Source organism: Cryobacterium breve (assembly GCF_004402375.1).
GTDB lineage: Bacteria > Actinomycetota > Actinomycetes > Actinomycetales > Microbacteriaceae > Cryobacterium > Cryobacterium breve.
Genome location: NZ_SOGJ01000034.1, coordinates 115,343 through 230,685, shown reverse-complemented (window position 1 = coordinate 230,685; position 115,343 = coordinate 115,343). Strand labels below are relative to the sequence as shown.

Genomic DNA, 115,343 nt, shown 5'->3' with positions numbered 1-115,343 from the left:
TCACCACAGCCGCGCCCACCTATATCGGCCGGGGAACCGGGGTCGCGGATACTGTCACTCGCGCCTGGCGGGATGTGCTCTCCAGCGCCGTGCCCACGGTCGCCCTCGACAATTTCGTGGGCGCCCAGTGGACCAAACTCGTCGTCAACATGCTCAATGCCCTCCCGGCGATCACCGGGCTGAGTGTTCAGGAGGTCGTGGACCACACCGGCCTGCGCCGCGTGATGACCGAGAGCATGCGCGAAACCGTGCGCGTGGGAATGAAGCGCGGCGTGCGCTTCGGCAGCCTGCAGGGACTGGGCGACGGGCCGTTGCGCACCTTCTCCCGGCTGCCGACGGGCTTGGGTCAGGTGCTGCCGTTGCGGCTGCGTTCGCGGATGGGCGACGTGCCCAACCTCGGTTCGACCCAGCAGAGCCTGAAGCGCGGACAGCTCACCGAGATCGACTATCTGAACGGTGCCGTGGTGCGGGAAGCCACCCTCGCCGGGGTTCGGGTGCCCGTGAACGAGCTGCTGACAGCGCTCGTGCACGAGGTCGAGGCGCGCGGGGTCCCGTTGTCCACGTACGACGTGCTCGAACGCTTCGCGGCCCTCCGCCACTGAGCGACGGGACCCAGCTACCTCGCGGCGCACCCCGTGGAAGCGGGCGCACGTTACAACGTGCGCCCGATTCCACAACCTGCGCCGCGAATGGAGGAGGCCCGGTTCAGCAGCTGTCGAGGAACACCCGCCGCGGGTCGTCCGGGTTGCTCACATCGACGACGGCCGTGGCCCGGCTGCGCGGGCGCACCTCGCCGCAATACAGCCGGTCGGCAACCACATGCTCGTTGACGGCGCCGACATCCTCGTCATCCCCGGGTCCGAAGCGCACGGCATCCGCTTCGGTTTCCACGAGAACGCTATACGACCACAGGTCGCGCAGCTCTCTGCGGTTCAGGTACTCGCCGTCGAGGATCAGGGTGGCGTCGGACGGCCCGGTCAACCACGTCGGTTCGATCCAGGTGTCCCTGTCGGTGTCGAACGCCCTGGTTACGAACCCCGTGCTCCCGCCCAGCCTGAACGGGTCGAGCAGCACACGGCGCAGCAGGGAAAAATCGTAGAGGTAGCGCAGCAACCGCTCGGGAGATTCCGGGCCGAAGCGGGCCTGCTCCGCGCGCGAACGCCGGAAATCACGCAGCGAGGCCCGGAACATCGGATGCTCCCGCTCGTCGAACACGGCGGCCAGGTCGTCCGCAAAGGCGGCCCGTTCCGCGGCATCCGCGCCATCAATGGCAACGACCGTGCGACCGAGGCCGTAGACGCCGAGGATTTCGGTCGCGAGCTCCCGCAGGAACTCGATCCGGGGAGTGGAGGCAAGCTTCATGATTCGAGCCTAGGTTAGAACGGTGGATGCCACCGTCACGGACTCAACCCGCCTGCAGACCCGCCCCGTTGCCGACTCGCCCGCCCTCAGCCTCGCCATAAACGCCTGGTTTCAGGACAATGCCCGCGATCTGCCCTGGCGTCGGCTCGGCTTCGGCGCCTGGGGCGTGCTGGTGAGCGAGTTCATGCTGCAGCAGACCCCCGTGAACCGGGTGATCCCCCGCCTGGCGGAGTGGCTTGAGCGGTGGCCGAGCCCGGGTGACCTTGCCGCGGTTCCCCCAGGTGAGGCGGTACGGGCGTGGGCGACGCTGGGCTACCCGCGCCGCGCGCTGTGGCTGCATGCTGCCGCCGTCGAGATCACAGAGCGACACGGCGGTGTGGTCCCGTCCGACGTCGACGCACTGCTGGCCCTCAGCGGCATCGGCGATTACACCGCACGGGCCGTCGCCGCGTTCGCCTACGGCCTGCGGCATCCGGTTGTCGACACCAACACGCGGCGGGTCATCGCACGCGCCGTGGCCGGGCAGGCCGAACCCGCGCCGCCCAGTCGAACCAGGGACCTCGAGGCCATGAGCGCGCTGCTTCCCCTGCCGGTGCGCGATGCCGCCGTGTTCAACGCCGGCATGATGGAGCTGGGTGCGCTGGTTTGCACGGCGAAGAACCCGCACTGTGGCGACTGCCCGATCCAGACTGCCTGTGCCTGGCGCAGGGCCGGCTATCCGGCCTATGCGGGGCCGCGCAAGGCCGTGCAGAGGAAGTTCGAGGGCAGCGACCGGCAGGTGCGCGGGCTGATCATGGCCGAGTTGCGGGCCACACATCACCCCGTGACGGATACCGAAATCACCGTACTCTGGCCTGACCCCGTGCAGCGCGACCGGGCCCTGGCCGGACTGCTGGCCGACGGCCTCGCCGTGACCACCGCGCCCGGCCGCTACACGCTGCCGCACGAGTGATCAACGCACACGGACCGCGCCCGGATAACGAAAAGGACCGGGCCGGCCCGCATCCCCCGTGGGTGATGCTGGGCTGCCCGGCCGACCGGCCACTAACCGGAGCGTGCGGCCGTTCTACTTCTGCGACTCCGTTGCGGCGGTGATATCGGCCGCAACTTCGGCGTGCTGGCCGACCGCGGGGCCATCCCCCGTTTGGTCGTCGTCGTCTTCATCATCGTCATCGTCATCGTCATCGGCGTACTCGCGCGGCTTGACATAGGGATCCTCGTCGCCGGCGTACGTGGCCGTGCGGGCCTGTTCTTCAACCTGGGTGTCGCGCTCGCGCGCCTCGCGCAGCAGGTCGTCGATCAGGGCCGCGTTCTCCGGGATTGCGTCGGCGATGAACTCGAGCGACGGCGTCAGGCGGGCAGTGATGTTCTTGCCCACCTCACTGCGCAGCATGCCGGTGGCCGCCTTCAGCGCTGCGGCACTGTCGGCCCGTTCCTCCGCGGAACCGTAGACCGTGTAGAACACCGAAGCGTGCTGCAGGTCCCCGGTCACCTTGACGTCGGTGATGGTCACAAACCCGAGCCTCGGATCGCGGAGGCCGCGTTCGAGGCGCTTGGCTACGATGACCTTGATGCGGTCGGCCATTTTCCTGGCGCGTGCCGGATCTGCCATTGTTTCACTCCTCTGTTCGAAAAACTATCGAGGGTGCGGGCCCCGCCGGGTCCCTGTAGAGGAACCTCGGCGACACCCGCACCCATCATCCGCAGGTCGTTAGACCCGCGGCTTTTCCTTCATTTCGATCGTCTCGATCTCATCACCGATCCGGATGTCGTTGAACTTGCCCAGGCCGATACCGCACTCGAAGTCCGTACGGACCTCGGTGACATCGTCCTTGAAACGACGCAGCGACTCGATGCCCAGGTTGTCGCCCACGACGACGCCGTCGCGGATGACCCGCGCCTTGGCGTTCCTCGTGATGACGCCCGACCGAACGATGACACCGGCGACGTTTCCGAACTTGGAGGAGCTGAACACCTCGCGGATCTCGGCGACACCGCTCTGCACCTCTTCGAACTCGGGCTTGAGCATTCCCTTGAGGGAGTTCTCGATGTCCTCGAGTGCGTTATAGATGACGGAGTAGAAGCGCACATCGACGCCTTCACGAGCTGCACGTTCGCGTGCCTTCGTGTCGGGACGCACGTTGAAGCCGATGATGATGGCGTTGTCGACGGTGGCGAGGTTGACATCGCTCTCCGTGACCGCACCGACACCGCGGTGGATGATGCGCAGCTGAACCGAATCGTCGACCTCGATCTTGAGCAGCGACTCTTCCAAGGCTTCGACAGCACCGGATACGTCACCCTTGATGATGAGGTTGAGCGACTCGACCTTGCCCTCTTCGAGTGCACGGGTGAAGTCTTCGAGGCTGATGCGCTTGCGGGCCTTGGCCAGCAGGGCGTTGCGCTCGGCAGCTTCACGCTTCTCGGCGATCTGACGTGCCGTGCGGTCTTCCTGGATGACCAGGAAGGTGTCACCTGCACGAGGAACGCTGGAGAGACCCTGAACCTGAACTGCACGGGACGGGGTCGCGGCGAGCACGGGCACGCCGTTCTCGTCTGCCATCGCACGAACGCGGCCATAGGCCGTGCCCGCCACGATGGAGTCCCCGACGTTCAGAGTTCCCGACTGGATGAGCACGGTCGCCACGGCGCCGCGACCCTTGTCAAGACGAGCCTCGATGGCAACACCGCGAGCGTCCTTGTCCGGGTTGGCCCGCATGTCGAGACCGGCGTCCGCGGTGAGCAGTACAGCGTTCAGAACTTCCTGAATGCCGGTGCCCTGCTTCGCAGACACGTCCACGAACATGACGTCTCCACCGTATTCTTCGGCGACGAGGCCGAACTCGGTGAGCTGCTGGCGCACCTTCTGCGGGTTGGCGCCGGGCTTGTCGATCTTGTTCACCGCAACCACGATCGGCACGTTGGCGGCCTGGGCGTGGTTGAGCGCTTCAATCGTCTGAGGCATGATGCCGTCGTCCGCCGCGACCACGAGGATCGCGATGTCGGTGACCTGCGCACCACGGGCACGCATGGCGGTGAACGCCTCGTGGCCCGGCGTGTCGATGAAGGTGATGGCGCGTTCGATGCCCTCGTGCTCGGTGATGACCTGGTAGGCGCCGATGTGCTGCGTGATTCCACCGGCTTCACCCGCGGCCACCTTGGCGTTGCGAATTGCGTCGAGGAGCGCTGTCTTACCGTGGTCGACGTGACCCATGACGGTGACGACGGGGGGACGGGCGACGAGCTCTTCGTCGGTCTCGTCCTCCAGCTCCTGGTCGATGTCAATGTCGAAGCCGAGCAGAAGCTCGCGGTCTTCGTCGTCGGGCGAGACCATCTGGATCTTGTAGCCGAGCTCGGAGCCGAGCACATCGAACGTGGCCTCGTCGAGGGACTCGGTAGCCGTGGCCATTTCACCGAGGTGGAACAGCACGGTGACCAGGTTTCCGGGGCTCGCGTCGATCTTGTCGGCGAAGTCCGTGATGGACGCACCGCGGCGCAGACGCACAACGGTACCGCCATCGCCGCGGGGTACGCTCACGCCACCCAGCGACGGAGCCTCGCGCAGCTCGAACTCTGCTCTCTTCGTGCGCTTGGACTTGCGGGCCTTGTTCTTGCCGCCACCGCGACCGAAGGCACCAGCAGTTCCGCCGCCGGGGCCGCGACCACGACCACCTGCGCCGCCGCCACCGGCAGGACGCGGCGGCCCGAAGCCGGGGGCTCCGGCCGGCGCGCCACCAGGGCGCTGGAAGCCGGGGCGTGCGCCACCGGCGCCACCCGGAGCGCCACCGGGGCGCTGGAAGCCACCCGGACGCTGACCGAAACCGGTCGGACGCGGAGCCTGGCCGGGTCCACCCGGACGCGGTGCACCGGGACGAGGGGCCGCGGGGCGGGGAATGTTGCTGGGGGAAGACGTGGAGGGCGGACGCTGGCCCATGCCCTGCGCGCTGGCGAACGGGTTGTTGCCCGGACGCGGGGTGGGAGCCTTGCCCATGCCCTGGTTGCTGGCGAACGGGTTGTTGCCCGGACGAGCGGCCGGCGGCTTGGGAACGGATGCGCCGGGCTTGGCCGCGCTGGAAGCGCCACCGTCAGTCTTGGTGGCCGGGGCATCCGTCGCGGGGACGGTCTCGGTTGCGATGGCGGCAGCTGCGGCCTTCTCGGCGGCCTGAGCTTTCTCGGCGGCCTGAGCCTTCTCGGCTGCCTGAGTCTGGCGCTCGGCGACCGTCAGCGGGGCCGACGGCATCGGCGGGGCGTCAGCGGCGGGAACAACCGCTGCGGGGACCTCGGCGACGGGACGGGCGCCCGGCTTGACGGCGAGCTTGGCCGGGGACGGACGCGCGCCGCCCGGCTTCGCGGGCGTGGCCGAAGCAGCGGGGGTGGCGCCGGCCGGCGCAGCAGCCGCGGGGGCCGCGGTGCTGGAGCCATCAGCGGCAAGGGCGGCACGCAAACGACGCGCTACCGGGGGTTCAACGCTACTGGACGGTCCCTTGACGAACTCGCCCATCTCTTTCAATTTGGCAAGAGCTACCTTGCTGTCGACTCCGAGTTCGCTAGCGATCTCGTGTACGCGTGGTTTCGCAGCCACAATTCTCCTGTTCCGGGTCTGCACCCGGAAAGGGGCAGACCGTTAGTAACGGACGGGTCTCATTTCGAGCCGCTCATTAGTTATCCATAAGCCTGTTCAGCCTGTTCTCTAGTTGATTCGCGTCCAATGAACTGGTCACGCGAAGGGCACGCCCGAAAGCGTGTCGCCGCTGTGCGTCCTGGAAGCACGCGGTAGTGGGATGCAGCCACGCACCTCGCCCAGGCAGAGTGGCGGTTTCATCCACCACGAGTTCCGATTCTCGGGCTACAACCCTCAGTAACGAGGATCGCGGAGCGCGCGAACGGCATCCAATGCACGTTCTAACGGGGTCCATCGTACCCCCTATTCCGTGTCCTCCAGAATGCTGTCCGGCTGGATGTCGATTTTCGCACCCGTGAGCTTCGCCGCGAGGCGGGCATTCTGGCCTTCCTTGCCGATCGCCAGCGACAGTTGGTAGTCGGGAACGAGGGCACGGACGGCCTTGATCGACTCGTCGATCACGTAGGAACTGGTCACCTTGGCCGGCGACAGTGCGCTGGCGACGAAGGTGGCGAGGTCGGCCGAGTAGTCAACGATGTCGATCTTCTCGTTGTTGAGCTCCACCGTGACGGCACGCACGCGTTGACCGAGTTCGCCAATGCAGGCACCCTTTGCGTTGACGCCGGGTTCCGTGGCACGGACGGCCATCTTGGTGCGGTGGCCGGCTTCGCGGGCGAGCGACACGATTTCGACGACGCCGCTGGCGATCTCCGGGACCTCGAGGGCGAAGAGCCGCCGCACCAACGAGGGGTGCGTGCGGGACACGGTGATCTGCGGGCCTTTCAGGCCCTTGCCGACCGCGGTGACGTACACGCGGATGCGCTGGCCGTGCACGTAGCTCTCACTCGGCACCTGCTCTTCGGGAGGCAGAATCGCTTCGATCGTGCCCAGGTCGACGTGGATCATGCGGGGGTTCGGCCCCTGTTGGATGATCCCGGCGACGATTTCGCCCTCGCGTCCCTTGAACTCCCCGAGCACGGCGTCATCGGCCAGGTCACGCAAACGCTGGTTGATGACTTGCTTCGCCGCAAAGGCCGCGATGCGGCCGAAGTCGGTGGGGTTGTCGACAGCTTCGCCGACGACGTTGCCCTCTTCATCGTGTTCGGGCACAAAAATGTCGACGTGGCCGGTCTTGCGGTCTAGTACGACGCGCGCTTCCGGCTCTTCCTCGACGGCCTGCTTCGTGCTGGCTTCACCCTGCTGGGTGTGCTTCACGTAGGCCGTCAGAATTGCTTGCTCAATGATCTGCACGAGTTCCTCGAAGGGGATCTCTTTCTCGCGCTCCAACTGCCGCAACACGCTGAGGTCGATGTCCATGGCCGGCCTCCTCTATTCAGATCTTGCCGCCACGAAACTGCGCAGCGGGCTTGTTCTAGGGTAGCCGAATCCTCGGGACCCCGTCACCCGGACGAGGCCGCGGCGCTACGCTGGGCGGATGGCCGCCGATTCCGTCTCCGATAACGCCCAGCAGGCTGCACGCACAGCCGAGGGAAGCCGCATCTTCCAATTGCTCGCCCGGGCCGGCTATGCCACGAACGGGCTCCTGCACATCTTGATCGGCGCCATCGCGATCGGTGTGGCGAGAGGTGCGGGTGGCGGGTCGGCGGACCAGTCCGGCGCGCTCGGCCAGCTGTCAGACACCCCCGGCGGGGTCATTGCGCTGTGGGTCGCGGTCTTCGCCCTGACCGCACTCGGCCTCTGGTACCTGGTGCAGGCCTTCCTCGAGCCAACGCCGGATCCGAAGCGCAAGTGGGCCCACCGCGCGGTCCTGATCGGCAAGGGTGCGGTCTTCCTCTTCATCGCGGGAACGGCGTTCACCTTCGCGCGCGGGGCATCGTCGAGTTCGTCGGAGACCGCCAGCGACTCAACCGCAATGCTGCTGACGATTCCCGGCGGCGTTGTCCTCCTCGTCGTCGCCGGCTTGGGCGTGGTCGTCATCGGCGGCGTATTCGTCTTTCGCGGTGCCAGCCACAGGTTCACCGACGGCATCACGGTTCCTCGCGGCCCGGCCGGCACTGTGGTCGTCATCCTGGGCTCCGTGGGCTACATAGCGGAGGGCATTGCCCTGGCGGCCGTGGGCATCCTCTTCACCGTTGCCGCGTTCACCCTCGACCCGGAGAAGGCCACCGGCATGGATGGCGCCCTGAAGTCACTTGCGGAACTACCGTTCGGAGTGGCGATCCTGGTGATGGTCGGCGCGGGCCTCATCGCATACGGCCTCTACTGCCTCGCCCGGGCCCGACTCGCTCGACTTTGACCCTCACGGCGCAGCTTACGGAGTCCGGCGCACGGTAGAACGTGCGCCGGCATCCACAGGGTGCGCCGCGACCGTCTCGCGGGCGCCGGAGCTCCGAGGCCGTGCTTTGGTCAGGCGAAGCTGTCGGCCAGATCGGCGACGGCCACCTGGGTGCGCTCACCGGTGCGGCGGTCCCAGAGTTCGACGATGCCGTCGGCCGCGCCACGGCCGACGATGACGATCACGGGTATGCCGATCAGTTCCGCATCGCCGAACTTGACGCCGGGCGACACCTTGCGGCGATCGTCGTAGAGCACATCGCGGTGGGTTCCCTCGAGCATCGCGACGACGGTTCCCGCTGTTTCGAAGACGACCTCGTCGCGGCCGGTGGCGATCACATGAACGTCGAACGGGGCGACCGTCTCGGGCCAGATCAGGCCCTTCGGGTCGTTGTTCAGCTCGGCTATGGTGGCGAGGATGCGGGTCACGCCGATTCCGTAGGAACCCATCGTCACGGTGACGAGCTTGCCGTTCTCATCGAGCACCTTGAGGCCGAGCGCCTCGGCGTACTTGCGGCCGAGCTGGAAGACATGGCCGATCTCCATGCCACGGGCGAGTTCCACCGGACCGGATCCGTCCGGAGCCGGGTCACCGGCCCGCACCTCGGCGGCCTCGATGGCGCCGTCGGGGGCGAAGTCACGGCCGGCGACGAGCCCGAAGACATGGCGGCCGGTCTCGTTCGCACCGGTGATCCACTCGGTGCCCTCGACGACGCGAGGATCCACCAGAAAACGGATGCCGGTGGCAGACTTCTCGCCGAGCACCGCTCCGTTGCCGGACCAAGGGCCGATGTAGCCCTTGACCAGCCCGGGGAACTTGACAAAGTCGGTTTCGTTCGCGGCCTCGACCTCAGCGGGGGCGACGGCGACCTCGACGCGCTTGAGGTCCACCTCGCGGTCACCGGGAAGGCCGATGACGAGGATCTCCCGCGTGCCGTCGGGCTGGATGAGCGCGAGGACGACGTTCTTGAGCGTGTCCGCGCCGGTCCAGGCGCGACCGTCGGGGCGCGGGTGGTCGCTGTTGGCCCGGTCGACCAGTGTCTGGATGGTGGGGGTGTCCGGGGTGTCGAAGACCTCGGCAGCCGGGAAGCCCGCCCAGTCGATCGACGCCGGCACGACAGTGCGGAACGCCTCGACGTTGGCCGCATAGCCGCCGGCCGAACGCACAAATGTGTCCTCGCCGACAGAGGTCGGGTGCAGGAACTCTTCGCTCCTGGAACCGCCCATCGCGCCGGCATCCGCCTGCACGATGACGTATTCGAGGCCCAGCCGGGTGAAGATGCGCTCGTAGGCGTCACGCTGGGCCCGGTAGCTCTGGTCGAGGCCGACATCCGTGTAGTCGAAGGAGTAGGCGTCCTTCATCGTGAATTCGCGGCCCCGCAGCAGCCCGCCGCGGGACCGGGCCTCGTCGCGGTACTTGTCCTGGATCTGGAAGATCGACAGGGGCAGATCCTTGTAGGAGCTGTAGAGGTCCTTCACGAGAAGCGTGAAGACCTCTTCGTGGGTGGGCGCGAGGAGCATGTCGCTGCCCTTGCGGTCCTTGAGCCGGAAGAGGCCGTCGCCGTACTCGTCCCATCGGCCCGTGATCTCATAGGGCTCGCGCGGCAGCAGGGCCGGGAAGTGCACCTCGAAGGCGCCGGCCGCAGCCATCTCCTCGCGCACGATCGTTTCGATCTTGGCCTTGACGCGCAGGCCGATCGGGAGCCACGCGAAGATTCCAGGGGCCTGACGGCGGATGTAGCCGGCCCGCACCAGCAGACGGTGGCTGGTGACCTCGGCATCCGAGGGGTCTTCACGGAGGGTACGGAGAAAGTAGTTGGACATACGAATAGGCACGCACCTACTTTACGGCGCGCGGGCGGCGGGCGCGGCGCACCCTCGGGAAGCGCCGGTGGTGCGCCCCGAGTTCGATGGAGTCCCCAACGAATTCGACGGGGATTTCGCCGAATGGGGTTCCACAACCCTTCAAAGGGCAGTTCTACCCAAAAATCTCCGTCGAATTGGTTGGGCGGAACTCGGCTAGTTGGCGCCGACCGTCACGACGGGGGCGCCGAGAGAGTCTTCGCCAGGCGGCATTTCGGCGGCCATCCGGTTGGCCTCTTCGATCAGGGTCGCGACGATCTCGGACTCCGGCACGGTCTTGATGACCTCGCCACGCACGAAGATCTGGCCCTTGCCGTTGCCCGACGCCACACCGAGGTCGGCGTCGCGGGCCTCGCCCGGTCCGTTCACGACACAGCCCATCACGGCGACCCGGAGGGGCACGGTCATACCCTCGAGGCCGTCGGTGACGTCGTTGGCCAGCTTGTACACGTCGACCTGCGCCCGGCCGCAACTCGGGCAGGACACGATCTCGAGCTTGCGTTCGCGCAGGTTGAGCGACTGCAGAATCTGCAGTCCCACCTTGATCTCCTCCGCCGGGGGCGCGCTCAGAGACACCCGGATGGTGTCGCCGATGCCCTCGCCGAGGAGGATTCCGAACGCCGTAGCGCTCTTGATGGTGCCCTGGAACGACGGCCCGGCCTCCGTGACGCCGAGATGCAGGGGCCAGTCGCCGCGCTCGGCGAGCAGGCGGTAGGCCTTGACCATGATGACGGGGTCGTTGTGCTTGACCGAGATCTTGAAGTCGTGGAAGTCGTGTTCTTCGAACAGGCTCGCCTCCCAGACGGCGCTTTCGACGAGCGCCTCCGGGGTCGCTTTGCCGTACTTCTGCAGCAGGCTCGGCTCGAGCGAGCCTGCGTTGACGCCGATCCGGAGGGAGACGCCGGCTGCCTTGGCGGCGGCGGCGATCTTTCCGACCTGGTCGTCGAACTTGCGGATGTTGCCCGGATTGACGCGAACGGCGGCACAGCCCGCGTCGATCGCGGCGAACACGTAGCTCGGCTGGAAGTGGATGTCGGCGATGACCGGAATCTGGCTCTTCGCCGCGATGATCGGCAGCACCTCGGCGTCGTCACGGCTGGGAACGGCTACGCGCACGATGTCGCATCCGGATGCCGTCAGCTCGGCGATCTGCTGCAGGGTCGCGTTGATGTTCGTGGTCGGCGTCGTCGTCATCGATTGCACGCTGACACGCGCGTCACCGCCGACGAGCACCTTGCCGACCTTGATCTGACGCGTTTTGCGACGCGGAGCGAGTACTTCAGGTACTTTGGGCATTCCCAGGTTGATTGCAGCCACGGCGATAGCTTACGCGCCGAGGCCGGGCGAAATCTGAACGGATGCCGGGTGGCCCCACTCGGGCCGAGCCCCCGCCACGACCCGCCGCAATACCCCCGATCGGCCCGACAAAGGAGCCAGACCATGAACACCACCGCCGTGAACGACAGCGACGTCGTCATCCTCGCAGGCTCCCGCACACCGCAGGGCCGCGTGAACGGCCAACTCGCTGGCCTTACGGCCGTGCAGTTGGGAACCGCCGCCATCATCGGGGCGCTGGCCCGCGCCGAAGTGAAGCCCGAGCAAGTGGACTTCGTGCTGATGGGCCAGGTCCTACAGGCCGGCTGCGGCCAGAACCCGGCCCGGCAGAGCGCCATCGCCGCCGGCATCCCGTGGAACGTGCCGGCCATGACGCTGAACAAGGTGTGCCTCTCGGGGCTGGCCGCCGTGATCGACGCGGCCCGGCTTATCCGCCTCGGTGAGGCCGACGTCGTGGTGGCCGGCGGCCAGGAGTCGATGTCGAATGCCCCTCACCTGATGCCCGGCTCGCGCACGGGCTGGGCCTACGGCAGCGTCACCATGCTCGACCACGCCGCCCACGACGGGTTGACGGATGCCTTCGACGGCCTTTCGATGGGCCTCTCGACCGAGCAGGTCAACGGGCGTCTCGGCCTGCAACGCGTGGATCAGGACGCCGTCGCTGCCGCCTCGCACCAGCGCGCCGCCGCGGCCGCCGCCTCCGGTGTCTTCAACGACGAGATCACTCCGATCGGTATTCCGCAGCGGAAGGGCGAACCGCTGCTGGTCGCCGCCGACGAGGGGGTGCGCGCCGACAGCACCCCGGGGACGCTGAGCCGACTGCGCCCTGCCTTCGCCCCGGACGGCACCGTCACGGCCGGTAACTCCTCGCCGCTCAGCGACGGTGCGAGCGCGCTCGTGCTGTGCAGTCGCCGCTACGCCGAGGAGCACGGGCTGAGCTGGCTGGCCGTGGTGGGGGCCTCCGGCCAGGTTGCCGGGCCGGACAACTCGCTGCACTCTCAGCCGGCGAACGCGATCCACCTGGCCCTGAAACGCCAGGGCTGGACGGCCGATGAGTTGGACCTGGTGGAGATCAACGAGGCCTTCGCGGCGGTGTCGCTCGAATCGACTCGGGAGCTCGGGCTCTCTGCGGACAAGGTCAACATTCACGGCGGGGCGATCGCACTCGGACATCCGATCGGCGCCTCGGGCGGCCGCCTCGCGCTGCACGCGGCGCTCGAGCTGGCCCGGCGCGGCACCGGCAAAGCCGCCGTCGCTCTCTGCGGCGGCGGCGGCCAGGGTGAGGCGCTCCTGCTCTCCCGCTAGCGGGGACCGCCGCAAGTCAGCCGAAGATATTGATCGGCTTGACGATGTCCGCATAGATCAGCAGCAGGCTCATCGCGCCGAGTACGACCACGACGGCGAAGGTGAGCGGCATTAGTTTCGCCGTGTCGACTGGGCCCGGATCGGGGCGTTTGAACAGCTTGGCGATCTGGCGCCGCAGCCCCTCCCAGAGCGCGCCGGCGACGTGGCCGCCGTCGAGCGGCATGAGCGGCACCAGGTTGAACACGAAGAGGGCCACGTTGAGCGAGGCCAGGAGGCCGAGCATGCTCGCGATCTTGCTGTCAACCGGGATGGCGTCGATGCTCGCGATCTCGCCTGCGACACGGCCGACTCCGACGACACTGATCGGGCCGTTGGGATCGCGCTCCCCCTGGCCGAAGGCCGCGGTGGCGATGTCGATCATGCGTTGCGGCAGGTTCGCGATCATGTGCACGACAGCATTGATGTTCTCACCGACCGCGGGCAGCACCGCGGTCGCCGGCTGCGGCACGAGTTCGCGCATCGCGCCGATTCCGACGAAGCCGACCTCCTGGGTCACCGGCTCGCCGGCGGCATCCTCCTCCACCTGGCCCGCCGCATCCGTCACGTAGCGTTCGGTGAGTTTCGGGGTGATGGTCAGGGTCAGCTCGGAGCCGTCACGTTCGACGACCACGGCGAGCGGGGCGCCCGGCGATTCGCGGATGATCTCGGTGGACTGGTCCCAGCTGTCGAGGGGCGTGCCGTTCATGCTGATCAGGCGGTCGCCCGGCTTCAGGCCGGCTGCGGCGCCAGGCGCCTTCTCGTCGGCAGGATCGCAGGTCTGGCGGGTGCTCGAGGCCGGCAGCACGCACTCGGACACGCTGCCGACGGTGGTGCCGTTCTGGGCCGTTCCGAATCCCATCAGAAGAACGGTGAAGAGCACGACCGCGATCAGCAGGTTCATGGTGGGCCCGCCGAGCATGATGATCACACGCTTGAAAACGGGCAAGCGGTAGAACGCGCGGTGGTCCTCGCCCTCGCCGATGGTGTCGGCGCTGGACTGGCGGGCGTCGTCGACCATGGTTGCCATGGCGCTGGGCTTCTTCTGCTCGCCCTCCTGCACCAGCTGGTTGAAGAAACCGGTGCTGGATGCCTGCACCCTGCCTCCCTCCTTGGCCGGCGGGAACATGCCGATCATGGCGATATAGCCGCCGAGAGGGATTGCCTTCACGCCGTATTCGGTCTCGCCCTTGCGCCGGGACCACAGTGTGGGGCCGAAGCCGATCATGTACTGGGTGACCTTGACGCCGAAGAGCTTGGCGGGAAGCAGGTGCCCGATCTCGTGCAGTCCGATGGACAGGGCAAGGCCGACCACGACGATCAGAACGCCCAGAATATACAGCAGCACGGTTTCCACAGTCGTAGAGTACCCACTCCAGCCTGCGAGGGCGCTGGCCGTTCTTTATGCAAGGTGTGGTTTGCTTGACTTGACGGATCCACGAGGAGGTCCCCTCTGTCCAAGCAACCCACCGTCGGCCCCATCGGCATCAGCCTGGCCGACCGCTTTCGTATCGATGCCCTCCTCGGGACGGGCGGGATGGCATCCGTCTACCGAGCCACCGACCTGTTTCTGGGACGCACGGTCGCGGTCAAGCTGTTCCGGCTGGACACGGCCGACGACGCCGGGCCGGAGCGCCAGAGCGGCGAGGTCACGGTGCTCGCGAGCCTCAACCACTTCGCGCTGGTGACCCTGTTCGATGCCGGGACCGCCGTGATCGACGGCGTTTCGCGGACTTTCATTGTGATGGAACTCGTGGATGGCACGGACCTGCGCAGCAAGATCGCCGCCGGTGCCCTCAATCCGGATGAAGTAGCTTTCATGGGCGCCGACCTCGCCGAAGCGCTGCACTACGTCCACGCGCAGGGCATCATCCACCGTGACATCAAACCGGCGAACGTGCTGCTGGCCCCGTCGGGGTTCCCCGGCCGTGCCATGCACGCCAAGCTGGCCGACTTCGGCATCGCCCGACTCTTCGACGCGACCCGCCTCACCGCGACCGGGTCGCTGCTGGGGACGGCCGGCTACCTCAGCCCAGAGCAGGCGCTCGGAACCACGATCGGCCCGCCCAGCGACGTCTATTCGCTCGGGCTCGTGCTGCTCGAATGCCTCACCGGCGAGCGCGCCTTCTCCGGCACCGCGATCGAGTCGGCGATGGCCAGGCTGCAGCGTCAGCCGCACATCCCGGCGGGGCTGGGACAGGCGTGGGCCGACGTTCTCAGCGGCATGACCACCCGCGAGCCCGCGGATCGGCTCAGCGCCGGGGACGCGGCCGTGCAACTGCGATGCCTGGTCACCGGGGAGAGCACCGGAACCGCGATCACCGTGGCCATGGGCGCACCGGGAGCCACCGAGCAACTGGAACCCACCGCGGTGCTCGGCGCCACCGAGCAACTGGAACCCACCGCGGTGCTCGGCGCCACCGAGCGACTGGAACCCACCGCGGTGATGGCTGCCACGAGTGTCATGGCCAGTCCCGGCGCGGATGCCGCCACCGAGCTCCTGACGCCGGCTGGCGCTCCCGCCGCCGCAACCGGGCGAGCTGACGGCAACGCGCCTGCACGTTCTCCGGGCAGCGCCTCCGTGGACGCCACCACTCCCCCGTGGCGCCGCCCCCGAGTTCTGGCTCCCCTCGGCGTTCTCGTCGCTCTCATCATCCTCGCGGTCGTGGTCTTCTCGCCGCGGGCTGTCGAACCGGTCACCCCTGCCGTCACCTACCCGGCAGTCGAAGGGTCTCTCGGCACCAATCTGAAGCAGCTCCAGGAAAGCGTGAAGCCGTGATGCCCCGTGCCCGCCTGTCGATCGCGCTGGCCGCCGTCGTGCTCGTCGCATCCGCCCTGACCGGATGCTCAGGCCCTCCCCCGGATCTGCAGGAGACGACGGCAGCCCAGCTGCAGTCGGGCGTGCAAACCCTCACCACGGCGGCAGCGGCCGGCGACTTCGAAGCTGCCCAGGCCTCGCTCGAGGCGGTGCAGGCCGACCTGCTGACCGCCGCCGCGGCCGACCAGGTCAGCGCGGCCCGGGCGGCCAAGATCCAGTCCGCCCTCAACCTGGTGTCCGCCGATCTGGCCTCCGCGATCGAGGCGAGCAAGCCCGAGCCGACCGTGGCACCAGCCCCGATCCCGAGCGAGGAACCGACCTCCGTTGACAAGGGCAGCGACAAGGACAACGGTAAGTGCAAGAAGAAGGAAGACGACTGCGACGACGAAGACTGACGTCGACCGCACATCAGGAGGACTCATGCCCCAGCAGCTCGTCGTCGGTGTCGGCATGGTCGGACGCCCACTCGCCGAACGACTGGCGGCCAGGGGCGATCAGGTCACCGTAGGAACGCGCTCCGGGGCGGCGGCCCCAGGGGCTGAGCCACTCGTGCTGAATGCGAGCGACACCCAAGCCTTCGCCCGGGCGGCAACCGGCATGTCGACGATCTTCCTGTGCACCAATCCGCGATACACCGACTGGACCACGCAGTGGCCGCCGGTCATCGACGCGGCGATAGCGGCAGCATCCGTGACCGGTGCCCGCCTGGTCGTGATGGGAAACCTCTACCCGTACGGATCGCCGTCCGGGCCCATGACCGAGCATTCACCGGAGACGACCACCGAGACCAAGGGTCTCGTGCGGAAGGAAGCCTGGCACCGCGTGCGAGACTCGCACGCCCTCGGCGAGATCACGGCCGTCGAGGTGCGGGCAAGCGACTATTTCGGGCCCGGCGTCACGGGCACCGCCCATCTCGGTGACCGGTTCTTCGCCGCCATACTGAAATCGGAGACGGCGCGGGTCGTGGGCCGGCCCGGGCGGGTACACAGTTGGAGTTATCTGCCGGACATCGTCACCACCCTCGTGGCTGCCGCGGACTACCCGGGTGAGTGGGGCCGGCTCTGGCACGTGCCGAGCACCGCTGTGACCCGCGACGACATCGCCTCCCAGCTCAACCGTCGCTACGGCACGCGCGGCACGGTCGCCGCCTACCCCCAGTGGCTGCTCAGATCGCTGGGCCTTGTGAATCCGATGATGCACGAGATCTGGGCCTCGAGCTACCAGTTCCTGATGCCGTACATCATCGACTCCGCCGAGACCGAACGCGAACTCGGTGTCGTCAGGACCCCTTGGGCGGATGCCCTCGTCACCACGGCCGACAGCTACCGGGCTTCACCGCACACGGCCTGAACGGCGCTGCGTTGTCTGGGCTGTCTGGGCTGTCTGCGCTGCGCTCAGCGGGCGAGCATCTTGTCAGCCGTCGCGCGGGCCCATTCCTCGGCTCCGGCGAGCGACTGACGGGTGAGCGGGCCGTCCTGCTCATGCGTGTCGACGACACGCTGGATGGTGTCGACGATGTCAAGGAAACCGATGGCGCCGGCATGGAACGCCGCGACGGCCTGCTCGTTCGCCGCGTTGAACACCGCGGGGTAGGTGCCTCCCGCGCGCCCGACCTGCTTGGCCAGGTCGACGGCCGGGAACGCCGCCGTGTCGAGGGGCTCGAAGGTCCAGTGCTGCTGGGTGGTCCAGTCGATCGGTGCGCCGACCGCCGCGACGCGGTTCGGCCAATCCAATCCGAGCGAGATCGGCAGGCGCATGTCGGGCGGGGAGGCCTGCGCGATGGTCGATCCGTCGATGTACTCGACCATGGAGTGCACGACCGATTGGGGGTGCACGACCACGTCGATCCGCTCGTATTCCACGTCAAAGAGAAGATGCGCCTCGATCACCTCGAGGCCCTTGTTCACGAGCGTGGCCGAGTTCGTGGTGACGACGAGTCCCATGGTCCAGGTGGGGTGCGCGAGCGCCTCTGCCGGAGTGACCGTCGCCAGCTGGCCCCGCCGCCGGCCACGGAACGGGCCTCCGGATGCCGTCAGCACCAGGCGTCGCACCTCGCCGGCCGTTCCCGAACGCAAGGCCTGCGCTATGGCGGAGTGCTCGGAGTCGACGGGCACGATCTGCCCCGGCGCCGCCAGGGACTTCACCAGGTCGCCGCCCACGATCAGCGACTCCTTGTTGGCCAGGGCAAGGGTGCGACCGGCACGCAGCGCGGCCAGGGTTGGGCCGAGGCCCACGGAGCCGGTGATGCCGTTGAGCACGACGTCTGCATCGACATCCCGCACCAGCTGCTCGGCCTCGTCAGCGCCGAGTGCGGTGTGCTCCACGTCGAATTCGTCGGCCTGCGCGTCGAGCATCTCCCGGTTGCTGCCGGCCGACAGCCCGACCACCTCGAACCGGGTGGGATTGGCCTTGATCACGTCGAGGGCCTGGGTGCCGATGGAGCCGGTCGACCCGAGAATTACTACTCGTCTGCGCATTCTGCAACTGTAGGTGGCACTGCCATCTTTCGTGCCGGGGCAGGCCGTGGCGGTAGGGTCCAAGGATGACCGGTGCCAAAGAAGAACCCCAGGACGTCCCTCCCGTCGACCCGACTGTGGGGCAACCGGAGCCCACTAGACGGCCGGGTTTCGTCTACTTCCTCGGCTACGGGATCATGGCCCCGATCGCACGCCTGGTCTTCCGTCCCACCATCACCGGGCGGGAGAACATCCCCCGCACCGGCCCCGTGATCTTGGCCAGCAACCACCTGTCCTTTATCGACAGCATCGTGATTCCCCTTGTCGCGCCTCGGCGCGTGCAATTCCTCGCCAAGTCCACGTATTTCACCGGCACCGGTGTCAAGGGGTTCATCTCGCGCACCTTCTTTACCTCGATCGGCGCGGTCGGGGTCGAACGCGGCGCGGGACAGGCCGCACAGGACGCGCTCGACGCGGGCCGCAGCATCCTCGATGCGGACAGCGCCTTCGCGATCTACCCGGAGGGAACGCGCTCCCTCGATGGACGGCTGTACAAGGGCCGCACGGGCGTGGCCTGGCTCGCTCTCACCACCGGCGCCGTCGTGGTGCCGGTCGGGTTGATCGGCACTCAGGAAATCCAGCCGGTTGGTGCGAAGTTCCCCCGCATTCGCAAGGTCACGGTCACTTTCGGGGAACCCATCGACCTGAGCCGCCACGGTTCCGCGGAGTCGGGCAAGGCACGGCGCGGTGCGACCGACGAGATCATGGCCGCGATCCATGGACTGTCCCGTCAGGAACTGGCTGGGAAATACAACGAATCTCCCCCGGCCGGAACGCTGCAGAAGATCGCCGACAAGGTCTTCCCGCGCGAACGCGTCTAGCGCACCGTCTGTCCAACGGGTGGCGCTGACGGTCCTGGAGGGTCAGGTCTGACCGGACCGAGTGGCTCCGCTCCTCACGACGGAGCCGGTGCCCGGCGTCGATCAAATTCGACGGAGATTTTCGGTGATAGCGCCCGTTATTGCGAGTTTTGAGCCGTCTAGGCCAGAATCTTCGTCGAATCCGTTCGAGGCGAGGGACTCAAGGCTCGGGACTCGGGACTCGGGACGGAGGAACGAATTGGGCCACGCGCGTGGGCACTGCGGCGGCATCGGCCGGGTGGGGGGCTAACTCAGGAGATTTGTCAGCCAGGACGGCACATTCTCAACAGTTTCGCACTGCTCCGTGGCGGCCCGGCAACCCAGGCAACGGATCTCCTGAGTTAGCCACACTCGCGGGCTCGGCCGGGCCACCGCCACCGGAATCCCGCGTGCCTCCGGGCCGGCAGGCTGGGCGGTTCGGGCATCCGGTGCCCGGAAACACCGCATAAATGGACGCGACCTAAGCTGGAGTCATGTCTGACAAGTATTCGGTATCCCAGGAGCGCAAGCTCGTCACGGCCCTTCCCGGCCCCAAGTCCGTCGAATTGCAGGAACGCCGACTGCGCGCGGTTTCCCGCGGCGCCGGCACGCTGGCGAACATCTACATGGATCACGGAGCCGGGGCGATCCTTGTTGACGTCGACGGCAACCAGATCATCGACCTCGGTTGCGGCATCGGTGTGACCACCATCGGTCACGCGAACGACGAGGTGGCAGCGGCCGCCGCGGCACAGGCCGCCAAGATCACCCACACCCTGTTCACGGTCACCCCGTACGAGAACTACGTGGCCGTCGCGGAGAAGCTCGCCGAGATCACCCCGGGCGACTTCGAGAAGCGCTCCATCCTGGTGAACACCGGTGCGGAGGCGGTGGAGAACGCCGTGAAGATCGCCCGCAAGTTCACCGGCCGCCGTGCCATCGTTGCGCTCGACCACGCCTTCCACGGCCGCACCAACCTGACCATGGCCATGACGTACCGCCCCTGGCCGGAACGCGCCGGAATGGGCCCGTTCCCCGGTGAGATCTACAGCGTGCCCACCAGCTACCCCTACCGCGACGGACTGACCGGCGAAGAGGCCGCCGAGAAGACCATCGACTACATCAACACCCACATCGGCGCCACCGAGATCGCCGCCTTCTTCATCGAGCCGGTACAGGGCGACGGCGGCATCGTCATCCCCGCCCCCGGTTTCTTCAAACGCCTCAGCGAATTCTGCACCGAGAACGGCATCGTCTTCGTCTCCGACGAGATTCAGGCCGGCATCGCCCGCACCGGAACCTGGTACGGCATAGAGCACCACGACGTCGTTCCGGACCTCGTCACCACGGCCAAGGGCATCGCCGGCGGGTTCCCGCTCGCTGCCGTCACCGGCCGCGCCGACATCATGGACTCCGTTCAGCCCGGCGGAATCGGCGGCACGTTCGGCGGCAACCCGGTCTCCACGGCCGCCGCCCTCGCCGTGTTCGACCTGATCGAGCGTGACGACCTGCTCGGCGAGGCCCGCCGCGTCGAAAAGGCCCTCTGGGCGCGCATCGGCGACTGGCCGAAGCGGTTCTCGGTCGTGGGCGACGTGCGCGGCAAGGGCGCGATGTTCGGAGTGGAGCTCGTTCACCCGGGCACGACCACGCCATACCCCGAGGCCCTCACCGCGATCATCAAGCACGCGACCACGAACGGCGTGATCGTTCTGGATGCCGGCAGCTGGGACTCCGTGCTGCGCATCATGCCGTCGGTCGTCATCTCCGAGGCACTGATCGACGATGCCGCCTCCGTGATCGAGGAAACCCTCACCGCCCTCTCCGGCCTGTAGCCACCACACAACCACGACGCCGAGCCGTGAGTTCCACTCCCCTTTCCGTGAACGCAGGGGGAGGCACCTCACGGCCCGACGTTGCAGGGGGGATACTCGGAGTTTCGTGGGGGTCTATTTTCCGGCTTCAGGGGGTGACGGCGACCGTCTGCGGCTGGTGCACGACGGGGAAATTCACGGATGCGCCGATGAAACAGAGGCCGGCGGCTTCCGCGTGCAGAGACTGCGCGAGTTCGACCTGGGCAGGGTCGGCAACCGTGACGCGCGGTCGCAGGGTCACCTCGGTGAAGTGTCCGCCGCCATCCGTCGTCTGCGCCATCGACCCGATCGCGTCATCCGAGTACGCGACCACCCGCACGCCGTGCTTCACGGCGACATGCAGGTAGCTCATCAGGTGGCACTCACTGAGGGCGGCCAGCAGCAGCTCTTCTGGGTTCCACCGGTCGGCGTCCCCGTGAAAGGTCGGATCGGCCGATGCACCGATCGGCTCCTTGCCGAGGGCGGTGATCAGGTGATCCCGACCGTAGTCCCGGTAGCCGCTCGTTCCGGTGCCTCGATTGCCTGTCCAGGCGATGTTCACGGCGTAGTGGTGGTGTGCACCGATCACGGCGCCTCCTTCGATTTGCGCGGCTCTGCGGGCCCATCCGCGGCAGACAACGGGCCGTAACGCGGCCAGGGATCTGATTGTCGCAGCAATTCGCCGCGCCTCCCGTCGCATCGATCGGTAAACTGGACGGATTATGACTGACACGCTGACGCCTTCGACCTCCCCGTCCACCTCCGCCGCCCCGGTTTACACGGTGCCGCAGGAACGAAAGATCGTCACCACGATCCCGGGCCCACGCTCGAAGGAACTCCAGCAGCGGCGCCTCGCCGTCGTCTCCGGTGGCGTCGCATCCGCACTTCCCGTCTACATCGCCAAGGCCAACGGCGCCATCCTCGTCGACGTCGACGGCAACCAGTTCATCGACCTGGGTGCCGGCATCGGCGTGACCACGATCGGCCACACCGACACCAGCGTGGTCGCGGCCGCCGTCGAACAGACCCAGGACTTCATCCACACCCTTTTCACCATCACGCCCTACGAGGAATACGTGCGCGTCTGCGAGCTTCTCGCCGAGCACACCCCGGGTGATTTTCCGAAGAAGTCGGTGCTGATCAACTCTGGTGCCGAAGCCGTGGAGAATGGTGTGAAGATCGCCCGCAAGCACACCGGCCGCCGCGCCGTCGCGGTGCTCGACCACGCCTACCACGGCCGCACGGTGCTGACCATGGCCATGAACTACAAGGCCATGCCCTACGCGACCGGCTACGGCCCACTCGCCAGCGACGTCTACCACGCCCCCAGCTCCTACCCGTATCACGACGGTCTGAGCGGTGCGGATGCCGCGGCGCGCACCATCGCATACCTCGAGAAGGTCGTCGGAGCTTCCGACCTGGCCTGCCTGGTCGTCGAGCCCATCCAGGGTGAGGGCGGCTTCATGGTTCCGGCCGAGGGCTACTTCAACGCACTGCAGACCTGGTGCACCGCGAACGGTGTCGTGATGATCGCCGATGAGATCCAGAGCGGCATGGCCCGCACCGGCAAGTACTACGCCAGCGAGCACTTCGGCTGGATCCCGGACCTCGTGCTCACCGCCAAGGGCATCGCGGGCGGCATGCCGCTGGCCGCCGTCACCGGTCGAGCCGAGATCATGGACTCTTCGCAGCCCGGCGGGCTCGGCGGAACCTTCGGCGGCAACCCGGTCTCCTGCGCCGCGGCCATCGCGGTGTTCGAATCGATCGAGAGCAATGACCTGCTCGCGGAGGGTGCGCGCATCGAGAAGACCCTGCGCGTCGGCCTCGGTTCCCTCAAGGCGAAGTACGACATCATCGGCGAGATCCGCGGTCGCGGCGCCATGATCGCGATCGAGCTCGTGCAGCCCGGCACCGGAGACACGGAGAAGGCGCCGAACGCCGCCGCCGTGGCGTCCATCGCCGCTTACGCCGCCCAGAACGGCGTGCTGCTGCTCACCGCCGGAACCTATGGCAACGTGCTGCGCTTCCTGCCGAGCCTGGCCGTGAGCGACGCGCTCCTGAACGATGCACTCTCGGTGATCGACGACGCCTTCGCCGCGCTCTGAGCGCGACGCACACACCGTGACAACGACATTCGAACTGCCCATCCACGCCGGCCAGACGTTCACCGTCTCCGATGCGGTCGAACTGGCCGTCGTCGAGCGCAGCGGCTTCGTCGAATCGAGGCATGCGGGCAGCGCCGTTGTGCTCACCGGCGAGGGCGCGGTCATCCGCGCCCTGGGTGACGTGACCACCCCGATCTTTCCGCGCTCGTCGATGAAGCCCTTCCAGGCCATCGCCGTGATGGCCAGTGGGGTCACCCTGCGCGGCGAAGACGCTGCCATCGCCACGGCAAGCCACACCGGCACGCAGCGCCACGCCGACCTCGTGCGCGGGCTTCTCGCCCGCGCCGGCATCCCCGAGACGGCGCTCGCCTGTCCGGCGGCCTGGCCGGATGACTCCGCCACCCGCGACGCCCTGGTGCGGCTGGGTGCAGGCAAGGCCCCGATCTATATGAACTGTTCGGGCAAGCACGCCGCGATGCTCGTGGCCTGCCAGCAGAACGGCTGGGCACTGTCCGGATACCTCGAACCCGGGCATCCTTTGCAGAAGCGCATTCTCGACGTGGTCGAGCGCTTCACGGGCGAACGCCCGTCCGCGTCCGGCGTCGACGGGTGCGGTGCGCCGGTTCACGCGCTCTCGCTCACCGCCCTGGCACGCGGCATCGCCCGCATCGCCACGTCCAAGTCGAACTCGCCGTTCGCGATCTACCGCGAGGCCGGTTTTCTCGGCGAGGCCATACGACTGAACGGCTGGGTCATCGCCGGACCCGGCATGCCCGACACGGTCGTGATCGACCGTCTCGGCCTGTTCGTGAAGACCGGTGCGGAAGGCGTGTGCGTGGCGTCAGCCGCCAACGGCACAACGGTCGCCCTCAAGATGCTCGACGGCAGCCTGCGCGCGACCACAATCGTGGCCCTGCGTCTGCTGGCGGATGCCGGTGCGATAGCCCAGGCCGACGTCGATGCGATCGTGCCCGAGTTGCACCTCGCGGTGCAGGGCGGCGGTCTCCCGGTCGGGGACATCCGCGCCAGTTACGTGTAGCGGACAGCACCAGCGGTATCAGCAGTACCGGCAGAGCGGCCCGGCCCGCGCACCAACGCGGACCGGGTCGGAACTCTGTGCCGAGCAGCCGAGCGCGTCAGCCCTGCTTCGCCAACCGCTTCGCTCGGGCCGCGCGGGACACCTGGGTGGTGACCACGATCGCCAGGGCGAAGATGAACACCGCCGACGCGATCACGTTCGCCTCGGCCGGAATGCCCCGGGCAGCCGACACGTAGATGTACTTGGGAAACGTGGTGACGGCCCCGGAGTTGAAGTTGGTGATGATGAAGTCGTCGAAGCTCAGCGCGAAGGAGAGCAGCGCGGCCGCGAGGATGCCGGGCAGCAACAACGGAAAGGTGATCCGTGCGAACACCTGGGTCGCCGAACCGTAGAGGTCACGACCGGCCTCCTCGAGCGCGGGGTCGAGGCTCGCGACGCGCGCTTTGACGGTCACCACCACGAAGCTGATGCAGAACATGGTGTGCGCCAGGATGATCGTGAACATGTCCTTGGGCACGCCCACGGACAGGAACTGCGCGGCCAGACCGGCCCCGAGAACGACCTCGGGCGTCGCCATCGGCAGGAAGAGGAGCAGGCTCGTCTGCGATCGGAACCGGAACCGGTAGCGCACCAGGGCGATCGCGATCATGGTGCCGAGCGTGGTCGCGGCCACCGTGGCCACGACTCCGATCAGGATGCTGTTGCCGAACGCCTCGCAGACCGCTCCGTTCTGCACCTGGCACACGTTGAGCCACTTGTCGAAGGTGAACCCACGCCAGGTGATGTTGGATTTGAGGGAGTCGTTGAACGAGAACACGAAGGTGTAGACGATGGGCACCATCAGGAAGATGAGCGCCAACACCGTGTAGAGCGGCAGCAACCACTTGCCCAGGGAGAATTTCACAGCAGCTCCTCCGTGCCCGCTCGTTTGACATAGACGCTCACGATCACCAGGATCACCGACATGAGGATGATCGACAGCGCCGCCGCGGCCGGATAGTTCTGCAGCACGAGGAAGTTGGCCTCGATCACGTTACCGATCATCTGGGTGTCCGGCCCACCGAGGAAGTCGCGGCTCGCATTGATGTAGTCACCAGCCGCCGGGATGAAAGTCAGCAGCGTGCCGGCCACGATCCCGGGCATTGACAACGGGATCGTGATCTTACGGAACACGTCGAACGGATGCGCGTAGAGGTCACTGCCTGCCTCGAGGAACCGCAGGTCGAGACGTTCCAGGGTCGTGTACAGCGGCAGGGTCATGAACGGGATGAAGTTGTAGGTCAGCCCGAAGATCACGGCGAACGGAGTGCCGGTGAAATGGGCATCCGGTGCCAGCAGCGACAGGGCTTTGAGAGAAGTGATCACGAAAGACTCGTCGGACAGGAGCTGCTTCCAGGCCAGGGTGCGCAGCAGAAAGCTGATGAAGAACGGTGCGATCACCAGCACGAGCAGGAGGCTCTGCAACAGCGGCCAGTTCCTGGCCTTCACACCGATGAAGTAGGCCAATGGGTAGCTGAACACCAAGGCGAGGATCGTGGCGATCAGGGCGTAGCCGAAGGAGCGCATGATGTGTGGCCAGTAGGCCGCGATCACCTCGACGTAGTTCTCCCAGCGGAAGGCGTAGCCGTACTGGCCGACGTCACCGAATCCCGAGGGTGCCTGGAATGATGTCAGCAGCAGCGATACGAGCGGGGCCAGGAAGAACAGCACCAGGTAGAGGATGCCCGGCAACAGCAGGAGCAGGGCGATCGGGCTCTTGCGGCGGGGCGCCGCCTCGGGCGCGGTGGTGCCGGCGGAGAATGCCGCGAACGCCATCCTAGGCTCCCTCAAGCTCCGTGAGCAGGGAGGAGCGCTTCTGCGTCGCGATGCTCCGAGTGGTGTCGTCGGCCTCGAAGCGGGGCTCCGCGGACGCGTCGTCCTCGAGTCCGAACCCGTGCTCGATGTTCCAGCTCATCCACACCTCGGACCCCTCGTGGGTGACGGGGCCGAACGCCACGTTCTGCGCGAAGACGATCAGGTTGCCGATGCCAGGCACCTCGACGATGTACTGGGTGCTGACACCGCTGAAAGAGACGTCGAGCACGCGGCCGGGCCCCATCACGTTGCGGGCAACGTCATCGACGGGCTCGGTCAGGTGCAGGCTCAGTTTCTCCGGTCGCACGCCGATGGTCACCTCGCCGGTGTGCCGGTGCGCGCGGGCCGTCGGGACCACGACTTTCTGGCCGGCCACGTCCACCGAGATAGCCTCACTGGTACTGCCGACGACCGGGCCCGTGAACAGGTTCGACTGGCCGAGGAAGTTGGCGACGAATGCCGTGCGCGGCAGCTCGTAAAGCTCCTCGGGGGCACCCATCTGCTCGATCCGGCCCTTGTTCATCACCGCGACGGTATCGGCCATGGTCATGGCCTCCTCCTGATCGTGGGTGACGTGAAGGAAGGTCAGGCCGACCTCCTCCTGGATGGTCTTGAGTTCGAGTTGCATCTGACGCCGCAACTTCAGGTCAAGCGCGCCGAGCGGCTCATCGAGCAGCAGCAGCGCCGGGCGGTTCACGATCGCGCGGGCGAGGGCCACACGCTGCTGCTGCCCACCGGAGAGTTGCTGCGGCCGGCGCGAGGCGAGATGGTCCAGTTCCACCAGGCGCAGCGCCTCGTGGGCCTTGGCGACCGGGTCGCCGATCCTGCGCCGGCGCAACCCGAAGGCGACGTTCTCCAGCACGGTCATGTGCGGAAAGAGGGCATAACTCTGGAACACCGTGTTGACCGGACGCTGAAAGGACTTCTGGTTCGTCACATCCGTGCCACCGATCAGGATGCGCCCACTCGTCGGCTCCTCGAGGCCGGCCACCAGGCGCAGCGTTGTGGTCTTGCCGCAACCGGACGGACCCAGCAGGGCGAAGAACGACCCGGCGGGGATTTTCAGGTCAAGGTGCTCTATCGCGGTGAAGCCCGGGAACCTCTTCTGGATGCCTCTGAGCTCGAGGTCGGCGCCCGTGCTGGCGAATACTCCGCTGTTCATGCCTACGAGCCCAGCAGGATTCCCTGGAACGCGGCGTCGTACTTCTGCTCTTCCGCGCCGGTCAGGGTGCGGAAGACCCGCGCCTTGGCCAGGGTCGCGTCGTCCGGGAAGATCAGCTGGTTGTTGGCGAGCTCAGGGTCGATCGCCATGGCGGATTCCTTGGCCCCGGCGACGGGAGTGATGTAGTTCACGTAGGCGGCGACCTCCGCGGCGACGGCCGGGTCGTAGTAGTAGTCGATGAGCTTCTCGACATTCGCCTTATGCGGGGCGCCGATCGGAACCAGGAAGTTGTCGTTCCACAAAGTGCCGCCCTTGTCAGGGACCACGAATTCCCACTTGTCGCCGTTCTCGGCGTTGAGCTGCACGATGTCGCCCGACCAGACGATCGCGGCGAGGGTGTCCTCATTGATGAGGTCTTCCTTATAGGCGTTGCCCTTGATGTTGCGCACCTGACCGTCGGAAACCTGCTTCTCCAGAACGTCGATCGCGGCGAAGAACTCATCGTCGCCCCAATCGCCAGCGATGTCGACACCCATGTCGGACATGATCAGACCCATGGTGTCGCGCATCTCGGACAGTACGCCGACCCGACCCTTGAGGTCGGGGCTCCACAGGTCTTCGACCGACGCGAGGCCGTTCGGCAGCTTCTCCTTGTTCCAGCAGATGCCGGCGAACCCGCCCTGCCACGGCACGCTCATGGTGCGTCCGGGGTCGAAGCCCACGTCTTTCAGGGACGGCAGAAGATTCTTGAGGTTGGGGATGTTGGCGTGGTCCAGTTCCTGGGTGTAGCCGAACCGGATCCATCGGCCGACCATCCAGTCGGTCAGGCAGACGGTGTCGGCGCCGATGTCCTGGCCGAGAGCGAGCTGGTCTTTCACCTTGCCGTAGTAGGTGTTGTTGTCGTCGACAGCCTCGGTGTACTCGACCTTGATACCGGTCTCGGCCGTGAACGCATCCAGGGTGGGGTAGCCTCCGGCGTCGTCGACGTCGATGTAGAGCGCCCAGTTGTCCCAGCGCACGAGCTTGCTGCTGTCGGACTTGTCGGGAGCGGCGGTGGGCTTGGCTGCCCCACCGGTCGAGCACGCGGCGAGCGCTAGTGCCGCGGCCCCGCCACCGGCTCCCGCGAGCAGCGTGCGGCGCCCCATCGTCGTCGCCCGAGCCTGGCGCACGAGCTGAGCAATCATGGGATCGGCGGGCAACGGCCTGGGCTTCATGGTCGGGTCTCCTTGCACTTCTCAGCGGGTGAGCTCTCACAGCTTGCATAGCGAGTTGGTTGATACTCGCACAGGACCGCCTCCGGCGCACCCAAGAGTGACTGAATCGTTAATTTCAGCTCATCTCACGCACGAAATCAGTACCCATCGGCGATATTTTCATCCGAAAAGAGCCGTAGGGCGACGGTAAGATTTCGCACAGGATAACGCGGTCCATCGCCGCGTCCTCGTGGATATCGCCGTGGACCACGGCGGATGCTTCGCCGGCTCCCTTCCGACGACGCACGCTGATCCGACATTCACGATGCACCAGGCACTGTTCCACTGCGTCGCCAATATGCCCGGTGCCGTGCCGACCACGAGCACCTATGCGCTCACGACTGCGACACTGCCCTACGTCCGGCTGATCGCGAACCGAGGCTGGAAGGATGCGCTGCGAAGTGGTGGGCGACTTGGCCTGAAGCTAGTCAATGGGACGTCCGCCCCGGCCCCAGCCTTGGCGGACGCAGCGTGGACCGCTGCACGGTTCCGTCGGGCTGCAGCACCCACACCCGGCCTCGGCCCGGTGCCAGCGGCGGCGGCAGGTCCCGGCGACGACTGATCGCCCGGTAGTCGGCCAGGCTGCACCCGTCGAACACGAGGTCGGCGTTCCGCCGCAGGGCGCCCAGTAGGGACCACTGCGCCTGCCACGCGTCCACGTCGCCAACGAAGACGGTGGCCGTCTCCGCCTCGGCCAGCCTGAGCGGCGCACCATCGGGCAGTACCCCCGCCGCGGTCGCCGCCGCCGGGTACACCGCAGCGAGGTCGACGACCCGCATGCCGGGCACCGCCCCGATCGACGCGGCCGCCCGGGCCGGGGCTCCCGACACGACGAGCAGGGTGCGGCCCGGCCGGCCGAGGAACGTCGCAGGATCCAGGCCCGCCGGGCCAGGGCGCAGCAGGGCTTCAGGCTTCGGCTCGTGCCGGTCTGGTTGGAGGAGCTGGATGCGGTGACCCTGCCAGCTGCCCCCGCCCGGGGGGAGACGAGGGTCGAACAGCGCAGCCACGCCCCCGACCGCGACATGCTCGGTCAGATCGGGCAGGCGGAGCACCAGGCGGCTGTGGCACAGCGCAGACAGCGCCTGCAGCGATCCCGTGAGGCGCTGCGCGGCGACGACGATGCGCAGGCCTGCCTCCGCGCCGTCCCGCAGCAGTCCGGCCAGCAGCTCAAGGGCCGCCGGACGGTATTCCTGGTCCCAGCGGGCGTGCACAGAATCGAAGTCGTCGAGCATCAGCAGTCGGGTGGCCGGGGACCCGCCGGCCTCGAGGCGATGGCGCGCCTCGACGAGGGCGTCCCAAACGGATTCGATATCGCCGCCCGGACGGTCGACCGTGCCGACGGATGCGTACTGGGCCGCGATCGAGTCCAGGACCGAGCTCTTGCCCGACCGTCCCCCGCCGATCACGAGCAGGCTCCCGTCGGTGCCGGGTGCGTACCGGGCCACGCGGTAGCGCTGCAATTCCGGTTCGTCGAGCAGCCCGAGGAGGCACCCAGGGCCACTGTCGGTCCCCCGGCGGGACCCTGACCCTGACCCTGACCCTGAGGCCCGCGTAGCATTCACCGCGGTGGCGTCCACGGCAGCAGCGTCCACGGCAGTGGCGGTCGTCTCGTCGACCGCTGTGCCGGACGCGACCAGGGCGAGCAGACCGTCCCTGGTCACACCGGCGGGCAGCGGGTCGAGCCAGGGGCGCCGGAGGGCCGGGTCGCTGCCGTGCCGTTCGGCCACGGCGCGGATCTCGGGCACCGAGGTTGTGGCCACCTGGCAGAGCAACGGCACCGAGGACGACGCGGCGATCAGACACCGGCCGGGCTCCTCCGCGGACAGGGCCGCCGCGGCATCCGTGCCCAGAACAGCGACGCTGTCGGCGCGGTTGTTCACCCGCAGCGACAACCGCAGCGTGCAGTTGGCGAGCAGGGCGTCGCGCACGACGCCCGTGGGGCGTTGCGTGCAGAGGATGAGATGCACCCCCAAGGACCGGCCGCGCGCGGCCACGTCGACGAACAGAGCGTGCAGCTCGGGGAAGGCCGTGAGCATGGTGGCGAATTCGTCGACTACGATGACGAGCCGTGGCAGAGTCCGCTCCAGATTCTGCACCGCCAGATCGACGATGTCGCGCGCACCGGCCTGGCGCAGTACTCGCTCGCGATAGGTGAGTTCGGCTGCCAGGCTGTCCAGCGCGCGGGCCGCCTGGCGCCCGTCCAGATCGGTGATCAGCCCAACGCAGTGCGGCAGGGAGCGGAGCGGGGCGAACGCGGCGCCGCCCTTGAAGTCGACCAACAGGAACGTCACTTCGGCGGGCCCCGCCGCGGCCGCCATCGCCGCCACCCACGTCACGAGCAGCTCGCTCTTGCCGCTCCCGGTCGTTCCACCGATCACAGCGTGCGGCCCGGCAGCCACCAAGTCCAACGAGACCTCCCCCCGCTCGCCAACACCGATCACGCAGTTCAGGCTCACCCCGGCGGAGCGCCGGTACCGCGGCCCGCCGCCAGCCAGGTGCCCCGACAACTCGCCCAGAGAAACGGATGCGGGGATCGACCGCCGGGTCCGCACCAGTCCGGCCGTCCCTGCCCGGGCAGAGAGCTCGCCGGCGACCCACAGCGCCTGCGCCTCGGTGATCAGCTCGGGTCGGAATGTTGTTCCCCAGGCGTGTTCGCCGGAGCGCAGAACTTCGGCCCGGGACGGCCCCTGCACGCGCACGATGGTGTCGCAGCCCCAGGGGAGTTCGTCGAGTGACCGGGCAAGGGCCACAACCAGCGCCTCCCCTAACCCTCCTCCTCCTCCTCCTCCTCCTCCATTCCCTGCCGTCCCCGGGGTCTCCCCCACGTTCGATGCCTCGTACACCACCACCCGGAGCGCCGAATTTGGGCCCGCGTCGTGCGGCAAGCCGGCTGCCCACGCCCACCCGCTGCCGGGCACGCACAGGGTGACCTGGTCGGGTGGGAGGGCGCAGGCCAGCTGAACCAGCAGCCCGCGGGCGAGAGCCCGCCCGATCGCGAGCGGCCCCACAATGCCGATGCCGCCACCAGCATCCGCGCCGATGGGAGCATCGGAGAGCGTGGCGGCCCAGTCGCGCAGGGCACGGTGGTCGTCGGGACCGGAACCACCATCGAGCCGCAGCCCGCTGGGCACCGCTCCGGATCCCAGGCTCACCTCGATGCTGCCACCCGCCCCGACACGCGAGCCTGCGTCGGCCCCCCGCAGGGAAGCGTGCGGGGCCCTCACGATGTCGTTGGCCGACGGGGTGCGCTGCCAGCGCAGGCGGCGCAACTGCTCGTGGCGCAGGGTGACCTCCGCCCGCAGCGCGCCGAGGTCCTGCTTCTCGGAGGCTTCCGCAGCACGCCGGGAGCGACGACCCGTTCGGCGGGAGTCGACCATGCCGGCCATGGCGATGACCGGGCCGAGAACCGCGAAAATCAGCACGAATGCCGAGCCCGTGATCAGCCAGATCACCCCCGCAGCGGCCAGCGGGGCCAGGCTGGCGACCAGCGGGAACCGGGGCCTGGGTGGGTCGGCGGGGCGAACGGGAAGGGTCAGCGGGACGTCGGCTCGGATCACCGCACCAGCAGACCAGTTCGGGCGTGCTGCTGAACGTGACGGACGTGCATCCGTGCCGGGGCGGCCGCCGGCCGGGCTGGGGAGGGCCGCCGCTTGTGAGGCAGCGCCGCGCCGCGCAGCTTCCGCGCATGTGGCCAACTCAGGACATCCGTCACCATCACTCATCAACCCGTGCGGACCAGTGCGGAACCTCTGCGGATATCCGGAGTAGTCAGACGGATCTCCTGAGTTGGCCACACACCACCCGCAAGGGTGCCGCCGCCCACAGCGGAGGCACCCCTGCGGGACCTCAGAGCCGGAACGCCTCCGGGAGAGGCGCCTTAATTGAGGATGAAGAACTGGTCCGCGATCTCGACGCGGGAACCGCGCGGCACCAGGTAGCGTCGACCCGGTTCGCAGCGCACGGAAGCGGCATTCAGGCGACGGATGATGGTGCCGTTGCCCGAGAATCGATCACTGACCCAGAACTCGCCATCGTGTTGGCCGAATTCGAGGTGACTCTTCGACACGGACCGGCCGAGGTCGTTGATCTGCACCAGGATGTCGACGTGTTCGGCCGGTTGGGGCAGCGGCCGACGGCCGATCAGGCCGGTGCCGTACGCGGACACCGTCTCCCCCGTGCTGAACTGGAGCACGAAGAGTGAGGCGGTCGCCGGCGCCGAAACGACGGGCACGGATGCGGGAGGCACAACGGGAGGCCGATCAGGCGCCGCGGCAGGCACGGGGGCAGGCGCCGCGACCGGTGCGGGGGCAGGCGCCGCGTCAGGCACGGCAACCGGCACGGCGGCAGGCGCGGCAACCGGCACAGCAGCAGGCACGGCAACCGGCACGGGGGCAGGCGCCGCGACCGGTGCGATCTCGGTCTGCCAGTCCTCCCAGATCGGAACCGAGATCACGGTTCGCTGGCGTGGCAGAGGCTGGATTGCCGTGGTGTCATTGGGCCGAGGATCCGGACGTTTTCTGGTTTGTGGCGTTGCCGTGCTCGAGCTGCCGCATTCGCCGCAGAACATGGCGCCGGCGGGAAGCTGCGCCCCGCAGATCAGGCAATTCACGTGCGCACTCCTCTCTGGCCCGGGCCGCTCCCCGGTTGCAGCGTCCGTCGAACGGATGCCCTCCCAGCGTACCGACCCAGCGAGCGAAGCGACACGAGCGCCCGCAACCGCACCGAACGCTGCTTCCCTGCGCCCAGCGAGCGGCGCAGCTCGGTGAGGGCGTTCCACAGCTCGTCTGCGTGCGCGTTGCCCGGCCGTTCCGGCGAGAACACGGCCCGGTCCACGGCCGTCGCGACTATGCGGGGCGCCGCTCCGGGCACCATCGCGGCAAGTTCGGTGCGGGTGGCTCCCACCGGGACGTCGATGCCATAGTCGACGGCAGCATCCGAGAATTCGCGCCAGCCACCCCGAATCCGGTCGAGCGGCGCGGCCCGATTGCGACGCAGCCGGCGCCGTCGCGCCTTGGCCGCAATGATGAGCAGGAAGGGTGAGAGGACGATGCCGAGGCCGAGGAGAGTCCACCCGGCCACTGCCGCGGCGGCGAACAGGAAGGCCAGCAGCGGGTTCGGCGGGGCCGGCGGGTCTTCGCTGGTGCTTTCAGGCGGCGCGAGGTCGCGCAGTTCCGGCGGGTCCGGAAGGGTCGGCGGCACGACCGTTTGCGGCCGGGAGACGACGGTCGGATCGTCGGGCGCCTGGGCCGGGATCTCTCGCACGGGCGGATTCGGATCGATCGTGACCCAGCCGTCTGTGGACTGCACCTCAACCCAGGCCGACACGTCGGACCCGACGACCAAGACGCTGCCGGCGCCGGGAGCCGTCTCCGATGACGCCGATGCCTGCGATGGCTGCGGGACGAACCCGACAACGACCCGCGCCGGAAAGCCGAGCCGGTGTGCCATCAGGGCCGCAGCCACGGCGTATTGTTCGGCGTCGCCGAGCATGGGCTGGTCGGTGAACAGTTCGCTGATCCGGTCGGCGCCGTGCCCCGACCTGCTCACGGGTTCATCCGGGAGGATACCGTGGCTGATGTAGCCATCCGTGGCCAGCCCGTCGAGCATGGCCTGCAGTTGCACGCCGGGTGTGTCGCCGGCTCGCACGTAGCGGGCGAGTGCCTGTTCGAGTTCCTCGGGCAGCACTGCCGGCTCGGGCAGCACGGCGGTGCCGGGCCGCAGGGCTGCCAAACCGTCGGGGGCCCTCGGGACGACGGCCGAGGTTTGGTAGCTGTCGCCCCTGGCTAGACCGGTGAGCACCGCTGCCGTTCCACTGTTGTCGTTGTAATAGAAGGAATCGGACCGCGCACTCCGGGTAGGTCCGGTGAATATGATCCGCTCGAGTTGGCCCGTACCGGGCACCCAGACTCCCGTGTAGCCCGCAACCGTCACCGTCAGGCTGGTCCTGTCGCCGTCGACGGCGGATTGGTCCAGTCGGTCCGGCAGCCGGGTGAACGAGCCGGACGCGCTGCTCACCCGGTCGCTGCCGACCGAGTAGACGATCCCGTCGTAACTGTCCAGGGTAGCCAGGCGCAGGCGGCCGCCACTCGGCAACCCGGCCACCTCGAGCAGAACGGCATCCGACTGCCCGGCCTGCAAATACCCGCGGAATTCGCTCAGTGGGCTCGGGTAGTCCCTGGGGTCGAAGGGTTGCTGCACCCGAGCGCGCAGCACATCCCGTGGCACGTCTACCGGCAGCAGGAGCGCCGCACCGGTGCCGGCGGCGATGGCGATGGCCCCGATCACGGCGGCGCTGACCAGCCCGCGGGCGGCGGCGATGTGCCGGTCGGAGGACGAAGTCGTGGTGCGGCGCGATTGTTGCAGAGAGAGTCGCACCACCGACCGTCGGCGCATCCAGCGAAACCAGAGCAGCCAGAACAGAAGCACGACGAAAAGACCGAGGCCGGTTCCGATCGGGGTGCCCGCGACCGTCGGCCCCAGGATGATCCCTGCCACGAACAGGGCCGCCGGGGCCAGGGTTCCGAATTCGCCGACGCGGGCACGGAGGGCCACCGAGAGCCCGATCACGGTGCTGAGCAGCACGAGGATGAAGGCCGGCACGAGCAGCGCCTGATAGGAACCGACGGGCAGCACGATGGTCACGAGCTGCTTCCAGCTCAACGCCGTCGCGGCGATCAGGTCGAGGAAGCCGCTCAGGGACGGCAGCACGCCGCGCACCGCCTGCCCGGGCACCGCCAGCGGCACACCGGCGATCAGGTAGACGCCCACGGTCGCGAGCCCCACCAGCCACGCAGCCCAGTGGAAGAGCGCACCCAGAATGGCGATGATCGCGCCCATCCCGAACGTCACGCCGACGAGGACTACGAACTCACGGCTCTGGTACACCGGCCAGAGCGACGCGCTGGCCGTGAGGGTCGCCAGGAGCAACCCGATCGTGTTCCCGACGATGAAACGCCATTCCAGACGGATGCCGCGGCCCGTCATCCCGTTGCGGCGCACCCCGCTCCCGCGCCGACCCCGCCCGCTCATGCCGCCTTCGTTCGGGCGAGGCTCTGCTTCAGGTCGTCGAGGTAGCCGATCGTGAGCACGCTCAGCTCGGCCACCCTGCGGAAGCTGGGCACGGTCTCCGGATCGCAGACAACGGCGACAACGTCGACTCCGATCGGAAAGCGACCTGCGGCCGTGCGCAGCTGGGTCAGGGTGGTGGTCGACCCGCAGACGAGGAATGCGACCGAAATGCCGGCCACCGTGTCCGCGGCGGCCTTAGCCAGCTCACTGACCGGCAGGGCGGCACCGGAGCGATCAACGCCGCTGAGGTCGTCGAGCAGCCGGGTGCGGGTGAGGGTACTCAGCGGGCGGAGTGCCGGCATCCGTCGGCGCGCAGATTCCGGCGGAGCCGCACTGGCGACCACGGAGACCGTTCGGGCATCACGGATGGCCCGGACGCCCAGGCTCCCGGCGACGCTGACGGCCATCTCGAACTCGTCCTCGCCGGCATAGTCGGACTCGGCCAGGCTGAGCGCGACCATGAGATGGCTGCGCCGCGATTCCTCGAACTGCCGCACCATGTACCGGCCGGTCTTCGCCGTGCTCTTCCAGTGGATGGTGCGCCGTTCGTCACCGGGGACGTACTCGCGAAGGGCGTGAAAGGAGACGTCACTGTTGGTCAGGTCGCGCGTGGGGTTGCCCTCGAGGTCGCGGATGAAGCCGGTGCTCATGCTCGGAATCGAGACCGTTCGCGGGTGCACGAACAGCTCCACCCGTTCGGCCCACACGACTTCCCGGCGCAGCAGCCCGATGGGGTCGGCGCGCGCCGTCTGCACCGGACCGATCGGGATCACTCCGCGTTTGCGCGTGGGCACGATGAAGACGTCCTCGAAGCTGTCCCCGCGCGCCAGGCTCGGCATCGAGAACTCAGCCAGACCGGACCCGACCGGCACCTCGACGGCCACGCCCGGCAGCCGACGCCGGGTCGGGTTCCGCACGCTCACCTGGCCGGGAACCCGTTCCCCCACCACGACCCGGTCCACGGGCAGGAGCAGGTGGATGTCGAACGCATTCCGTCCGATCAGAAAAGTGGATGCCGCCACGATCAGCACGAGACCGGCCCAGCCGATCACGACGAGCTCGGTCCAGCCGAGCGCGTACCCGAAGAGGAAGGAGGCGCACACGACCGACAGGATGGCCCAGCCGAGCGGGGTGACCACGGATGCGAGTGTCCCCAGCAGCCGGGCGAGGAGCGCGGCGGACGTCCGGCCGACCCGCACTCCCCGGGCGACGAATTCGGCCAGCCGACCGTCACCGGGGTGCTCGGCGAGGCTCGGCGCCGCAGTGGCCGGCAGCACGGGTGCCGCGCCCGGCGGCGCGGGCGCGGCACCCGCCGTCCCCAGCGTGCGCTGGGTCACGCAGCCTGCCTGTCGCTGGGCGGCGGCGTCTCGATCAGTACCCGCGCGATCACACTGGATGCCGTGACTCCGTCGAACTCGGCCTCAGGGTCGAGCACGAGCCGGTGTGCCAGCACCGCGTCGGCGAGTTCCTTGATGTCGTCGGGCACGACGTAGTGGCGCCCGTTCGCCGCGGCAAGGGTCTTCGCGGTTCGGATCAGGGCCAGCGCCCCGCGCACGCTCACGCCCAGGCGCACCTCGGAGCTCCTGCGGGTGCCGTCGATCAGGCGCGCAACGTAGTCGTTGATGGTGGCGTCTACGAACACCGTGCGGGCGAGGGCGGCGAGTTCGACGACTGTCTGGGCGGAGACCACCGGCGGCAGGGTGATCTCGTGTGCGCGGTGTCCGGCACCCTCGAGAATCCTGATCGTGGAGGCATGGTCCGGGTAGCCGATCGAGGCCTTCATGATGAACCGGTCGAGCTGGGCCTCGGGCAGCCGGTAGGTTCCCGCCTGTTCGATCGGGTTCTGGGTGGCGATCACCATGAACGGCGCCGCAACAGGGTGAGTGACGCCGTCGGCGGTGATCTGGCCTTCCTCCATGACCTCGAGCAGCGCGGCCTGGGTCTTCGGACTGGCCCGGTTGATCTCGTCGGCCAGCACGATGTTCGCGAAGATCGGCCCGCGATGGAACTCGAAGGCCCCGCTGCGCTGGTCGTAGATGCTCACCCCGGTGATGTCCCCTGGCAGCAGGTCGGGGGTGAACTGCACCCGGTTGCTGGTTCCCCGCACGCTCTGCGCGATGGCGCGGGCGAGGGACGTCTTGCCGGTGCCTGGCACGTCTTCGAGCAGCAGGTGCCCGCCGCTGAGAAGCGCGGTGAATGACATTCGGATGACGTGGTGCTTGCCGAGCAGAACCTGCTCGACCCCGGTCACCAGTCGGTCGAAAACGTCGGCGAACTGGGCCGCCTGCTCCGCGGTCATCGTCATGGGGTGATCACTTTCGGGGGTTTCATGGTGCGTAGGTATAGCTCTGATTATTCACGGTCACCGTGAGTCTCACCGATCCGGCGGGCGGTGGCGCGCCGTCCGTGCCGAAACTGCAGGTGTTCGGGGAGTCGGCGGCGCGGGGGGGCACCGACGCGTCACCGGGCACCGAGCAGCGGTAATCGGCGGGGAGGCCGTTGTTGTTCGGCCCGTTGGTCCAGCTGATCACTCCGGTCGCCGCGTTGTAGCCGAGCCCGGTCACGGTGAAGCTGACGGATGCCTCCGGCGCCGTGAACGTCCCGGACCACGGCCCACAGGAGCCCCAGTCGGTGCAGGCAGAGACTTGGTAGCGCACGACGTCGCCGAACGGGAGGCCGAGCAGTTCGCGCGGCCAACCGGTCCCACCGAAGGTTCGGTCAGAAGCAGGGACGGGGTTGCCGGCGGAGTTGACCGCCCGCATCCGGTAGTCACGGATGCCCGTGGACGGGCTGATCCCGTCGATACGCAGATCCCAGGCGTCTGCCCGCGCCGCCATCGTACTCTGCACGTCGGTGACGGGCCCCGGGGCCGGACGCACGAGCACGCTCGCCACGGTTGTCGGCGCGCAGCCCGCCGCGTTGTACCCCCAAACGACGAAGTAGTACCGGCCATTGTCGGTGAGCAGGTTGTCGAACACGACGCTGGCGGCATCGCCGCCGAGAGTCTTCTGCTTGGCGACGATGCCGCCCTCGCTCGGCGCCTGCACCTCCCCCGACGCGGTCACGGTACACGCCTGCGCTCCCGTCGGAACCCGGTCGGCACTGAGCTGCTGAACGACATAGCCGCCGATCAGGGCACCCCGGCCGTCGAACGGGTCCCAGGACACGGTCACGGCGCCGGCGGTGTTCGCCGCGGTGGCCGTGATCCCGCCGGCGCGTGCCGGGCCGTAGGGGGTGCCATTGCCGGACGCGCTCTTCCATCCGGCCAGCGCGGGGTAGGCGTCGTTGCGGGCGCTGACCGTTATGGGGGTGTTCACGCCGTTGGCGAGGCCCATCACCTCGAGGGTGCAGGATGCCGCGCCGCACTCCGGTCCGTTCGCGCTGACCTCTGGCACCGCGACACCGTTGGCGGTCACCACATAACCGCGCATCGAGGTTCCGCCGCCGGCCGGTGCGACGGTGTTCCAGCGCAGTCGCAGCCCGCCGTCGAGCGGCTCGGCGACCAGGCCCGTGGGTGCGGAAGGAACCGAGTCGGACCAGACCCGATCGCCGAGCACGGTCTCCGTGGAGAGGCCGAGTCCGTTCCGGGCCGCGACAGACACCCGCAGCGCGTTGTCCTGGCCGTTGCCGGGTGTCGCCACCTCGCAGGCTGTGGCCTGGCAGAGCGAGGTGCCGAGCACGGCGCCCGACGCGGCATCCTGCAGGGTGATCTCATAGCCGGCGATGGCCGAGTTGTTGAAGGCACCCGCGTTGAACGAGACCGAGAGGCTGCGGTCCGCAAATCCTGTGATGCGCAGGTTGGACACCGGGTCCGGTTTGTCCTGCACCGACACACGCACCGTGCCCCAGGCGTAGCGGCTCGGGTCGTTGGTCGCATCGGCCACCTGGTATTGCAGGTTCAGGTCGGTCGGAGCGGCATCCGCCGCCACCCTGACCGTCAACTTGCTGTTGTCGCCGCTGGGCGTGACGCTCACCCCGGCCGGAACGCTGCCACCCTCGAGTCCCCGCACCGCAAGTACGCGCAGCGGCACCGTCGGGAAGGGATTGGTGGCGCCGTCGTTGGCGAGCACCTCGACGACGGTCGTTTGCCCGCGCGGGGCGATGGCGGCATCCGCCTGCGGGATGGCGACGGGGCGAGTGGATGCGACCACGCCCAGGTCGATCCGGCCGGCCCGACCATCGTTGAGGCCGTCCCGAACACCGATGGTGATGGTGCTCCGCACCCCCTTCGGTGTGGATTCCGCAGCGCGCAGTGTGAGCGTCTGGCCGTCCAGCGTGTGGCTGAACCCGACAGGCTTCGGGTCGAGCACGGTGTACGTCAGCTCAGCCTGGTCCTTCGGATACGGGTAGCTGGTGAGCTTGGTCAGGTCGATGACCTTCTCCTGGCCGGGCTCGAAGTCGAGCACGGCGCCGCCGAAGGCCGGCGGCTGGTTCTCGCGCGGTGTGACGAGGATGGGCAGTACGATCGTCGCCGTGCGACCGGATGGATCCGACGCCGTAGACCCGTCGGTCACCTCGAAGGAGATGGAGGCGGGACCGAAGTACTTGTCGGCGCTCGTGAACGCGAGGCTGGTGTCGCTGCCGACCAGATCGGCGCCGTCGGAATGGGTCGCCTGCACAAGACTGCGGTCGGTGAGGCGCACCTTCTTGCCGCCGACCGCCACGACGTAGTCGTTGATGTCGATGGTGAGCAGCGACTCGCTGCGCACGGTAAGCGCTGGCACCCCCCGGCGCACCTGGGGCAGGGCGTCATCCGAACCGGGGACCCAGATGAACGCGTAGGACACGATGCTCGCGTCCTCCGGGTGGGCGACGGCGAACGGGATGATCTGGCTGGCCGCCCCCACCGTGACGCGGATGCGCCGGGCCGGCGTGACCTCGGCGACTTCCGTGAAACGTTCGGGCACCGTCAGTGCCAGCTCGCTGACCGGGCCTTCGGCGAAGAAGACGTTGGCCAGCACGTCCACGTCCACCGTTCGCGCCTCGAGCACGTCGGAGAGGGCAACGTGGGTGTCACGTGCATCCGGCCGCGAGCGCGGCGCATCCTCGCGCACAACGACCGTGAGGAAGGTGGAGCTCGTGCCGCCGCGCTCGTTCTGGATCGCGTAGATGAAGCCGAAGCGACCTTCCGTCGGTGGCGCGGTCACCGCGATGGAGTCCCCCTCGACCACGGCTCCGGCCGCGTCGGCACCGCCGCTGCCCTCGACGCCCGTGATCGTCAGGGTTCCGCCGTCGGGGTCGGAGTCGTTGCCGAGCACGCGCACGGCCACCGTGCTGCCTGGTCGAACCACGACCTCGTCCGGCGCGGCGATCGGGTTGCGGGCACCGTCGAGGGGCGGGCTGATGCCGACCCGCACCGTGCCGACGGCCCTGGCGCCGAGCGCGTCGACCACGGAATAGGTGAACGTGTCCGTTCCGGCCGAGTATTCCCCGGCCGTGTAGGCGAGTGAGTCGGCGCCCGTGACCGAGACCGTGCCTTTCTCGGGGCTGGACTCCTGGCCCACCAATTGCACGGAGTCGCCGTCGGGGTCGATGCCGGACAGCGGAATCGGGATGCTCACCGTGTCGCCGGCGAGCACGCGCGCCGTCAGGGTCTTCGGCGCGGGGGCGGTGTTGGAGGTCGGGTCGGCCTCGCGCACCGAGATGCTGACCTCGGCGTTGGCGAACTGGCCGTCCGGGGCGTTCACCCGGTAGACGGCGGTGACGTTTCCGGCCGTGTCCGGCGCCAGGAACCGCAGCACGCTGCCTGAGACGAAGAGCAGGCCGCCGCCGGATGGCAGCTCGGTCGCGAGCGCCGGGGCGAGGGTGAGGGGGTCACCGTCGGGGTGCTCGTCGTTCGCGAGCACGGGAATGTCGATGGCGTCGCCCACCCGCACGGAAATGGAGTCCGGCACGGCGATGGGAGCCTGCTTCTGCGCGGGCGGCGGGATCTCGATCACGGTCACAGTGCCCGCGGCCTCGGCCAGGCCGTTGCTGACCTGGTAGCCGAAGACGGCCGTGCCGCCCTCGAGCGGTTTGGTCAGGGTCACCCGCAGGATGCGCTGGTCGAGGATCTCGATCCGCATCCCGCTGTCGGCGGGGACATCCGTCGTGCCGGTCACCAGCAGCACTCCGCCGGCCGGGTCGGAGTCCGTGGCCAGCACGTCCACCAGGGTGGCCTGCTGGCCCCGGATGAACGCGGTGTGCGGCACCGTGATCGGCGGGGTGTTCGCGTCGGGCGCTGCACTCACATTGACCCGGATGCGACCCGTGGCGGTGAGTTCGCCATCCGTCACCGCGTACTCGATCTCGTGCACGCCCACCACGTCGCTCTGCAGCCGGAAGGTGCCGGCGTCGAAGTCGGCGACGATGCTCACCTCGGGTTTGGCCGGAACGCTGCTCAGGCGCAGCGGCGCCGACCCGCCGCGCACATGCTCGAGCGGCGACACGGTCACTTCGCTGCCCGCGGTCGCCAGCACGACGAAGGCCTCGGCGACGATGGGCACCGACCCGCGTGAACGCACCGTCACCTCGAGCGCACCCGAGCCGGTCAACCTGCCGTCGGAGACGGTCAGGCCGATGGTTTTGGCACCCCCACCGGAATCACCGTTTGTGTAAACGACGGACCCGGCCGGGGTGAAGCTGACCCGGTCTGGTGCCGGCGTGGCCGCGGCAGCCAGGTAGAACGGGTCGCCGTCCGGGTCGACCCAGTCGCCGAGCACTGCGGTGGTGACCCGCCCGCCGGCGTACACGGTGGTGTTCGTCGTACGGGCCTGCACGGGTGCGGAGTTCTCTTCCGGGCCGCGCACCGTGACGGTGACGGTTGCCGAGGCGCTGCCGCCGCGCCCGTCGTTGATGGTGTAGTCGAAGGCCAGACTGCCGGATGCCTCCGGCGTGAGGGTCAGCTGCACCTGTTGGGTGTCCGCCACGAGCTCAAGCCGGCCGGCCGCGGCCGGCACGTCGGTGACCGATTCGATCACCAACACGTCGCCGTTGGGGTCGAAATCGTTGAGCAGAACGGGCAGCGTGACCGTGCGCCCCGGTCTGCCGCCGAAGTCGTCGTCGACGGCGACCGGAGGCACCTGCGCCTTCTCGTACTCGGGCGTGCTGTCGTCCGTGGTCTGCTCGACCTGCTGCTGGTCTTCCTCCGTGTCGATCAGATCGGACCAGTTGTCGATGAGTTCGTTGTCCTGCTGCACCGCCCAGGAGGCACCGTTGCGGGCGTCGTTCAGCACCACTCCGGAGCCGTTGTGCCGGAAGGCGAGCCGGGCATCACCCACCACCCCGGTCAGCGTTTCCGTGTCTGCGTCGACGGATGCTGCGCCGCCGCTCGCGGTGCCGGTATCCGTTCCGCAGTCACGCCACACGGTGCCGTCCGACCAGGCCGCGTACGCGCAGGATTCGTCGAGCGCCGGGGCGGCGGCGTCGCCGTTCCGGCCGGTCACGAGCGTGCGCAGCTTGCCGCCCGCGGCGGACACCGAGACGAGTCCCTCCCGGTGGGCGACGAGGATGCGGTCGCCGGACAGGCTCGGCTCGGCCAGGATCGGCTCGTCGGCGACCCGGATGCTCCCGGACAAGTCGTCCTGTCCCTCGGCCTGGAACAGCCGCCGGGTCGAAGCGTTGAGCAGCGCCCAACGGCCGTCGACGCTGGTCAGCTGATAGCGGTCGTCCGGTTCGCCCGCCGGCACCACGACCGTGCTGGTGATGCTGTCGGCGGTGAGGAGATCAACCCGGGCGAGCTCACCGGTGGTGGGCGTGAAGGCGAAGAGCACCCCGGCCTCATCCATGCTGACCACGGAGCCAGCGCCGAAGGCCAACGTCGGCTCGGCGGTGCTGTCGAAGCCGGACAGCTGGCTCGCGGCCACATTCCAGATATCGCCGTCCGCGGTGATCACGGCACGGTCGCCCGCCAGGATGACCGATGCGGACTCCGGCGGCAGCGCCACACTGTGGGCCACCTCCGCAGTTGCGGGGTCGATGATGTCGAGGGCACTGTTGCCGCGGTCCAGCACCAGCACGGTGGCACCCTGCTGCACCACGTCGAGGCTGGCGCTGCCGGCGGTGACGACCGTGTTGAGTTCGAACACGGCCGTGTTCGCCCGGCCGACCACCTGCCGGGCCTCGTTCGTCACCCACACTGCCGCGTCGCCGAGGTCGAGGCGCTGCGCGGTGTAGCCACCCGAGACCACGGCCAGGGTGCCCACAACGGCCACCACCAGGGTTCCGCTGAGAGTGGTGGCGAACAGCGACCGGTGGGTGGCGAGCCAGCGACGGATCATCGATCGGCGCCGGTCTCGGTTTCGATGCCGACCAGCGCGCTGTCTACGCATTTCTCGCCGCTGGGCTCCCCGATCCTGCCGTCCCGGTTCACGGCGACGGTCGCGCAGACCCGCGTCTCTCCCTGCGGGTCGACCGTGAATTCTGTACCGCGCTGGATGCTGCTCGCCCCGGTGCGCAGGGTCACCACGTAGTTGTCGCCGTCGCGCACGCCGGGGTCGGACCAGCTGAACCTGACCGTGCCGGAGCGGAGCTCGCCGTCCAGATCGCTGACCCCGGGAATCTCGGTGCCGGTCTGGCGCACCAGAACGGTCGCCGCAGCGCCTGCCAGCCCCAGGATGACGGCCGCGCCGGCCACCAGAGCCCAGATTGTGAGCAGGCGCCGCGGGGACCTCGGCCTGGTCGTCATGGTGTCCCCCGGCGTGCCGGTGACCAGCGGCCCCGACGTCGCCGACCGGGTGCCGCGGCTGGTGGCCGGCGCTTTCCGCCGGCGACGCGGGCCGCCGTACGCGTCGACGGAGTTGACGCCCGTGATGCGAGTGCGGTCGTCCTCGTCCTCGATTGACTCTCTCGCCCAGTCGTCCCGTGCCACCTCGAGCGGCGTCTGGGCGAGCCCGAGTTCGGCCTCGACCGACTGCAGTTCGCGGATCAGTTCCAGCACGTTGCGGTGACGCAGTTCCGGCCGGCGGGACATGGCCCTGGTCAAGATTCCCTCCAGCCGAGCTGGCACGTCGGCGCGGTCCAGCGGCGGGATGCGGGCCTTGTTGATGCGGGCCATCATTGAGGCGGAACCGTTCTCGGTTCCGGGCAGTTCGAACGGCGAGTGCCCGGCCAGGAGCGAGTAGAGCGTTGCGCCGAGCGACCACACCTCGGCGGCGACCGATCCCGAGACTTCGGCCAGGAGCACCTCAGGCGCAGACCAGGGAATCGAGAGACCCACGGCGTCGGATCGTTCGGCCTCGCCCAGCGTGGCGGCGATCCCGAAGTCCGAGAGGACCGGATGCCCGTACGCGGTCACCAGGATGTTGGCCGGCTTCAAGTCCCGGTGCAGAACGCCGGTCTGATGGGCGGTCTCGACGGCACTGGCGATCTTCACTCCGATCCGCAGGGTCTCCGGCACCGAGAGCGGTGCCACGCGGTAACGCTGGCTCAGGGTCGAGGAGCAGTACTCCATCACGAGGTAGGGACGCCCGTCGGCGGAGACGCTCGCTTGGAAGACCGTCAGTATCGACGGGTGCGAGCTCAGCTGTGCCATCAGGTTCGCCTCAGCCTGGAACAACTGACGAACGTGATCGTTGACGATCTCGGACAGCAGGACCTTGACCGCGACCTGACGCCTCGGCATGTTCTGCTCGTAGAGGAACACGTCGGCGAAACCACCGGATCCGAGCAGCCGAAGGTAGGAGAATCCCGGCAGGTTCGGCGGCGTGGAGGGTAAGCGCCGTGCCATGTCGCCTCCCGGTGCCATCGATGCGTGTCGTACAAGTGAGCAGGCGCACGTCGACCGGGTGACTCGACGGGCGTCCCTAATTTTAGGGGTCTGCAGACGTGAGGGGGCCTGCGAGCCCGACGGGAGTCGGGAAACTACCCCAACTCTGGGGGTACGGCGTCGCCGACCGCGAGAACGTCGAGCACGATCACGGTGACGTTGTCGCGGCCGCCGTTCTCGAGCGCGGCATCCATCAGAGCTTTGGCCGCGTCATCCGCTCGCGGGTTGGAGATCAGAAAATGACGGATGCCGTACGCCGTGAGTTCCTTGGTCAGGCCGTCGGAGCAGATCAGGAGCCGCATTCCGGCCTGAAGGGGGCGAATGCGGTAGTCGGGCACCGGTGGTTCGTGGAATCCGACCGCGCGGGTGACGATGTTGCCGTGCGGGTGCACATCGGCTTCGTCGCGGGTGATCCGGCCCGCGTCCACGAGTTCCTGCACCACGGAGTGGTCAGTGGTGATCTGCTCCAGCACGCCCGAGGTGAGCTGGTAGACCCGAGAATCACCGATGTTGAGCACGATCCACTGCGGCATGCCGGAGACGACGGCCAGCGCCGCTCCCGTGACGGTCGTTCCGGTGCCGAGGTCGGTCACGCCGTCGCCGGAGGCCATGTCCACCACCGAACGACTGAGCGCGTCGTTGATCTGCTCCGCCTCGACGTGGTCCGTGCCGGCGAGTTCGGACAGCCGGGTGACGACGGCGGCGCTGGCGACGTCGCCCGCGGAGTGCCCGCCCATCCCGTCGGCGACCGCGAAGATGGGAATTTCCGAGACGAGGCTGTCTTCATTGACCTGCCTGCGGTGACCGGTGTCGGTGATCGCCGCCCAGGCCAGGGTCACGGTCTTTTGCACCGACGGAAGGAGGACGGTGGAACCGGTTGAGCCTTGACCAATCTGGGTCACGGATGTGCCTTCCGAAATTGCCGAGCGATTACTGAGCGGGCGTCGTGCCGGCTGCGGGGAGGATCTCGATGATATTACCGTCCCCGATGTCCACTGTCGTACCGGGCAGCACCGTGAGCGACTGGCCGGAGTGGAGACGTTGCCTGCGTCCGCGCGGCGGAATCACGATTGTCCCGTTCGTGGAACCGAGGTCGGTGACGACTACCGAGCTGCCCTCCTGGCGGATTTCCAGGTGGGTGCCGGAGACCGCGGAGGTCGGTGAGGTCACCTGAATTAGCCGAGCCGGAGAACCGGATGCGATGCGCGGCGGTCGGGGCCGACGCCCGAGTTGGTGGGGTTGGTCGAGCAGGATCTCCTCGCCGTTCGGCAGCCGGAACCGCAACCGGGCCTCGGCAGGGCGAACCGGGTGCGCGGCGGTGGCACCCAGGGCAGCACGTGCCGGGCGGCCGAGAACGGTGTCCGCGTCGGCCGGGCTTCGGTCACTCTCGACGTGGATGATCGTGGCGTCGTCAACGTGGCCGGGCGCCATCGTCCCGAGCCCAGCCTGGGCCTGCTCCGCCGGGGCGTCATCCGCCGGCGCGTCATCCGGCAGGACTCCATCGGACGGCGTGTCATCCGACAGGACGTCATCCGTCAACGACCAGAACAGTGAGGTCGCAGCCACCGAGCCCTGACCGAACGGATGCCCTGCGCTCAAGCCGGCCGCGGCAACCACCGGTCGATCGGCGAACCCGATCGTGAGCCCGATCACGGACCTGAAGTCGGCCAGCAACCAGGGGCGGATGCCGCCGGCCGAGAACCGACGCGACCCGCCGACCGAGAACACGTCGACCGCCACGTCGCCGCGGGCGATCACGGAGACCGGGATACCGTCTTCGTCGGTAGGGGCGCGCTGCACGATCACGGCGAAGTGCGCGGTGGCGTTCTCCCCGCCGAGCGGTAGCAGAGCCACCAGTTCCTCGGCTTCGACGTGGGATGCCGTGACGAGCGCGGCCAGGGTGGCCGTCACGCCGGGCGGGGTGTCCTCGGGAAGGGCCGCGATGAAGGATCGGCCCACCACGAAGGTCAAACCGGCCTGGTTGCCGGGATCGAGTTGGTATCCGACGCGCCCCACGGGTTTGGTGCCTTCCGTTCGGTGGACGATCGAGGACCTGACGTGCGTGGTGCTCGTGCCGTCCTCAAAACCGTACATCTCTAACGTAGCCGTCGTGCGTGAATCCGCCATGTCGACGAGGCCTGGGCGCAACTCCGTCGGCGCGAGCGCATTCGAGGTGCGGGAACCGAGCCCAAACCAGACGATCTTCCGTGGATTCCGTTGTCGTTGACGTGTATTGCTGCGGAATCGCTTGCCTGAGGTCAGCCCCACTGGCATACTCGCTGGATGAGCGTAAACGGGCGCAACGCTGCGGGAAAATCGGCACCACTGGACGAGGTCTCGAAGAAGATCATCGAGCAGCTCCAGGCCGATGGCCGGCGCTCGTATGCCGAGATCGGCAAGGCCGTCGGTCTGAGCGAGGCCGCCGTGCGCCAGCGCGTTCAGAAACTGACGGATGCCGGCGTCATGCAGGTCGTCGCCGTCACCGACCCGATGCAGCTCGGGTTCTACCGCCAGGCCATGATCGGCATCCGTGCGACCGGGGACACCCGGGTGCTCGCCGACCAGCTGTCGGCCATCCCAGCCGTCGACTACGTCGTTTTGACGGCAGGCTCCTTCGACCTCTTGGTCGAGGTCGTCTGCGAGGACGACGACGAGCTGATCAACCTGCTCAATTCTCAGATCCGCGGTCTCGACGGGGTCAGCTCCACTGAGACCTTCGTCTATCTCAAGCTCCACAAGCAGTTCTACAATTGGGGAACACGGTAAAAAAATGACAATCGCAGCAGACACCACCGCAGCCACCGGCACGGCGACCACCGAACTCGCCGCCGCCGACACCGAGAGCACGACGGCCACTGCCGTCGAGGAGGCTGCCGGGCCCCGCGTCTACACGGATGCCGAGAACGCCACCCTGCAGCAGAAGGCGAAAGACCACCTTTGGATGCACTTCTCGCGCCAGTCGGTGCTTGAATCCGGGCACGGCGTGCCGATCATCACCAAGGGTCTCGGCCACCACATCTGGGACTCCAAGGGCAAGAAGTACATCGACGGCCTGAGCGGGCTGTTCACCGTGAACGCCGGCCATGGCCGCAAGCGCCTCGCCCAGGTGGCCGCCAAGCAGGCCGAGGAGCTCGCGTTCTTCCCGATCTGGTCCTACGCCCATCCGAGCGCCATCGAGCTGGCCGACCGTCTGGCCGCCAATGCGCCGGGCGACCTCAACCGGGTCTTCTACTCGACCGGTGGCGGCGAGGCCGTGGAGACTGCTTTCAAGCTGGCCAAGTACTACTGGAAGCTGCAGGGCCGCCCCACCAAGCACAAGGTCATCTCCCGCAACGTGGCCTACCACGGCACCCCGCAGGGAGCCCTGGCCATTACGGGTATCCCCGCTATGAAGGAGATGTTCGAGCCGGTCACCCCGGGCGGATTCCGAGTGCCGAACACGAACTTCTACCGCGCCGAGGAGATGGGTTCCGGATTCGGCGACGACGTGGAGAAGTTCGGCCTGTGGGCCGCCAACCGGATCGAAGAGATGATCCAGTTCGAGGGCCCGGAGACCGTCGCCGCAGTCTTCCTGGAGCCGGTGCAGAACTCCGGCGGATGCTTCCCGCCACCGCCCGGCTACTTCAAGCGTGTGCGCGAGATCTGCGACCAGTACGACGTGCTGTTGGTTGCCGATGAGGTCATCACGGCTTTCGGACGCATCGGCAACATGTTCGCGTCGACGACCTTCGGGATTGAACCGGACATGATCACCTGCGCGAAGGGCATGACCAGCGGCTACTCGCCGATCGGCGCCACCATCATCAGCGACCGCATCTATGAGCCCTTCAAGCACGGTGAGACCACCTTCTATCACGGCTACACCTTCGGCGGCCACCCGGTTTCCGCCGCCGTGGCCATGGCCAACCTGGACATTTTCGAGGAAGAGAAGCTCAACGAGAACGTGCGCGAGAACTCGCCGCTCTTCCGAGCGGAGCTGGAGAAGTTGCTCGATCTGCCGATCGTCGGCGATGTGCGCGGCGAGGGCTACTTCTTCGGAATCGAACTCGTCAAGGACAAGGGCACCAAGGAGACCTTCAGCGATGCCGAGTCCGAGCGACTTCTGCGCGGCTACCTCTCCAAGGCGCTGTACGAGGCTGGGCTGTACTGCCGCGCCGATGACCGGGGTGACCCGGTCGTGCAGCTCGCTCCCCCACTGACCATCGGCCCGGCCGAGTTCAGCGAGATCGGAGCCATCTTGCACGGCGTGCTCTCGGACGCTCCGAAGTACCTCTAGTGGACGACGCACCGGCCACCCGGAATCAGGCGTTTGCGGTCTCGTCCGGCGGGACCGCAAACGCCCAGTCCGGAAGATGCCCCACCCCGAACACGGTTCTGAGCAGCTCACCCATGCCGTAGCGGGGGTCGATCGCCAGTGCTCGGTCGACGAAGATTCCGGCGACCGACCCTCGCCCCATCGCCCAGGACAGCCAGGCCAGCATGCACAACGGTGCCGGCCTGGCCCGACGCGGTGCGAGCGCCACCAGCAGTTTCAATAGCCGGATGGCCCGCTCGATCCTCTCCGGGTCGGGGCGCCCTCGCGAGAGTCCGAGCATGAGATCCCCGGTGACCCGGGATTCCGGGCTGTCGCCTCCGGCGGCCTGCTCCTCTCCGATGATGTCATCGAGGCTGCGCCCCGTGGCCCGCTGGACGATCGCGTAGTGCAGGTTCAGCTCGTGCGTCTGGCGCCCAACTGTCTCGCCGAAGGCGAACTGCAGCATCATCTGGTCCCGGCAGGCCGGCCCCTGCACGAGGAACAGCACAGCGGCCACATCGTCGACGCCCAACTGCTCCAGGTCCAACTCCAGGGCGGCCTCCGCGGCCAGCACCGGGTCGAGGATGTCGCCGGCCAGTTCGAGCAGTTCCGGCACCGTCTCCGACCGGGAACCGAGCCGCTGATAGCGGGTGAGCCGCCGGGCGACCTTCTCTTTCATCGACGGGTCGACCGCGGGCAGGTCCGCGCGGCTCTGCAGCGTGGCCAGGTCGCTCCGTGCCGCGTCGGGGATGGCACGGTGCACATCGGAGGCGGCGATCGCACTTAGCGGGTTGCCGCCGGCCGGGCAGTCCGGGTCGAAGTACGAGCCCCACCCGTCGGTGGCCACGCACAGGGCGTCCCGCACCAGAAAACCGGACAGCCGCGCCCGCGCGCACAGCACCTCCGCGAAACGTCCCTGGGGCAGGCCGGCCACGGATGCGACCAGCTCGTCGCTGTAGAACACGGGAACCAGCGCATCGACGTCGGGAATTTTGCAGATGGTGCCCACAAGAGTGGTCGCGATGCGCTTGAGCACTATCTGCGGCGCTTCGGGGCCAGGCAGGTTGAACCGCATCGCTCCGCAGGTTCGGTTGCCCCGGAAGGCGACGAGTACCAGACTCTTCTCGGGCAGAAACCCGACGAGCTGTGGCACGAGGGCGAGGAAGTCGTGCGCTTCCCTGGTCTTGACGATTGTCCTGTTCATGGGTCAACCCTCCCCGGAGCCGTCTCCGCCTCCCGATCCGGTCCGGGTCGGTGCGCAACTCGGCGTATTCACATTCTGGGGAGGCCTGGCCACGTACTCTGGATCGAAACGGATGCGGCCGGTGAGCGAGCGCACGACACCGACAGAGGACGAGGTTCACGGATGGCGTTTTCAACGGTTCTGGATGTGGTGCTCCTGATCGTGCTGTTCGGCTACCTCGTCTCCGGCTATCGCAGTGGGCTGATCGGAAGCCTCAGCGGAATCGCGGGATTGATCGCGGGCGCCATTGCCGCCTACTTCCTCGTTCCGCTCGTGGGGACCTGGGTTCCCGCCGCGGAGTGGCGCACCGCCGCCACCCTGGCGACCGCCGCCGTGCTCCTGATCGGCGGCCTCTCGATCGGCCGTTCGATCGGCCGCCTGCTGACGCCGAAGGGGACTCGCAACAAGCTGCGTGTCGTCGATCGTCTGCTCGGTGCCGGCGCCGCCGTCGCCGTCTCCGCTCTGGTGGCCTCTATGATCGCCTTCAGCATCGGCGCCCTCGGCGTGCCGGTGGTCTCCTCGGCCGTGAGCTCGTCCAGCGTGATCCGTTCGATCGACTCGCTGACCCCCGACCCGGTGAAGACCTTCCTGGCCCAGCTGCGGTCGATCGTGGCGACCGAAGGCATCCCCCGCGTCGTCGAGGCGTTCAACGGCGAGGCCCCGGTCGTGCCGAACGTGGGAACCGACAGCGAGGCCCTGCTCGCGGCGAAGGAATCCGTGCTGAAGATCACCGGCACCGCCTACGCCTGCGGCCAGAACCAGTCCGGCAGCGGATTCGTCATCGCGACCGACCGGGTGCTCACCAACGCCCACGTCGTCGCCGGGGTCTCGGAGCCCGTGGTGGTCACTCCCGATGGCAGGGCGCAGTCGGGCCAGGTCGTCTACTTCGATCCGGCCGTGGACCTCGCCGTGATCGCGGTGCCCGGGCTCGACGCCCCGCCGCTCGCGCTCGGCGACAATTTGGGGCCGGGCAGCCTCGCCGTGAGCGGCGGCTATCCCTTCGGCGGACCCTTCGAATCCGCGCCGGCCGAGGTGGTCGCCGTCGCCCCCGCCATTGTGGCCGATATCTATGGCCAGGATCCCTCGTCGCGGCAGATCTACACACTGGCCGCCGATGTGGACCACGGCGAGTCCGGTGGCCCCCTGCTCAGCGAAGCCGGTGTCGTGGCCGGCGTCATCTTCGCCAAGTCGACCATCACCGACAACCTCGGCTACGCCCTGGCGATGGAGGAAGTCGACCCGGTTGCTGAGCAGGCATCCGCGCTTGCCGCACCGGTCTCCTCTGGCTCCTGCATCAGCGGGTAGCCCCCGCGATGGCAGACTAGACAGGTCCTGAACGCGCGGGACCCCAGGAAAGGCCCACAGTATGACCATCATCGCCGCCGCCGACGGTTCGGCCCTCGGCAATCCCGGTCCCGCTGGTTGGGCGTGGTACGTCGACGACTCCTGCTGGGCCGCCGGCGGCTGGAAGCACGCCACGAACAACCAGGGAGAGCTGAAGGCCGTGCTCGAACTGTTCCGGGCCACAGCGCACCTCGACGACGACCTCCTCGTGCTGTGCGACAGCCAGTATGTGATCAACTCCGTGACCAAGTGGATGCGCGGGTGGAAGGCCAAGGGGTGGCGCAAGGCGGACGGCAAGGCTGTGCTGAACCTGGATCTGCTCCAGGAACTCGATGAGGCCCTGGCCGGGCGCACCTACCGGTTCGAATGGGTCAAGGGCCACGCGAACCACCCCCTCAACGAGGCCGCCGACAGTCGCGCCCGGGCCGTGTCGGAGGCATTCCAGCGCAACTCGCCGATCAACCCCGGCCCCGGTTGGGTGCGGCCGGGCGATGCCCCGTCGCCCGCCCGGCGGTCGCTGAGCACACCGGCCACGAGGCCGGCCGCAAGCACCGCCGCGCCCAGCGCCCCGAAGCCGCCGGCCGGCCCGAAGCATCCGGAACTGTTCGCGTTCGACGACGAACCGGCCCGCTCCCACACCGTGTCCCTTGCATTGTCCGCCGATGAGCACGCCCGACTGTCCCGACGCGCGCTCGGGCTCGGCGTCAGCGTCGAAGAACTCCTTCGCGGCCTGATCTGACTCCGCGTCGAGCAGCGCATGCTCGCCTCCCGTGTGCTAGTCATGACCCATGACGCGATTCCTCGGAGTTGACCTGGCCTGGGCCGAAGGCAGCGCGTCGAAACCGGCCAACGAATCGGGGCTCGCCTGCATCGATGAGACCGGCCTGGTTCTCGACGCGGGCTGGGCGCGCGGAACGGATGCCGTGATGGCCTGGATCGAGTCCCAGTGGGAACCCGGCGCCGTTCTGGCGATCGACGCCCCCCTGGTGGTCAGCAATCCCACCGGGATGCGGCTGTGCGAGCGGGAAACCGGTAGTCGGTACGGCAGCTGGCACGTCTCCGCGAACGCCTCGAACCTGGGCCGGCCGTGGCAGGGCGGGGTCACAATCCGCCGTCGGCTGGAGACATCCGGATGGACCTACACCGACGGCCTGGCCTCGACTCCGCCGGCCACAGCGAGTTTCTTCGAGTGTTACCCGTACACGACCCTGGTGGGGGCGGAGGAGTTCGGGTACGCCGATAAGCGACCGCGCTACAAGCGCATGGGAACCTCGCTCCCGCCGGCCGAGCGCCGGGCCGCGCGGGCCATTGTGTGCGACGACCTCATCCAGCGCATCTGGCGTCTCACCGACGCGACTCCCCCGCTCGACCTCGGCACGCACCCCGTCTCGGATTCCCTCGTGACGGAGCCCTCACCGCTGCTCGACAGGGCCTACAAGCATCGCGAGGACCTGATCGATGCGCTGCTGTGCGCATGGACAGCTTCCCTGTGGTGGCACAGGGGCACCGAACGCTGCCAGGTTCTCGGCGCTGTGGACGATGTCTCGGAGGAGGGGCACCGGCCGACCATAATCGCCCCGGCCCGCCCCGCACAGCGTCGAACCGCCGCAGGGGCGCGGCTTGTCACCGCACCGGGTACCAGCGTGCCTTGACCCGCTCCGTGACCTGCCAGGACGCAGGTTCCACGTTCGCGCGGGCCGCGGCGAGCACGTGGTCGCCCACCCTCAGCGCCATCGCGGTGTCGTCTGCCGTGAACCGCACGATCGCCCGGGGTGAGCCGGCCACGACGGCCAGGTCGGATGCCTCCACTGTCGTCAGCTCGGCGGCGGCGGCCGCCAGGGTCGGAAGCACGGAGTCCGGGGCCACGCCCGGGCGGAGCGCGCCGATGATCAGGGTGATGCGGAACGAAGGCATCCCATCAGCGTAGGCGGGGATACCGTCGATCCGGGCCGGCGACCCAGGCCGTCGAGGTCCGGTGTATCCCCTCCTGGTACTGCAGGGGCTCCCGGCGCTCACGTCTTTCGCGGGCGGGATGGCCATCATGTCCGGGTACAGGCTGGGCCCGCTCGGCATCACGCCGCCGGATCAGTTTCCGAAAAGCGCACTTCGACTTGGGTCCGGTCCGCCAGCTCGTCCCCGGCCGGATGAGTCAACTCCATGATCACGACGCTCGGAGCCTGGCCGAGCAGGTCGAGGACCGATCCGATCTCCATCCCGGCGTAGGGGTCGTCGACGTCGAGCTCCTCCGGGCGCACGCCGAAGAGCGGGTCAGCTGCGGTCACCATCAGCACGGCCCCACGGTGCTCGGCCTGGTTGAACACGCGCGCGAGTTTGTCTTCGGTTTCTTCATGGGTGGCACCCACGATTTCGCCCAGCGGCAGGGTCACGAGGGCCTTGCCCAGTTCGCTCGCGACGGATGCCGCGGCCTTGGCTTTGGCCGCGGCATCCGTTCCGGTGAACACGGTGATCGCGCCTGCCCCGGCCAGCTTCACGACGTCACCCACGGTGCCGACCACGGCGGTGCGTTCGGCCGCGTCCAGGGTGAACGACGCCATCACGCCGAAGGAGAGCCGCAGCGGCGCATTGGACGCCAGCCACAGGGAGGTCAACACCTCATTGGTCAACGGCGAGGGCGAGAGCCAGACCTGCAGGGTGTCCGCCGACCCGATCGGAACGTTCAGAACGGGATGACGTTCGATGGCGGCCCGCGCCGTGCCGAATACCCGATGGCTTCCGACATCCGTGTCGACCTCGTCACCGGGGAAAGCGCTGACCAGGTAGTGCAACTCGGCAATCACGCGGCTGGGTCCCCGCTGGGTTTCCTCCCGATAGCTGATCAGGCTGTCGTAGTAGAGGTACACGTTGACGGAGGGGCCGGTGACGCCGGTTCGTGGAGAGCCGAGAGCGTAGGCCGTGACCTGCAGCCCGATCGGCGGGGCGGTGAGCAGCCGTTGCAGCGCGACGGTCGTCGAGACGATGGCCTGGCCGTAGTTCGTGAGCGACGACATGGTGACTCCGGCTTCTGAGCATTCTGGGACACGAGGACGAAAGTGAGCAGACGAAACCACGCTACTCCGGCTCCCCACGCAGGTCGAGGCATTCGCTGGCGCCCGAACGTTCCAGCCTCCCGGGGCGCTATGCCGTAGCCTGCTTCGGGACGCGTGTTCCACGGTCGGTCCCGATATGTTTCCGGCGCCGTGTGCACCGTGCTACCCACGCACGGCGAAGGAGACCCATGGATTACTCGGCAACGATCGTGGTGCAGGCGCATGTCACGAAGCCGGATGCGCTGCGGATGATCGCGCAGGCCGCGGGTTCGACCGTTCACGATGCCGCCACGGCCCGACCGTTCGTCCCGCTCGTCGGCGGCGGGCGCGTCGAGGTGGAGATTCCGAAGTTCGGCGAGGCGCCGCCGCTCGCGATCGACGTATTCAGCCCTCATAGCGACGAGCAGGCCCGAGTGTCCGCGCTGACGCTGCAGGCGGCCCTGGTCACCGTGACGGACTGGCCGATGGAAGTCCGGTAGGTGCCCTCCTCCCCTGGTTCCGGCCTCGACATCGCGTTCTCGGCCTCGCGGCGAAAGTTGTGCATCGCAGCAGGTGGTCCAACGTGAACCTGCCTTCACTAGCTGCGCCGCGGCCCCCGAATTCTCACCAGTCGGTGCGGGCCCGCTCCTGTGCCACGACCGCGTCGCGGTCGACCAGGCGGCGGAGCCCGGCGAGCGGCTGAGCCATGCGGTGATTGCCCCGGATGCGCGGCTCCACCCGGTCCAGGAACGCCCAGTACCCGGCGGTGAACGGGCAGGCGTCCTCGCCCAGCCGTTTCTTCGGGTTGAACGTGCACGCGCCGCAGAAGTCGCTCATCTTCGAGATGTACGCACCCCCGGAGGCATACGGCTTCGTGGCGACGATTCCGCCGTCGGCGTGCTGGGACATCCCCACCACGTTGGCGGGCATCACCCACGGAGTGCCGTCGACGAAGGAGTTCGTGAACCACTCGGTGAGCTCGGCCGGCTGATACCCGCGCTGCAGGGCCCAGTTGCCGAGCACCATCAGTCGTTGGATATGGTGCGCGTAGCCCGTGCGACGCACCTCCCCGAGCACATGGCTCAGGCACTTCGCCCGCACCGCGCTGCCGTCGAGCTCCCAGAACTCGCGGGGCAGGGGCACCTGCGCCTCGAGGTGATTGCTGCGCCGCACATAGTCCTCTCCCAGATGCCAATAGAGGTGCCAGACCCAGTCCCGCCAGCCCATGATCTGCCGCACCACGGCTTCCACGCTCTGCAACGGGGCTCCCCCGATCTCGTAGGCACCGACCACGGCGTCGATCACCTCGCGCGGATGCAGCAGTCCCAGATTCAGGGGAACGCTCAGCCTCGAGTGGGCCATCGATTCATCCCCGAGCAGCGAGGCGTCCTCGAACGGACCGAAGTCGCCCAGGCGCGTCTCGACGAAATCGGCGAGCGCGGCGAGCGCCTCCGCCCGGGTGGCCGCGAACCGGCGCGGGCCGTCCTCACCGATCAGGTGGACGCGCCCCTCCGCCTGCCACCGGTCCAGGTCGATGCGCACCTGCGCGTCGATGTCGTCTTCGACCGGGCAGAACGGGTCCGGCAGCCCCAGGCTCACCGCTCCCTTCGGCGGTGGCTGGCGATTGTCGTGGTCGAAGTTGAACTTGCCGCCCTCGGGATCGGGCCCGCGCATGAGCAGGCCGGTCTCGGTGCGCACCTGGCGATAGAACTGGTCCATGATCAGCCGAGATGCCGGTCGGCCTGCCGCCCAGGCTGCGAAATCCACTTCGCTGGTCACGAAGCCGCGGCTGGGCAGTACCCGCGCGCCGAGCTCCCGCACCAGGGCACGGGAGCCCCACGAGGTGGGATCGACCACTTCGAGGTCGCGGCCGGTGAGCACGTCACGATAGTGCTCGGCGTGCAGGTACTCCACTCGGTCGCCGAGCTCCCTGGCCCGGTGGCGCAGTGCGCTGAGGATGAGGTGCGCCTTGGCCCGGTGATAGGTGCGTTGGCCCAGAACACCGACGGCCTCCACCATGAGAAGAGGTCCGCCGTCATCGAAGTGGGGGCCGAGCTGGTCGGCGAAGATGAAGCGAGGCGCTGCCATGGTACCGAGTTTAGATCGGTCCCGAGCACTCGCGCTGCCCGCCGGGTTCGAGGCCGATGCCCAGCCGCCACGGGCTAGCCTCGGTCCATGAGCAGGTTCGTGGACAGCTGGCGGTCGCATCTTCTGGTGACTCTCTCCGGAAACGGTGAGGGCCGCCCGCGGTGGGTGGAGAAAATGGAACTCGGCGACGACGTCGGCTTCTTCGGTCCGGGCTCGGCCTCCTGGGCCGTGCACGGTGGGATGGCGACGATGGTCGCCGGCATCCGTGCCCTGCTCATGCAAACCCTCCATCCCGGCGCGATGGCCGGCGTGCACGACTGGTCCCGCTACAAGGAAGACCCGCTCGGACGACTCTCCGGCACCATCCAGTGGCTCGTCACCGTGACCTTCGCCGACACCACCCTGGCGGCGAGCGAATCGTCCCGGGTGGGGCGCTTCCACGACCGTGTCACCGGAACGTACCGCGACTCCCAGGGCATCGAGCGCCCCTATGCCGCGGGTGACCCGGAGCTGCTCGCTTGGGTGCACATCGTCTTCACGGACGCGTTCCTGTCCACGCACTCGATCTGGGGAGGCCCCATCCCGGGCGGCGCCGACGGTTACGTGCGCGAGTGGGCCAAGGCCGGCGAACTCGTCGGCGTGCACAATCCGCCCCGCTCCGCGTCCGAACTGCAGGCCCAGCTCGATGCGTTCAAGGACGCCGGCATCCTGAAAAGCGACGAGCGCGTCGCCGAGGCGGTTCGCTTCATTCGTAATCCACCGCTCCGTCGGGGCATGATGCCGTTCTACCGGGTGATGTTCGCCGGCGCCGTCGCCTCGATCCCCCGCGAGTACCGTGAGCTGCTCGGCCTCCGGCGCTCCCTGCTGCCCGTGGTCTGGGCCACCGGAGCCGTTCTCGGCCTGGTGCGCCTGCTGCTGGGCCGGTCGTCGACCTCAGAAGATGCCGCCCGCACCCGCATCGCACGCCTCGCCAAGGCGAATCCCGCCTGAGCCGTGCGGCTCGGCTTGCATATCGCAGCGCCGATGTACACCCCCTTGCCGATCTCGCCGAGATAGGCGAACGTCCAAAGATGAGACTAAGCGACTGGGTTCTGACCGTTCATTGCCGGGAGTGCGGAATCGGCGGTACGGCCCAGGTCGAAATCGACCGGCACATCGTCTGGCCGGTGATCGTGCATGAAAGCGGATGCACCCTTGCCGATGACGAGGACCTGGTGGAGTCCCGCTCCGGCCACCCCGTCCACGGACGCCGCCAACGGGTCTACGCCGGCTGACCTGGCCCCCGAAGGTGCGACCCGGTGAGGATGGCCGCACGCGTCCCCGATCAGGCACACCACGACCAGCACAGCCATGGCCACCGACAGCCAGACCAGGGAACGATGCCACACGACGGGGCGGGGCGTGCGATCTGCTTCAGAGCTCGGACGCCGGCGGCGCTGGGTACCGGAGCGAGGACAGATGTTCTTGGGCAGCCCGGCGCAGGCCCGAGAACAGCCGGTCGCCGAGCACGGTGCCCACGACGACGATCTCGGCCTTCGCCGCACGTTCGATGCGGGCATCGAGTTCATCGATGTCGGCCTCGGCCGCCAGGAAGGCCGCCTCCGCGTAGCGCCGGAACCAACCCGCGGCGTCGACCTGGCCGATACCCGTGAACGTGTCGAATACCTGGGCCGCCGCGAGGCGACCGGGATTGTCGTCGGAGACGTGCCAGCCCGGCATCAGGGCGTCCACGTGGGCCAGGGCGTCCGCCGGCACGGCCGTCGGATCGACAGCCTCGGACACGGAATGCTGGGCGATCTCGAAGGTCTCCGGCAGCGGGAGCTCGGAGTCGATGGCTTCGAGCACCCGCCGGGCGGCCGCCACGGTGAGGCCACCGACCTCGGTCAGAGCGACGATGAGACGGATGCGACCGAGGTGCGCGTCTCCGTACAGTGCCTGATTCGGACCCGTGCGACGTCCTGGCGGCAGCAGATTCTGCCGCTGATAGAACTTGATCGTCGCAACCGCCATGCCGCTGCGTGAACTGAGTTCAGCCATCTTCATGTCGGCTTCCGCCATGGTCAGGCGTCCGCCCGCTCGGCCGGCGCCCGATAGCTTTCGATCACGAAGGCCAACGACTCCGCCCATGGTGTGGCATGAACCCCGAGCAGGCGCTCCGTCTCGATGGAGTCGACCAGGAACGGCCGGTTGAACTGGTAGGACGAGTCGTTGGCCGCCCGGATGAACGGCACGAGGACGCCGAGCAGTCGCAGGAACGCCGGGCTCAGTGCCTTGACGCTGCCTTCTTCGCCGGTGAGTCGATTCACCTGCTCGGCGATCTCGGCGCGGGAGAGCGGCTCCGCAGCTGGCACGTGCCAGACCCTGCCCCACGGCCCGCGGTGGTCCGCGGCCGCGATCAAGGTGGCGACGATGTCGGCAAGGTAGCACCAGCTGTGCGGTTCGGTCGCACTGCCGAAGATCCGGGCTGACCTGCCCGCGAGAACCGGTCCGAAGAAAGCCGAGCCGAGTTGGCTGTTCCGCCCGGCGCCCGGTCCGAAGTAGTCGCTCGCCCGCACCTCGACGACGTCGATTTCGCCTCGGGCCTGGGCGGCGAGGGCGAGCTCCCACCCGTCGGCGCGCACCTGGCCCTTCGGCTCGGTCGGGTGCAGCGGAGTCGTTTCGGACATCGGCATGGCACTGTCCTTGCCGTAGCCGTAGAGGTTGCCCATCAACACCAGTCGGGCCGCGGACAGGTGCGCAGCTTCGATGGCGGCCCGGTGCATCGGGGGCCACAGTTCCGGCCAGCGGTGATACTGGCGAGGGCCGGTCGCGAGGAAGATCGTGGCTGCACCCGCTGCCGCTGCGGCCAGGGCATCCGGATCGGACGCGTCGACCGTGATCGATGTCGTTCCAAGAACGGTCGTGCCGGAACGGGTCGCGACCAGGACGGTGTCGCCACGCGCGACGAGGGCGCGGGCGAGGGCTTCGCCGATGTAGCCGGCGCCGACGACGAGGTGGACGGCCATTGGATTCTCCTTTGCGAACGACGAGAGAGCCGTGTCACTGACAGTGTGCCAACTCTGATAGTTACGCTATCAGATATGTGAACTATCCATAAGTATTGAACTCGAATTTCCTCGTCCGATGGGGCGCGGCCCCCGTCGCCCGTTACGGGGCCGGGGCGAAGAACGCGCCGATCGCGGCGCACAGCGCCACCGGGTCGTTCACATGGCACAGTTCTCGGGCGGAGTGCATGGAGAGCAGCGGGATGCCCACGTCCACCGTGCGGATACCGAGGCGGGTGGCGGTCAGCGGACCGATCGTGGAGCCGCAGGGCACCGTGTTGTTCGAGACGAATTCCTGGTAGACCACGCCCGCCTGCGCGCAGGTTCGAGCCCAGAGGGCCGCACCAGCGGCATCCGTCGCGTAGCGCTGCGTGGCGTTAATTTTCAGCAACGGGCCACCCCCGGCGACGACCATGTTCGCCGGGTCATGCTTCTCCGGGTAGTTGGGATGCACCGAGTGGCCGGCGTCGGCCGAGAGGCACCAGGAGCCGGCATAGGCGCGCAGGCGATCGCTGACGGATGCTCCGAGCCCCGCCCCGATCCGGGTCAGGATGTCGCCCAGCAGCGGTCCGCTCGCGCCAGAGCGGGTCTCGGAGCCGAGTTCCTCGTGGTCGAAGGCCGCGAAGACCAGGATCTGCCCCACCGGTGCGGATGCCCCGATCAGGGCGACAAGGCCGGCGTGCACCGAGGACAGGTTGTCCATGCGTCCGGCGGCGAAGAGCTCGTTGCCGAGACCGAACCGGGCCGGCGGTGCCGTGTCGACAGTAGAGACGTCATACCCGGCGACATCCTCGCCCACCAGCCCGGCGAGACCCGCGAGGTGCCCGACCAGGTCGGCCTGGCTCGCGTTTCCCACGCCGAACACCGGAGTCAGGTGCCGCTGCCGGTCGAGGGTGAGTGCGGTGTTGGCGTCGCGGTCGAGGTGGATGGCCAGCTGCGGGATTCGGCAGAACGGCCCCGTGCGCACGAGGTGCTCGGTGCCGTCGATGGTGGTCAGGCGTCCGGCGAGTTCGAGTTCGCGGTCGAGCCAGGAGTTCAGCAGCGGGCCGCCGTAGACCTCGACGCCGGCCTGCAGCCAGCCGTGGGCGCCGATGGTCGGCTTCGGCTTCAGCTTGAAGCCGGGCGAGTCGGTGTGGGCGCCGAGGATGCGGAACGGTGTCGTCGGACCCGCGCCGTCCGGCTGCACCCAGGCGATGACGGCGCCGTCACGCACAATGTAGCGGCGGCCCGCCTCGCGAGGCCACTCGTCCGTTTCGCTGACGCGGTCGAAACCGGCGTCGTCCAAGCGGCGGGCGACCTCGGCTGCGGCGTGGTAGGACGACGGGGAAGCGGTGATGAAGTCGGCGAAATCATCGATGTAGTCCGGTCTGGAGGTCATGGGTCAATCCAACCACCTGCACACAACGTGCTCGTCACGCCGGGGAGCCCCGGCCAGGGCCGTGCTGTCACGCGGCGAGGCCCGCAGCTTCCCCCTCGGCGAGACAGGAAGGACTCGGCGCTCACGCCTCGGACTGCAGGGCGGCCCGGGCGAACGCAGCGCCGCCGGGCGTGACGATCCACCGCCTGTAACTGGTCGCACCGACGTCAAAGACACCCAGCCCCCGCAGCAGGCGCCATTTCGGCAGCACCAGGGCAAACGCCGCGTCGCCGGAGAGCGGGGCACCGTCGGCCCGCACCCAGCCCACGGTCTCCAAGCTGAGGGCCAGCAGTTGCTTGAACAGCTCGCTTTCATCGAAACCCCGCCGCGCTATCAGCAGGAGCAGCAGCCTGACGGCGTCGGTCTCGGCCACATTGCGGCTCTGGTGCACGGTTCTCGCCAGGTGCCACCACAGCTCTCGCGGTGCCTCGGCGAGCGCCCGGCCGCGACTGGTCTGCAGCAGCATTCCCTTGCTCACGCGCAGCAGACCGGCCGTGCGCAGATGGGCGCGCAACTCCAGCAGCGGCAAAAAATGACTCTCCCTGCTGGCCGTGCCGGGCCAGCCCCAGTCGAGTTGGGTTGAGGCTTCCACGACCACGACCGGCGGCAGATACCCAGCCTTGGTCAAACGGATGCCGTGCGCGCCGACGCGGCGCAGCATCCACTGCACGGGCGTCACCATGCGTTCCATCGCCCGCACCGGCAGCAGAATGGTGTCGGTCACCCGGGCCTCCGCGAGCACCAGCCGGAACCCGGCGACGGATTCGGGGTGCATGCGCGTTTCGATTTCCTGGATGGCCTTCACCGTTGGAGCATAGCGAGGTGATGCGGACCGGTGCCGGCGGCCAGGCATGCGTTCCGCCGCAGCCGTGAAACATGGGCAGAGTCATTGCAACCACGACCTCCGTCAACCTCGCCGAGGTGCTCGCCTTCATGCGCCCGAGGCACCGGATGCTCGTGGCCAACACCCGCTCTGACAGTTGCCCGCAGATCTCACCTGCGGCCGGCGGGGACGCCGAGATGCTGCACCTAACCGCGCTGTCACTCGCGGCGCACCCTGTGGAAGCGGGCGCACGGTCTACCGTGCGCCCGCTTCCAGGACCTGCGCCGCGAGCGCGTTCCGGCACCCGGCTCGGCGCACTGTCACCCGCATCTGCAAAGCTGAACGGATGACCGACACCCGCACCGATGCTCTCGAGATCCTCCGCGCCCTGGTCGGACGTGACGACGCAGACTTCCACGAGGGGCAGTTCGAGGCGATCGAAACCCTCGTCGACCAGCGTCGTCGGGCCCTGGTCGTGCAGCGCACCGGGTGGGGCAAATCGGCCGTCTACTTCGTCGCCACCCTGTTGCTGCGCCGCCAGGGTGCCGGCCCCACGATCCTGGTGTCGCCGCTGCTCGCGCTGATGCGCGACCAGGTGGCCGCGGCCGCCCGGGCCGGGGTGCGTGCGGTGTCGATCAACTCGTCCAACGCCCACGAGTGGGCGGAGGTTCAGCAACAGCTGCAGGGCGACGAGGTCGACGTGCTGCTGGTGTCGCCGGAGCGGCTCAACAATCCGAAGTTCCGCGACGATCAGCTCCCGGCGCTTCTGGCCCGGGTGGGACTGCTCGTGGTCGACGAGGCCCACTGCATCTCCGACTGGGGGCACGACTTCCGGCCCGACTACCGGCGCCTGAGCGACCTGATCGCGCAGATGCCCGCCGGCGTGCCGGTGCTGGCGACCACGGCCACGGCGAACAGCAGGGTCGTGACGGATGTCGCGGCGCAGCTCGACCGGGTTTCGACCACCGAAGCAGGTACCGAGGTGGTCACCATCCGCGGGCCGCTCGCCCGGTCTTCCCTGCGGCTGGGCGTTCTGCGACTGCCGGACTCGCGCACCCGGCTGGCCTGGTTGCTCAGCCACATCGACGAACTGCCCGGCAGCGGCATCATCTACACCCTCACCGTCTCGGCCGCGGAGGACACCGCACGGTTGCTGCGCGACGCGGGCCACCCCGTGCGCGCCTACACCGGCCAGACCGACACCGCCGAGCGGGAGGAATCCGAGGGCATGCTGAAACGCAACGAGGTCAAGGCCCTCGTTGCCACCAGCGCCCTGGGTATGGGGTTCGACAAGCCCGACCTCGGCTTCGTGCTGCACTTGGGTGCCCCCTCCTCCCCCGTTGCCTACTACCAGCAGGTCGGACGCGCCGGCCGCGCCACCGAGAACGCCGATGTGCTGCTGCTGCCCGGAGTCGAAGACGAAGACATCTGGCAGTACTTCGCCACCTCCTCGATGCCCAGTCAGCACAAGGCGGAGGCTGTGATCGGGGCGCTCACCGAGCACGGATCGGCACCGTTGTCGACACCCGCGCTCGAGGCACGCGTCGACCTCAAGCGCAGCCCGCTCGAACTGCTGCTCAAGGTGCTCGACGTCGACGGGGCCGTGCGCCGCGTCACCGGCGGCTGGGTGGCGACCGGTCAGCCCTGGCTCTACGACCGCGAACGCTACGAACGCATCGCCGCCGCCCGGGTGAGCGAGCAGCAGGCCATGATCGACTACGAACGCACCACCGGCTGCCGGATGGAATTCCTGCAACGGGCCCTCGACGACGACACCGCGGTGGCCTGCGGTCGCTGCGACAACTGCACCACGGCCTGGTTCCCCGGCGACGTGCGACCCGAGATGGCCACGGCCGCCGCCGTGTCGCTCGACCGGGTCGGTGTGGCCCTCGAGCCGCGCGCCCAGTGGCCCACTGGGGTGGCGAGCCTCGGCGTGAACGTGCGCGGCAACATCCCGGCCACCGAACGGATGCTGCCCGGCCGCGCCCTCGCCCGGCTCACCGACCTGGGCTGGGGCGGTCCGCTGCGGGACCTGTTCGCCACCATCTCCGCCGATGCGCCGTCCACGGATGCCCCGGCGAGCCCGGCTCTGATCCAGGCCTGCATCCGCGTGCTGGCAGAGTGGGGCTGGGACGAACGCCCGGCCGCCGTGGTCAGCGTGCCCTCCCGACGGCATCCGTTGTTGGTCGAATCGGTGGCCCGGGCGTTCGCGGACGCCGGCCGCCTGCCCTGGCTCGGCTCGCTCGACCTCGTTAACGGCGGGCCCGCCGGCACGGCCGGTGGCAACAGCGCCTACCGGCTCTCCCATGTCTGGGACCGCTTCGCGGTGGGTCCGGAGCTGGCCGCGGCCCTCGACGAGGTGCAGGGCCGGCCGATCCTGTTGGTCGACGACCTCGCCGACAGTCGCTGGACCCTTACGGTGGCAGGCCGACTGCTCCGCCGTCAGGGTGTCGCAGCGGTGCTGCCGTTCGCACTGGCGGTGAAATCCTGACGCGGTGATCAGGGGGCGCAGCCCCGGCCAGCCGTTTCCCGGGAAGCCCGCAAGACGTCTCTGCTCGTCCTCGTCGAACCGGGGCACCGAGTTTGCGCGCCGTACGCGCGGCAGCATGCGCAGGCCTCGCGCAGCATTCCACGCCGGAATTGCGAGCTGAGGCGACGACCAGGGCCCATACCTTGTATTACGTGGGGTGTCACGGGAATACTGGCTGACGCTCACTCCTTGTTAGTCTTCGGACGTTGCTTCCCGGCGACGAATACGCACCTGCAACCTCGGTTAGGCCAGAAACAATGAAGCTCAAGATCATGTCGGCGGTACTTCTCGCAGCGCTCACCGTGTCGCTGGCCGGCTGCTCCGCTGCCGACTCCGATGACACGGCCACCGCCGGCGCCGACACCTCACTGTCTGCCGTCACGGATGCGGGCGTGCTGACCGTCGGCACCGAGGGCACGTACCGACCGTTCACCTTCCACGAGGGTGGCTCCGGCGCACTGACCGGCTACGACGTCGAGATCATCGAGGCGGTCGCAGCCGAGCTCGGTGTCAAGGTCAAGTTCGAAGAAACCCAGTGGGACGGCATCTTCGCCGGCCTCGAGGCCGGCCGCTTCGACGTCATCGCCAACCAGGTCACGACCACGCCGGAACGCGTTGCCAAGTACGACTTCTCGACCCCCTACACGTTTTCGACGGGCGTGATCGTGGTCAAGAGCGACAACACCTCGATCACCTCTTTCGACTCCCTGTCCGGTAAGACCACGGCCCAGTCGCTGACCAGCAATTGGAACACGCTCGCCACCGAGAGCGGCGCGAACGTGCAGGCCGTCGAGGGCTGGGCCCAATCCGTCGCGCTGGTCGAACAGGGCCGCGTCGACGCGACCGTGAACGACAACCTGACCTTCCTCGACTACCAGAAGCAGACCGGCGCCACCGGCCTCAAGGTCGCCGCGAACACCGACGAGAAGTCCGCGACATCCTTCGCGTTCGTCAAGGGCAGCACGGCGCTGACGGATGCCGTCGACGGCGCCCTCGAGAAGCTCGCCGCCGCCGGCACCCTGACCTCGATCTCGGAGAAGTACTTCGGGTCCGACGTTTCGCAGTAATACACTCCCGCAATGAATCAATCTGCCTGGGACCTGTTCTGGACCTCGCTGGGCCCCATTGTGCAGGGGGCGATCCTCGGCACCATCCCGCTGGCGCTTGCCTCTTTCGCGATCGGGATCACGCTCGCCATCGGGCTGGCGCTCATGCGCCTGTCCCGGCGGGGATGGGTGTCGAGCATTGCCCGGGTCTACATCTCCATCGTGCGCGGCACCCCCCTGCTGGTGCAGCTGTTCGTTATTTTCTACGGCCTGCCGTCGTTGGGCATCGTGATCGATCCGTGGCCGAGCGCCGTGGTCGCGTTCTCACTGAACGTCGGAGGATACGCCGCCGAGGTGATTCGGGCGGCGATCCTCTCGGTGCCCAAGGGGCAGTGGGAGGCGGCATACATGATCGGCATGTCGCACCGACGGGCGCTGACCCGAATCATCTTGCCTCAGGCCGCCCGGGTATCGGTGCCGCCCCTGTCGAACACGTTCATCAGCTTGGTGAAGGACACCTCCTTGGCGTCGGTGATCCTGGTCACGGAGCTGTTCCGTGAGGCCCAGCAGGTGGCGGCGTTCAGCACGGAATTCATGCTGCTCTACCTTGAGGCGGCCCTGGTCTACTGGGTGATCTGCCTGGCTCTCTCGTCGGTGCAGAGCATCCTCGAAAAGCGATTGGACCGCTATGTCGCCCACTGAACCGATTGAGCCGACCGGCCCGCCGGACCCGGACGCAGCGCCGGCCGCCGACGCCCTGCTCCGTGTGCGCGGGCTGCAGAAGAGTTTCGGCGCCAACCAGGTGTTGCAGTCCATCGACCTGACGGTGAGCCGCGGTCACGTGCTCGCCCTGATCGGACCCTCAGGGTCCGGCAAGACCACCATCCTGCGCTGCTTGAACGGGCTGGAGCTGGCCGACGGCGGAACGATCGAGTTGGCCGACGAGCTGTCGGTGGACTTCACCACCGCACCGGGCAAGAAACAGCTGGCAGCTCTGCGCGACCGGTCGGCCATGGTCTTCCAGCACTACAACCTGTTCCCGCACAAGACCGTGTTGGAGAACGTGTTGGAGGGCCCGGTCATGGTTCAGCGGCGCCCGAAAGACGAGGTCACGGCAGAGGCGCTCGCCCTGCTGGACCGCGTTGGACTCAGCTCCAAGAGGGACAGCTACCCGTTCGAGCTCTCCGGCGGCCAGCAGCAACGCGTGGGCATTGTGCGCGCGCTCGCCCTGCGTCCGAAGTTGCTGCTCTTCGATGAGCCGACCTCGTCGCTCGACCCGGAACTCGTCGGTGATGTGCTGCGTCTGATCAAGGAATTGGCCTTGGAGGGCTGGAGCATGGTGATCGTGACCCACGAACTCGAGTTCGCGCGCGAGGTGGCCACCACGGTGGCTTTCGTCGACGGCGGCCGGATCGTGGAGCATGGCGACCCGAAACAGGTGCTGCGCCACCCGAAGGAGGAACGCACCCGGCAGTTCCTGCACCGGCTGCTGTTCCCCTTCTAGGCCGTCAGTTCTCGCCCGCCAGCGACTCGGCGCCGGTCAGCTGTTGCGCTCGGAGCCGGGCCGATCCGCTGCCTCAGACTCGGGTCGATCCGCTGCCCGGAGTGAGCCGGCGTGAGCTCGCGCCGTGGGATCCTGGCGTGTTTTGATCAGGCTGGCGACCGTGGTCACGGTCAGAACCACTCCGATGACGATGAGGCTGAGGTTCGTGCTGATCTCCGGCACGCGGTCGTCCAGGCCGTGTCCCCAGTGCAGAACGAGTTTCACTCCGATGAAGGCCAGGATCAGGGACAGTCCGGTCGACAGGTAGACCAACCGGTCCAGGAGCCCCTTGACGAGGAAGAACAGCGCCCGGAGCCCGAGAAGTGCGAAGGCGTTGGCCGTGAAGACGATGTACGCCTCGTCGGTGATTCCGAAAATCGCCGGGATCGAGTCGAGTGCGAACAGAAGATCGGTGCTCCCGATCGCGATCAGAACGATGAACAGCGGTGTCACGGCGCGGCGCCCGGCACTGCGGGTGAACATTCGACCGCCGACGTAATCGTCGGTCACGGTCAGGCCCCGACGGGCCACCCGAACCAACACGTTGTCCTGCACGTCGGGGTCGACGTTGCGGTGCCGGTACAGCTGAACGGCCGTGAAAATCAGCACCAGACCGAAGATCAGGAACATGAAGGAGAACAGCGAGAGCAGAGCGGCGCCCAGCGCGATGAAGATCGCCCGCAGTATGAGTGCCAGCACGATCCCGAAAATGAGAACCTTCTGCTGGTACTTTTCCGGCACGGCGAAGGTTGACATGATGATCACGAAAACGAAGAGGTTGTCGATGGACAGGCTCTTCTCCACGATGTAGCCGGCGAAGTACTCCGCGCCGAAGCCCCAGCCCACCTGGGCTGCGAAGACGAGGCCGAACACGATGGCGACCGCGATGTACAGCACCGAAGAGATTGCGGCCTCCCGGAATTTGACCACGTGCGGCCGGGCCATGGCCAGGCCCAGGTCCAGCGCGAGCAGACCCAGAATGAGTGCGATAGTGAGCGTCCAGCGGAGCGCAGTTACTTCCAGCAACTGTGACCTTCCTGTCATATCCTCTGCGAGGAATTTTGGTCTGGCCCCAATATTAGGGACCAGTTTTGTGATTTGGCGATTTAGTTACGTGGACCGGACGAACGACGCGGCCTGCCCTGCTGATTCCCCAGCTCGGCAGCACTATTCTTTTCCAGTGACTTCAACAGCAATTCCTACGGTGGCCTCCGACTCATTAGTGCCCTCCGCCCCCCGGCGCCTGTCCGGTCTGCTCCGGATCGGGATGGGGCTGCTGCTGTTCGCGAGCATCGCGACCCAGGTCACCGACCAGATCTGGAACGATGCCTTCGTGGCCACCGAGTACTTCGGTTATTTCACGATCCAGTCGAGCCTGATGAACGTGGTCGTTCTCCTCGTGGGAGGTTCCCTCGCGTTGGGCAGTCGCGTCGATCCCCAGCTGCTCACCACGGTGCGGATGTCGGTCCTCACGTACGCGGTCGTCACCGGGGTCGTCTACAACGCGCTGCTGCGCAATGTCGTCTCCGACGGCTTCATCGGTGTCGGCTGGCCCAACGAGGTACTCCACGTGTGGGCGCCGATCTTCATCGCTTTGGACTGGATTCTCTCGCCAGGGCGACCGGCTGTGGCGTGGAACCGCCTCGGCTACGCCCTGATCTACCCGGTGCTCTGGGTGGTCTATGCCCTGGTGCGCGGAACGACGACCGGCTTCTACACCTACCCGTTCCTCGACCCGGCCCAACCCGGTGGTTACTCCGCGGTGGCGCTCTACGTGCTCGGCATCGCGGTCTTCATCGGCGTCCTGGCCGCGGCCGCGATCGCCGCGAGCCGCCTCCGGGCTCTGGAGGCCGGGCCGGTGCGCTGATCCGCCTCCGCGGTCATCCGTGCCAGGCAGTGCGGGCGAAAGCGTGGCAAAAACGGCGATCATCTCATCCACGCTGTGCGACGCGGTCGACGGATGCCGGAACGGCCGATTCCGCTCGAGGCTGTAGTGGTTGCGCCGGCCCACCCGCTCGCGGCGAATGTACCCGGCCTCGACCAGATCAGCCATGATGCTGAGCGCCGCCCGGGACGACACTCCCACCGTTTCCGCAAGCTCATGCACCCGCGCATCAGGGTTCTCCGCTATGGCGAGCAGCAGGTGTGCGTGGTGGGTGAGGAATGTCCACGGCTTGCCGGGGGCATCTGTCGCCGAGATCGGCGGTTCGGTCGTTGGCAGCTCGGTCATCGGCGGGTCTCGTTCTCCTTCTTCTTCTGCACGGATTTCTGGGCCTTTTGCTCGGGTGCGCGAGCAGATCGACGCCAGACCGGCTCCATCTCGGCCAATTCCTCGGCGGTGGCCTCCCGGAAGGAGCCCGCAGGAGCAGCCTCGACCTCGCGCCGACCCTGTCCCCGTGTGGCCCGCAGGCTGAGAACGACCGACACCGCGATGATCAGCGCGATCACACCGAGGGAGACTGTCGTCGGAATGTAGAACACGTCGAGCAGCAGCATCTTGACGCCCACCCAGATCAGCACGAGAGAGAGGCCGATCTTCAGGTAGACGAACCGGTGCATGAGGTCGGCGAGCAGGAAGTACATCGCCCGCAGGCCGAGGATCGCGAAGGCGTTGGCGGTGAAGACGATGAACGGTTCACTGGTGACCGCGAAGATGGCCGGGATGGAGTCCACGGCGAACACGACATCCGTCACCTCGACCAGCACGAGGACCGCCAGCAGCGGCGTGGCGAGCAGGATGCCGTTCTTGCGCACGAGGAAGCGCTGGCCGTGGAACGCGTCGGTCATCGGGACGAAGCGGCGGAAGAGGCGCAGCACCGGCGACTTCTCGGGGTGCGCGTGTTCGTTGCGGGTGCGGATCATGCGGTAGCCGGTGTAGATCAGGAACGCTGCGAACACGTAGAGGATCCAGGAGAAGTTTTCGATCAGCACGGCGCCCGCCGCGATGAAGATACCGCGCAACACGAGCGCACCGAGCACGCCGAGGAACAGCACCCGGTGCTGGAATTGGCGGGGCACCGCGAAGGCGGCGAAGATGATCGCCCAGACGAAGACGTTGTCGACCGCGAGCGACTTCTCGATCAGGTAGCCGGCATAGTACTGCTGCCCGAACTCAGCCCCGGCCGTGATCCAGATCACGACGCCGAAGGCGATACCGATCAGCACCCAGATCACCGACCAGATCGCGGCCTCTCGCACACCGATCACATGGGCCTTGCGGTGGGCGAACAGGTCGACAGCCAACATAACGGCGATCACACCGAACACCGCCATCCAGGCGTAGAGGGGGACGTTCATGGGAATTACCTTCCAGTCAGTGCTTCGACTGGAGGTCTGGTCCAACCCGGAACGGGTCCCTATGGCCGGGTTCCGATGACGAAACCGTAATGACGACCACAGACTGGGGATTACTCCCCTCCGAAAACAAGTGAAGCATACTTCACCCTTTGGGGCAAACCACGGCGGTTGAATGGCGCCGCCGCCGCGACTACCGTGCAGGGGAACGAAGGAGAATTCCATGAAGGGTTTTGTCGACGACATCGAAGATGCAGCCATCCGCAACTCGAATTTCCGCGAGGTGCTGTACACCTCGAACGGGCTGCAGCTCGTCGTGATGGCGCTGGAGCCGGGCGAGGACATCGGGGAGGAGGTGCACCGGAATCGTGACCAGTTCTTTCGGGTGGAAAAAGGCAAGGGCGAGATCTGGATCGACGGCAGCCGAACGAAGATCCGAAGGAACTCGGCCATGATCGTGCCGGCCGGGGCTCGGCACAACGTGGTGAACTCCGGCGGGAAGGTGCTGCGGCTCGCCACGGTCTATGCGCCGCCGGAACACCGGGACGCGATCGTGCATCTGACGAAAGCGGATTCCCAGGCCTCGAACGAGCACTTCGACGGAACAGTCACCGAACGGTCAGTGAAGAAGCAGCCCACCAAGGCGGCCACCCGGCACGCCACGAGGCAGGCACAGGCGAAGCCGGCGACGAAAGCGACCCCTCCGACGAAGTCAGCGAAAGCGACGAAAGCGACGAAGCCGGCGGCCAAGCCGGCGAAAGCAACGAACGCGACGAAGACGACGAAGACGACGAAGACAGCGAAAGCAGCGAAGACAGCGGCCAAGCCGGCAGCGAAGCGGCCCTCGACGAGGGCGCGTTCCGCTAACACCGACTAGCCGGCAGCGTCGTAACGACCTCGGCGAAATTCCTGCAGTTTCGGCCCGCAACGGATTCCTGGGGCCTGTTCCGGACAAACTCTTTGTCGACTTGATTCGTGCTGCGAGGGCGGTTCCGAGCGCGTGGTGGATGACCGAACGGTGCAGGCTTTACGGCACATCCGTCGCCTGGTGTGGCCAACTCAGGAGATCCGACGGAGCCACACCGGGCATCCGCCCGGGTTCCGCACTGTTCCGCGGCGGCCGGGTACCTCGAGCGACGGATGTCCTGAGTTAGCCACACACAGGCAGGCCGACACACACAGGCAGGCAGGCAGACAGGCAGGCAGACAGACACAGACACCCAGGCACAGACCCGTATGCCCACACGGACGAGCTGACCGGGCCTGTCCCACGGGCACGGCAGGGGTGCCGGGAGTTAGCCATTTCAGTCCGCAATGACTGGCTGGGGCCGGTTCTGGGCACAATCGCCGTTGAATCGGCTCGTCACTCCGAATCGGGCTGCGCTCTATCCAGACAGCGTCGGAGTGGTCGCAGCCTGAAGCCTGCGTCCCTGCAGGGTGCGCTCCCGCATGGAAAGGAAGAGCGGGAAGGTGAAGGCGAAGGCCGTCAGGCCCGAAAGCACCACGTAGAGCCAGCCCCGCTTCATCCCGAGGCGTCTGGCCTCGACGATGATCAGGATGCTGCCGGCCACCGCCACTACCAGCAGGTCCACGGTCAGCGACGACACCGCCGGGCCGCTGTTCACCCAGTCCCCGATGAAGTCGCGAAGCTGCACGATAGCGAGCACGTTGAAGGTCCAGGTGCCCACGAGACCGGCCAGGGCGAGCAGCAGGTAGACGAAGGCCAACGGGGTCCAATTTTTGGTCATGGGCCATTATCGCTGCCCGGTAGGGTCGGAAGCTGACCCCGGGGAGCACCACCATGCCACACTCATCGCGCCGGCCGGCGTCGGTCCGCAGCCGGCGCTCCCGGCGGCCAACGACAGTACTGCTGGTGGCGCTGACGCTCCTCGCCCTGGTCTCTGCGATCGTGGCCGGCGTGCTCGGAATCACTCCCGGACCGGGTCCCGGCATTACTCCCGTGCCTGTTCCCGGCATCACTTCCTGGCCCGCTCCGATCGCGTCACCCATCCCTGGCACCGGCGCGGGCACTTCCTCGGTCACGGCCACCGGCGACGCCGCCGATCTGCTCGCGACCCTGCCGGTCAAGGGCAAGGCCCCGAAGACGGGCTACGACCGAACCGGGGTGTTCGGTTCGACCTGGCGCGATGTCGACGACAACGGATGCGACACGCGCAACGACATCCTGGCCCGCGACCTGACCGCGATCGTGACCGATGAAACCTGCCGGGTGCTCAGCGGCACGTTGCTGGCGCCGTACACGGGCGAGTCGGTGGTGTTCGAGCGCGGCGAGGCCACCTCAAGGCTCGTGCAGATCGATCATCTGGTGGCCCTGTCGAACGCCTGGCAGACCGGCGCCCAGCAGCTCGATCAGGCCGAGCGGATCGCACTGGCCAATGACCCCCTGAACCTGTTGGCCTCCGACGGCAGCTCCAACTCGCAGAAGGGAGACGGGGACGCCGCCACCTGGTTGCCCGCCCAGAAGTCGTTCCGCTGCGAGTACGTGGCCCGGCAGATCTCGGTTAAGGCTGCCTACGGCCTGTGGGTGGCCCCGGCTGAGCACGACGCAATGGGGCGTGTGCTCTTCTCGTGCCCAGGTCAGACTGCCTATTCGGATGCGCACGGCATCGACTAGGTTCCCGACCGCACCGGCTACGTTGGCGGAGCCCGCTCAGCCCGACACCAGCACCTCACCGATCTCGCTGTGACCCTCGGCACTGACGGTGATGACCAGTTTGGCCGGGATCTGTTCCTTCATGGAGTCGACGTGGCTGATCAGCCCAATGGTGCGGCCCCCGGCGCGGAGGCCGTCCAGGGTGTTCATCGCCGTTTCCAGGGTTGCACTGTCGAGCGAGCCGAAGCCCTCGTCGACGAACAGTGTGTCCAGGGCGATTCCGCCGGCTTGGTTGGACACGATCTCCGCCAGCCCCAGCGCCAGGGCGAGGGACGCCAGGAAAGTCTCACCGCCCGAGAGCGAGTGGGTCGGCCGGGCGCGCCCGGTGTGTGCGTCGCGGATCAGCAGACCCAGTCCGGATTGCCTCCCCCGATACTGCACCGAGTCGTCGTGCTCGAGGAGGTACCGGCCGCCGGTCATCGTGCGCAGCCGGTTGTTCGCCGCGGCGATGATCTGCTCCAGCTCCGCGGCGAGAACGTAGGTTTCCAGCCGCATCCGTTTGGTGTTGGGCTCGTCACCGTGCACCGCGGCGGACAACTCCCGCACCTGAGCCTGCCTCGACAGGATCTCATCCCCGGCGTCGAAGTGCGCCCGTGCATCTGAGACCAGGCCCGTCATGACGACCACCCGCTCTCCCAGCGAGCCGCGGGCGGCCAGCGCGGCGTCGCGCTGGGCCGCCGCTTCCGTCACGGCGTTGCGGGCCGGAACGAGGTCGGTCAGATCGGCGGGCAGACCCGCGAGCGCCGGCTCGGCGAGCACAGAGCGCGCCGCCGCCTCCTCGTCATCATGCCTGCGGATGCGCTCGTCGAGAAGTCGCACGGCGACGTCGGAGAGGTGGGCCGCGGTGACGCTCGATTCATCGGCGAAGCCTTCCCGAGCGAGCTGTGACTGCACGGATGCGTCGGCGGCGTGCCGAACGCTGCGGCGCTCGCGGCTGAGGTCGAGGGCCTCGTCGAGAGCTCGCGCGGCGGCCAGCTCGGCCCGCAACCGATCGACCCGGTCGCCGACCGAGGCGAATTCGCCGCGCTGGGCGGCCACCCGGTCATCGATGGCCAGCCGGGCGCTGCGCCGCTCGGCGAGCTGAGCGGCCACCTCGTCGCGGGTGGACCGAAGGCCGGACAGAGTGTGGGCAGCCTCGTCCAGTTCGGCCCGCAGCCGGCTCTTGTCGAGGCCGAGGGACTTCGCCCGACGGCTGGCGCTGCCGGTCTCCGCCAGGGAGCTCTCGGCGACGGTCAGGTCGGCGCTGAGCTGCTCACTGTCGCGTTCCCCGGCCCGGGCGCGGGCCTCGGACAGCTCGGCGGCGACCCTGCCGATGTCGGCATGGGTCTGCTCGAGCCGGGCCTGCCCTGCTTTCAACCTCAACCGGACGGCCACGATATCGGCCTCGGTGACCGGTTCGTCGTCGCCCGTGGCCGGCGACGGATGCACGGTAGAGCCGCACACCTCACAGGGCCTGCCCGGCACAAGGTTCAGTGCCAACTCGACGGCGTGGCCGGCCAGTCGCCGATCCACGAGGGTCTGGTAGTGCACGGCCGCGGCCGTGTTTTCGCCGGCCGCGACCGCGTCGGCGAGGTGCGCCGCCGACAGTTCGGCGTCGAGGCGCCGCATCTGACAGGCAGCGGCGCGGGCCGCCTGCAGCCGCTCCACCACGGCTCGCGCCTCGGGTTCGCGGGCCGCCCCGAGGGCAGCCTCCGCGAGCTCGGCGTCGACCGCGTCGAGCCGTCCGGGCAATTTCTCCAGGCGAACCTGAGTCTCGAGCACGGCCGCCGTGTGCAGGCCGAGGCCGGCCTGCAGCTCCACAATCTCGCCCACGATGCCGGGCAGCAACCGTTCGGCCTCGACCACGTCGTTCAGGGACCCCAGTTGGCCGAGGAGAATCTCGGACACAACCGTGAGATTCGCAGCCGACTCCGTCGTAGCCGGGTCGGCCTGGAACTCGCGCCATACCTCTCGCGCCAGCTGCTCGGCGGATACGGCCAGCGCGAGCGCGGCGTCCGCCTCCTGCCCGGCGCGCAGCGCAGGCCACACCCGCGCCGCCCGGTTCGCGCCCTGCACGGCCACCCGGTCGGCGATGACGCCGGGCTCCCGGACGCCGAGAACCGTCAACGCGGTGTGCGCTGCGTCCCGCCGTTCCTGCCGCCAGCGCAACTCCTCCTCGGCCTGCACGTGCACCGTCGCCGTGTTGAGCGCGACGGTGCACCGTTCGGCGGTCTCCACCGCATCCGTTAGGGAGTCGTCCAGCTGCGCCAACGCGTCGATGAACCAGCCGCGGTCGAGAACCTCGGGAACAGCGGCAAGCTCGGCCTCGCCGGCCGGCTGCAGCTGGTGGGAGACCGTGGCCGCCAGCCCCGCCAGGCGCTGGCGCACCGACAGCACCTCATCGTCGAGGCCCTTGCGGCGATTGATCAGCTCCAGGTCAAGCTGATCGAACCGGGCCGTGCCGAACAGGATGCGCAGCACGCCCCGGCGGTCATCGGCTTTGGCGAGCAAGAACCGCTGGAACCGATTCTGCGCCAGCAGGATCACCTGCAGGAACTGGTCTTGTTTCAGCGGCAGGATGCGGCTGAGCTCCGTGCCGACGTCGACCGGCTTGGCCGCTACGCTGCGCCAGCCCGCAGCGCCCGGATCGTCAGTCCGGTCACGCATGTGCGGGTGACGGATGTCCAGGCGCGCGTCGGGCTGCGACAGGGTCGTTCCCACGCCACGCTTTTTGGCCTTCTCATAGCGGGGTGTGCGGTAGATGCGGTAGTCGCTGTCGTTCAAGCCGAATTCGAGCTCGACGAAAGTGAGGTCGTCCGGATCGCAGTGGTCGCTGCGCAGCTGTGACTCCGTGCCCTCGTAGCGCGGCACACTGCCGTAGAGGGCGAAACAGACGGCGTCGAGGATGCTTGACTTGCCGGCACCGGTCTTGCCGGTGATCAGGAAGATTCCGTCGGCGTCGAACCGCTCGAAGTCGATCACCTGCTCGTTCTTGTACGGGCCGAAACCGGCGATCCGCAGGCGCTTGATTTTCACTGGCTGACCTCTCTGATCTCACCGACGGCGAGGAGCTCAGCCACGAGGTCGCGCTCGAACTCGGTCTGCCCGACGCCGTTGCGCACGAACTCGAGGAAGCCGGCGACAATCTCGTGGTCGGTCTGCCGACTGATGCGGTCGCCGTAACTAGAGGCATCCAGATCGGCGACGACAGCGGGCCGATGCTCGAGGGTGACGCAGTGCGGGAATCGTTTCTGCAGGCGACGGATGCCGTCGAGCGGCCGCCCCTGGTCGGTCAGGATCGCGGACACCCAGTCGGGCTCGAATTCTGTGAGGGCCTCGTCGGTGAGGAGCTGTTCGATCTCCCCCGTGAGCACGCTGAGCCGCCGCGGCACCGGCAGGGAGATCCACTCGATCTCCGCCGTGCGACCGGCCTGAAGCTCGACCAGCCAGCACCCCCGGGGCTTGCCGGCCTCCGAGAACGAGTAGTGCAGGGGCGCCCCCGAGTAGCGCACCCGGTCTGTGAGCTTCGCCCTGCCGTGGATGTGGCCGAGCGCGACATAGTCCGGGTCGACCTGAGCCACGCCCGTCTGCGCGGCTGCACCCGACGCATCCGCTCCGGCGAAGACGGAAACAGGTACCAGGTCGAGGCCGCCGGCGGTGATGTCCCGCACGGTGTCGGTGGCCGCTGCCGCGGGCACGCCCGCCGCGAAGCAGTGGCTGAGCACGACCGAGCGCCCCCCGCGCACGGCCAGGTCGTCGCGGATCTGCCGCATCACGAAGGTGAGCACCTGCTCATGAGTCTTCAGCTGTCGCTCCGGCGCGCCGAAGCAACCGAGGTGCCGGATCAGCGCCGGTTCGAGATAGGGGATGCCGTAAAAGTGCACTGGCCCGTATTCGTCGAAGATCGTCACGGGTTCGAGGTACTTCTCCGGCCGGGTCAGCACGTGGATGCCCGCCAGCCCAGCCCACTCCGACTGGAAGCCCAGTCGGGTTGCCGAATCGTGGTTGCCGCTCGTCATCACGACCGATGCCCCTGCCTCCCTGATCGCGCGCAACGCGGCCGCGAGCAGCGTGTAGCTCTCCGCCGACGGCATCGCCGAATCGAAGACGTCGCCGGCGACGACGACAACCGTGATCTGTCGTTCGCGCACGACTTCGACCAGCGCGTCCAGAACCTGCCGGAGATGATCACGGGTCGAATGCGTGTGGAAGGTTCGCCCGATGTGCCAGTCAGAAGTGTGCAGGATCTTCATGGTGCCCACGCTAGCGCCGACGACCGACGCCCGTGCCGCGGCTCCCGCGCCGCGCTGGGATTCCACGCGCTCCATTCGCATCATCTTTGTTTATCTGTGTTTGGCTTGACAATCAAAAACAAACACAGGTAGCATTTTCGTATTCTTCAATTCAGCGTCGAGGAGGTCGCAATGTTCGCCGAAGAGCGTCAGGCCCTGATCGTCGACCTGGTCTCGAGTTCGAACCGGGTCACGGTCAGCGAACTCGCCACCCGCTTCGACATCACCCCCGAAACGGTGCGCCGCGATCTCGACACTCTCGAGAGATCACGCCAGCTGCGCCGCGTTCACGGTGGCGCCGTCTCGTTCGACCGTCAGAGCATGGCGGAACTCAGCCTCGAGGAGCGCCAGACCCAGCACAGCGACGAGAAGCAGCGCATCGCGGCCGCGGCCCTCGCCCTGATCCCCGCGAGCCAGACCGGCTCCATCCTGCTGGACGCCGGCACCTCGACCGAGCTGCTCGCCGATCTTCTCGTCGACTGGGTGCCTGCGGCTCCCGCCGACGAGCTCCTGGTCATCACCAACGCGGTGCCGATCGCCACCAAGCTCGCCGCCCACGCGGCAATCCAGCTCTATATCCTCGGCGGTCGGGTGCGCGGCCTCACCCGCGCGGTCGTCGGCCCCAGCACCATCGCCCAGCTCGACGCGCTCCGACCCGACATCGCCTTCGTCGGTGCCAACGGCGTGCACGCCGAGTTCGGTTTCAGCACCCCGGATGCCGTCGAGTCCGCCGTGAAGACAGCCATCGTCCGTTCGGCCCGTCGCGTCGTCGCACTCGCCGACTCCTCCAAGCTCGACAAGGAAACCCTGATCCGCTTCGCGGCCCTGGGCGACATCGACGTGCTGATCACGGACGCCCTCCCATCCACTGAACTTGCCGCCGCCCTGGCCGCGGCCGACGTTGAGGTTGTGATCGCGTGATCATCACGCTTACCCCGAATCCGAGCCTGGATCGCACCATCGAGCTGAGCGGTCCTCTGGCCCGCGGCGAGGTGCAGCGAGCCGGCTCGTCCCATGAAGAGCCGGGCGGGAAGGGCGTGAACATCGTCCGCGCCCTTAAGGCGTCTGATGTCCGGAGCCTCGCCATCCTCCCCGGCGACGACCTGGACCCGGTCCTGGTCGCCCTCCGCGCGGCGGGGGTACCCCACCTCGGCATGCCCATCGGCGCAACGATCCGCAGCAACATCGCGTTGACCGAGCGCGATGGAACCACGACCAAGGTCAACGTGCCCGGACCGGTGCTGAGCGCCGCCCAGCAGGGCGAGTTGATCGAACTCGTGATGCAGAAGGCCGAGGGTGCCAGTTGGCTTGTGTTGGCCGGATCGCTGCCGCCGGGCGTGCCCGTCGACTTCTACGCCGAGATCACCCGCGAACTGCGCAGCCGCTTCGGCTCGAAAGCCCCGCAGGTCGCCGTCGACTCGTCCGGCTCGCCCCTCGCCGCGGCCGTCACCGCAGGGCCTGACCTGATCAAGCCGAATGCGGAGGAGCTGGCCGAATTGACCGGCATGCCTGACCCCGACAGCCTCGAGGGCGATCCCGTGCTCGTGGCCCGTGCCGCCCAGCGTCTGGTCGCGACCGGCGTCGGTGCCGTTCTCGCCACGCTCGGCTCCCAGGGTGCCGTGCTGGTCACGGCCGACGGCGCCTGGCTTGCCCAGACCCCGCCCATGGTCGCCGTCAGCACTGTCGGCGCCGGCGACTCGGCCCTCGCCGGGTTCCTGCTCAGCACCATCGCCGGCGACACCGCCCCCGAATCTCTTCGCCAGGCTGCAGCCCATGGGGCTGCAGCGGCTTCCCTACCCGGATCGACTGTGCCGGCACTGCACCAAACAAAACCAGGTGATGTCACCCTGACGTTGCTCAACACCCATCCAAAGGAGGATGTCCAGTGAATGCACTGATCACCCCGGAGCTCGTTGCTCTGGATAAGAACCTCGGAGCCGCACCGTCGAGCGTAATCCGGCATCTTGCCGAGCTCGTCGTCGGAGCCGGCCGCGCCACCGAGATCGAGAGCCTCTACGCGGATGCCCTCGCTCGCGAGGCGAAGACGGCCACCGGCATCCCCGGCGGCCTGGCCATCCCGCATTGCCGCTCGTCAGCCGTTACCGAGCCGACGCTGGCGTTGGCCCGGCTGACGTCTCCGGTCGACTTCGGGGCCGCAGACGGTCCCGCGGACCTCGTCTTCCTGATCGCCGCCCCCGAGGGCGCGGACCAGGAACACCTTAAGATCCTGGCCAAGCTGGCCCGCTCGCTGATGAAGGCTCCCTTCACCGCCGCGCTGCGCGCCGCCAAGACCCAGGCCGAAATCGTCGAACTGGTCACCAGCGTCATCGCACCGGCCCCCGTTGCCGCGGGCGGCGTCACCAGCGCCAACGTCGGCAGCACTCCCGGCGGGGCAGCCGCCGGCATCAAGCGCATTGTGGCCGTCACCGCGTGCCCGACCGGGATCGCGCACACCTACATGGCTGCCGAGTCCCTCGTCGCCGCTGCCAAGGCTGCCGGCGTCGACCTCCAGGTCGAGACCCAGGGTTCTGCCGGCCTCACGATGCTCGACCCGGCCGTCATCGCCGCGGCGGACGCGGTCATCTTCGCGGTCGACGTCGACGTTCGCGGCCGCGAACGCTTCGCGGGCAAGCCGGTCATCCAGGTGCCCGTCAAGCGCGGCATCGACGAACCGGCCAAGCTCATCCGCGATGCGCTCGCCGCGGCAGACAACCCCAACGCACGCCGCGTCGGCGGCACCGCCAGCGCGGCCGAGGCCGCCGAGACCAGTGAGCACTTCGGTCAGAAGGTCAAGCGCGCCCTGCTCACCGGTGTCAGCTACATGATCCCGTTCGTCGCCGGCGGAGGACTCCTGATCGCCCTCGGCTTCCTCCTCGGAGGCTACGACATCACCGAGGTCGCCGACACGGTCACCCTGCAGAACAGCCTGTTCAACCTTCCGGAAGGGGGCATGCTCACCTACCTGGGAGCCGTCTTCTTCAAGATCGGCGCCCTGTCGATGGGCTTCCTGGTTCCGGCTCTGGCCGGTTACATCGCCTACGCGATCGCCGACCGCCCCGGAATTGCCCCCGGTTTCGTCGCCGGTGCCGTCGCAGGGTTCATGGGGGCCGGCTTCCTCGGCGGCATTGCCGGTGGTCTGCTGGCCGGACTCGCGGCAGCCAGCTTCGCGAAGCTCGACGTTCCGCGTTGGCTCCGCAGCCTGATGCCCGTCGTCATCATCCCGCTGGTGGCATCGATCGTCGCGTCGGGCCTGATGTTCCTGGTTCTCGGTGGCCCCATCGCACTGCTGACCACCGCCCTGAACGAGTGGCTGTCCGGCATGACCGGAGCGTCCGCCATCCTGCTCGGCCTGATTCTGGGCCTCATGATGGGCTTCGACCTCGGTGGCCCGGTCAACAAGGTGGCCTACGCCTTCGCTGTCGCCGGCCTCGGTACGGCCACCGTCGCCAACCAGGCTCCGTGGGAGATCATGGCCGCGGTCATGGCTGCCGGTATGGTTCCGCCCCTCGCGATGGCCCTGGCCACCGTGCTCGACCGTCGTCTGTTCTCGGTCACCGAGCGCGAGAACGGCAAGGCCGCCTGGCTGCTGGGGGCGTCGTTCATCTCCGAAGGTGCCATCCCGTTCGCTGCCGCAGACGTGTTCCGCGTGATCCCAGCCTCCATGGTCGGCGCCGGAGTCACGGGCGCTCTCTCGATGGCCTGGGGCGTCACGTCGAAGGCCCCGCACGGAGGCATGTTCGTCTTCTTCGCCATCGACAGCTTCGCTCTGTTCGCCCTGGCGATCGTGATCGGTACCGTCGTCGCAGCACTCCTGGTGATCGTTCTGAAGCGATACGCTCGAAAGACACCGTTGGTCACCGCGGACGCAACAGTGCCCGCCCTGGTCACCGCTTAACAGCACGTCGGCCGCCCCGAGAACTTCGGGGCGGCCGACGCGTAGCATCAATAGCGCAGTATTTTTGCTGCGCAAGAATCGAGGTCATTCCGTGCAGAATTTCACTGGTGTAGGCGTAAGCCCCGGCCGGATCATAGGATCCGTTCGGCAAATGCCCAAACCGATTAGCGAACCCCCGGCAGGTGAACGCCTGAAAGCGGCGACAACGCCCGAAGTGGCGACTGTCGACCTTCGAGCGGCCGCCAAGGTCGTTCAGGCAGAGCTCCAGCGCCGCGCCGAGGCCGCCTCAGGGGCCAGCAAGTCGGTTCTCGAAGCCACCGCGCTGATGGCCACAGACCCGATGCTGATAAAAGCTGCAGTGAAATTAATCGCAACCGGAACGTCCGCCGAACGCGCGATCTGGGAATCCGGCGCATCCGTCGCCGAAATGCTGCACAACCTCGGCGGTTACATGGCCGAGCGGGCCACGGATGTCCTCGACGTGCGGGCCCGGATCGTCGCCGAACTGCGCGGCGTCACCGCCCCCGGCATCCCTCACTCCGATGTGCCGTTCGTGCTCGTGGCCGAGGACCTCGCCCCGGCCGACACGGCCACCCTCGACCCGAACAAGGTCCTCGCCCTGGTCACCAGCGGCGGCGGCCCGCAGTCGCACACCGCGATCATCGCGCGCGCTCTCGGTCTGCCGGCCATCGTCGCCGCAATCGGCGTCGACGCCCTCCAGGATGACACCGAGGTCTACGTGGACGGTGCCGCAGGCACCCTCCTGGTGGACCCGGGCGACGAACAGCGCACCGCCGTCAAGGCGTGGGAGCATGTTGCGGCCAGCCTGTCCATGTTCGACGGCACCGGAACAACCGCCGACGGCCACCTTGTCCCCCTGCTGGCCAACGTGGGCGGGGCCGCCGACGCGGTCAAAGCCGCGGCCGCCGGCGCAGAGGGCGTCGGGCTGCTCCGCACCGAGTTCTGCTTCCTCGAACGTGACACCGAACCGACCATCGACGAGCAGGTTGTCGCCTACAAGGGCGTGTTCGACGCATTCCCAGGCAAGAAGGTCGTCGTGCGCACGCTCGACGCCGGCGCCGACAAGCCCCTGCCGTTCCTCACCGACAGCACGGAGCCCAACCCGTCGCTCGGCGTGCGCGGCTACCGCACCGACCTGACCAGCCCTGGCGTGCTCAAGCGCCAGCTCACGGCCATCGCCACCGCAGCACAGGCCTCCTCCGCCGTGGTGTGGGTGATGGCGCCGATGATCGCCACGGTCGACGAGGCCGCCGACTTCGCGGCCATGTGCCGCGTCGCCGGCCTGAAGACTCCCGGCGTCATGGTCGAGGTTCCCTCCGCGGCGCTCCGCTCGGCGAGCATCCTGACCGAGGCCGAATTCGTCAGCCTGGGCACGAACGACCTCACCCAGTACACGATGGCCGCCGACCGCCAGCTCGGCACGCTCGCCGCATTGAACTCGCCGTGGCAGCCCGCCGTGCTGCAGCTCATCCAGCTCACCGTGGCCGGGGCGATAGACGAGGGCAACAGCAAGCCGGTCGGCGTCTGTGGTGAAGCCGCCGCCGACCCGGTTCTGGCGGTCGTTCTCGTCGGATTGGGCGTCAACACCCTGTCCATGACGAGCCGCTCGATGTCCGCCGTGGGCGCCGTGCTGAAGTCCGTCACGCTCGAACAGGCGCAGAAACTCGCGCAACTCGCGGTTTCCGCCCGGAATTCGGACGAAGCGCGTACCCGGGTGCGCGCCGAACTGCCCATACTTGAAGAGCTGGGTCTCTAGCCGCTTCGGACATCCGTCGCAACGCATCATCACCGGCGAGCCACCCCGTCGCCGGGCACCAATTAGGAGGAACCATGTCCGAACGTAAAGCCACCATCGCGAGCCGCGTCGGTCTGCACGCGCGCCCTGCTTCGATCTTCGCGGCGGCCGTCGGCGAACTGGCCATCGAGGTCACCATCGCCCTCGAGACGGACCCGGCCGAAGACGCTATGGATGCCTCGAGCATCCTGTCGCTGATGAGCCTGGGTGCCGCCAACGGCGACGTCGTCGTGTTGCGCGCTGAGGGCGACGGAGCCGATGAGGCTCTCGAATCGCTCGTCAAGATCCTCGAAACGGACCTCGACGCCGAGTAACACGTAGTCAGGAGGCACCCTCGTTCCGCGCCACTCGTGGCGGAAGGGGGTGCCTTTTCGTGTGCCCGAGTCATTCGTGTAGTCAGGCCGGGTCCGACATGACCAGGGTGATGAAGGCGCTCAGTTGGGCGAGCCCCTCCACGCTGGTGGGCAGGGTTTCGGTCAGTGCGGGCGAATAGACGAGCCACGCCGCCCACTGCGCCCGGGAGATGGCCACGTTCAGTCGGTTGGCCAGCAGCAGGAACTCCAGGCCGCGCGGCACCTCCTGCGCCGACGACGCGGCCAGTGAGATGACTGCCACGGCCGCCTCCTTCCCCTGAAACTTGTCGACCGTGCCGACGGGCACCTCGCTGAGCCCGGCTTGACCCAGGTGCATGCGGAGCAGCTCGACCTGCGCGTTGTAGGGGGCCACGACGATCACGTCGCCTTGGTCCAGCGGTCGGGTGCGGCCCCCGGAAGTGAAGGGCCGGCTGAGCAGGCCGCGCACCAGCGAGACCACGGTCTCGGTCTCCTCCATCGACGACGTGGAATTCATGGAGTGCGGCACGGGCACCGGGTGCAGCCCCGGTTCGACTCCCGCTATGAAGCGGTCCGAGGGGTGGGAGAGCAGCCGCCCTTCGTAGGACAGGGCCGACACCGGCGCGCACACGCTCGGATGCATGCGCCAGCTTGTCTTCAGAAAATAGCCGAACTTCGGCGGGAGCACCTGGTGCCCGTCGCTGAGCCAACCGAGCGCGGACCCATCGACGGGTTCGGGATGCGTGCCCTGACTGACCTGCGGCAGTTGTTGCGGGTCGCCCAGGAGCAGCAGTCGCTGCGCGGCGACGGCGGCCGCGATGGTGCTGGCCAGCGAGAACTGCCCGGCCTCGTCGATCACGAGCAGGTCGAGGGATCCGCGCGGCACCCGATCGGCGTTGCTGAAGTCCCAGGCGGTGCCGCCGAGCACCCAGCCGCCGGGCTGCCCGGTGAACTGTCCGTACGTCTTGGCGTCCAGCGGGGTCCATGGCACGGACTTCTTCTCGTCGCCCTTCTTCGGCTTCTTGCCCACCTGGCCCGGCTCCAGCCCGGCATCGATGCCCGCGGCGAGTACCGCCCGGAGCATGTTTTCGACGGCCGCATGCGATTGAGCGACGACCCCGATACGCCAGCCGTGCCGCACGACGAGGTCGGCGATCACCCTCGACCCCACAAAGGTCTTGCCTGTTCCCGGTGGACCCTGCACGGCCAGGTAGGACCGGTCGAGCTCGAGCAGTGTGTCCAGGATGGCGCTGCGCACGGCGAGTCCGTCGCCGCCCTCTTCGCCCCCGCCGCTCTCTCCGGGCTGGGCCAGTCCGACCGCACCGCGCAGCCGAGGCGGTGTTCGGCGCAACAGGTCGAGGGCGGCGTCAGGCAGCGGGTCCGGCCAGGCGTCCAGCACGGCACGGCCCCACTCTGAAATGGCGGTGACCTGGCTTCCAGGCGGCGGCGGCGTGCCCGGCGTCAGGGCGATCGGGAGTTGCCGGTGGGTGGGCGCATCACGCTCGAGCACCTCCTCCACCAGGAACACCGACTCGTCGATCACGTCGACGACGGTCGCCTTGTTGTGCGCTGTGCGCGCACCGGGGGCGTCACTACGCCGGATCGGTGGATAGGGCAGGTCGTAAAGGAGGAACGGCTGCTGTCCGACCTTGATCGAACTGCCCGGCGCGAGTGCCCCGGTGAGCCGCAGCACGCGGCGGTCGAGCGTCTGACGCCCTTCTCGATGCCAGCCGAGGTGAACCGTGGCGGAGTCGACCACGAGCACGTCCCTGGTGTCGGCCCAGTCGTCCACGGGCGCGCTGAGGCGGCTGTAGTGGTCCCACCAGAAGGACTTCTGTTCCCGCCGGTGGTAGTCGATCGCAGCGGCCGCGAGGGCAAGCGCTGTCTGGTCGGCTGTGCGGTCGGCCGGCGGCACCTCGGCCAGGAGCGCGGAAAGTTCGAGGTAGACCGGGTCTGGCTCCCGCACCGGCAGAGTAACGTCGTGCAGGGTCACCGGCGGCGCGACGGTGTCTGCCGCCCGCTCGTCCGCCCGCTCCAGCAACCAGTCGCGGAGCCCAAGGGTGGAACGGCAGTCGTACGCGTTGTACCGGGCGATGTCGTGCAGGATCTGGCCCGCGGCCTCCGTCTGCCCTGCGGCGAGCAGGGTGCGTGAGCGCACATATTCCGTGATCGAGTCGGCGGCGTTGGCCACGCCCTCCCGCTCCTCGATGCCCATGTACAGCGGCTCGAGCTTCTTGAGCGAATAGCTGCGACTGCCGATGCGGAGGCCCCGCCGCACGATCGGGTAGAGGTCCACGAGCACAGTGGCGCGCAGCAGATCGTCCACAGCCTCCTCGCCGACGCCGTGGCGGGCGGCGAGAGTGAGCAGGTGCGTGCGCTCGTAGGGGGCGTAGTGGTAGATGTGCAACCCCGGATGCCGCGATCGGCGTTGCCGCACATACTCCAGGAAGTCGGTCAGCGCCTGGCGCTCCTCGGCGTGGTTGTGCGCCCAGAAGGTGCGGAAAGTGCCGTTCGGCTCCACCAGACCGAACAGGTAGTCCAACCCCCAGTCGACGGTGCCGGTGCCGGAAGCACCCCCGTCGCCACCCTCCTGGTAGAGCGGGTCACCCTCGAAGTCGAAGAACACGTCTCCTGCGTCGGGCGCGGGGAGAGCCGCGAGCGCAGCCGGGTTGATGATCTCCCAGTTGAGCGGGCGACCGGAACGCGGCGGCTCGATCTGCAGCCGGGCCTGCCCCTGCAGGGTGGCCAGGGTGGTGTTGGACAAGCCCGGGACCGGCAGCGTGCGGGCGGCAAGGTCATCGATGGAGAGAATGCCCGAGGTGCGCAGCCGCGCCCTCTGGCTGAGCCGCAGATTCGCGACCAGGAGCACGTCGCGGTGCAGGCGCACCTGCTCCTCGCAAAGGTCGCAGCGACCGCAGGCCGTGTACCGCGGGTCACCCCAGGGGGTGGCCTGGGTGTCGGCGAGTCGCTCGTCGACCAGTCGTTCGAGGCGGGCCCGCCGAGCACGGTAGACCGGAAGGATATCCTGCAGCCGGTGCGAGCTCGTGCGACCGTCGCCCAGCATCAGGTGCACGTTCTCCCCCGTCGCCACGCCAATCCGTTCGAGCTGGTCGCTGTACGCCCCCAATTGCAGCAGGGCCGTGATCTTCGCCGAGCGCGCCAGCTTCGTGTCGTAGACCTCGTACACGGGCACCTCGCCGGCGGAACCGACGTCGCCCGCAGCATCCGCTGGGCCGTCGGGCTCTGAACGGATGATGAAGTCGGCATAGCCGAGGAAGCGCCCGTCGAAGAACGCGGCCTGGAAAACCACCTCGGCACCGTCGCGCAGGGCCGCCTCGCTTCGGGCCGCGGCACTTTCAGCCGAACCGGCGATGATGTCGGCGATGTTCCCACGGTCGATCTCGACGACGGCACGGGTAGCGCGCAGCCGTTGCAGCATGCGCAGCTCGTGCGCGTCGCCCAACTCGGCGGTGCGCGCGAGCATGGCGTCTTCCGTTCCGGGAACGGCGTCGATGCGTCCCAGCTTTGCGTCGAGCCGTCGCAACACGGCCCATTCGCACGCCGCCGCGGCGCTGAGGTCACTCGCAGAATAGATGACGGTGGCAGTGCCAGACAGGAACACGCGGATCTCCTCAGTGCTGGGGCGCACCCCGCGTTCGGAAGTGCCGATCACGGTTGTTTCGAGGCTAGCCGAGACCACCGACGAGAGCCGGGGCCGCACCGTTTTCGGCCGGGTTGGAAACCGGTCTTGAACCGGTGCAACCGGACTCTTCCCCCGGCCGCCGCGCTCAACTATGGTTGGCCTACGCGCGCCAGACGAGGCTCCTGTCGGCTGTCCGCGCGGCGGTTCGATGTTGATCCGATTCTGGCCTTGCGTGGCCGGATGTGTGACGACCGAGTGCCGATTCCCTGCAACCAAGCGAGAAGGACCACACCGTGACTGACAGCCAGAACCCCGCACCCGCTCCCACCGCCACCGGCCCCGACGCACACAACATCAAGGACTGGACCGACCTCGGCAAGGAGATGTGGTCCTACCTGACCGGCAAGAGCGCAGTCATCAACTACAGCTTCATCGATATGACCGTGGAGGTGCCGCGCGACATCGGGCCGGACGCACCACGGGCCACCTGGAAATTGAACGGCACTCTGCGGGTCACCACGAGCGAGGGTTCCGGCACCGAACCGCTCACCAAGTAGCCATGAGTCCCACCACCCGCCTGGACATCGACCTGGAGTACTCCCTTGCGGAGCCGGATCCGGCAGGCGACACCACGGATGCGGCGGGCGCCGAGCGGATGCAGGGCACCATCAAGGCCAGCGGACTCGACGTCGAGATTTTTTCCAGCAATCCCGAGCTGCTCGTGCGCACCAGCACCGTGAAGCTCAAGGACCTCCGCGGTCTGGCCGGCGACCTGGCCGAGCGCGGCCTCAGCGTCTCCGTATCGGGTCCGAACGGTCTCATAATCCGGCTCGGAGCCGTCAAAGCCCCAGTCATCCAACGGCTGCTGACCGGTTCAGTCCACATCGCACTCGGGAGCAGGGCTGCGCTGGCTCCGCTGTTGCGGCGACGCAGCGTGGCCGGGTCGGAGAGCCTGTCCCTGCCCTTGCCGCCGCCCACGCTGCTGCCGCTGGTGCCGACCTTCGACCGGCGCATCCGTCGCCGGGTGACCACGACCCACTACACCCCGGGTGCAGGGCGGCCCCGGCTGATCTTCGTCATCGGCTCGGAGAACTGGAACGGCCAGATGCCGCGCGAGTTCGATTTGAGTCCGACCGTCACCACGATCGGCTCGGCTCCGGATGCCGACCTGCAGCTGGCCGGGCTGCAACCCTTCCACGCCGAAATCCGGCACGATGAGAATGACGAGTACGTGCTGTACCCGCTCGGCGACGTCTCCGGCGGGGCGAAGCGGGAGCCGAGGCAGGGCCGTCGTGACGGCCAGGTGCTGCGCACCGGTGCTCGCATCGAAATGGGCCCGTGGCGGATGGCCTACTTCCGTGAGGAGTACGCCGACCACGGGCGACCGTTCGGCGGTCGACTGGGCGGGGAACTCTCCGTGCAGAAACCGCAGCCGACCCGTCGCGCGGCGAGGGCGGAGCGCGAGGCCAACGCGGCAGGGGCCGGAGGTGCCGGCGGCGGTGTGACCAACGGCGCCGGGCCGACGACCGGGCAGTCCGACGGCCCCGTGGACGACTCCGAGATCTAGGGGCTGGTCCAGTAGGTCAGTCCGGGGCAAAGCCACTCGCGGCGCACCCTGTGGAAGCCGGCGCACGTTCTAACGTGCGCCGGCTTCCCGAACGTGCGCCGCGGCGCACACGGGCCGCTGCGCATCCGTCGCATCCGTTAGGGAGGCGGGTCTGGTGGCTAACTCAGGAGATCCGTTCGGGCGGGCCCGACGTTCGCACCGGGACGGCACTGGTTCGCGGCGGCTGGGCAACCCGGGCGACGGATGTCCTGAGTTAGCCGCACGGGCGGGCTCGGCCGGGCCTTCTCCGCGCGTGCGGCTGCAAGAACTCGGCCCGCTAGACGGGCTCCCCCACGGTGTCCGCCGCCGAGATGCTCGAGCCGGGTTCGACGTCTTCGGGGCGCGGATCCGCGTGGGGTGCTGTGCCGGATAGGCGCAACGTGGCCAGGAAGCCGAGAACGAGGAACCCGGCGGCGGCGTAGGCGGAGTACCGGGTGCCGTCACTGAACGCCTCGCGCGCGGCGGCCGCCAGCGCGGGACTCTGTTCATTCAGCGACGGGATGACCGAGCCGGCGCTGTCGACGACCGCGTCGACGATCTGGCTCCGGGTCTCGAGCGGCAGCCCCGGCACCTTGGCGAGTTTCGCGTCGAGTGACGCACCGACCGAGGTGAACAGCACCGTGCCGAGCACCGCGATGCCGAGGGCCGAGCCGATCTGCCGGGCGGTGCTGGAGGTGCCGGAACCCTGTCCACTCTGAGCCACCGGCACGTCCTTGAGCACGACGCCGGTCAGCTGGGCGGTCGCGAGGCCAACGCCGATGCCGTAGACGAACAGGAACGGCACGACGACGAGCCAGGTCGACTGCGCCGAGATGACCAGACCGAGACCGGCGACGCCGATGATCTCGGCGACGATGCCCATCCGAACTATGGTCTCGGGTGAGGTCTTGTTGCCGAACGCGCCGGACACCGCGCTGGCCACGAAGGAGCCGAGCGCGAGGGCGAGCAGCACGAACCCGGTCTGCAGGGCGTCGTAGCCGAGCACATTCTGCAGCCAGAGCGGCAGCGACAGGATGATGCCGAACTCTCCGAGCGAGACGATCATGGCCGCGATGTTGCCGTTGCGGAACGAGGGGATCGTGAACAAGGAGAAAGCGAGCAGGGTGGTCTTGCCGGCGCGCTGCCGGGCGAGACCCCAGTAGATGAAGGCCACGCCCGCCACGATCGTGACCAGAAACACGAACGGGATGATCGACAGCGCGTACGGCCAGGTCCAGTCCCCCACGGTGGGCGGGTTGTTGGTGAACCACCAGCCGTAGGTGCGCCCCTCGATCAGCCCGAAGACCAGCGATGCGCTGGTGATCACCGAGAGCGCGGCACCGACGACGTCGATGCGGCGCGGTTCGCCGGCATCCTTCGATTCCAGTACGAAGACGAGCACGCCGACGATGATGACGACGCCCAGGGGCACGTTGATGCCGAACGCCCAGCGCCAGGAGAAATAGGTGGTGAGCCAGCCGCCGAGCAGCGGGCCGACAGCCACCATGCCGCCGATGGTCGAACCCCAGATGGCGAAGGCGATGCCACGGTCACGGCCGCGGAACGTGGCATTGATGATGGAGAGCGTGGTGGGCAGCACCATCGCCCCGCCGACGCCCTGGATCAGGCGGGCCAGGATCAGGAGCTCGCCCGTCTGCGACAGCGCCGCGAAAACAGATGCCGTGGCGAACACGATCACGCCGAGGATCAGGATGCGCCGCCGCCCGAAGCGGTCGGCGAGGGTGCCGAACACCAGCAGCAGGGCCGCGAACACGAGGGTGTAGCTCTCCTGCACCCACTGCACCTGGGTCGACGTGATCGCGAGGTCGTCGACGATCGCGGGGATGGCCACGTTGATGATCGTGGAGTCCACGATGATCAGGGCGACCGCGACGCTGATGAAGACCAGTCCGGCCCAACGCCGCCGGGCCGAGGTGGAGGTGGAGGTGGAGGTAACGGTGACGGTGGAGGTGGAGGTGACGGTGGCGGTGGAGGTGACGGCCGGGGTGACGGTGACGGCCGGGGTGACGGGATCGCTCATGCCGAGACCAGTCTGGGGACCGCCGACCGGGGTGCACGCGCACGCACGGTGATGGTGACGATCACAATGACAGCCACCGCGAGGATGGCCGCGATCGCGGCGGGGGTGGAGAGCAGGGTGCCGGTCAGCCGAGCTACGGCCAGCCAGGCCAGCCCCCACGACAGCGACGCGGTGGGGGCGAGCCGGCCGCGGCCGTAGACGGCCACGAACACGCCGATCAGGCCGGCCACGGCGATCACCAGGACCGCCCACAGGTCGGAGCTGAGCCCGAACCCTTCGAAGCCCGCGTCCACGAGCACGGCGGTCACGTTCGCTGCGGTCGCAATGCTGACCCAGCCGAGGTAGAGACCCACGGTGCCGTCGGCCACGATCGTTTCGATGAGGTTTTTGGGCCGCGAGAGCAGCGTCAGCTGGAAGGTCCGGATCAGCACGCCCAGGAGCAGCACGATGACGGGCACGCTGAGCCAGAGCAGGTCGATCTGGATGCTCATGATCCAGGCCGCGTTCAGCACGAGCGATGCAGCGATCGGGTAGCCCAGGGCTCGCTGGCGGGCATCCGTCTTCTGTGCCGGAAGGAACTGCCAGATGGCGTAGGCGATCAGCCCGAGGTATATGACGCTCCAGATGGCGAAGGCCGGTCCGTCGGGGGCGATCGGGGTGGCGTCGGCGGCGAACGCACCGCCCGAGGCGGTCTGCATCGAGGTTCCGCCGGCGGCGCCCGACCCGATGAACGACCCGACGATGGCCAGGATCGCGCTCACCATCACTACCGTTTGGCGTAAAAGATCGCTTCTCGTGCTCATTTTGGTCATGCCAGTCATCTCAGTCTCCTAACAATCAGCTAGCTGATTATTTGACGCTAGCACTAGATTGGGGGCATGACCAGACTTGATCCACCTAGTCCGGGACCGGAAGAAGCGCAGACGGATGCCATGGCCTCCTGGCCCACCGGCCGCCTGCTCTCGACCGCCGCCCGGCTGGTCGAGCACGCATGGGTCGAGGCCCTCGACCAGCTCGGGCTGACCCACGCCGGCATGGTCGTGCTGCACCTGCTCGACACCGGACCGCTCAGCCAGACCGAGCTCGCACACCGTGCCCGCGTGCAGACCCAGACCATGTCGCGCACCCTCGAACGGCTCGAGCAGGGCGGCTACGTGGTGCGCACGCGCGACGAGCACGACGCGCGACGCCACGCGGTGGCCCGAACGGATGCCGGCGCCCTGGCCTGGGCCAGGACCCGCACCCTCGAGGCCGACCTGTTTCCGCCGTTGGAGAATGCCGACGCCCTGCGCGCGGCCCTGCTGAGCATCATCGCCGCATCGTCCGCCCGGCGCTGGTAACGCAGACCCCGCGGCGCAGCTCGCCCGCGGCGCAGCTCGCCCGCGGCGCAGCTCGCCCGCAGCGCAACTCGCCCGCGGCGCAGCTCGCCCGCTCGCCCGCAGCGCAGCTCGCCCGCGCCCTGAGGTATGCCAAACTGCCGGGATGCTCATCAACGGAGTGCACCACATCGCCATCATTGCCAGCGACTACGAATTGTCCAAGGCCTTCTATCTCGACGTGCTCGGCTGCACGCTCGAAGCGGAGCACTTCCGGGTCGAGCGGCAGTCGTGGATGGGCAAACTAGCCTTGAATGGCCACTACCTGATCGAGCTGTTCTCCTTTCCGGACACTCCGCCCCGGCGCAGCGGTCCGGAAGCCCTCGGCCTGCGCCACCTCGCTTTCGAAGTCGACGACGTGCCCGCCGCGCGCGATGAGCTGCTCGGCAAGAACGTCGAGTGCGAGGAACTCAGAGTGGACCCGAACACGCACAAGACGATGTTCTTCTTCCGCGACCCCGACGGACTGCCGCTGGAGATCTACCAGGGCCGAGCCCTCACGGATCCCGTTCCCGGCGAGGCGGTCGCTACTCCGTGACGAGGTGGAAGACGACGCCGTCGTCCTGAACGCTCACGCGCAGACGGTCGAGGCTGGCTACGACCAGGTCTGCCTCCAGATCGGCGGCCAGGTGGGTTCCGACGACTCCGATCGTGGCGCAGCCGGCAGCGCGGGCGGCCGCGAGTCCGGCCGGGGCGTCCTCGACCACGACGCAGCGCTTCGGGTCGACGCCGAGGCGCTCGGCCGCGAGCAGGAACGGCTCGGGGAAGGGCTTGCCTCGGCTGGTGTCGTCGATCGTGACGACCGTGTGCGGGGCCGTGAAGCCGGCCGCGTCCAGCCGCACCAGGCACAGGGTTCGACCGCAGGAGGTGACGATGGCCCGGCGGGACTCAGGGATGCCGGCCATGAGTTCGGCCGCCCCGGCCAGGATCGTGACGCCATCCGTGTCGGAGAGTTCGAGTTCGGTGAGCCGGATGACGGATGTCTCCACCTGCTCCTCGGCCACCAGGGTCGCGATCATCTGACGTGCCGGCACCCCGTGCTCGGGACCGGTGAACGACGGGCCGAGACCGACCTCGGCACCCCAGCGCAACCAGGACCGGGTGACCGCCTGGGTGGAGTCGACCAGGGTGCCGTCCATGTCGAACAGCACAGCCTGGAAGACCTGGCCCTGCAGCGCCTCCGCCAGGATGGTGTCGAGCGGGCTGGGTGCTGGCTGCGTCATGGTGCTTCCGTTCGTCTGTGGGTTGGTCCCCTCAAGTCTGCGCCCTCGGCGCTCAGAGACCAATCCGGCGGGGAGAGACCCCCGGAAATCCCGGGGCGGCGGCCAATCGGTCAGCGGCTGCTCTGTGCCGCATCACGGAACTCCGCGTCGACGACACCGCATCGAACCGGCAGGTCGCCTCGGCGCGGATGGATACCGATCGGGTGACGTATGCCTGGCTCGGCGCTGTGTTCGTCAACCCTGGAATGCGCGGCCGCGGCATCGCGACGATGCTCGCCGCCGGATCCTGGCTGGAACGTCTCGATCAGCCGAACTCCCAGTCACCTCGATTGCTGTCCTATTCCTCGGTCGACTGCTTCCAGGAGGCTCGGAGATAGCCAGGTCGGAAAGTGCCCATCCAGACCAATTCCCAGTAGGAGTACGCCTTTCTCAGGCCAAGCCGCCTCCAGAGCTCTGCGCCATACACGGATGCACCCACGATCGCGGAGCCCGCGAAGAACAAACCATCGAACCAGGATCCGTTCCGCGATTCGACGAACACCGCAGACAGCACCAGCCCGAGGGCAGCCGCGCAGAACAAGAGTAAATACCGGGTGCGCGGAATCGCGGCGACAGCCGTCAACGCCCCAACGCCCAGCCCGGCGAACACAACGACTACAGTGCCCAAGGTTCCCCCTCACGGCGCAAACGGATACCCCTATCCATTGACCCTATCGATACGCCGGACGCTTTCCGGGCACGGCGTTCCCACCCCGCGGCCGCCGAGTCGGGCGGTGCCGGCGTCTGGCCCGGTACCCGGCCCAGGCAATTCCGAAACTGGTCGCTCCGGCCCCAGCCCGGTGTGAAGACGTCGTGTCGACGTCGACAGAGGAGCCGAGCGTCACCACACTGCCCGGCCCGATCAAAGGAAAGCACGTCGACTGCTCCGTGATTATCGACACCTTCCCCGAGTGGGCCGTCGGAGTGACGGCCCATTCGGCCGAGTCCGTGGTCCTGGCCGCGTCGGAGACGTTCGAACACGCGAGCACGAGCGCCTATCGTGGCCCGTCAACGCGGCCAGTGATGAACTGCACGCTGCCTGCCGACCTCAGACTCCCTCGCAACTACGCTGGGAGCCATGACCACTCCTCCGCGCGCGGCCCAGAAACCACAGCAGCGCAGCTTTCACAATGATGTGTTCACCGACAACTACGAGTGGATGCGCGACAAGGACAACCCCGAGGTGATCGCACACCTCGAAGCCGAAAACACGTTCACGGATGCCCGTACCGCGCACCTGTCCGTGCTGCAGGAGCAGATCTTCGAGGAGATCAAGGGCCGCACCCAGGAGACCGACCTCAGCGTTCCGGTACGTCAAGGCCAGTGGTGGTACTACACCCGCACGGTCGAGGGACAGGAGTACGGCATCCACTGCCGCGCGCCCATCGCGGCCGACGACGCCTGGACCCCGCCCGTGCTGCCGGAGCAGAATCCCGGGGAGCCAACCACCGTGGGCCTGCCGGACGAGCAGATCGTGCTCGATGACAACGCCGAGGCCGCAGGCCACGACTTTTACTCGCTCGGTAGCACCGATGTGAGCGTCGACGGGAACCGGGTGCTGTACGCCGTCGACACTGAGGGCGACGAGCGATACACCCTACGGGTGCGCACCATCGCCACCGGTGAGACCCTCTCGGATGAGATCTCGAACACCGGCGAAGGTGCCCTGTTCGACCCGAGCGGGCGATACATTTTCTATACGACCGTCGACGACGCCTGGCGGCCCGACACCGTGTGGCGCCACGAAGTGGGTACCGCAACCTCCACCGACGCCAGGGTCTTCCACGAGCCCGACGAACGGTTCTGGGTGGGCATCAGCCTCACCCGCAGCCGCAAGTTCCTGCTGATCGAGGCCGGTTCGAGTGTGACCAGCGAGACCCGGCTGCTCGATACCACCGACCCGACCGGCGAGTTCGCGGTGGTCTGGCCGCGACGGGACGGCGTCGAGTACGGCGTGGAGCACGCCGTGCTGGGCGGTGAGGACCGTCTGCTGGTCGTGCACAACGACCACGCAGTCAACTTCGAACTGGTCAGCGTCGCCGCTGCGGAACCGCAGGGTGCGAAGCGAACGCTGCTGCCCCACGACCCCGCCGTGCGCCTGGAAGACGTCGACGCGTTCCGCGACTTCGTGGTGGCCGAATACCGTCGGGACGGGCTCACCCGCGTCGCAGTGAGCGGCGTGACGGGCGGCGACACCCTCGATTTCGTCGAGCTCGCCTTCGAGGAGCCCCTGTATTCCGTGGGCACGTCGGCCAATCCCGAGTGGGAACAGCCGACCATCCGTCTCGGCTACACGAGCTTCGTCACACCGTCGACGGTCTACGATCACGTGGTCGCCACCGGCGAGCGCCGCCTGCTCAAGCAGCAGCCCGTGCTCGGACACTACGACCCGAGCCTGTTCGAGCAGCGTCGCGAGTGGGCCACAGCGGCCGACGGCACACGCATCCCCATCTCGCTCGTCTACCGCCGCGACCTGGTCACGCCGGGCGAGCCTGCCCCGACCCTGCTCTACGGCTACGGCTCCTACGAGATCAGCATCGACCCGTCGTTCAGCATCGCCCGGCTCAGCCTGCTCGACCGAGGCATGATCTTCGCGATCGCCCACGTGCGCGGCGGCGGCGAACTCGGCCGCGATTGGTACGAGAACGGTAAGAAGCTGCACAAGCGCAACAGTTTCACGGACTTCATCGACTGCGCCCGGCACCTGATCGATCGGGGCGACACCTCCACCGACCGGCTCGTCGCCGAGGGCCGCAGCGCCGGCGGACTACTGATGGGCGCCGTGGCGAACCTGGCCCCGGAACTGTTCTCGGGCATCCTGGCCGGCGTTCCCTTCGTCGACGCGTTGACGTCGATCCTGGACCCGTCGCTGCCGCTGACCGTGATCGAGTGGGACGAGTGGGGTGATCCGCTGCACGACCCCGAGGTGTACGCCTATATGCGTGGCTACTCCCCCGTGGAAAACGTCCGCGACACGCATTACCCGCGAATATTGGCCGTGACCAGCCTTAACGATACCCGGGTGCTGTATGTCGAACCTGCCAAGTGGGTGGCTCGGCTGCGCGAGGTGGGAGCGGATGCACTGCTGAAAACGGAGATGTCGGCCGGCCACGGCGGGGTGTCCGGCCGCTACAGCCGGTGGCGCGAGGCGGCGTTCGACTTCGCCTGGATTATCGATGCAGCACAGGCACATCCGTCGGGCGACACGGACGGCAGCATCACCGCCACGGCGTCGCGCCCCTAACGAATTCGACGGTGATTCTGACCAAATCATCGCCAAACAGCCCGAAACGGCAGTTCTGGAGCAAAATCTCCGTCGAGTTGGTTCTCCACCGGAGGCGGCGCTCGTCGTTCGCTGCCGCGTGAGAGCATGGAGCCATGTCTGACGCCGGGTATCCCCAGGCGCGGGCCGACTGGAAGCAGATCGCCGCACCGACGTCCGGCGAACCGGATCCGGGCGCCGAACCAACTGTGCCGATGGGCCTCCAGTTCGAGTTGCGCGAACAGACTCCGCGCACGGGCGAACGCTGGCGGGGCGCGACGGCCCGGCCCGTCACGATTCTGCGGCCGGGCACCGGCGACATCCGTCTCGGGGTGCGCCCGGTCATGAGGAGTGCCCGCGGCAACTGGGTTCACACGCCGGGATCCTGGAACCAGCTGGCCTTCCACCGCAACCGTCTCAACCTCAAGCCCGAGCACCACCGCTGGCTGAGCCAGGTCGTCGCCCTGCACCGGGCCGTGCGCGGCGTGTACACCAGTCAGGAAACGGACTGGCTCTACCTTGACGACTTCGACAGCCCGCTGTTGTGGACCCTCTTCGACGAGGCAGCAGCGCTCGGGCTGCACCTCGCGGGCAGCAAAAAGGATGCCACGGTCAGCGTGGGCCGCGCAGCCAACGTCAGCCTGGATGCCAGCGCCGACACCAGCCCCGATACCGACACCAGCTCAAACGCCGCAGGGCTGCGGCTGACCACCCGGCTCCTGTTCGACGGAGTGCCGCACCCCTCCGATCAGGCCGGGGCCATCGGCGATCACGGCGTCTACGGCTATCTGCTCGGGCCGCGCCCGGTGTTCACCCTCGCCCCGTCCGCGACACCGCTCACGGCTGAGCAACGCCGGCTGCTCAGCCGACCCGCTTTCGCCCTGGTGCCCGGCGACGAGGTGGCCGAGTTCCTGACGGACTTCTATCCGACCCTGCGGCGCGCCCTCCCGATCACCAGCACGGATGCCTCTGTGCGCTTCCCCCAGGCCGACCCGCCCCTGCTCGTGCTCACGGCCCAGTTCCGGCCGAGGCAGTCGCTGGAGCTCGGCTGGCACTGGGAGTACCGCGAGGGTGCCCTTCTCGCCCGACTGCCACTGCTGCCGGCGCCCGGCGACACCACGCCGGGCACTGTCCCGGCGCCCGGCGACACCACGCCGGGCACAGTCCCGGCGCCCGGCGGCACCACGCCGGGCACAGTCCCGGCGCCCGGCACCGGCCCGGGTGGCGAACCCCGTGACAAGCCCGACTCCGGCACCGGAACCCGCGACGAGCCTGCCGAGCAGGTCGTGCACGAGCGCGTCACCCGGCTGCTCGCGGAGGCCGGCCGTGCCGACGCGGCGCCGACCGCTGCATCCGTCACCCTTCGCGGCGTCGACGCAGCCCAATTCACGGAGCGCCTACTGCCGCGGCTCGAGCGGCAGTCCGGCCTCCGCGTGGACGTGCGCGGCCGGCGCCCCGACTACCGTGAGCTGACCGAGACGCCCGAGCTGACCATCACCACCGTGGAGACCGACCAGCGGGACTGGTTCGACCTGGGCGTGATCGTCACGGTCAACGGTCGGAGCGTGCCGTTCGGCCCGCTGTTCAAGGCCCTCGCCAAGGGGGATGCCCAGCTGCTGCTCGTCGACAACAGCTACCTCTCGCTTCGGCAGCCCGCGTTCGAGCGTCTGCACGAACTGATCACGGAAGCCCGCGCTCTGACCGAATGGGACACCGGTCTGCGGATCAGCCGCTACCAGGCCGCTCTCTGGCACGACTTCGAGGACCTCGCCGACGACACTGAGCAGGCCGTGGCCTGGCGAGCGGCCGTGTCCGGGCTGCTCGAGCATACGGGGCCGGCCGGGCCCGTTCAGCCGCCCTTGCTGCCCCTCGACCTGCGCGCCACCCTGCGCCCCTATCAGGCTCACGGCTTCGCCTGGCTGGCCTTCCTCTGGCAGCACAAGCTGGGCGGCATCCTCGCCGACGATATGGGCCTCGGCAAGACCCTGCAGACGCTCGCACTGCTGGCGCACGCCACCGCGCAGCCCGCCGAGCAGACCCAGCCGTCCGAGCCGGGCGTCCGGCTCCCGTTCCTGGTGGTGGCCCCGACATCCGTCGTCGCCACCTGGCGCACCGAGGCCGCGCGCTTCACGCCCGGCCTCGACGTGCGGGTGATCACGGCCACCCAGGCCGCCGGAGGGACCACGCTGACGGATGCTGCGGCCGGCGCCGACGTCATCGTCACCTCCTACGCCCTGTTTCGTCTCGATTTCCCGGCCTACCAGGCCCACGGCTGGGCCGGTCTGATCCTGGACGAGGCGCAGTTCGTGAAGAACAGCACCTCCCGGGCGCATGGGTGCGCGCGCGAGCTGACGACGCCCTTCAAGCTCGCCATCACGGGAACGCCGATGGAGAACAACCTGGTTGAGCTGCACGCCCTGTTCACGATCGTCGCGCCGGGCCTGTTCCCGTCGCTGCGCCGTTTCACGGAGGAGTACGTGCGCCCGATCGAGCGCGGCGACACACCGGCGGTGCTCGCCCGACTGCGACGACGCATCCGCCCCCTCCTGTTGCGGCGCACCAAGGAGCTCGTGGCGCCCGAGCTGCCGCCCAAGCAGGAACAGCTGCTCGAGATCGAGCTGAACCCGCGGCACCGCGCTCTGTACGACACGTACCTGCAGCGGGAACGGCAGAAACTGTTCGGCCTGATCGACGACCTCGACAAGAACCGCTTCATCGTGTTCCGGTCCCTGACCCTGCTGCGGCTGCTCAGCCTGGACGCGTCCCTGGTCGACGAGAAATACGCTGGGGTGCCATCGAGCAAACTCGACGCCCTGCTGGACCAGCTCGACGATGTGGTTGCCGAAGGCCACCGCGCCCTGGTCTTCAGCCAGTTCACGAGCTATCTGAAGAAGGCTGCCGCCCGGCTCGACGCCCGGGGCATCCCCTATTGCTACCTCGATGGGTCGACCCTGCGCCGTTCCGAGGTGATCGACCGGTTCAAGTCGGGTGCCGAGCCGGTGTTCCTGATCAGTCTGAAGGCCGGCGGGTTCGGCCTCACCCTGACCGAGGCGGACTACGTCTTCCTCCTCGACCCGTGGTGGAACCCGGCCACCGAGACTCAGGCCATCGACCGCACCCACCGCATCGGCCAGACCCGCAACGTGATGGTCTACCGGATGGTCGCCACCGGCACCATCGAGGAGAAGGTGATGGCCCTGCAGAAGCGCAAGGCCGAGCTGTTCGACTCGGTTCTCGGCGACCCGGCAGCGGGCGCCGCTGCACCGGGCGCCGGGGCAGCGGGCCATCCCGCTGCGGATGACGCCGGCGCGGTCGGCGGCTTCGGCGAGAGCCTCACGGCCGACGACATCCGCGGTCTGCTCGAGCGCTAGCGACCGAGGCCGCCACTTCGGCGCCCGTGCGCGCAGCCCCTGCTACTCGCCGCGAAGCTCTCGGGCGATGCCCGCCGCCCACTCGTCGATCGCGGCCCAGTTGCGGAAATCCCCTTCGGGCAGCAGCTCGAGCCCGCTCGGGATGCGCCGCACAAGCCGGTCACGGCGGCCGAGCACGCGCGGGTCGAGGGCGCCGAAGAACACCTGCATGCCGCGCGGCTGGAGGGCCTCGCTGAACTCCTCGAACTGCTTCGGCTCGCTCTCCTTGAGCAGGTCGCGCCCCTGCGCATCCTTGCCGGCCGTGCCCAGCGGCCCGCTGCTGAACAGCCAGACCGGGTGCCCTGAGAGCAGTTCCCGGTTGCGCCGCACGAACTCGGTCGCTTCCTTGCGCCATGACCCCATATAGGTGGAGCTGCCGATCACGAAGGCATCGTACGTGTCGGCCTTGTCGACGGATGCGGCCGGTCGGGCCACAGCATCCTGGCCGGCCTCCCGCAGTCTGCGGGCGATGCGCTCGGCGATTCCCTCGGTGGCACCGTACTTGCTTGAAAAACCCACCAGTACCGTCATGATTGCCTCCAGCTCGTCGGACACTCCCTCCCATGGTACGGCGGACCGACTGCTGGTCCCCGACGGTTTGCCACCCCCATTTGCGTGGGTCGGTGGGTCGTCAGGCCCCCGCCGCTGCTAATCTGAACCGAGATAACGTGGGGGTTCCGTGCAGGTCAAGTCAGGGGCGCACTACGGGCGCCTACTCAGTGGGTTTTTATCTAGGTCTGGATCGTGGCTGGCCTGGCTGATGTCCACGTTCCTGTGCCTCTACGTCATCGGGCTGCTCGTGCCCGATACGGGTTTCAGCCTGTTCGTCGATGGAGTGCTGGCATCGCTGGCGAAGTGGTCCCTGGTCGCCGTGTGCTGGGCCGCCGTGGTGCGCGGAGGGGCGCGGAGCCGAGCCCTGTCGGGTTCGGGAGGCCTTACGGGATTCGGCCATCTTGAACTCGTTCTGACGGCCGTGGCCGTCTCCGTCATCGCGCTCTCCGACTCCTTCTCCCTGGCCCTGCTGATCTGGGGAGGCGCCGATGAGTGGCACCAGACGAGCGACTTCGGCTACGCGGTGTTCTTCGCCCTCATGATGGCCGTGCTTGCCATCCTGTTGCGCCGCCGGTTGCGCGGCATGGTCTGGTCGGTGGTGCTGGACAGCACCATCGGGGTGCTCGGCACCACCTCGGTTCTGGCCGTGCTGCTCGGCCCTGTGGCCAACGCCCTCGACGCGGCCGGGGCGAACACGGCGATCTCCACCGCCGTCGCCTACCCGTTGTTCAACCTGCTGCTGGTTGCCGTCGTCGTTGCGGTCACCACGTCGCAGGGCCCGGTGGCCGGCCGGCGCTGGATCCTTCTCGTCTTCGGCCTGCTGATATTCACGGCCACCGGCCTCGTTTTCATCATGCTCAAGTCCAACTACGTTCTGGGCACTCCGCTCGACGCCGGCTGGGCCGTGGGTCTGGCCCTGATCGCTCTGTGGGCGGATGCCGCATCGCGCCCCTCTGTGGCGCAGAACAGTTCCAGTCACAGCCTCGCCGCGCTGGCGATGCCCGCGGTGTCGACGGCGGCCGGCCTGGGCGTGCTGCTCCTCGCCAGCCAGACCGCGGTTTCCCCCCTCGCGGTCGGGCTGGCCGCCGCCACCATGGCGCTCGCGGCCGTTCCGCTGGTGTCCCGGCAGATGGCCCTGCGGCGCCAGGCCCGAACCGACGAGTTGACCGGTCTGCCGAACCGGCGGGCCCTGTACGCCGAAGTGTCGAGACGGCTGACCGCCGACACGCGTCCGAAACGCGCGCTGCTCCTGCTCGACCTGGACCGCTTCAAAGAGGTCAATGACAGTCTCGGGCACGATGCCGGGGACCGACTGCTGGTGCAGGTCGGCCGTCGCCTGCAGCTCGGGCTGGGGCCTGGTGAACTGCTCGCGCGGTTGGGCGGTGACGAGTTCGCCATCCTTCTCGAGCACTCCGAACAGGCGCAGGCCGAGACCGTGGCCGCCAAACTGCGCGCCACGCTGGCCCAGCCGTTCACCCTGGAAGGCATCTCCCTGCAGACCAGCGTGAGTATCGGCATCGCGCTCTATCCCGATCAGGGCGACGACCTGACCGCGCTGCTGCGCAAGGCCGATATGGCGATGTACAAGGCTAAGTCGACTCACAGCGGCCACCACGTCTACCGCAGCGTGGACAACCGCCACGGTGACGCCCGCTTGCGCACGCTGCAGGAGTTGCGCCTGGCCCTGACCGAAGACCAGCTGATTCTGCACTACCAGCCGAAGATCAACCTCAAGAACGGTTCGGTCTCCGGCGTCGAGGCCCTCGTGCGCTGGCAGCACCCGGAGCGAGGTCTTCTCTTCCCCGACCAGTTCCTGACCCTGGTCGAGGAGGCCGGCCTCATGCACGCGCTCACCCAGGAGGTTCTGCGCAAGGCGCTGGACCAGTCCGTGCTCTGGGCGGCCCAGGGACGCACACTGACGGTCGCGGTCAACCTGTCCGCCAGTTCACTGATCGACGGCGACCTGCCCGAACGCGTGGGGACCATGCTGTCGGCCCGAGACCTGCCGGCCACCGTCCTGATGCTCGAGATCACCGAGGACTTCCTGATGGCCGACCGGGACCGTGCCAGGGACATCCTGACTCGGTTGCGCGCCAGCGGAATCAAGATCTCCGTCGATGACTTCGGCACGGGCTACAGCTCTCTCGCCTATCTGCGCGACCTACCCATCGACGAACTCAAGCTCGACCAGTCCTTCGTCTTCCCGATGGCGGACGACGCCCGGGCCGCAGCCCTGGTTGCCTCCACTATCGACCTGGCGCACGGCCTCGGCCTGAAAATGGTCGCCGAGGGAGTCGAGAACGGCGTCTCCTACGACGAACTCGTGCGCTACGGATGCGACTTCGCCCAGGGATACTTCATGTCGCGCCCCATCCCCGCCGCGGCACTCGATGACTGGCTGACTGCCCGACTGAACGCGGCGGCCCTGCCATGACCGGCGGCACCCGCGAACGGTTCCGCATCGGAGCGCTGACGCTCATGCTGGTGTTGGTGGTCGCCTATGCCCTCGGCCTCGCCCTGAAAGACGAGATTTTCAGCCCACTGGTTGACGGCTGGCTGTCCATGCTCTCGGTGTGGGCGCCAGTGCTCGTGGGCTTCGCCGCCGTCTACCGGGTGGGGCGAGGAAACGTCGTGGTGGTCCTCTCCACCGCCGCACTCACCGCGAACGCCCTGGGTGACAGCTACTACCTCGTCGTGACGGAAGCCGACGGCAATGCGCCGCTCACCTCGCCGGCCGACATCGGTTACCTTCTGTTCTACGTGCTGCTGCTCGGGGCGCTGGGAGTGCTCGTGAATCGGCAGCTGCGCGGGTCGGCCTGGTCCGTCTTCCTCGATAGCGCCGTCGGTTCCCTGGGGGCGGCAGCCGTTCTGGCCGTCATCCTCAGTCCGATCTTGGACACCGTTGCCACGAACGCACTGAGCCTCGGCTCCGCCATCACAGCCGCGTACCCGCTGCTTGACCTTCTGGTGGTGGCGGCCATCGCCGGGATCGTGGCATCGCACGGCCGGGAAGGCGGCCTGCGCTGGATTGTGCTCGTTGCCGGCCTGGTGGTCATCGCCTGGGCCGACACCGTCGTCGCCCTGCAGGGCGACGACTATCTGGTCGGCACCCCCCTCGACGCGAGCTGGAACGTCGGAATTGCGCTGATCGCTCTCTGGGTGGATGACTCCGCCCGCCCCCGCCCGGTGCCGGATCGCACGGCTGCGACCAGGACCGTGTCCGCTCTGGCGGTTCCGCTGGTGTCCACGGTGGCCGGACTCGGCGTGCTGATCCTGGCCAGCCAAATGCCGGTGTCCAACTTCGCGGTGGCGCTGGCCGGTGCCACCATGGCGGTGGCAGTGGTGCCGTTGGTCGGCCGACAGCGGGTCCTGAACCTACTGGCCCGAACCGATGACCTCACCGGATTGCGCAATCGTCGTGCCTTCAACGCGGATGTTCCCACGCGCCTCGCCGATGGCGAGGGCCGGAAGGGCGCCCTGCTCCTGCTGGACCTGGACCGGTTCAAAGAGGTCAACGACAGCCTCGGCCATGACGTTGGTGATCGACTGCTGATTCAGGTCGGCATCCGTCTGAGCCGACAGTTGCGCTCGGGAGACCTGTTGGCCAGGCTCGGCGGCGACGAGTTCGCTCTCCTGCTCACGGATTCCGGCCGGCAGGATGCCGTGACGGTTGCCGTCAAACTGCGCGCCGCCCTGGCCGAGCCGTTCCTGCTCGAGGGCATTACGCTGCAGACCAGCGCCAGTATCGGGATTTCCCTGTTTCCCGACCAGGGCTCCGATCTCACGGCGTTGCTCCGCAAGGCCGATATGGCCATGTACAAGGCGAAAACGAGCCGCGGCGGGCACCACGTGTACGACAGCGACGACGACAGCCACGGTGAGATCCGATTGCGCACCCTGGCGGAACTGCGCGTCGCACTCACCGATGACCAGCTGGTCCTGCACTATCAGCCGAAGGTCGACCTCGGCACCGGGGTGGTGCGCGACGTCGAGGCCCTCGTGCGCTGGGACCACCCCACACGTGGACTGCTGCTGCCCGATCAGTTCATTTCTATCGTCGAAGAGGCCGGGCTGATGCACTCCCTGACGCAGGTCGTTCTGCGCGAGGCGCTGGATCAGGCCGGCGTCTGGCAGGCGCAGGGGCATCCTCTGACCATCGCCGTGAACCTGTCAGCCTCGTCCCTGGTGGACATTGAGCTGCCAAACCGGATCGGCGCCATGATCGCCGCCCGCGGTCTGCCACCATCAGCTCTCGCATTGGAGATCACCGAGGAATTCCTCCTCAACGACCGCGATCGGGCTCGAAGCATCCTGACCCGGTTGCACGAGCAGGGCATCCGGATCTCCGTCGACGACTTTGGAACGGGCTACAGCTCGCTGGCCTATCTGCGCGACCTGCCGATCGATGAGCTCAAGCTGGATCAGTCTTTCGTCTTCCCCATGGCCGAGAGCGAACGTGCAGCAACCCTCGTGTCGTCGGCGATCGCACTCGCCCACAGCCTGGGGCTGCGCATGGTGGCCGAGGGGGTGGACAACGGGGCCGCCTACGACCAGCTGGTTGGCTTCGGTTGCGACTTCGCGCAGGGCTTCCATCTGTCGCAGCCGGTTTCCGCGCACGATCTGGATGGCTGGCTCGCGGCCCGTCGCCTCGCTCTCGCAGAGTCTCCCCTGCTACCCGCGGATGTGCACGCTGTGCCGACCGATGGTCTTGTCGTGGAGACCGCCGAGGTATGAACCGCCCTGAAAGTGCGCCCTGACCTACCGTGTCCACCGGTTCACCGGGACGCGGATCGGGAATGAAGATGACGCTCCGACATTCCTCACTGCGACGGATGCTGGTGGTTCCCCTGCTCCTATTTCCCACCCTGGCCGCGACGGCGCGCGCCCCCTGGGACCCGAATCTCGGTGGTGACGCTACACCCTCCGCCCCGGGTCCCGCTACGGAAACGGCCTCCCCGACACCGACCTCCCTGGGGCCTCGTCCTCCGGAACCCCGCTGCCGGACGAGACGAACCGGCAAAGACGCAAAGACGCAAAGACGCAAAGACGCAAAGACGCAAAGACGCAAAGACGCAAAGACGCAAAGACGCAAAGACGCAAAGACGCAAAGACGCAAACGTACCCTGCGGCCCAGCCTTCGGTTTACAGGGTTGCCCGCTTGCTGGGCAGTGCGATCAGGGTGTGGTCCGGGTCGACCTCGATCGGTGGCCGCAGCCAGTATTCCGCGCCGGTGCGGGTGATGGTCCAGTGTTGGTTGTGCAGCAGCAGGTGGTGGGGGTGGCAGAGCAGTACCCCGTCGGCGAGGTCGGTGTAGCCGTTGTCCTTCAGCCATTCGTTGATGTGGTGCGCTTCGCTCCAGGCGGGTGATCTGTCGCAGTCCACCCAGCGGCATCCGCCGTCCCGCACGCCCATCGCGGCGCGCTGGGCCTCGGTGAAGAGGCGTTCGTCACGGCCGAGGTTGATGATCTGTCCGGCGTCGTCGAATTGGATGCCGCGGGTTCCGGTGTCGCAGAGCAGCCGGTCGATGGTTTTCTGCGAGATCGGGACGGGGTTGCCTTCGATCTGCCCGTGCGCGGCCGGTTCGGCGGGAACCGGTGCGCCCTGCGCGCCCTGCGCAGCTTGGCCGGGAAGCGGCTGGCCCGTCCGGTCGGCCGAATGGTCCGGCCGGGCCGACTTGATGACATTCTCGGTCGCGATGACGCGCACCGCGGGCCGGCGGCCACCGAACACCTTGCCCTGATCGGCCTCTCCGGCGATCTTGAGCAGCTGCACGAGGGCGTCGGCGGCGATCTGGTCGGTGCTGCGGGGGTCGTCCTGCATGCGTTTGGCCCAGGCGGCCTTGTCTTTGTCGACGAAACGCACCCCGCCGCGGCGAGGGCTGGTGATCGAGTCGAAGGTGGAGAGCACGAACTCACCGTCTTCGGGGGCGAAGAGCCCGTTCAAGCGCACGTTGCCATTGCCCAGCCGGTACACCCGCAGGAAACGATCGTCGTGGGCCTGCTTCTCCCGGTCGGCAATGCCGGCCTCATCGAGTCGGTCACGCAGATGCCTTGCCCGCTTGAAAACCTCATCCGCGTTCAGCGACGCGACCTCCGCAAGGAGCGATTCGAGGGCATCGCCGAGCTTCTTGGCGGTGACCGCAGCGTCGATCTGGCCCAGCCCCGCCCGGATCGACTCGGCCGCATCGACCGAGAGGGTTCCCGCAGTCACGGCACGGGCGATCGGGGCCTGCCAAGGCACCTTCGCGACGAAAGCCTCAACGAGACCGGCATCGCTGCCAGGTGATTCCAGTGCCGCTTCGATGAGCTTGTCCGCCACCTCGGTCTCGGCCATCATCGTTCCGACCGCGACGAGCTTGTACACGTCGTTCCTGGTTGAGCCGGTCACCTTCTGGATCAGGGCCTCGGGCGAGACAAAGCCCTGCTGCGCGGCCAGACCGGAGTGGCCCAGCTCGGGCCGCGACCGGCGGGCGATGGTCGCCGCCATCCACGCGGAACGGGTTTCGAGCAGACGGCGGGCGGCCGCGATCTGCTTCTGACCGGCGAGCACCTGGGCGTCGGCGAGGGCCTCGTAGTCGGCGCAGGACGCGCCCAGGCGAGCGACGGCATCCGTCGCCTGCCTGAGGTCATCTGCGCTGTTCGTCATGTGCCGAGAATAGCAGGAGTCGTACGCAAAGTCGAGAGTCTTTCACGTATCTGGTGGAATATTTCGTAGATACATTCTACGACGGCGGGGTGGGTGTTGTCTGGTCTCCGACCACACGTTGCTGAGGAGATATTTGCGACATGCCGATCGTGGCGTCCGCATTCACGGCGTCTCCTGAAAATCTCCGCAGTTGGTGCGCGGATGCCGCCGGAACCTCCGGGAGTAGGGCCCCCAGGTCTCGACGAGCACGACCCCCGGATAACCGACGCGTCCGGAACGCGCAGCCGCGACGCGCGCCGGGAGGCGCGGCCGGTGCGACGGCCGACGGGTCCTGACCCACCGGTTCTACACTGGAAGGGCCGCGGGCCAGACTGACCCGGCACTCCCGGAAACGAGGAACCCACCCGATGGACGCGCTCGCTCAATCGGATCAACTGGACCAGATCGACCGACTCGACGTCGATCCCGCATTGGCCGATGCCACTGAGATCGCCCGCCGGCTCGAAACCGATCTCGCCCACGGCCTGACCGCGTCCGAGGCCGCCCGCCGGCTCACCGCCGAGGGTCCGAACGAGCTCCGCGCCGTGCGCCCGGTTCCGGTCTGGCAGAGGATCCTGGCCCAGTTCAACGATCCTCTGATCTACCTGCTTCTGGTCGCCACCACGGTATCGATCGGCGCCTGGCTGATCGAGGGCGCTCAGGGCCTGCCCGTCGATGCCATCGTGATCGCCGCCATCGTGGTGCTCAACGCCGTTCTCGGCCTGGTGCAGGAGGCGCGGGCCGACAACGCCGTAGCCGCCCTGTCCACGATGACTGCGGCAGCCTCGACCGTCATGCGCGACGGGCTGCTCACCACCCTGCCGAGCACCAAGCTGGTGCGCGGCGACCTGCTGGTGCTGGGCGAAGGCGACAGCGTGGGCGCGGATGCCCGGCTCACCGAGGCGAACTCGCTGCGCATCGCCGAAGCCTCCCTGACCGGCGAGAGCGAGGCCGTCACGAAGAACCCTCGCACGCTCCCCGCTGCCGCACCCCTCGGTGACCGCCTGAACATGGTCTTCAAGGGCACGGCCGTCAGCCAGGGCGTCGGACGTGGCATCGTCACCGGAACCGGCATGAACACCGAGGTGGGCGCCATCGCCGGCATGCTCGAGCGCACCGAGGCGCACCCCACCCCGCTGCAGGTCGAGATCGGCCACATCGGCAAGCTCCTCAGCATCGTCGTGATCGTGATCGCCATCGTCGTGATGCTGACCATCGTGCTCGTGCAGGGGGTATCCACCCCGACCGACTTCGTCATCGTGTTCCTACTCGGGGTGTCCCTCGCCGTCGCGGCCGTTCCGGAGGGGCTACCGGCGATCCTGTCGGTGATCCTCTCCATCGGCGTGCAACGGATGGCGCGGCAGAACGCCGTCGTCAAGAACCTGAAGTCCGTGGAAACCCTGGGTTCCGCCTCCGTGATCTGCTGCGACAAAACCGGCACGTTGACCCGGAACGAGATGACGATCCAGCAGGTGCTGACCGCCTCCGGGCGGGTCGACGTGACCGGGGTGGGCTACCGCCCCGACGGCGAGGTACTCCAGGGTGACGCTCCGCTCACCGACCCGGCGCTCCGCTACGAGGCCCAGCTGGTGCTGGGCGCTGGATCCCTCGCCGGCAATGCCCAGCTCGCCGAGAGGAACAGCGAATGGGAGATCCAGGGTGACCCCACCGAGGCGGCCTTCCTGGTGGCCGCGGCCAAGCTCGAGGGAACTACCGGCCACATGGCCCGATTCGACCGCCTGGACGAGGTGCCCTTCACCTCGGAGCGCAAGATGATGTCCACCCTGCACCAGGAGACCAGCGACGGCAGCCTCCGCATCTTCAGCAAGGGCGCCCCCGATGTGCTCCTCGAACGGTGCACCTCCCTGCAGATCGGCATGACGGTCGTGCCGCTGACCGACGAGCGGCGACAACGGATGCTGGCCGACATCCAGGCGCTTTCCGCTCAGGCTTTCCGCACACTGGGTGTGGCCTACAGCCGCGCCGACGAGAACACGGCACCGCTGGACGAGGCCGACGAGCATGGCCTCATCTACGCGGGGGTCGTGGGCATCATCGACCCGCCCCGCATCGAAGTGACGACGGCGATAGCGCAAGCCCACCGGGCAGGGGTGCGGGTGGTCATGATCACGGGCGACCATCCCGCGACCGCCGCCCGGATAGCGAGCGACCTCGGGATCGTCGAACCGGGTGCGCCGGCACTGGCGGGAGCAGACCTCGACCGCCTCGACGAGCCGGGGCTGCGGGACGCGGTGCGCGGGACATCCGTCTTCGCTCGTGTCTCCCCCCACCACAAGCTGCGCATCGTGGACGCCCTGCAGGCGAACGGCGACATCGTGGCGATGACCGGAGACGGCGTCAACGACGCCCCGGCGTTGAAATCCGCCGACATCGGCGTGGCCATGGGCATCACCGGAACCGAGGTGACCAAGGAGGCGGCGAAGATCATCCTGGTCGACGACAACTTCGCCACCATCGTGGCCGCCGTTCGGGGTGGCCGGGTCATCCTCGACAACATCAAGAAGTTCCTGCGCTACCTGCTTTCCTCGAACATGGGCGAGGTGCTCACGGTGTTCCTGGGCGTGCTCCTGTCCGGGGTACTGGGCCTGGCCGGCGCCAGCAGCGAGACAGTCGTGCTGCCTCTGCTGGTCACCCAGATCCTCTGGATCAATCTCATCACCGATTCCGGGCCGGCCCTGGCGATGGGCGTCGACCCGGAGATCGACGACGTCATGGCCCGCCCGCCCCGGCCGATCCACGAACGCATGATCGACCTGCGCATGTGGATGGGCATCATGTCGACCGGCCTGGTGATGGCCGCGGTCACCCTGGCCACCATCGACCTGTTCCTGCCCGGGGGTCTGCTGCCGGCGCTGGATCCCGGCAGCGACGACCTCACGGCAGCCCGCACGGCCGGCTTCACCACCCTGGTCTTCGCCCAGCTGTTCAACACGCTCAACGCGCGCTCCGAACTGACCACCGCGTTCCACCGCCTGTTCGTGAACCGGTGGTTGTGGGGTGCGATCCTGCTCGCGGTCCTGCTGCAGGTGGCCGTGGTCGAATTCCCCTTCCTGCAGACCGCCTTCGGAACCGCCTCGATGACCCCCCTGCACTGGGCCGTCTGCGTGGGCATGGCCTCCCTCGTGCTGTGGACCGAAGAACTGCGCAAGTGGATGCTGCGGACACGCACCTGACTGGGCTGAACCCCGGCCCTGTGGTGCACGGCGACAGACCATCGGTGGTGGCCTGTTCGTCCTCGCCTTCCAGCCGAGGTTCACCGAACTCGACAGCTACCAGCTCACGGTCTACCTGATCCGGGTAGCCGGCCAGGTGACCGGAGCCTCGGTGCTGGTGAACATCGTGGCGGTCTGGCTGATCCTGCCGCCGCCGGCCGAGCGCTGGAGCTCTGCTGGGTCAGCAGACGCCCCACTGGCCCACACCGGCGTTCATCGCGGCATCCTCCGCCGCACGCAGCAGCGGGTAGTGGGCGTCGTTCGGCGCGATCGTGAGCGACTCGGCCGCGCCACTGGCAACGAGCTCGTAGTTGACGAATCGTCCGTCCTCGGTCCACAGATAGAACAGGCTGCGTCCGTATCGGTCGGCCGGATCCCGATCGGCGGTGACCCAGGTCAGGCTGCCCTCCGGCAGCAGAGTCCGCAGCTGCTCCGTGGCTTGGTCGCCGAAGCATTCGGCATTGTTCCCCACCTCCGGCGTATCGATTCCGAGGAGTCGCACCTTGACCTCATCCGTCGTCGCCACCAGGGCATTCGGTTGGTCTGTGCGCAGAAAGAGCGTGTCGCCGTCGTGCACATATTCCACCGTCATCGAGACGGCCTCGCTGGGCGGCGCGGGCACATCGCCGACCGCCGTCTCGGCGGTGCCGTTCGCAGCGTTCACGACCGGGTCGGTGCTCTCACCGGAGCTCTCGGTCTGGCTCAGGGCGCTCAGCATGCCCTCGAACGCGTTCGCCAGAGCACCGGACTGCTGCACCCAGGCGAATCCGACGACTCCGAGAACGAGAACACCGACCAGCACGCCCGGACGGCCCTGTTGTCTACCCATTCCCCGAGACTAGGGCAGAGCTGGACAGTCGCTCGCCACCCCGCTCCACCACAACCGGAGCCCCGAGCCGGTTCGACGTTTGACCGGCCCAGTGCTCCGTCACCGAGCTAGACCGCGGCGGTCTCGTCCACCGCGTGGAACCACGGCGGGTAGACGACGACCTTGGGCTTATAGGACCCCGCCTCAAGGATAGTACGCACGGCGTCGCGCACCTTGTCGTTGGCGACTCCGACGAGCGTGACCAATTCGAACGGGAACGACTCGGTGACAAGCAGTTCCGCCTCCCGGATCTTTTGCGATTCCTGGTCGGCACGGAGGGACCGCAGCATGCGGTCGGCGGTTTCCGGCGCGGTGCCGAACCGGGTCAATGCACCGGCGGCATCCCCGTTGGTCACCGCGACGGCTGCCGCGGAGACGTCTGCGGCGCCGTCGTGGGCGTCGCGGAGCTTCTTGACCGTGCTGACCAGAATGACGAAGTCATAGGTCTCCGAACCGTGGGCCTCTGTCGACAGGCGCGGGTCGTTGGACTCGGTGAGCAGGCTGTCCCACAGGCGGGCGTTGGGCGAAAGGTAGAACGGCACGTAGCTTGCGACGCTGGCGCTGTCGTCGCCGGCGACTTGCGCGGCACGCCGGGCCGCGCGCTGGGGTGCTGACGAGAGGTCGACGGGCGGGCGCGTCGTCCAGGCGTCGCTCGTGTCGGCGAGCAGGCGACCACTGCTCAGGATGCCGGCCAGATTGCGGATGTGCGTGACATGGTAGATGCGCTGCTCACCGACGTTGTCAACGGCAGACTTCGAGCTGGTGACGCGTTTCACTCCGGTGGCCGCCTTGATCGTGACGGGCTTCACGGCGGCTGTTTTGGTGCCCAGAGTGGGGTTCGGTCCGCCGAGGGTCACGGTACGGGGTGACGGTGAGCTGCGCAGCGACGGGGCGCGGCCCGCGGACTTGCTCCGAGTAGCTCGGGTGGCTACTCCGGGCACGATTTCGGGAGCGGCCTTCGGGAAGCAGCTGGCGCACAGCCCGCCCTCGAGTCCATGGATACATTCGTCGCTCAAGCTAGAAAAACCTTTCGTGTGCGTGGCCCCCACACTCTTCAAGTCCGATGCTCGAAGACCACATATCAACGGTACGGTCATTTTGCACCCGATGGTGACCGTTGGCGGGATTCGTTGGCACCATTTCGGCCGGGCCGGCCGCACCGTGCCTTGCCGGCAACGGCCAGGGATGCTACTACCGACGTATGAGCAGTGTCGACGACATCAACGAGGACGCCATCGAGATCTCCCGGCCCAAAACCTGGGCTGCGGGAGTCCCCGGCGTAACCCATGCCATGGGCCCGGCCTTCCGACAGATGGGCGTGCCCCGCAGCCTCCGGGCCCTGACCGCAATGAACCAGCGCGACGGCTTCGACTGCATGAGCTGCGCCTGGCCGGATCCCGCGCTTCGCAAGACGTTCGAGTTCTGCGAGAACGGGGCCAAAGCGGTGACCTGGGAGGCAACACCGGTCACGGTTCCCACCACGTTCTGGGCTGAGAACCCGATCAGCGAGCTGCTGACGAAGTCAGAGTACTGGCTCGGCATGCAGGGTCGACTTGTGGAGCCGGTCTACAAACCGGCCGGCGCCGAGCACTACCGGCCGATCAGCTGGGACGACGCGTTCACGCTGGTGGGTGACACCCTTCGCGAGCTCGACTCCCCCGACCAGGCGGCGTTCTACACCAGCGGCCGCACCTCGAACGAGGCCGCGTTCCTCTACCAGCTCTTCGTGCGCGCGTTCGGCACCAACAACCTGCCGGACTGTTCGAACATGTGCCACGAATCGACCAGCTACGCGATGGCCGAGACCGTGGGCATCGGCAAGAGCACCATCACCTATGCCGACTTCGCTCGCGCCGACCTGATCATCATCATGGGACAGAACCCGGGCAGCAATCATCCGCGGATGCTCACGGCGCTTGAGGAGGCGAAGCAGGCCGGCGCATCCGTTGTCGCCATCAACCCGCTCCCGGAGGCCGGCCTGCTGCGCTACAAGAACCCGCAGACGGTGCAAGGCGTCATCGGGTCCGGCACCGTGATCGCCGACCAGCACCTGCAAATCCGGCTCGGGGGCGACATGGCGCTCATGCAGGCCATCTCCAAACGGGTGCTCGATGCCGAAGCCGCCCGGCCCGGAACCGTCCTCGACCACGATTTCCTGCGGACGCACTGCGTGGGCCTCGACGAGCTGCGCGCGCATCTGGCCCAGCTCGACGACGCCGTCGTCGCAACGGCCACGGGCCTGGCCGAGTCCGAGATCGACGAGCTCGCCGACCGCTACCTGCGGGCGGATAAGGTCATCATCACCTGGGCCATGGGGATCACGCAGCACAAGAAGGCCGTGCCGACCATCAAGGAGATCATCAATCTGCTGCTGCTGCGCGGCAACATCGGCAAACCCGGCGCCGGCGCCTCCCCGATCCGCGGCCACAGCAATGTGCAGGGCGACCGCACCATGGGCATCTGGGAACGGATGCCGCCGGTGTTCCTCGACGCGCTGGAACGGGAATTCGGGTTCAACCCGCCCCGCGTCGACGGCCTCGACAGCGTGGGGGCCATCCGGGCCATGCGGGACGGCCTGGTGAAGGTCTGGATCGCCCTCGGCGGCAACCTGGTGGCGGCGATTTCCGATACCGCAGTAGCCGAGGCCGCGATCTCGAAGACGGCACTGAGCGTGCAGATCTCCACGAAGCTGAACCGGTCCCATGCTGTGGTCGGCGACGCGGCACTCATCCTGCCCACACTGGGCCGCACGGAGATCGACCGACAGGTCACCGGCCCGCAGTTCGTGTCCGTAGAAGACACGGTGTGCGCGGTGCATTCCTCCGCCGGCCCACTCGAACCGGTGTCGGACCGGCTGCTCTCCGAGGTCGCCATCGTGTCGCGCCTCGCCCGGGCCACGCTCGACGCCACCACCTCGATCGACTGGGCCGGCTTCGAGAACGACTACGACCTCATCCGGGATCACATCGCGCATGTCCTTCCGGGCTTCGCCGACTTCAACCGACGGATCCGCCAGCAGGAAGGCTTCTCCCTTCCCAACGGCCCCCGCGATCTGCGAACCTTCTCCACCCCCAGCGGCAAGGCGCTGCTCACGGTCAACGAGCTGGAACACCTCGTACGGCCGCCGGGGCGGCTGCTCCTGCAGACCCTGCGCTCGCACGACCAGTTCAACACCACCATCTACAGCCCGAATGACCGTTACCGCGGCATCAAGAACGGCCGCCAGGTCATCTTCGTGAACCCGGAGGATGTCGAGGAGCTGGGCCTGGTCAGCGGCATGCTTGTCGATGTGCACAGTGAGTTCAGCGACGACGTGGATCGTGTGCTGCGCCGGCTCCGGGTGGTGGCCTACCCGAGCGCCCGCGGATGCGCCGCGGCCTACTTTCCCGAGGCCAATGTGCTCGTGCCGCTGGACTCCACCGCAGAGGGCAGCAACACGCCCGTCTCGAAGGCAGTGCTGGTGCGGCTGGAACCGTCGCGCTGATCCGAGATCGTGGGTGCCGAACACACCCGCCCCGAACCGACACGGGCGCCCGGTCCACTGGACCGTGCGCCCGTGTGCTCGGCCGTGCGGCTAGCCCAGCCTCACTTATTATTCGCCCGGGGTGCACCGATGCCCGGGTCGATCTGGTGCGGACCGGCGGCGGAGGGTCGCACGTCGAAGTCGAAGATCGCCGTGGG

At 68.0% G+C, this 115,343-nt stretch carries 88 protein-coding genes and 2 pseudogenes (2 of these 90 running past the window's edge); 44 read left to right on the top strand and 46 right to left on the bottom strand.

Annotated elements, in window-relative coordinates; genetic code table 11:
* Positions 1-602, top strand: the 3' portion of a protein-coding gene (locus tag E3O65_RS15495; protein WP_134364607.1) for a ketopantoate reductase family protein. The gene continues 403 nt to the left of window position 1, outside the view; 602 of the gene's 1,005 nt are visible here — the last part of the coding sequence; its start codon lies off the left edge, out of view; the stop codon is at positions 600-602.
* Positions 603-705: 103 nt separating this feature from the next.
* Here the strand turns inward: E3O65_RS15495 and E3O65_RS15490 are convergent, their stop codons facing one another.
* The gene (locus E3O65_RS15490) at positions 706-1,362 is read right to left on the bottom strand and encodes a nucleoside/nucleotide kinase family protein (RefSeq protein ID WP_134364606.1); all 657 of its coding nucleotides are present in this window, start codon (positions 1,360-1,362) and stop codon (positions 706-708) included.
* A gap of 52 nt (positions 1,363-1,414) precedes the next feature.
* Here E3O65_RS15490 and E3O65_RS15485 point away from each other — a divergent pair, with 52 nt between their 5' ends.
* Positions 1,415-2,314 carry an HhH-GPD family protein gene (locus E3O65_RS15485; protein WP_422386434.1) on the top strand — a complete coding sequence of 300 codons (900 nt, stop codon included), beginning with the start codon at positions 1,415-1,417 and terminating at the stop codon, positions 2,312-2,314.
* Positions 2,315-2,428: 114 nt separating this feature from the next.
* Here the strand turns inward: E3O65_RS15485 and rbfA are convergent, their stop codons facing one another.
* From rbfA to nusA, 4 genes are all read right to left on the bottom strand, one after another.
* Positions 2,429-2,974, bottom strand: coding sequence for a 30S ribosome-binding factor RbfA (gene rbfA, locus E3O65_RS15480; protein WP_134364605.1), 546 nt, complete (start codon positions 2,972-2,974; stop codon positions 2,429-2,431).
* 99 nt (positions 2,975-3,073) lie between these two features.
* Complete coding sequence (gene infB / locus E3O65_RS15475; protein WP_134364604.1) at positions 3,074-5,944, bottom strand: translation initiation factor IF-2; 2,871 nt, start codon at positions 5,942-5,944, stop codon at positions 3,074-3,076.
* 76 nt (positions 5,945-6,020) lie between these two features.
* Complete coding sequence (locus E3O65_RS15470) at positions 6,021-6,278, bottom strand: YlxR family protein (RefSeq protein WP_134364603.1); 258 nt, start codon at positions 6,276-6,278, stop codon at positions 6,021-6,023.
* Positions 6,279-6,286: 8 nt separating this feature from the next.
* Positions 6,287-7,300: a transcription termination factor NusA gene (gene nusA / locus E3O65_RS15465; protein WP_134364602.1), complete on the bottom strand. Its 1,014-nt coding sequence runs from the start codon at positions 7,298-7,300 to the stop codon at positions 6,287-6,289.
* A 118-nt stretch (positions 7,301-7,418) separates the two neighbouring features.
* Here nusA and E3O65_RS15460 point away from each other — a divergent pair, with 118 nt between their 5' ends.
* Positions 7,419-8,240 (top strand): DUF1206 domain-containing protein, encoded by an 822-nt coding sequence (locus E3O65_RS15460; RefSeq protein ID WP_134364601.1) that lies wholly within the window; start codon positions 7,419-7,421, stop codon positions 8,238-8,240.
* A gap of 110 nt (positions 8,241-8,350) precedes the next feature.
* On the opposite strand, the gene E3O65_RS15455 is transcribed toward E3O65_RS15460, so the two are convergent.
* Together E3O65_RS15455 and ispG are read right to left on the bottom strand one after the other, a co-directional pair.
* Positions 8,351-10,102, bottom strand: coding sequence for a proline--tRNA ligase (locus E3O65_RS15455; RefSeq protein ID WP_134364644.1), 1,752 nt, complete (start codon positions 10,100-10,102; stop codon positions 8,351-8,353).
* A gap of 195 nt (positions 10,103-10,297) precedes the next feature.
* Complete coding sequence (ispG, locus tag E3O65_RS15450; protein ID WP_174722334.1) at positions 10,298-11,458, bottom strand: flavodoxin-dependent (E)-4-hydroxy-3-methylbut-2-enyl-diphosphate synthase; 1,161 nt, start codon at positions 11,456-11,458, stop codon at positions 10,298-10,300.
* Positions 11,459-11,581: 123 nt separating this feature from the next.
* Here ispG and E3O65_RS15445 point away from each other — a divergent pair, with 123 nt between their 5' ends.
* Positions 11,582-12,781: an acetyl-CoA C-acetyltransferase gene (locus E3O65_RS15445; protein WP_134364600.1), complete on the top strand. Its 1,200-nt coding sequence runs from the start codon at positions 11,582-11,584 to the stop codon at positions 12,779-12,781.
* A 16-nt stretch (positions 12,782-12,797) separates the two neighbouring features.
* Here the strand turns inward: E3O65_RS15445 and E3O65_RS15440 are convergent, their stop codons facing one another.
* Positions 12,798-14,174, bottom strand: a complete 1,377-nt coding sequence (locus E3O65_RS15440; protein ID WP_166785787.1) for a M50 family metallopeptidase — start codon at positions 14,172-14,174, stop codon at positions 12,798-12,800.
* A gap of 96 nt (positions 14,175-14,270) precedes the next feature.
* On the opposite strand from E3O65_RS15440, the gene E3O65_RS15435 reads away from it, so the two are divergent.
* Genes E3O65_RS15435 through E3O65_RS15425 form a run of 3 tightly spaced genes read left to right on the top strand, consistent with a single transcriptional unit; the run spans position 14,271 to position 16,985 of the window.
* Complete coding sequence (locus E3O65_RS15435; RefSeq protein WP_338419199.1) at positions 14,271-15,596, top strand: serine/threonine-protein kinase; 1,326 nt, start codon at positions 14,271-14,273, stop codon at positions 15,594-15,596.
* Entirely contained in the window at positions 15,596-16,030 is a 435-nt protein-coding gene (locus E3O65_RS15430) for a hypothetical protein (protein ID WP_134364598.1), read from the top strand. The genes E3O65_RS15435 and E3O65_RS15430 overlap by 1 nt, the downstream gene beginning before the upstream one ends.
* A 25-nt stretch (positions 16,031-16,055) precedes the next feature.
* On the top strand, positions 16,056-16,985 hold the full coding sequence (locus E3O65_RS15425) for an NAD-dependent epimerase/dehydratase family protein (protein WP_134364597.1): 930 nt from the start codon (positions 16,056-16,058) through the stop codon (positions 16,983-16,985).
* 44 nt (positions 16,986-17,029) lie between these two features.
* Here the strand turns inward: E3O65_RS15425 and dxr are convergent, their stop codons facing one another.
* The gene (dxr, locus tag E3O65_RS15420) at positions 17,030-18,112 is read right to left on the bottom strand and encodes a 1-deoxy-D-xylulose-5-phosphate reductoisomerase (RefSeq protein WP_134364596.1); all 1,083 of its coding nucleotides are present in this window, start codon (positions 18,110-18,112) and stop codon (positions 17,030-17,032) included.
* A gap of 65 nt (positions 18,113-18,177) precedes the next feature.
* Here dxr and E3O65_RS15415 point away from each other — a divergent pair, with 65 nt between their 5' ends.
* Positions 18,178-18,972, top strand: a complete 795-nt coding sequence (locus E3O65_RS15415; RefSeq protein ID WP_134364595.1) for a lysophospholipid acyltransferase family protein — start codon at positions 18,178-18,180, stop codon at positions 18,970-18,972.
* Positions 18,973-19,484: 512 nt separating this feature from the next.
* On the top strand, positions 19,485-20,822 hold the full coding sequence (locus E3O65_RS15410) for an aminotransferase class III-fold pyridoxal phosphate-dependent enzyme (RefSeq protein ID WP_134364594.1): 1,338 nt from the start codon (positions 19,485-19,487) through the stop codon (positions 20,820-20,822).
* Between the two features lie 127 nt (positions 20,823-20,949).
* On the opposite strand, the gene E3O65_RS15405 is transcribed toward E3O65_RS15410, so the two are convergent.
* Entirely contained in the window at positions 20,950-21,426 is a 477-nt protein-coding gene (locus E3O65_RS15405; protein ID WP_134364641.1) for an OsmC family protein, read from the bottom strand.
* Between the two features lie 136 nt (positions 21,427-21,562).
* Between E3O65_RS15405 and gabT the strand changes: the two genes are divergently transcribed.
* Positions 21,563-22,945 (top strand): 4-aminobutyrate--2-oxoglutarate transaminase, encoded by a 1,383-nt coding sequence (gene gabT, locus E3O65_RS15400; protein WP_134364593.1) that lies wholly within the window; start codon positions 21,563-21,565, stop codon positions 22,943-22,945.
* Between the two features lie 16 nt (positions 22,946-22,961).
* Complete coding sequence (locus tag E3O65_RS15395) at positions 22,962-23,984, top strand: asparaginase (protein WP_241985698.1); 1,023 nt, start codon at positions 22,962-22,964, stop codon at positions 23,982-23,984.
* Between the two features lie 97 nt (positions 23,985-24,081).
* On the opposite strand, the gene E3O65_RS15390 is transcribed toward E3O65_RS15395, so the two are convergent.
* From E3O65_RS15390 to E3O65_RS15375, 4 genes are read right to left on the bottom strand one after another with little or no spacing between them, the layout of a single operon-like run.
* Positions 24,082-24,888: an ABC transporter permease gene (locus tag E3O65_RS15390; RefSeq protein ID WP_174722332.1), complete on the bottom strand. Its 807-nt coding sequence runs from the start codon at positions 24,886-24,888 to the stop codon at positions 24,082-24,084.
* The gene (locus E3O65_RS15385; RefSeq protein ID WP_134364592.1) at positions 24,885-25,799 is read right to left on the bottom strand and encodes an ABC transporter permease; all 915 of its coding nucleotides are present in this window, start codon (positions 25,797-25,799) and stop codon (positions 24,885-24,887) included. Before E3O65_RS15385 ends, E3O65_RS15390 begins: the two co-directional genes overlap by 4 nt.
* Before the next feature lies 1 nt (position 25,800).
* Positions 25,801-27,000, bottom strand: coding sequence for an ABC transporter ATP-binding protein (locus tag E3O65_RS15380; RefSeq protein WP_134364591.1), 1,200 nt, complete (start codon positions 26,998-27,000; stop codon positions 25,801-25,803).
* A 2-nt stretch (positions 27,001-27,002) separates the two neighbouring features.
* The gene (locus E3O65_RS15375; RefSeq protein ID WP_134364590.1) at positions 27,003-28,214 is read right to left on the bottom strand and encodes a polyamine ABC transporter substrate-binding protein; all 1,212 of its coding nucleotides are present in this window, start codon (positions 28,212-28,214) and stop codon (positions 27,003-27,005) included.
* 223 nt (positions 28,215-28,437) lie between these two features.
* Here E3O65_RS15375 and E3O65_RS17335 point away from each other — a divergent pair.
* A pseudogene (locus E3O65_RS17335) lies at positions 28,438-28,680 on the top strand (alanine dehydrogenase); the annotation flags it as partial.
* A gap of 1 nt (position 28,681) precedes the next feature.
* On the opposite strand, the gene E3O65_RS17330 reads toward E3O65_RS17335, so the two are convergent.
* The 9 genes from E3O65_RS17330 to E3O65_RS17325 form a co-directional block, all read right to left on the bottom strand.
* Positions 28,682-31,810 carry an FtsK/SpoIIIE domain-containing protein gene (locus E3O65_RS17330; protein WP_241988669.1) on the bottom strand — a complete coding sequence of 1,043 codons (3,129 nt, stop codon included), beginning with the start codon at positions 31,808-31,810 and terminating at the stop codon, positions 28,682-28,684.
* Positions 31,811-32,130: 320 nt separating this feature from the next.
* Positions 32,131-32,706 carry an FHA domain-containing protein gene (locus tag E3O65_RS16810; RefSeq protein ID WP_134426005.1) on the bottom strand — a complete coding sequence of 192 codons (576 nt, stop codon included), beginning with the start codon at positions 32,704-32,706 and terminating at the stop codon, positions 32,131-32,133.
* Between the two features lie 152 nt (positions 32,707-32,858).
* Positions 32,859-35,282 (bottom strand): transglutaminase-like domain-containing protein, encoded by a 2,424-nt coding sequence (locus E3O65_RS15355; RefSeq protein ID WP_241985700.1) that lies wholly within the window; start codon positions 35,280-35,282, stop codon positions 32,859-32,861.
* Positions 35,279-36,658: a DUF58 domain-containing protein gene (locus E3O65_RS15350; protein ID WP_241985701.1), complete on the bottom strand. Its 1,380-nt coding sequence runs from the start codon at positions 36,656-36,658 to the stop codon at positions 35,279-35,281. The genes E3O65_RS15355 and E3O65_RS15350 overlap by 4 nt, the downstream gene beginning before the upstream one ends.
* Entirely contained in the window at positions 36,655-37,626 is a 972-nt protein-coding gene (locus tag E3O65_RS15345) for an AAA family ATPase (protein WP_134364588.1), read from the bottom strand. Before E3O65_RS15345 ends, E3O65_RS15350 begins: the two co-directional genes overlap by 4 nt.
* Positions 37,627-37,648: 22 nt before the next feature.
* The gene (locus E3O65_RS15340) at positions 37,649-43,579 is read right to left on the bottom strand and encodes a fibronectin type III domain-containing protein (RefSeq protein ID WP_166785785.1); all 5,931 of its coding nucleotides are present in this window, start codon (positions 43,577-43,579) and stop codon (positions 37,649-37,651) included.
* The gene (locus E3O65_RS15335) at positions 43,576-45,027 is read right to left on the bottom strand and encodes a serine/threonine-protein kinase (protein ID WP_134364586.1); all 1,452 of its coding nucleotides are present in this window, start codon (positions 45,025-45,027) and stop codon (positions 43,576-43,578) included. Before E3O65_RS15335 ends, E3O65_RS15340 begins: the two co-directional genes overlap by 4 nt.
* A 134-nt stretch (positions 45,028-45,161) precedes the next feature.
* Positions 45,162-45,968, bottom strand: a complete 807-nt coding sequence (locus E3O65_RS15330; RefSeq protein WP_134364585.1) for a PP2C family protein-serine/threonine phosphatase — start codon at positions 45,966-45,968, stop codon at positions 45,162-45,164.
* A 28-nt stretch (positions 45,969-45,996) separates the two neighbouring features.
* Positions 45,997-47,082 carry an FHA domain-containing protein gene (locus tag E3O65_RS17325; RefSeq protein ID WP_241985702.1) on the bottom strand — a complete coding sequence of 362 codons (1,086 nt, stop codon included), beginning with the start codon at positions 47,080-47,082 and terminating at the stop codon, positions 45,997-45,999.
* A gap of 267 nt (positions 47,083-47,349) precedes the next feature.
* Here E3O65_RS17325 and E3O65_RS15320 point away from each other — a divergent pair, with 267 nt between their 5' ends.
* Complete coding sequence (locus E3O65_RS15320) at positions 47,350-47,832, top strand: Lrp/AsnC family transcriptional regulator (protein ID WP_134364584.1); 483 nt, start codon at positions 47,350-47,352, stop codon at positions 47,830-47,832.
* 4 nt (positions 47,833-47,836) lie between these two features.
* Entirely contained in the window at positions 47,837-49,342 is a 1,506-nt protein-coding gene (locus E3O65_RS15315) for an aspartate aminotransferase family protein (protein WP_134364583.1), read from the top strand.
* 25 nt (positions 49,343-49,367) lie between these two features.
* On the opposite strand, the gene E3O65_RS15310 is transcribed toward E3O65_RS15315, so the two are convergent.
* Positions 49,368-50,564 (bottom strand): DUF4192 domain-containing protein, encoded by a 1,197-nt coding sequence (locus E3O65_RS15310; RefSeq protein ID WP_134364582.1) that lies wholly within the window; start codon positions 50,562-50,564, stop codon positions 49,368-49,370.
* A gap of 162 nt (positions 50,565-50,726) precedes the next feature.
* Between E3O65_RS15310 and E3O65_RS15305 the strand changes: the two genes are divergently transcribed.
* The 3 genes from E3O65_RS15305 to E3O65_RS15295 all read left to right on the top strand — a co-directional run bounded on the left by E3O65_RS15305 (position 50,727) and on the right by E3O65_RS15295 (position 53,599).
* Positions 50,727-51,908, top strand: coding sequence for a MarP family serine protease (locus E3O65_RS15305; protein WP_134364581.1), 1,182 nt, complete (start codon positions 50,727-50,729; stop codon positions 51,906-51,908).
* A gap of 61 nt (positions 51,909-51,969) precedes the next feature.
* Positions 51,970-52,686 carry an RNase H family protein gene (locus E3O65_RS15300; RefSeq protein WP_134364580.1) on the top strand — a complete coding sequence of 239 codons (717 nt, stop codon included), beginning with the start codon at positions 51,970-51,972 and terminating at the stop codon, positions 52,684-52,686.
* A 49-nt stretch (positions 52,687-52,735) separates the two neighbouring features.
* Positions 52,736-53,599, top strand: coding sequence for a DUF429 domain-containing protein (locus E3O65_RS15295; protein WP_134364579.1), 864 nt, complete (start codon positions 52,736-52,738; stop codon positions 53,597-53,599).
* On the opposite strand, the gene E3O65_RS15290 is transcribed toward E3O65_RS15295, so the two are convergent.
* Positions 53,571-53,861, bottom strand: coding sequence for a hypothetical protein (locus E3O65_RS15290; RefSeq protein ID WP_134364578.1), 291 nt, complete (start codon positions 53,859-53,861; stop codon positions 53,571-53,573). The two genes, E3O65_RS15295 and E3O65_RS15290, sit on opposite strands and share 29 nt — an antisense overlap.
* A 158-nt stretch (positions 53,862-54,019) precedes the next feature.
* The gene (locus E3O65_RS15285) at positions 54,020-54,955 is read right to left on the bottom strand and encodes a Pvc16 family protein (RefSeq protein WP_134364577.1); all 936 of its coding nucleotides are present in this window, start codon (positions 54,953-54,955) and stop codon (positions 54,020-54,022) included.
* Between the two features lie 227 nt (positions 54,956-55,182).
* Here E3O65_RS15285 and E3O65_RS15280 point away from each other — a divergent pair, with 227 nt between their 5' ends.
* Positions 55,183-55,473: a hypothetical protein gene (locus tag E3O65_RS15280; protein WP_134364576.1), complete on the top strand. Its 291-nt coding sequence runs from the start codon at positions 55,183-55,185 to the stop codon at positions 55,471-55,473.
* Between the two features lie 124 nt (positions 55,474-55,597).
* On the opposite strand, the gene E3O65_RS15275 is transcribed toward E3O65_RS15280, so the two are convergent.
* On the bottom strand, positions 55,598-57,061 hold the full coding sequence (locus E3O65_RS15275; protein ID WP_134364575.1) for a cryptochrome/photolyase family protein: 1,464 nt from the start codon (positions 57,059-57,061) through the stop codon (positions 55,598-55,600).
* A gap of 87 nt (positions 57,062-57,148) precedes the next feature.
* Between E3O65_RS15275 and E3O65_RS15270 the strand changes: the two genes are divergently transcribed.
* Together E3O65_RS15270 and E3O65_RS15265 are read left to right on the top strand one after the other, a co-directional pair.
* On the top strand, positions 57,149-58,051 hold the full coding sequence (locus tag E3O65_RS15270) for an oxygenase MpaB family protein (protein WP_134364574.1): 903 nt from the start codon (positions 57,149-57,151) through the stop codon (positions 58,049-58,051).
* 80 nt (positions 58,052-58,131) lie between these two features.
* Positions 58,132-58,335: a hypothetical protein gene (locus E3O65_RS15265; protein ID WP_134364573.1), complete on the top strand. Its 204-nt coding sequence runs from the start codon at positions 58,132-58,134 to the stop codon at positions 58,333-58,335.
* Positions 58,336-58,474: 139 nt separating this feature from the next.
* Here the strand turns inward: E3O65_RS15265 and E3O65_RS15260 are convergent, their stop codons facing one another.
* From E3O65_RS15260 to E3O65_RS15245, 4 genes are all read right to left on the bottom strand, one after another.
* A complete protein-coding gene (locus E3O65_RS15260) occupies positions 58,475-59,098 on the bottom strand; it encodes a MerR family transcriptional regulator (RefSeq protein ID WP_166804617.1) in 624 nt (207 codons plus the stop codon).
* A 23-nt stretch (positions 59,099-59,121) separates the two neighbouring features.
* Positions 59,122-60,066 carry an NAD-dependent epimerase/dehydratase family protein gene (locus E3O65_RS15255; protein ID WP_134364571.1) on the bottom strand — a complete coding sequence of 315 codons (945 nt, stop codon included), beginning with the start codon at positions 60,064-60,066 and terminating at the stop codon, positions 59,122-59,124.
* Between the two features lie 142 nt (positions 60,067-60,208).
* Positions 60,209-61,483 (bottom strand): M18 family aminopeptidase, encoded by a 1,275-nt coding sequence (locus tag E3O65_RS15250; RefSeq protein ID WP_134364570.1) that lies wholly within the window; start codon positions 61,481-61,483, stop codon positions 60,209-60,211.
* Positions 61,484-61,604: 121 nt separating this feature from the next.
* Positions 61,605-62,327, bottom strand: coding sequence for a hypothetical protein (locus E3O65_RS15245; RefSeq protein ID WP_134364569.1), 723 nt, complete (start codon positions 62,325-62,327; stop codon positions 61,605-61,607).
* Positions 62,328-62,398: 71 nt separating this feature from the next.
* Between E3O65_RS15245 and E3O65_RS15240 the strand changes: the two genes are divergently transcribed.
* The 5 genes from E3O65_RS15240 (at position 62,399) to E3O65_RS15220 (ending at position 67,425) form a co-directional block, all read left to right on the top strand.
* Complete coding sequence (locus tag E3O65_RS15240) at positions 62,399-62,695, top strand: hypothetical protein (protein ID WP_134364568.1); 297 nt, start codon at positions 62,399-62,401, stop codon at positions 62,693-62,695.
* Positions 62,692-64,836: a RecQ family ATP-dependent DNA helicase gene (locus tag E3O65_RS15235; protein WP_134364567.1), complete on the top strand. Its 2,145-nt coding sequence runs from the start codon at positions 62,692-62,694 to the stop codon at positions 64,834-64,836. Before E3O65_RS15240 ends, E3O65_RS15235 begins: the two co-directional genes overlap by 4 nt.
* A gap of 296 nt (positions 64,837-65,132) precedes the next feature.
* Positions 65,133-65,942 (top strand): amino acid ABC transporter substrate-binding protein, encoded by an 810-nt coding sequence (locus E3O65_RS15230; RefSeq protein WP_134364566.1) that lies wholly within the window; start codon positions 65,133-65,135, stop codon positions 65,940-65,942.
* A 12-nt stretch (positions 65,943-65,954) separates the two neighbouring features.
* Positions 65,955-66,623 (top strand): amino acid ABC transporter permease, encoded by a 669-nt coding sequence (locus E3O65_RS15225; RefSeq protein ID WP_134364565.1) that lies wholly within the window; start codon positions 65,955-65,957, stop codon positions 66,621-66,623.
* The gene (locus E3O65_RS15220; protein ID WP_134364564.1) at positions 66,610-67,425 is read left to right on the top strand and encodes an amino acid ABC transporter ATP-binding protein; all 816 of its coding nucleotides are present in this window, start codon (positions 66,610-66,612) and stop codon (positions 67,423-67,425) included. The genes E3O65_RS15225 and E3O65_RS15220 overlap by 14 nt, the downstream gene beginning before the upstream one ends.
* Before the next feature lie 36 nt (positions 67,426-67,461).
* Here E3O65_RS15220 and E3O65_RS15215 read toward each other — a convergent pair whose 3' ends face one another.
* Complete coding sequence (locus E3O65_RS15215) at positions 67,462-68,490, bottom strand: TerC/Alx family metal homeostasis membrane protein (RefSeq protein WP_134364563.1); 1,029 nt, start codon at positions 68,488-68,490, stop codon at positions 67,462-67,464.
* 154 nt (positions 68,491-68,644) lie between these two features.
* Between E3O65_RS15215 and E3O65_RS16805 the strand changes: the two genes are divergently transcribed.
* Positions 68,645-69,331, top strand: coding sequence for a Pr6Pr family membrane protein (locus E3O65_RS16805; protein WP_166785783.1), 687 nt, complete (start codon positions 68,645-68,647; stop codon positions 69,329-69,331).
* Between the two features lie 153 nt (positions 69,332-69,484).
* On the opposite strand, the pseudogene E3O65_RS17320 reads toward E3O65_RS16805, so the two are convergent.
* Positions 69,485-69,694: pseudogene (locus tag E3O65_RS17320) on the bottom strand (winged helix-turn-helix domain-containing protein); the annotation flags it as partial.
* Positions 69,691-70,761: a TerC family protein gene (locus E3O65_RS15205; protein ID WP_134364561.1), complete on the bottom strand. Its 1,071-nt coding sequence runs from the start codon at positions 70,759-70,761 to the stop codon at positions 69,691-69,693. The pseudogene E3O65_RS17320 and the gene E3O65_RS15205, both read right to left, overlap by 4 nt.
* 172 nt (positions 70,762-70,933) lie before the next feature.
* On the opposite strand from E3O65_RS15205, the gene E3O65_RS16925 reads away from it, so the two are divergent.
* Positions 70,934-71,635 carry a cupin domain-containing protein gene (locus E3O65_RS16925; protein WP_198412694.1) on the top strand — a complete coding sequence of 234 codons (702 nt, stop codon included), beginning with the start codon at positions 70,934-70,936 and terminating at the stop codon, positions 71,633-71,635.
* Between the two features lie 508 nt (positions 71,636-72,143).
* On the opposite strand, the gene E3O65_RS15195 is transcribed toward E3O65_RS16925, so the two are convergent.
* A complete protein-coding gene (locus E3O65_RS15195; protein WP_134364560.1) occupies positions 72,144-72,506 on the bottom strand; it encodes a DUF2834 domain-containing protein in 363 nt (120 codons plus the stop codon).
* 125 nt (positions 72,507-72,631) lie between these two features.
* On the opposite strand from E3O65_RS15195, the gene E3O65_RS15190 reads away from it, so the two are divergent.
* Entirely contained in the window at positions 72,632-73,393 is a 762-nt protein-coding gene (locus E3O65_RS15190; protein ID WP_241985703.1) for an HNH endonuclease family protein, read from the top strand.
* A 36-nt stretch (positions 73,394-73,429) separates the two neighbouring features.
* Here the strand turns inward: E3O65_RS15190 and E3O65_RS15185 are convergent, their stop codons facing one another.
* Both E3O65_RS15185 and E3O65_RS15180 read right to left on the bottom strand, forming a co-directional pair.
* Entirely contained in the window at positions 73,430-76,447 is a 3,018-nt protein-coding gene (locus tag E3O65_RS15185) for an AAA family ATPase (RefSeq protein ID WP_134364558.1), read from the bottom strand.
* On the bottom strand, positions 76,444-77,739 hold the full coding sequence (locus E3O65_RS15180) for an exonuclease SbcCD subunit D (RefSeq protein ID WP_338419198.1): 1,296 nt from the start codon (positions 77,737-77,739) through the stop codon (positions 76,444-76,446). The genes E3O65_RS15185 and E3O65_RS15180 overlap by 4 nt, the downstream gene beginning before the upstream one ends.
* Positions 77,740-77,835: 96 nt before the next feature.
* On the opposite strand from E3O65_RS15180, the gene E3O65_RS15175 reads away from it, so the two are divergent.
* The 5 genes from E3O65_RS15175 (at position 77,836) to E3O65_RS15155 (ending at position 83,728) form a co-directional block, all read left to right on the top strand.
* A complete protein-coding gene (locus E3O65_RS15175; protein ID WP_134364557.1) occupies positions 77,836-78,624 on the top strand; it encodes a DeoR/GlpR family DNA-binding transcription regulator in 789 nt (262 codons plus the stop codon).
* The gene (locus E3O65_RS15170) at positions 78,621-79,592 is read left to right on the top strand and encodes a 1-phosphofructokinase family hexose kinase (RefSeq protein WP_134364556.1); all 972 of its coding nucleotides are present in this window, start codon (positions 78,621-78,623) and stop codon (positions 79,590-79,592) included. Before E3O65_RS15175 ends, E3O65_RS15170 begins: the two co-directional genes overlap by 4 nt.
* Positions 79,589-81,598: a PTS fructose transporter subunit IIABC gene (locus E3O65_RS15165; RefSeq protein ID WP_134364555.1), complete on the top strand. Its 2,010-nt coding sequence runs from the start codon at positions 79,589-79,591 to the stop codon at positions 81,596-81,598. The genes E3O65_RS15170 and E3O65_RS15165 overlap by 4 nt, the downstream gene beginning before the upstream one ends.
* Before the next feature lie 91 nt (positions 81,599-81,689).
* Positions 81,690-83,375, top strand: coding sequence for a phosphoenolpyruvate--protein phosphotransferase (gene ptsP / locus E3O65_RS15160; RefSeq protein ID WP_134364554.1), 1,686 nt, complete (start codon positions 81,690-81,692; stop codon positions 83,373-83,375).
* A gap of 74 nt (positions 83,376-83,449) precedes the next feature.
* A complete protein-coding gene (locus E3O65_RS15155; protein WP_134364553.1) occupies positions 83,450-83,728 on the top strand; it encodes an HPr family phosphocarrier protein in 279 nt (92 codons plus the stop codon).
* A gap of 82 nt (positions 83,729-83,810) precedes the next feature.
* Here the strand turns inward: E3O65_RS15155 and E3O65_RS15150 are convergent, their stop codons facing one another.
* The gene (locus E3O65_RS15150; protein WP_338419197.1) at positions 83,811-87,419 is read right to left on the bottom strand and encodes a TM0106 family RecB-like putative nuclease; all 3,609 of its coding nucleotides are present in this window, start codon (positions 87,417-87,419) and stop codon (positions 83,811-83,813) included.
* A gap of 263 nt (positions 87,420-87,682) precedes the next feature.
* Between E3O65_RS15150 and E3O65_RS15145 the strand changes: the two genes are divergently transcribed.
* Positions 87,683-87,946 carry a hypothetical protein gene (locus tag E3O65_RS15145; protein ID WP_174722331.1) on the top strand — a complete coding sequence of 88 codons (264 nt, stop codon included), beginning with the start codon at positions 87,683-87,685 and terminating at the stop codon, positions 87,944-87,946.
* A 2-nt stretch (positions 87,947-87,948) separates the two neighbouring features.
* A complete protein-coding gene (locus tag E3O65_RS15140; protein WP_174722329.1) occupies positions 87,949-88,956 on the top strand; it encodes an FHA domain-containing protein in 1,008 nt (335 codons plus the stop codon).
* Positions 88,957-89,272: 316 nt separating this feature from the next.
* Here E3O65_RS15140 and E3O65_RS15135 read toward each other — a convergent pair whose 3' ends face one another.
* Both E3O65_RS15135 and E3O65_RS15130 read right to left on the bottom strand, forming a co-directional pair.
* Positions 89,273-91,015: an MFS transporter gene (locus E3O65_RS15135; RefSeq protein WP_134364552.1), complete on the bottom strand. Its 1,743-nt coding sequence runs from the start codon at positions 91,013-91,015 to the stop codon at positions 89,273-89,275.
* Positions 91,012-91,836, bottom strand: coding sequence for a tryptophan-rich sensory protein (locus tag E3O65_RS15130; RefSeq protein ID WP_241985704.1), 825 nt, complete (start codon positions 91,834-91,836; stop codon positions 91,012-91,014). Before E3O65_RS15130 ends, E3O65_RS15135 begins: the two co-directional genes overlap by 4 nt.
* A 57-nt stretch (positions 91,837-91,893) precedes the next feature.
* On the opposite strand from E3O65_RS15130, the gene E3O65_RS15125 reads away from it, so the two are divergent.
* Together E3O65_RS15125 and E3O65_RS15120 are read left to right on the top strand one after the other, a co-directional pair.
* Positions 91,894-92,355 (top strand): MarR family winged helix-turn-helix transcriptional regulator, encoded by a 462-nt coding sequence (locus tag E3O65_RS15125; RefSeq protein ID WP_174722327.1) that lies wholly within the window; start codon positions 91,894-91,896, stop codon positions 92,353-92,355.
* A gap of 142 nt (positions 92,356-92,497) precedes the next feature.
* Positions 92,498-92,929, top strand: coding sequence for a VOC family protein (locus tag E3O65_RS15120; RefSeq protein ID WP_134364551.1), 432 nt, complete (start codon positions 92,498-92,500; stop codon positions 92,927-92,929).
* Here the strand turns inward: E3O65_RS15120 and E3O65_RS15115 are convergent.
* A complete protein-coding gene (locus E3O65_RS15115) occupies positions 92,919-93,614 on the bottom strand; it encodes an HAD-IA family hydrolase (protein ID WP_134364550.1) in 696 nt (231 codons plus the stop codon). The two genes, E3O65_RS15120 and E3O65_RS15115, sit on opposite strands and share 11 nt — an antisense overlap.
* A 188-nt stretch (positions 93,615-93,802) precedes the next feature.
* Here E3O65_RS15115 and E3O65_RS15110 point away from each other — a divergent pair, with 188 nt between their 5' ends.
* From E3O65_RS15110 to E3O65_RS15100, 3 genes are all read left to right on the top strand, one after another.
* Positions 93,803-93,991 carry a GNAT family N-acetyltransferase gene (locus E3O65_RS15110; protein ID WP_134364549.1) on the top strand — a complete coding sequence of 63 codons (189 nt, stop codon included), beginning with the start codon at positions 93,803-93,805 and terminating at the stop codon, positions 93,989-93,991.
* A 740-nt stretch (positions 93,992-94,731) separates the two neighbouring features.
* Positions 94,732-96,897, top strand: a complete 2,166-nt coding sequence (locus tag E3O65_RS15105; protein WP_134364548.1) for a S9 family peptidase — start codon at positions 94,732-94,734, stop codon at positions 96,895-96,897.
* Between the two features lie 134 nt (positions 96,898-97,031).
* Positions 97,032-100,286, top strand: a complete 3,255-nt coding sequence (locus tag E3O65_RS15100; RefSeq protein WP_241985762.1) for a DEAD/DEAH box helicase — start codon at positions 97,032-97,034, stop codon at positions 100,284-100,286.
* Positions 100,287-100,328: 42 nt separating this feature from the next.
* Here E3O65_RS15100 and E3O65_RS15095 read toward each other — a convergent pair whose 3' ends face one another.
* Positions 100,329-100,880 (bottom strand): flavodoxin domain-containing protein, encoded by a 552-nt coding sequence (locus tag E3O65_RS15095; RefSeq protein ID WP_241988668.1) that lies wholly within the window; start codon positions 100,878-100,880, stop codon positions 100,329-100,331.
* Between the two features lie 205 nt (positions 100,881-101,085).
* Here E3O65_RS15095 and E3O65_RS15090 point away from each other — a divergent pair, with 205 nt between their 5' ends.
* Together E3O65_RS15090 and E3O65_RS15085 are read left to right on the top strand one after the other, a co-directional pair.
* Positions 101,086-103,311, top strand: a complete 2,226-nt coding sequence (locus E3O65_RS15090; protein ID WP_134364546.1) for a putative bifunctional diguanylate cyclase/phosphodiesterase — start codon at positions 101,086-101,088, stop codon at positions 103,309-103,311.
* Positions 103,308-105,611, top strand: a complete 2,304-nt coding sequence (locus E3O65_RS15085) for a putative bifunctional diguanylate cyclase/phosphodiesterase (RefSeq protein ID WP_134364545.1) — start codon at positions 103,308-103,310, stop codon at positions 105,609-105,611. The genes E3O65_RS15090 and E3O65_RS15085 overlap by 4 nt, the downstream gene beginning before the upstream one ends.
* A 408-nt stretch (positions 105,612-106,019) precedes the next feature.
* Here E3O65_RS15085 and E3O65_RS15075 read toward each other — a convergent pair whose 3' ends face one another.
* Positions 106,020-107,522, bottom strand: a complete 1,503-nt coding sequence (locus E3O65_RS15075) for a DUF222 domain-containing protein (RefSeq protein WP_134364543.1) — start codon at positions 107,520-107,522, stop codon at positions 106,020-106,022.
* Between the two features lie 407 nt (positions 107,523-107,929).
* Here E3O65_RS15075 and E3O65_RS15070 point away from each other — a divergent pair, with 407 nt between their 5' ends.
* Positions 107,930-110,755, top strand: a complete 2,826-nt coding sequence (locus tag E3O65_RS15070; protein WP_134364542.1) for a cation-translocating P-type ATPase — start codon at positions 107,930-107,932, stop codon at positions 110,753-110,755.
* A gap of 220 nt (positions 110,756-110,975) precedes the next feature.
* Here E3O65_RS15070 and E3O65_RS15065 read toward each other — a convergent pair whose 3' ends face one another.
* Both E3O65_RS15065 and E3O65_RS15060 read right to left on the bottom strand, forming a co-directional pair.
* A complete protein-coding gene (locus E3O65_RS15065) occupies positions 110,976-111,623 on the bottom strand; it encodes a thermonuclease family protein (protein ID WP_134364541.1) in 648 nt (215 codons plus the stop codon).
* Between the two features lie 107 nt (positions 111,624-111,730).
* Entirely contained in the window at positions 111,731-112,678 is a 948-nt protein-coding gene (locus tag E3O65_RS15060) for a DarT ssDNA thymidine ADP-ribosyltransferase family protein (RefSeq protein WP_134364629.1), read from the bottom strand.
* A 185-nt stretch (positions 112,679-112,863) separates the two neighbouring features.
* On the opposite strand from E3O65_RS15060, the gene E3O65_RS15055 reads away from it, so the two are divergent.
* Positions 112,864-115,146 carry an FdhF/YdeP family oxidoreductase gene (locus tag E3O65_RS15055; protein WP_134364540.1) on the top strand — a complete coding sequence of 761 codons (2,283 nt, stop codon included), beginning with the start codon at positions 112,864-112,866 and terminating at the stop codon, positions 115,144-115,146.
* A gap of 101 nt (positions 115,147-115,247) precedes the next feature.
* Here the strand turns inward: E3O65_RS15055 and fmdA are convergent, their stop codons facing one another.
* On the bottom strand, positions 115,248-115,343 hold the final stretch of the coding sequence (fmdA, locus tag E3O65_RS15050) for a formamidase (protein WP_134364539.1). The gene runs 1,161 nt beyond the window's last position; 96 of the gene's 1,257 nt are visible here — the last part of the coding sequence; its start codon lies beyond the right edge, outside the window — the gene reads right to left on this strand; the stop codon is at positions 115,248-115,250.

Coding starts and splice junctions, on each gene's coding strand:
- E3O65_RS15490 (WP_134364606.1), bottom strand. CDS start 1,362: ATGAAGCTTGCCTCCACTCCCCGGATCGAGTTCCTGCGGGAGCTCGCG.
- rbfA (WP_134364605.1), bottom strand. CDS start 2,974: ATGGCAGATCCGGCACGCGCCAGGAAAATGGCCGACCGCATCAAGGTC.
- E3O65_RS15470 (WP_134364603.1), bottom strand. CDS start 6,278: ATGGACCCCGTTAGAACGTGCATTGGATGCCGTTCGCGCGCTCCGCGA.
- nusA (WP_134364602.1), bottom strand. CDS start 7,300: ATGGACATCGACCTCAGCGTGTTGCGGCAGTTGGAGCGCGAGAAAGAG.
- E3O65_RS15460 (WP_134364601.1), top strand. CDS start 7,419: ATGGCCGCCGATTCCGTCTCCGATAACGCCCAGCAGGCTGCACGCACA.
- E3O65_RS15455 (WP_134364644.1), bottom strand. CDS start 10,102: ATGTCCAACTACTTTCTCCGTACCCTCCGTGAAGACCCCTCGGATGCC.
- E3O65_RS15445 (WP_134364600.1), top strand. CDS start 11,582: ATGAACACCACCGCCGTGAACGACAGCGACGTCGTCATCCTCGCAGGC.
- E3O65_RS15430 (WP_134364598.1), top strand. CDS start 15,596: ATGCCCCGTGCCCGCCTGTCGATCGCGCTGGCCGCCGTCGTGCTCGTC.
- E3O65_RS15425 (WP_134364597.1), top strand. CDS start 16,056: ATGCCCCAGCAGCTCGTCGTCGGTGTCGGCATGGTCGGACGCCCACTC.
- dxr (WP_134364596.1), bottom strand. CDS start 18,112: ATGCGCAGACGAGTAGTAATTCTCGGGTCGACCGGCTCCATCGGCACC.
- E3O65_RS15415 (WP_134364595.1), top strand. CDS start 18,178: ATGACCGGTGCCAAAGAAGAACCCCAGGACGTCCCTCCCGTCGACCCG.
- E3O65_RS15410 (WP_134364594.1), top strand. CDS start 19,485: ATGTCTGACAAGTATTCGGTATCCCAGGAGCGCAAGCTCGTCACGGCC.
- gabT (WP_134364593.1), top strand. CDS start 21,563: ATGACTGACACGCTGACGCCTTCGACCTCCCCGTCCACCTCCGCCGCC.
- E3O65_RS15385 (WP_134364592.1), bottom strand. CDS start 25,799: ATGGCGTTCGCGGCATTCTCCGCCGGCACCACCGCGCCCGAGGCGGCG.
- E3O65_RS15380 (WP_134364591.1), bottom strand. CDS start 27,000: ATGAACAGCGGAGTATTCGCCAGCACGGGCGCCGACCTCGAGCTCAGA.
- E3O65_RS15375 (WP_134364590.1), bottom strand. CDS start 28,214: ATGAAGCCCAGGCCGTTGCCCGCCGATCCCATGATTGCTCAGCTCGTG.
- E3O65_RS15355 (WP_241985700.1), bottom strand. CDS start 35,282: ATGAGCGGGCGGGGTCGGCGCGGGAGCGGGGTGCGCCGCAACGGGATG.
- E3O65_RS15345 (WP_134364588.1), bottom strand. CDS start 37,626: ATGACGATGACCGCGGAGCAGGCGGCCCAGTTCGCCGACGTTTTCGAC.
- E3O65_RS15340 (WP_166785785.1), bottom strand. CDS start 43,579: ATGATCCGTCGCTGGCTCGCCACCCACCGGTCGCTGTTCGCCACCACT.
- E3O65_RS15335 (WP_134364586.1), bottom strand. CDS start 45,027: ATGGCACGGCGCTTACCCTCCACGCCGCCGAACCTGCCGGGATTCTCC.
- E3O65_RS15320 (WP_134364584.1), top strand. CDS start 47,350: ATGAGCGTAAACGGGCGCAACGCTGCGGGAAAATCGGCACCACTGGAC.
- E3O65_RS15315 (WP_134364583.1), top strand. CDS start 47,837: ATGACAATCGCAGCAGACACCACCGCAGCCACCGGCACGGCGACCACC.
- E3O65_RS15310 (WP_134364582.1), bottom strand. CDS start 50,564: ATGAACAGGACAATCGTCAAGACCAGGGAAGCGCACGACTTCCTCGCC.
- E3O65_RS15305 (WP_134364581.1), top strand. CDS start 50,727: ATGGCGTTTTCAACGGTTCTGGATGTGGTGCTCCTGATCGTGCTGTTC.
- E3O65_RS15300 (WP_134364580.1), top strand. CDS start 51,970: ATGACCATCATCGCCGCCGCCGACGGTTCGGCCCTCGGCAATCCCGGT.
- E3O65_RS15295 (WP_134364579.1), top strand. CDS start 52,736: ATGACGCGATTCCTCGGAGTTGACCTGGCCTGGGCCGAAGGCAGCGCG.
- E3O65_RS15290 (WP_134364578.1), bottom strand. CDS start 53,861: ATGCCTTCGTTCCGCATCACCCTGATCATCGGCGCGCTCCGCCCGGGC.
- E3O65_RS15285 (WP_134364577.1), bottom strand. CDS start 54,955: ATGTCGTCGCTCACGAACTACGGCCAGGCCATCGTCTCGACGACCGTC.
- E3O65_RS15280 (WP_134364576.1), top strand. CDS start 55,183: ATGGATTACTCGGCAACGATCGTGGTGCAGGCGCATGTCACGAAGCCG.
- E3O65_RS15275 (WP_134364575.1), bottom strand. CDS start 57,061: ATGGCAGCGCCTCGCTTCATCTTCGCCGACCAGCTCGGCCCCCACTTC.
- E3O65_RS15270 (WP_134364574.1), top strand. CDS start 57,149: ATGAGCAGGTTCGTGGACAGCTGGCGGTCGCATCTTCTGGTGACTCTC.
- E3O65_RS15265 (WP_134364573.1), top strand. CDS start 58,132: ATGAGACTAAGCGACTGGGTTCTGACCGTTCATTGCCGGGAGTGCGGA.
- E3O65_RS15260 (WP_166804617.1), bottom strand. CDS start 59,098: ATGGCTGAACTCAGTTCACGCAGCGGCATGGCGGTTGCGACGATCAAG.
- E3O65_RS15255 (WP_134364571.1), bottom strand. CDS start 60,066: ATGGCCGTCCACCTCGTCGTCGGCGCCGGCTACATCGGCGAAGCCCTC.
- E3O65_RS15250 (WP_134364570.1), bottom strand. CDS start 61,483: ATGACCTCCAGACCGGACTACATCGATGATTTCGCCGACTTCATCACC.
- E3O65_RS15240 (WP_134364568.1), top strand. CDS start 62,399: ATGGGCAGAGTCATTGCAACCACGACCTCCGTCAACCTCGCCGAGGTG.
- E3O65_RS15235 (WP_134364567.1), top strand. CDS start 62,692: ATGACCGACACCCGCACCGATGCTCTCGAGATCCTCCGCGCCCTGGTC.
- E3O65_RS15230 (WP_134364566.1), top strand. CDS start 65,133: ATGAAGCTCAAGATCATGTCGGCGGTACTTCTCGCAGCGCTCACCGTG.
- E3O65_RS15225 (WP_134364565.1), top strand. CDS start 65,955: ATGAATCAATCTGCCTGGGACCTGTTCTGGACCTCGCTGGGCCCCATT.
- E3O65_RS15220 (WP_134364564.1), top strand. CDS start 66,610: ATGTCGCCCACTGAACCGATTGAGCCGACCGGCCCGCCGGACCCGGAC.
- E3O65_RS15205 (WP_134364561.1), bottom strand. CDS start 70,761: ATGAACGTCCCCCTCTACGCCTGGATGGCGGTGTTCGGTGTGATCGCC.
- E3O65_RS16925 (WP_198412694.1), top strand. CDS start 70,934: ATGGCGCCGCCGCCGCGACTACCGTGCAGGGGAACGAAGGAGAATTCC.
- E3O65_RS15195 (WP_134364560.1), bottom strand. CDS start 72,506: ATGACCAAAAATTGGACCCCGTTGGCCTTCGTCTACCTGCTGCTCGCC.
- E3O65_RS15180 (WP_338419198.1), bottom strand. CDS start 77,739: ATGGAGCGCGTGGAATCCCAGCGCGGCGCGGGAGCCGCGGCACGGGCG.
- E3O65_RS15175 (WP_134364557.1), top strand. CDS start 77,836: ATGTTCGCCGAAGAGCGTCAGGCCCTGATCGTCGACCTGGTCTCGAGT.
- E3O65_RS15155 (WP_134364553.1), top strand. CDS start 83,450: ATGTCCGAACGTAAAGCCACCATCGCGAGCCGCGTCGGTCTGCACGCG.
- E3O65_RS15140 (WP_174722329.1), top strand. CDS start 87,949: ATGAGTCCCACCACCCGCCTGGACATCGACCTGGAGTACTCCCTTGCG.
- E3O65_RS15135 (WP_134364552.1), bottom strand. CDS start 91,015: ATGAGCGATCCCGTCACCCCGGCCGTCACCGTCACCCCGGCCGTCACC.
- E3O65_RS15130 (WP_241985704.1), bottom strand. CDS start 91,836: ATGACTGGCATGACCAAAATGAGCACGAGAAGCGATCTTTTACGCCAA.
- E3O65_RS15125 (WP_174722327.1), top strand. CDS start 91,894: ATGACCAGACTTGATCCACCTAGTCCGGGACCGGAAGAAGCGCAGACG.
- E3O65_RS15120 (WP_134364551.1), top strand. CDS start 92,498: ATGCTCATCAACGGAGTGCACCACATCGCCATCATTGCCAGCGACTAC.
- E3O65_RS15115 (WP_134364550.1), bottom strand. CDS start 93,614: ATGACGCAGCCAGCACCCAGCCCGCTCGACACCATCCTGGCGGAGGCG.
- E3O65_RS15110 (WP_134364549.1), top strand. CDS start 93,803: ATGGATACCGATCGGGTGACGTATGCCTGGCTCGGCGCTGTGTTCGTC.
- E3O65_RS15105 (WP_134364548.1), top strand. CDS start 94,732: ATGACCACTCCTCCGCGCGCGGCCCAGAAACCACAGCAGCGCAGCTTT.
- E3O65_RS15100 (WP_241985762.1), top strand. CDS start 97,032: ATGTCTGACGCCGGGTATCCCCAGGCGCGGGCCGACTGGAAGCAGATC.
- E3O65_RS15090 (WP_134364546.1), top strand. CDS start 101,086: ATGTCCACGTTCCTGTGCCTCTACGTCATCGGGCTGCTCGTGCCCGAT.
- E3O65_RS15085 (WP_134364545.1), top strand. CDS start 103,308: ATGACCGGCGGCACCCGCGAACGGTTCCGCATCGGAGCGCTGACGCTC.
- E3O65_RS15075 (WP_134364543.1), bottom strand. CDS start 107,522: ATGACGAACAGCGCAGATGACCTCAGGCAGGCGACGGATGCCGTCGCT.
- E3O65_RS15070 (WP_134364542.1), top strand. CDS start 107,930: ATGGACGCGCTCGCTCAATCGGATCAACTGGACCAGATCGACCGACTC.
- E3O65_RS15065 (WP_134364541.1), bottom strand. CDS start 111,623: ATGGGTAGACAACAGGGCCGTCCGGGCGTGCTGGTCGGTGTTCTCGTT.
- E3O65_RS15055 (WP_134364540.1), top strand. CDS start 112,864: ATGAGCAGTGTCGACGACATCAACGAGGACGCCATCGAGATCTCCCGG.